97 protein-coding genes and 1 pseudogene (1 of these 98 running past the window's edge) are annotated in these 114,977 nt (G+C 64.1%); 52 read left to right on the top strand and 46 right to left on the bottom strand.

Translation table 11 applies throughout. The features are described 5' to 3' along the window. Positions 1–92: 92 nt before the first annotated feature. The 5 genes from CLU88_RS04665 to metE all read right to left on the bottom strand — a co-directional run bounded on the left by CLU88_RS04665 (position 93) and on the right by metE (position 7,927). Positions 93–1,724, bottom strand: coding sequence for a DHA2 family efflux MFS transporter permease subunit (locus CLU88_RS04665; RefSeq protein ID WP_255410639.1), 1,632 nt, complete (start codon positions 1,722–1,724; stop codon positions 93–95). A gap of 12 nt (positions 1,725–1,736) precedes the next feature. Beyond that, the gene (locus CLU88_RS04660) at positions 1,737–3,074 is read right to left on the bottom strand and encodes an HlyD family efflux transporter periplasmic adaptor subunit (protein WP_099655588.1); all 1,338 of its coding nucleotides are present in this window, start codon (positions 3,072–3,074) and stop codon (positions 1,737–1,739) included. A 166-nt stretch (positions 3,075–3,240) separates the two neighbouring features. Further along, positions 3,241–4,668, bottom strand: a complete 1,428-nt coding sequence (locus CLU88_RS04655; protein ID WP_099658653.1) for an efflux transporter outer membrane subunit — start codon at positions 4,666–4,668, stop codon at positions 3,241–3,243. Positions 4,669–4,836: 168 nt separating this feature from the next. After that, on the bottom strand, positions 4,837–5,358 hold the full coding sequence (locus CLU88_RS04650) for a MarR family winged helix-turn-helix transcriptional regulator (RefSeq protein WP_099655587.1): 522 nt from the start codon (positions 5,356–5,358) through the stop codon (positions 4,837–4,839). Between the two features lie 175 nt (positions 5,359–5,533). Next, entirely contained in the window at positions 5,534–7,927 is a 2,394-nt protein-coding gene (metE, locus tag CLU88_RS04645) for a 5-methyltetrahydropteroyltriglutamate--homocysteine S-methyltransferase (protein ID WP_099655586.1), read from the bottom strand. 108 nt (positions 7,928–8,035) lie between these two features. Between metE and CLU88_RS04640 the strand changes: the two genes are divergently transcribed. The 3 genes from CLU88_RS04640 to CLU88_RS04630 all read left to right on the top strand — a co-directional run bounded on the left by CLU88_RS04640 (position 8,036) and on the right by CLU88_RS04630 (position 12,628). Next, a complete protein-coding gene (locus CLU88_RS04640; protein WP_099655585.1) occupies positions 8,036–8,974 on the top strand; it encodes a LysR family transcriptional regulator in 939 nt (312 codons plus the stop codon). 117 nt (positions 8,975–9,091) lie between these two features. Beyond that, positions 9,092–10,378 carry a M20/M25/M40 family metallo-hydrolase gene (locus CLU88_RS04635; RefSeq protein WP_099655584.1) on the top strand — a complete coding sequence of 429 codons (1,287 nt, stop codon included), beginning with the start codon at positions 9,092–9,094 and terminating at the stop codon, positions 10,376–10,378. Positions 10,379–10,654: 276 nt separating this feature from the next. After that, on the top strand, positions 10,655–12,628 hold the full coding sequence (locus CLU88_RS04630; RefSeq protein WP_099655583.1) for a tetratricopeptide repeat protein: 1,974 nt from the start codon (positions 10,655–10,657) through the stop codon (positions 12,626–12,628). 49 nt (positions 12,629–12,677) lie between these two features. Here CLU88_RS04630 and CLU88_RS04625 read toward each other — a convergent pair whose 3' ends face one another. Next, entirely contained in the window at positions 12,678–12,971 is a 294-nt protein-coding gene (locus CLU88_RS04625; RefSeq protein WP_099655582.1) for a helix-turn-helix transcriptional regulator, read from the bottom strand. 304 nt (positions 12,972–13,275) lie between these two features. Further along, on the bottom strand, positions 13,276–14,250 hold the full coding sequence (locus CLU88_RS04620; RefSeq protein WP_099655581.1) for a tripartite tricarboxylate transporter substrate binding protein: 975 nt from the start codon (positions 14,248–14,250) through the stop codon (positions 13,276–13,278). Positions 14,251–14,623: 373 nt separating this feature from the next. Here CLU88_RS04620 and CLU88_RS04615 point away from each other — a divergent pair, with 373 nt between their 5' ends. From CLU88_RS04615 to CLU88_RS04600, 4 genes are all read left to right on the top strand, one after another. Beyond that, positions 14,624–15,724 carry a beta-propeller fold lactonase family protein gene (locus tag CLU88_RS04615; RefSeq protein ID WP_099658652.1) on the top strand — a complete coding sequence of 367 codons (1,101 nt, stop codon included), beginning with the start codon at positions 14,624–14,626 and terminating at the stop codon, positions 15,722–15,724. 261 nt (positions 15,725–15,985) lie between these two features. Further along, positions 15,986–16,996, top strand: coding sequence for a tripartite tricarboxylate transporter substrate binding protein (locus tag CLU88_RS04610; protein ID WP_099655580.1), 1,011 nt, complete (start codon positions 15,986–15,988; stop codon positions 16,994–16,996). A 208-nt stretch (positions 16,997–17,204) separates the two neighbouring features. Continuing rightward, complete coding sequence (gene chrA, locus CLU88_RS04605) at positions 17,205–18,530, top strand: chromate efflux transporter (protein ID WP_099655579.1); 1,326 nt, start codon at positions 17,205–17,207, stop codon at positions 18,528–18,530. Between the two features lie 139 nt (positions 18,531–18,669). After that, complete coding sequence (locus tag CLU88_RS04600; protein WP_099655578.1) at positions 18,670–19,623, top strand: AEC family transporter; 954 nt, start codon at positions 18,670–18,672, stop codon at positions 19,621–19,623. Between the two features lie 195 nt (positions 19,624–19,818). On the opposite strand, the gene CLU88_RS04595 is transcribed toward CLU88_RS04600, so the two are convergent. The 12 genes from CLU88_RS04595 to CLU88_RS04540 all read right to left on the bottom strand — a co-directional run bounded on the left by CLU88_RS04595 (position 19,819) and on the right by CLU88_RS04540 (position 31,803). Then, on the bottom strand, positions 19,819–20,826 hold the full coding sequence (locus tag CLU88_RS04595; RefSeq protein ID WP_199173421.1) for a DUF4238 domain-containing protein: 1,008 nt from the start codon (positions 20,824–20,826) through the stop codon (positions 19,819–19,821). Positions 20,827–20,875: 49 nt separating this feature from the next. Further along, on the bottom strand, positions 20,876–21,304 hold the full coding sequence (locus tag CLU88_RS04590; protein WP_099655577.1) for a GNAT family N-acetyltransferase: 429 nt from the start codon (positions 21,302–21,304) through the stop codon (positions 20,876–20,878). Positions 21,305–21,434: 130 nt separating this feature from the next. Further along, positions 21,435–22,508 carry an NAD(P)/FAD-dependent oxidoreductase gene (locus CLU88_RS04585; protein ID WP_099658650.1) on the bottom strand — a complete coding sequence of 358 codons (1,074 nt, stop codon included), beginning with the start codon at positions 22,506–22,508 and terminating at the stop codon, positions 21,435–21,437. 142 nt (positions 22,509–22,650) lie between these two features. Next, on the bottom strand, positions 22,651–22,980 hold the full coding sequence (gene fdxA, locus CLU88_RS04580; RefSeq protein ID WP_099655576.1) for a ferredoxin FdxA: 330 nt from the start codon (positions 22,978–22,980) through the stop codon (positions 22,651–22,653). Between the two features lie 130 nt (positions 22,981–23,110). Then, positions 23,111–24,484: a sulfate adenylyltransferase subunit 1 gene (locus CLU88_RS04575; RefSeq protein WP_099655575.1), complete on the bottom strand. Its 1,374-nt coding sequence runs from the start codon at positions 24,482–24,484 to the stop codon at positions 23,111–23,113. Continuing rightward, the gene (gene cysD, locus CLU88_RS04570) at positions 24,484–25,446 is read right to left on the bottom strand and encodes a sulfate adenylyltransferase subunit CysD (RefSeq protein ID WP_099655574.1); all 963 of its coding nucleotides are present in this window, start codon (positions 25,444–25,446) and stop codon (positions 24,484–24,486) included. The genes CLU88_RS04575 and cysD overlap by 1 nt, the downstream gene beginning before the upstream one ends. Before the next feature lie 19 nt (positions 25,447–25,465). Next, positions 25,466–26,089: a phosphoadenosine phosphosulfate reductase family protein gene (locus tag CLU88_RS04565; protein WP_099658649.1), complete on the bottom strand. Its 624-nt coding sequence runs from the start codon at positions 26,087–26,089 to the stop codon at positions 25,466–25,468. Between the two features lie 25 nt (positions 26,090–26,114). Further along, positions 26,115–26,504: a DUF934 domain-containing protein gene (locus CLU88_RS04560; protein WP_099658648.1), complete on the bottom strand. Its 390-nt coding sequence runs from the start codon at positions 26,502–26,504 to the stop codon at positions 26,115–26,117. A 36-nt stretch (positions 26,505–26,540) separates the two neighbouring features. Then, complete coding sequence (locus CLU88_RS04555) at positions 26,541–28,325, bottom strand: nitrite/sulfite reductase (RefSeq protein ID WP_099655573.1); 1,785 nt, start codon at positions 28,323–28,325, stop codon at positions 26,541–26,543. A 29-nt stretch (positions 28,326–28,354) separates the two neighbouring features. Next, complete coding sequence (locus tag CLU88_RS04550; RefSeq protein WP_099655572.1) at positions 28,355–29,158, bottom strand: sulfite exporter TauE/SafE family protein; 804 nt, start codon at positions 29,156–29,158, stop codon at positions 28,355–28,357. Between the two features lie 178 nt (positions 29,159–29,336). Then, complete coding sequence (gene mnmC / locus CLU88_RS04545) at positions 29,337–31,307, bottom strand: FAD-dependent 5-carboxymethylaminomethyl-2-thiouridine(34) oxidoreductase MnmC (protein ID WP_099655571.1); 1,971 nt, start codon at positions 31,305–31,307, stop codon at positions 29,337–29,339. 223 nt (positions 31,308–31,530) lie between these two features. Then, positions 31,531–31,803, bottom strand: coding sequence for an oxidative damage protection protein (locus CLU88_RS04540; RefSeq protein WP_099655570.1), 273 nt, complete (start codon positions 31,801–31,803; stop codon positions 31,531–31,533). Between the two features lie 193 nt (positions 31,804–31,996). Here CLU88_RS04540 and CLU88_RS04535 point away from each other — a divergent pair, with 193 nt between their 5' ends. The 13 genes from CLU88_RS04535 to CLU88_RS04480 all read left to right on the top strand — a co-directional run bounded on the left by CLU88_RS04535 (position 31,997) and on the right by CLU88_RS04480 (position 42,712). Continuing rightward, positions 31,997–33,019 carry a sulfate ABC transporter substrate-binding protein gene (locus CLU88_RS04535; RefSeq protein WP_099655569.1) on the top strand — a complete coding sequence of 341 codons (1,023 nt, stop codon included), beginning with the start codon at positions 31,997–31,999 and terminating at the stop codon, positions 33,017–33,019. Between the two features lie 196 nt (positions 33,020–33,215). Next, a complete protein-coding gene (gene ssuE / locus CLU88_RS04530; RefSeq protein WP_099655568.1) occupies positions 33,216–33,806 on the top strand; it encodes an NADPH-dependent FMN reductase in 591 nt (196 codons plus the stop codon). Between the two features lie 190 nt (positions 33,807–33,996). Next, positions 33,997–34,968, top strand: a complete 972-nt coding sequence (locus CLU88_RS04525; RefSeq protein ID WP_099655567.1) for a sulfonate ABC transporter substrate-binding protein — start codon at positions 33,997–33,999, stop codon at positions 34,966–34,968. A gap of 59 nt (positions 34,969–35,027) precedes the next feature. Next, positions 35,028–35,180, top strand: a complete 153-nt coding sequence (locus tag CLU88_RS23080; RefSeq protein ID WP_199173420.1) for a hypothetical protein — start codon at positions 35,028–35,030, stop codon at positions 35,178–35,180. Between the two features lie 78 nt (positions 35,181–35,258). Continuing rightward, positions 35,259–36,422 carry an FMNH2-dependent alkanesulfonate monooxygenase gene (ssuD, locus tag CLU88_RS04520; protein WP_099655566.1) on the top strand — a complete coding sequence of 388 codons (1,164 nt, stop codon included), beginning with the start codon at positions 35,259–35,261 and terminating at the stop codon, positions 36,420–36,422. 31 nt (positions 36,423–36,453) lie between these two features. Continuing rightward, a complete protein-coding gene (locus tag CLU88_RS04515) occupies positions 36,454–36,816 on the top strand; it encodes a VOC family protein (RefSeq protein WP_099655565.1) in 363 nt (120 codons plus the stop codon). An 8-nt stretch (positions 36,817–36,824) separates the two neighbouring features. After that, positions 36,825–37,712, top strand: coding sequence for an aliphatic sulfonate ABC transporter permease SsuC (gene ssuC / locus CLU88_RS04510; protein ID WP_099655564.1), 888 nt, complete (start codon positions 36,825–36,827; stop codon positions 37,710–37,712). A gap of 17 nt (positions 37,713–37,729) precedes the next feature. Beyond that, positions 37,730–38,743, top strand: coding sequence for an aliphatic sulfonate ABC transporter substrate-binding protein (locus CLU88_RS04505; protein ID WP_233205372.1), 1,014 nt, complete (start codon positions 37,730–37,732; stop codon positions 38,741–38,743). Between the two features lie 4 nt (positions 38,744–38,747). Beyond that, a complete protein-coding gene (locus CLU88_RS04500) occupies positions 38,748–39,572 on the top strand; it encodes an ATP-binding cassette domain-containing protein (protein WP_099655563.1) in 825 nt (274 codons plus the stop codon). Between the two features lie 70 nt (positions 39,573–39,642). Further along, positions 39,643–39,858 carry a molybdopterin-binding protein gene (locus CLU88_RS04495; RefSeq protein WP_015013774.1) on the top strand — a complete coding sequence of 72 codons (216 nt, stop codon included), beginning with the start codon at positions 39,643–39,645 and terminating at the stop codon, positions 39,856–39,858. Positions 39,859–40,189: 331 nt separating this feature from the next. After that, entirely contained in the window at positions 40,190–40,801 is a 612-nt protein-coding gene (locus tag CLU88_RS04490; protein WP_099655562.1) for a TetR/AcrR family transcriptional regulator, read from the top strand. Positions 40,802–40,939: 138 nt separating this feature from the next. Continuing rightward, complete coding sequence (locus tag CLU88_RS04485) at positions 40,940–41,941, top strand: NADP-dependent oxidoreductase (RefSeq protein ID WP_099655561.1); 1,002 nt, start codon at positions 40,940–40,942, stop codon at positions 41,939–41,941. Positions 41,942–42,004: 63 nt separating this feature from the next. Further along, positions 42,005–42,712 carry an SDR family oxidoreductase gene (locus CLU88_RS04480; protein ID WP_099655560.1) on the top strand — a complete coding sequence of 236 codons (708 nt, stop codon included), beginning with the start codon at positions 42,005–42,007 and terminating at the stop codon, positions 42,710–42,712. A 351-nt stretch (positions 42,713–43,063) separates the two neighbouring features. Here CLU88_RS04480 and CLU88_RS04470 read toward each other — a convergent pair whose 3' ends face one another. The 3 genes from CLU88_RS04470 to pdxH form a co-directional block, all read right to left on the bottom strand. Further along, positions 43,064–43,420, bottom strand: a complete 357-nt coding sequence (locus CLU88_RS04470) for a hypothetical protein (protein ID WP_099658646.1) — start codon at positions 43,418–43,420, stop codon at positions 43,064–43,066. A 186-nt stretch (positions 43,421–43,606) separates the two neighbouring features. Then, entirely contained in the window at positions 43,607–44,200 is a 594-nt protein-coding gene (locus CLU88_RS04465; protein WP_099658645.1) for a hypothetical protein, read from the bottom strand. A 155-nt stretch (positions 44,201–44,355) separates the two neighbouring features. Then, a complete protein-coding gene (gene pdxH / locus CLU88_RS04460; RefSeq protein WP_099658644.1) occupies positions 44,356–44,994 on the bottom strand; it encodes a pyridoxamine 5'-phosphate oxidase in 639 nt (212 codons plus the stop codon). A 364-nt stretch (positions 44,995–45,358) separates the two neighbouring features. Here pdxH and CLU88_RS04450 point away from each other — a divergent pair, with 364 nt between their 5' ends. The 4 genes from CLU88_RS04450 (at position 45,359) to CLU88_RS04435 (ending at position 51,489) form a co-directional block, all read left to right on the top strand. Beyond that, a complete protein-coding gene (locus CLU88_RS04450; protein ID WP_099655559.1) occupies positions 45,359–45,931 on the top strand; it encodes a TetR/AcrR family transcriptional regulator in 573 nt (190 codons plus the stop codon). A 198-nt stretch (positions 45,932–46,129) separates the two neighbouring features. Next, positions 46,130–46,591: a (2Fe-2S)-binding protein gene (locus CLU88_RS04445; RefSeq protein ID WP_099655558.1), complete on the top strand. Its 462-nt coding sequence runs from the start codon at positions 46,130–46,132 to the stop codon at positions 46,589–46,591. 22 nt (positions 46,592–46,613) lie between these two features. Further along, positions 46,614–48,887: a xanthine dehydrogenase family protein molybdopterin-binding subunit gene (locus CLU88_RS04440; protein ID WP_099655557.1), complete on the top strand. Its 2,274-nt coding sequence runs from the start codon at positions 46,614–46,616 to the stop codon at positions 48,885–48,887. A gap of 385 nt (positions 48,888–49,272) precedes the next feature. Further along, on the top strand, positions 49,273–51,489 hold the full coding sequence (locus CLU88_RS04435; protein WP_099655556.1) for a bifunctional diguanylate cyclase/phosphodiesterase: 2,217 nt from the start codon (positions 49,273–49,275) through the stop codon (positions 51,487–51,489). Positions 51,490–51,702: 213 nt separating this feature from the next. On the opposite strand, the gene CLU88_RS04430 is transcribed toward CLU88_RS04435, so the two are convergent. The 3 genes from CLU88_RS04430 to CLU88_RS04420 all read right to left on the bottom strand — a co-directional run bounded on the left by CLU88_RS04430 (position 51,703) and on the right by CLU88_RS04420 (position 53,290). Then, positions 51,703–51,912 carry a hypothetical protein gene (locus CLU88_RS04430; RefSeq protein ID WP_099658643.1) on the bottom strand — a complete coding sequence of 70 codons (210 nt, stop codon included), beginning with the start codon at positions 51,910–51,912 and terminating at the stop codon, positions 51,703–51,705. Between the two features lie 17 nt (positions 51,913–51,929). Beyond that, a complete protein-coding gene (locus CLU88_RS04425) occupies positions 51,930–52,358 on the bottom strand; it encodes a hypothetical protein (protein ID WP_099655555.1) in 429 nt (142 codons plus the stop codon). A 449-nt stretch (positions 52,359–52,807) separates the two neighbouring features. After that, entirely contained in the window at positions 52,808–53,290 is a 483-nt protein-coding gene (locus CLU88_RS04420) for a GreA/GreB family elongation factor (protein ID WP_099655554.1), read from the bottom strand. Positions 53,291–53,533: 243 nt separating this feature from the next. Here CLU88_RS04420 and CLU88_RS04415 point away from each other — a divergent pair, with 243 nt between their 5' ends. Both CLU88_RS04415 and CLU88_RS04410 read left to right on the top strand, forming a co-directional pair. Then, entirely contained in the window at positions 53,534–53,965 is a 432-nt protein-coding gene (locus tag CLU88_RS04415) for a hypothetical protein (RefSeq protein ID WP_143225947.1), read from the top strand. Continuing rightward, complete coding sequence (locus CLU88_RS04410; RefSeq protein WP_099655552.1) at positions 53,956–54,546, top strand: NTP transferase domain-containing protein; 591 nt, start codon at positions 53,956–53,958, stop codon at positions 54,544–54,546. The genes CLU88_RS04415 and CLU88_RS04410 overlap by 10 nt, the downstream gene beginning before the upstream one ends. 98 nt (positions 54,547–54,644) lie before the next feature. Here CLU88_RS04410 and CLU88_RS04405 read toward each other — a convergent pair whose 3' ends face one another. The 3 genes from CLU88_RS04405 to CLU88_RS04395 form a co-directional block, all read right to left on the bottom strand. Continuing rightward, positions 54,645–55,259, bottom strand: a complete 615-nt coding sequence (locus tag CLU88_RS04405; protein ID WP_099655551.1) for a DUF4124 domain-containing protein — start codon at positions 55,257–55,259, stop codon at positions 54,645–54,647. 301 nt (positions 55,260–55,560) lie between these two features. Further along, a complete protein-coding gene (locus CLU88_RS04400; protein WP_099655550.1) occupies positions 55,561–56,190 on the bottom strand; it encodes a DUF2268 domain-containing putative Zn-dependent protease in 630 nt (209 codons plus the stop codon). A 107-nt stretch (positions 56,191–56,297) separates the two neighbouring features. Next, a complete protein-coding gene (locus CLU88_RS04395; RefSeq protein WP_099655549.1) occupies positions 56,298–56,822 on the bottom strand; it encodes a superoxide dismutase family protein in 525 nt (174 codons plus the stop codon). Between the two features lie 196 nt (positions 56,823–57,018). Here CLU88_RS04395 and imuA point away from each other — a divergent pair, with 196 nt between their 5' ends. The 3 genes from imuA to CLU88_RS04380 are packed head-to-tail and all read left to right on the top strand — an operon-like array spanning position 57,019 to position 62,879. Further along, positions 57,019–57,909 carry a translesion DNA synthesis-associated protein ImuA gene (imuA, locus tag CLU88_RS04390; RefSeq protein ID WP_099655548.1) on the top strand — a complete coding sequence of 297 codons (891 nt, stop codon included), beginning with the start codon at positions 57,019–57,021 and terminating at the stop codon, positions 57,907–57,909. Further along, the gene (locus CLU88_RS04385) at positions 57,872–59,587 is read left to right on the top strand and encodes a DNA polymerase Y family protein (protein WP_233205371.1); all 1,716 of its coding nucleotides are present in this window, start codon (positions 57,872–57,874) and stop codon (positions 59,585–59,587) included. The genes imuA and CLU88_RS04385 overlap by 38 nt, the downstream gene beginning before the upstream one ends. Beyond that, on the top strand, positions 59,580–62,879 hold the full coding sequence (locus CLU88_RS04380) for an error-prone DNA polymerase (protein ID WP_099655547.1): 3,300 nt from the start codon (positions 59,580–59,582) through the stop codon (positions 62,877–62,879). The genes CLU88_RS04385 and CLU88_RS04380 overlap by 8 nt, the downstream gene beginning before the upstream one ends. A gap of 53 nt (positions 62,880–62,932) precedes the next feature. Here the strand turns inward: CLU88_RS04380 and CLU88_RS04375 are convergent, their stop codons facing one another. Further along, positions 62,933–63,550, bottom strand: coding sequence for a gamma-glutamylcyclotransferase (locus tag CLU88_RS04375; protein WP_099655546.1), 618 nt, complete (start codon positions 63,548–63,550; stop codon positions 62,933–62,935). Positions 63,551–63,949: 399 nt separating this feature from the next. Between CLU88_RS04375 and smc the strand changes: the two genes are divergently transcribed. The 4 genes from smc (at position 63,950) to CLU88_RS04355 (ending at position 73,668) form a co-directional block, all read left to right on the top strand. Further along, positions 63,950–67,474 (top strand): chromosome segregation protein SMC, encoded by a 3,525-nt coding sequence (gene smc, locus CLU88_RS04370; protein ID WP_099655545.1) that lies wholly within the window; start codon positions 63,950–63,952, stop codon positions 67,472–67,474. A 102-nt stretch (positions 67,475–67,576) separates the two neighbouring features. Then, entirely contained in the window at positions 67,577–68,725 is a 1,149-nt protein-coding gene (locus tag CLU88_RS04365) for a cell division protein FtsZ (RefSeq protein WP_099655544.1), read from the top strand. A gap of 145 nt (positions 68,726–68,870) precedes the next feature. Then, the gene (gene ligA / locus CLU88_RS04360; protein ID WP_099655543.1) at positions 68,871–71,003 is read left to right on the top strand and encodes an NAD-dependent DNA ligase LigA; all 2,133 of its coding nucleotides are present in this window, start codon (positions 68,871–68,873) and stop codon (positions 71,001–71,003) included. A 199-nt stretch (positions 71,004–71,202) separates the two neighbouring features. Then, positions 71,203–73,668 carry a penicillin-binding protein 1A gene (locus CLU88_RS04355; protein WP_099655542.1) on the top strand — a complete coding sequence of 822 codons (2,466 nt, stop codon included), beginning with the start codon at positions 71,203–71,205 and terminating at the stop codon, positions 73,666–73,668. A gap of 132 nt (positions 73,669–73,800) precedes the next feature. Here the strand turns inward: CLU88_RS04355 and CLU88_RS04350 are convergent, their stop codons facing one another. The 3 genes from CLU88_RS04350 to CLU88_RS04340 form a co-directional block, all read right to left on the bottom strand. Then, positions 73,801–74,223: a hypothetical protein gene (locus CLU88_RS04350; protein ID WP_143225946.1), complete on the bottom strand. Its 423-nt coding sequence runs from the start codon at positions 74,221–74,223 to the stop codon at positions 73,801–73,803. 58 nt (positions 74,224–74,281) lie between these two features. Beyond that, complete coding sequence (locus CLU88_RS04345) at positions 74,282–74,833, bottom strand: NUDIX hydrolase (protein ID WP_099655540.1); 552 nt, start codon at positions 74,831–74,833, stop codon at positions 74,282–74,284. Between the two features lie 164 nt (positions 74,834–74,997). Then, the gene (locus tag CLU88_RS04340; protein WP_099655539.1) at positions 74,998–75,693 is read right to left on the bottom strand and encodes a fumarylacetoacetate hydrolase family protein; all 696 of its coding nucleotides are present in this window, start codon (positions 75,691–75,693) and stop codon (positions 74,998–75,000) included. Positions 75,694–75,976: 283 nt separating this feature from the next. Here CLU88_RS04340 and CLU88_RS04335 point away from each other — a divergent pair, with 283 nt between their 5' ends. The 3 genes from CLU88_RS04335 to CLU88_RS04325 all read left to right on the top strand — a co-directional run bounded on the left by CLU88_RS04335 (position 75,977) and on the right by CLU88_RS04325 (position 78,017). Next, positions 75,977–76,357, top strand: a complete 381-nt coding sequence (locus CLU88_RS04335) for a MarR family winged helix-turn-helix transcriptional regulator (protein ID WP_233205370.1) — start codon at positions 75,977–75,979, stop codon at positions 76,355–76,357. Positions 76,358–76,434: 77 nt separating this feature from the next. After that, entirely contained in the window at positions 76,435–77,103 is a 669-nt protein-coding gene (maiA, locus tag CLU88_RS04330; RefSeq protein WP_099655537.1) for a maleylacetoacetate isomerase, read from the top strand. Then, on the top strand, positions 77,100–78,017 hold the full coding sequence (locus tag CLU88_RS04325) for a polyphenol oxidase family protein (protein WP_233205369.1): 918 nt from the start codon (positions 77,100–77,102) through the stop codon (positions 78,015–78,017). The genes maiA and CLU88_RS04325 overlap by 4 nt, the downstream gene beginning before the upstream one ends. Here the strand turns inward: CLU88_RS04325 and CLU88_RS04320 are convergent. Continuing rightward, positions 77,937–78,263, bottom strand: a complete 327-nt coding sequence (locus CLU88_RS04320) for a hypothetical protein (RefSeq protein ID WP_099655536.1) — start codon at positions 78,261–78,263, stop codon at positions 77,937–77,939. The genes CLU88_RS04325 and CLU88_RS04320 overlap by 81 nt on opposite strands. Before the next feature lie 104 nt (positions 78,264–78,367). On the opposite strand from CLU88_RS04320, the gene CLU88_RS04315 reads away from it, so the two are divergent. The 4 genes from CLU88_RS04315 to CLU88_RS22690 all read left to right on the top strand — a co-directional run bounded on the left by CLU88_RS04315 (position 78,368) and on the right by CLU88_RS22690 (position 82,755). Next, positions 78,368–80,068: an alpha/beta hydrolase gene (locus tag CLU88_RS04315; protein ID WP_099655535.1), complete on the top strand. Its 1,701-nt coding sequence runs from the start codon at positions 78,368–78,370 to the stop codon at positions 80,066–80,068. 103 nt (positions 80,069–80,171) lie between these two features. Further along, positions 80,172–81,350, top strand: a complete 1,179-nt coding sequence (locus CLU88_RS04310; RefSeq protein WP_099655534.1) for an acetyl-CoA C-acetyltransferase — start codon at positions 80,172–80,174, stop codon at positions 81,348–81,350. A gap of 206 nt (positions 81,351–81,556) precedes the next feature. Further along, complete coding sequence (gene phbB / locus CLU88_RS04305) at positions 81,557–82,294, top strand: acetoacetyl-CoA reductase (RefSeq protein ID WP_099655533.1); 738 nt, start codon at positions 81,557–81,559, stop codon at positions 82,292–82,294. A gap of 137 nt (positions 82,295–82,431) precedes the next feature. Continuing rightward, positions 82,432–82,755, top strand: a complete 324-nt coding sequence (locus tag CLU88_RS22690) for a hypothetical protein (RefSeq protein ID WP_143225945.1) — start codon at positions 82,432–82,434, stop codon at positions 82,753–82,755. 453 nt (positions 82,756–83,208) lie between these two features. On the opposite strand, the gene CLU88_RS04300 is transcribed toward CLU88_RS22690, so the two are convergent. The 6 genes from CLU88_RS04300 to dapC form a co-directional block, all read right to left on the bottom strand. Further along, positions 83,209–85,254, bottom strand: coding sequence for an ABC-F family ATP-binding cassette domain-containing protein (locus CLU88_RS04300; RefSeq protein ID WP_099655532.1), 2,046 nt, complete (start codon positions 85,252–85,254; stop codon positions 83,209–83,211). Positions 85,255–85,365: 111 nt separating this feature from the next. Further along, positions 85,366–86,277: a 50S ribosomal protein L3 N(5)-glutamine methyltransferase gene (gene prmB / locus CLU88_RS04295; RefSeq protein WP_099655531.1), complete on the bottom strand. Its 912-nt coding sequence runs from the start codon at positions 86,275–86,277 to the stop codon at positions 85,366–85,368. Further along, positions 86,274–87,467, bottom strand: a complete 1,194-nt coding sequence (gene dapE, locus CLU88_RS04290) for a succinyl-diaminopimelate desuccinylase (protein ID WP_099655530.1) — start codon at positions 87,465–87,467, stop codon at positions 86,274–86,276. Before dapE ends, prmB begins: the two co-directional genes overlap by 4 nt. Before the next feature lie 41 nt (positions 87,468–87,508). Further along, on the bottom strand, positions 87,509–88,669 hold the full coding sequence (locus tag CLU88_RS04285) for a PilT/PilU family type 4a pilus ATPase (RefSeq protein ID WP_099655529.1): 1,161 nt from the start codon (positions 88,667–88,669) through the stop codon (positions 87,509–87,511). A 95-nt stretch (positions 88,670–88,764) separates the two neighbouring features. Then, the gene (gene dapD / locus CLU88_RS04280; protein ID WP_099658641.1) at positions 88,765–89,598 is read right to left on the bottom strand and encodes a 2,3,4,5-tetrahydropyridine-2,6-dicarboxylate N-succinyltransferase; all 834 of its coding nucleotides are present in this window, start codon (positions 89,596–89,598) and stop codon (positions 88,765–88,767) included. A gap of 5 nt (positions 89,599–89,603) precedes the next feature. Then, on the bottom strand, positions 89,604–90,809 hold the full coding sequence (dapC, locus tag CLU88_RS04275; RefSeq protein WP_099655528.1) for a succinyldiaminopimelate transaminase: 1,206 nt from the start codon (positions 90,807–90,809) through the stop codon (positions 89,604–89,606). Positions 90,810–91,056: 247 nt separating this feature from the next. On the opposite strand from dapC, the gene CLU88_RS04270 reads away from it, so the two are divergent. Continuing rightward, complete coding sequence (locus CLU88_RS04270; protein ID WP_099655527.1) at positions 91,057–92,544, top strand: methyl-accepting chemotaxis protein; 1,488 nt, start codon at positions 91,057–91,059, stop codon at positions 92,542–92,544. Between the two features lie 68 nt (positions 92,545–92,612). Here CLU88_RS04270 and rsxB read toward each other — a convergent pair whose 3' ends face one another. From rsxB to CLU88_RS04255, 3 genes are all read right to left on the bottom strand, one after another. Then, a complete protein-coding gene (rsxB, locus tag CLU88_RS04265) occupies positions 92,613–93,320 on the bottom strand; it encodes an electron transport complex subunit RsxB (protein WP_099655526.1) in 708 nt (235 codons plus the stop codon). Next, positions 93,317–94,720 carry a polyhydroxyalkanoate depolymerase gene (locus CLU88_RS04260; protein ID WP_099655525.1) on the bottom strand — a complete coding sequence of 468 codons (1,404 nt, stop codon included), beginning with the start codon at positions 94,718–94,720 and terminating at the stop codon, positions 93,317–93,319. Before CLU88_RS04260 ends, rsxB begins: the two co-directional genes overlap by 4 nt. A 224-nt stretch (positions 94,721–94,944) precedes the next feature. Then, positions 94,945–96,018, bottom strand: coding sequence for a GTP pyrophosphokinase family protein (locus CLU88_RS04255; protein ID WP_099655524.1), 1,074 nt, complete (start codon positions 96,016–96,018; stop codon positions 94,945–94,947). Positions 96,019–96,321: 303 nt separating this feature from the next. On the opposite strand from CLU88_RS04255, the gene CLU88_RS04250 reads away from it, so the two are divergent. Further along, complete coding sequence (locus tag CLU88_RS04250) at positions 96,322–99,036, top strand: EAL domain-containing protein (RefSeq protein ID WP_099655523.1); 2,715 nt, start codon at positions 96,322–96,324, stop codon at positions 99,034–99,036. 52 nt (positions 99,037–99,088) lie between these two features. Here the strand turns inward: CLU88_RS04250 and dusA are convergent, their stop codons facing one another. Continuing rightward, positions 99,089–100,093 (bottom strand): tRNA dihydrouridine(20/20a) synthase DusA, encoded by a 1,005-nt coding sequence (dusA, locus tag CLU88_RS04245; RefSeq protein WP_255410637.1) that lies wholly within the window; start codon positions 100,091–100,093, stop codon positions 99,089–99,091. 293 nt (positions 100,094–100,386) lie between these two features. On the opposite strand from dusA, the gene CLU88_RS04240 reads away from it, so the two are divergent. Then, positions 100,387–100,974, top strand: a complete 588-nt coding sequence (locus CLU88_RS04240; protein ID WP_099655522.1) for a lysophospholipid acyltransferase family protein — start codon at positions 100,387–100,389, stop codon at positions 100,972–100,974. A 203-nt stretch (positions 100,975–101,177) separates the two neighbouring features. Here the strand turns inward: CLU88_RS04240 and CLU88_RS04235 are convergent, their stop codons facing one another. Next, positions 101,178–101,654 carry an Lrp/AsnC family transcriptional regulator gene (locus CLU88_RS04235; protein ID WP_099658639.1) on the bottom strand — a complete coding sequence of 159 codons (477 nt, stop codon included), beginning with the start codon at positions 101,652–101,654 and terminating at the stop codon, positions 101,178–101,180. Positions 101,655–101,802: 148 nt separating this feature from the next. Between CLU88_RS04235 and CLU88_RS04230 the strand changes: the two genes are divergently transcribed. Then, positions 101,803–102,906, top strand: coding sequence for a saccharopine dehydrogenase family protein (locus CLU88_RS04230; protein ID WP_099655521.1), 1,104 nt, complete (start codon positions 101,803–101,805; stop codon positions 102,904–102,906). 12 nt (positions 102,907–102,918) lie between these two features. Here CLU88_RS04230 and CLU88_RS04225 read toward each other — a convergent pair whose 3' ends face one another. Then, positions 102,919–104,808 carry a long-chain fatty acid--CoA ligase gene (locus tag CLU88_RS04225; protein WP_099655520.1) on the bottom strand — a complete coding sequence of 630 codons (1,890 nt, stop codon included), beginning with the start codon at positions 104,806–104,808 and terminating at the stop codon, positions 102,919–102,921. Positions 104,809–104,999: 191 nt separating this feature from the next. Further along, entirely contained in the window at positions 105,000–105,635 is a 636-nt protein-coding gene (locus tag CLU88_RS04220; RefSeq protein ID WP_099655519.1) for a GntR family transcriptional regulator, read from the bottom strand. A 128-nt stretch (positions 105,636–105,763) separates the two neighbouring features. Here CLU88_RS04220 and scpA point away from each other — a divergent pair, with 128 nt between their 5' ends. The 8 genes and pseudogenes from scpA to CLU88_RS04185 form a co-directional block, all read left to right on the top strand. After that, on the top strand, positions 105,764–107,935 hold the full coding sequence (gene scpA / locus CLU88_RS04215) for a methylmalonyl-CoA mutase (RefSeq protein ID WP_099655518.1): 2,172 nt from the start codon (positions 105,764–105,766) through the stop codon (positions 107,933–107,935). A gap of 161 nt (positions 107,936–108,096) precedes the next feature. Then, positions 108,097–108,306 (top strand): annotated as a pseudogene (locus CLU88_RS23380) (GIY-YIG nuclease family protein); the annotation flags it as partial. 282 nt (positions 108,307–108,588) lie between these two features. Continuing rightward, a complete protein-coding gene (gene meaB, locus CLU88_RS04210; protein WP_233205572.1) occupies positions 108,589–109,554 on the top strand; it encodes a methylmalonyl Co-A mutase-associated GTPase MeaB in 966 nt (321 codons plus the stop codon). Positions 109,555–109,589: 35 nt separating this feature from the next. Beyond that, the gene (locus CLU88_RS04205) at positions 109,590–111,122 is read left to right on the top strand and encodes an acyl-CoA carboxylase subunit beta (RefSeq protein WP_015014134.1); all 1,533 of its coding nucleotides are present in this window, start codon (positions 109,590–109,592) and stop codon (positions 111,120–111,122) included. Between the two features lie 15 nt (positions 111,123–111,137). Then, positions 111,138–111,548, top strand: a complete 411-nt coding sequence (gene imm45 / locus CLU88_RS22685) for an Imm45 family immunity protein (RefSeq protein WP_143225944.1) — start codon at positions 111,138–111,140, stop codon at positions 111,546–111,548. Positions 111,549–111,557: 9 nt separating this feature from the next. Then, positions 111,558–113,606, top strand: a complete 2,049-nt coding sequence (locus CLU88_RS04195; RefSeq protein ID WP_099655516.1) for an acetyl/propionyl/methylcrotonyl-CoA carboxylase subunit alpha — start codon at positions 111,558–111,560, stop codon at positions 113,604–113,606. Further along, on the top strand, positions 113,603–114,448 hold the full coding sequence (locus tag CLU88_RS04190; RefSeq protein WP_233205368.1) for a YdcF family protein: 846 nt from the start codon (positions 113,603–113,605) through the stop codon (positions 114,446–114,448). The genes CLU88_RS04195 and CLU88_RS04190 overlap by 4 nt, the downstream gene beginning before the upstream one ends. Before the next feature lie 98 nt (positions 114,449–114,546). After that, on the top strand, positions 114,547–114,977 hold the 5' portion of the coding sequence (locus CLU88_RS04185) for a VOC family protein (RefSeq protein WP_099655514.1). It continues 40 nt past the right edge of the window; the window shows 431 of its 471 coding nt (coding positions 1–431); its start codon is at positions 114,547–114,549; its stop codon lies off the right edge, out of view.

Raw genomic sequence — 114,977 nt, 5'->3', positions numbered from 1 at the left:
TCGCGCAGGCAGGGTCTGCGCGAGGGGCGCAACGGCCTGCACGGGTGACGGGCACACCGTGGTGGGCGGCACCGTTGGTGCTGAATGGCCCGTCAGTGGGCCCCGGCGGCATCGGCAGCGCCTGCGCCACCCGCCTTGGCGGGGCGCTTGGTCAGCCAGATCAACCCGATCAGCAGCAGGAACAGCCCTGCCGAGCCCAGGAAGATGTCGTTGGCCGCCCGCGTAAACGCCTGTTGGTCAATCAGCCGGTTGATCTGCGCCAGCGCCTGCATCTGCGTGAGGCCCGAGGCCACCAGGCCGTCCAGCGTTTGCGCAAACACGCCCTGGCCCTGCACCAGCCCTTCGGTCAGGTGCGCGTGGTGCATGGCGGCGCGGCTTTCCCACAGCGTGGTGGCAATGGACGTGCCCATGGCCCCGGCGGTGATCCGCACGAAGTTGGACAGGCCCGCCGCTGCCGGAATGCGCTCGGGCGCAATGCCAGACAGCGTTAGCGTGGTGAGCGGGATGAAGAAGAACGCCATGGCCGCGCCCTGCAGCAACGTGGGGATCAGGATGTGGATGAAGTCCGTCTGCACCGTGAACTGCGACCGCATCCACAGCACGGTGCTGAACACGATGAACGCACCCGTGGCCATGCGGCGGGGGTCCCACTGGCCTACCTTTTTGCCCACCAGCGGTGTGAGCAAGATCGCGAACACGCCCACGGGCGCCAGCGCCATGCCGGCCGATGTGGCGGTGTAGCCCATCCACTGCTGCAGCCACAGCGGCAGCAACACCACGTTGCCAAAGAACAGCGCGTAGGCCACCGACAACGCCAGCGCACCAAAGGTGAAGTTGCGGCCCCTGAAAAGCTTCAAGTCCACCACTGGGTGCTTGTCCGTCAGCTCCCATACCAAAAACACGGCAAACGCCACCACGGCAATCACGGCCATGGTGATGATCTCGCCCGAGGCGAACCAGTCCAGCTCCTTGCCCTTGTCGAGCATGAGTTGCAGCGCGCCCACCCACAGCACCAGCAGCGTCAGGCCCACGGTGTCGATGGGCAGTTTGCGGATGGGGGTCTCGCGCTTGTGGTAGATGCCCCAGGTCAGCAACCCCGCCAGCAGGCCCACGGGCACGTTGATGTAGAAGATCCAGGGCCAGGAGACGTTGTCGGTGATCCACCCGCCCAAGAGCGGCCCGACCACCGGCGCCACCAGCGTGGTCACCCCCCACAGCGCCAGCGCCGTGCCTGCCAGGGCGCGTGGGTAGCTGGCCAGCAGCAGGGTTTGGCTCAGCGGAATCATCGGCCCGGCCACCAGGCCTTGCAGCACGCGGAAGAAGACCAGCATCTCCAGCGACGAGGCAAAGCCGCACAGCCAGGAGGTGAGCACGAAGAGCAGCACGCTCATGGTGAACAGGCGCACCGCGCCAAAGCGCTGCGTGAGCCAGCCCGTGAGCGGCACCGAGATGGCATTGGCCACGCCAAAGCTGGTGATCACCCAGGTGCCTTGGCCGGGGCTCACGCCCAGGTCACCGGCGATGGCGGGGATGGAGACGTTGGCAATCGACGAGTCGAGCACGTTCATGAACGTGGCCAGCGACAGTGACAGCGTGCCCAGCAACAGGGCCGTGCCCTTGAGCGGTGGGTAGGCTGGTGGCGGCCCAGGGGGCGCAGCCACTGCAGGGGCCGCCTGGGCGGGGGCCTGGTCTGCGGGGGCAGCGGTGGGGTTGGCGGCAGTCATGATGCGCCCCGCTTACTGCACCACAGGGGTTTGCACGGCGGGTTGTGCCGGGGCCGATGCGTGGTGCTGGTTGGGCACGGCCGTGGCTTGGCTGGCCGCCTTGGCACTGCTGGAGGGGGCCGTTGCGATGGCCGCAGTAGCCTTGCGGCCCAGGTTGGCGGCAATGATGTGGGCCACTTCGTCGTCGGCAGCCTTGAACTGCGCGTCGAACACGGCGGTGGCGGCCACGGGTGTGGTGCGCTGCGTGTCGGCCAGGCTCTTGCCGCTTTGGTCGGCGGTGTTCACTTTCACCTCCATCGACAGGCCTACGCGCAGCGGGTGCTCGGCCACTTCCTTGGGGTCGAGTGCAATGCGCACGGGCACGCGCTGCACCACCTTGATCCAGTTGCCCGTGGCGTTTTGCGCAGGCAGCAGCGCAAAGGCCGCGCCCGTGCCAGCACCCAGCCCGGTCACCGTGCCGTGGTAGACCACTTTGGTGCCGTACACGTCGGCTTCCAGCTCAGCGGTCTGGCCGATGCGCAGGGTTTGCAATTGGCTTTCCTTGAAATTCGCGTCCACCCACAGGTCATGCAGCGGCACCAGCGTCATCAGCGGGGCGCCTGCCTGCACGCGCTGGCCCACTTGCACGCCGCGCTTGGCCACATGGCCATCGAGCGGTGCCACCAGCTGGGCGCGCTGCACGGCCAGGTAGGCCTCGCGCACACGGGCAGCGGCGCGCTGCACATTGGGGTGCTGCTCGATGGAGGTGCCTTCGGTCTGCGTCTGGCTGGCCACCAGTTGCTCTTGTGCGGCCACCACGGCGGCCTGGGCGGCGGCCACGGTGCTCTTGGCCGCAGTCAGTTGGGCGTTGGCGTGCTGGAACTCTTCCTTGCCCACGGCGCCGCTGGCCATCAGCGGGGCGCGGCGGGTCACGTCGTCCTGCATGCGGGCGGCGTCGGCCTGGGCGCGGGCCAGGTCGGCGCTGCGCAGGCTCACCTGGGCCTTGAGGGTGGAGTTGTTGGCAAACAGCGTGCGCACTTCGCGCACGGTCTGGGCGAGCTGGGCCTCGGCTTGCTCCAGCGCCACGCGGGCATCGGCCGGGTCCAGCTTGACGAGCAACTGGCCCGCCTTCACAAAGTCGGTGTCGTCGGCGCCGATGGACACCACGGTGCCGCCGATCTGCGGCGTGATCTGCACCACGTTGCCTGCTACGTAGGCGTTGTCGGTGGTTTCGATATGGCGGCCGTTGGCCCAGTGCCAGCCGCCCCAGCCGAGGGCAGCGATGGCCACAGCGGCGGCAATGAGGGTGAGGCCCCGGCGGCGGGCGGTGTTGGCTTCGTTGGCGGTGAGGGGTTCGCTGGCAGCGGTCATGGCAGTGGTCTTTCGGGAATGTGTTGTTTATGGTTTTGTTTGTTTTCCTCCAACCGTTCGGGCTGAGCTTGTCGAAGCCTTGCGCGGCGCTTCGACAGGCTCAGCGTGAACGGGTGGGGTGTGCATGAAGGGGCGTTGAGTGGCTTTCTGCGTTGGACTTTTGCGCTTATTTCGCAGCGGTGCGCAGCACCGCCGTGTCATCGGTCCAGCCGCCGCCCAATGCCTTCATCAGCACCAGGCGCGTGTCCAACTGGCGGGCCCGCAGGTCTACGGCCAGGCGGCGTTGGGCCAGCACCTGGCTTTCGGTGCTCAGCACGACCAGGTAGTTGCCCAGGCCCGCGCGGTAGCGGTCTTGGGCAAAGCGGTAGGCTTTTTCTGCGCTGGCCACAGCGTCGTCTTGCAGTGCCTGCTGGCGGGTGAGCGACTGGATGGAGGCCACGGCGTCGCCCGCTTCCTTCACGGCATCGAGCACGGCGCCGTTGTATTGGGCGATGGCGGCGTCCAGTTCGGCCTGGCGGCCCCCCAGTTGGGCGCGCAGGCGGCCACCGTCAAAAATGGGCAGGCGCAGCGCAGGTGTCACGCCCATCTGGCGCGAGCTGCCGTTGAACAGCTTGTCCAGCCCCAGTGAGTTCAGGCCCACAAATGCGCCAATGTTGATGTTGGGATAGAACTCGCTCTTGGCGCTGTTCACCCCCTGGGTGGCGGCCTCTACCCGCCAGCGGGCTGCCACCACGTCGGGGCGGCGGCCCAGCAGGTCTGCGCCCAGGGTGTCGGGCACCGCAGTGGGTTGCAGCGCGGTGAGCCGGGGCGCCAGCGCAGGCAAGGCATCGGGTGCCTGGCCCGTCAGCACGGCCAACTGGCGGCGGCCCAGGGTGATTTGCTCTTCCAGTGCTTCGATCTGGGTGCGGGCGTCGGGCACGGCGCCCTGTGCCTGGGTTAGCTCGACCTGGCTGTCGAGGCCTGCGGCGGTGCGCTCTTGGGTGAGCTTGCGCTGTTCCTCGCGCTGCTCCAGCGCACGCACGGCCACGTCGCGCTGGGCCACCAGCCGGGCCAGGGCCACGTAGCTGCGGCCGACCTGGGCGGCCAGGGTGTTGGCGGCAGCGGCCGCATCGGCCTGGGCGGCGCGGGCCTGGCCCAGGGCGGCTTGCAGTTCAGCAGCGTGCTGGCCAAAAAAGTCGGGCGTCCAGCTTAGCGATGCCTGCACGGTGCCGCTGTTGTAAGTGTTGCCAGCCACGGGTGCGGGCACCAGGCCGTTGGCGGTGTAGCGCTGGCGGGTGGCGTCCACACCCAGCGTGGCCTGCGGGCCGTTGGCGGCCTCGCGCACCTGGCTCAGGGCCACGGCTTGCTCCAGGCGGGCGCGGCTTACGGCCAGGCTGGGGTTGCCTTGCAGGGCCTGGTCGATCAGGGTGTTGAGCTGCGCATCGCCCAGCGTGGTCCACCACTGGGCGGGGGCAACGGTCTCCGTGGCTGCGTTCAGGCCCAGGGCCGCTGGGGTGGTTTGCGCCAGTGGCGTGTGGCTGGGGCCAGGGCTTGCGCAGCCGACCAGGAAGATGGCTGCCGCCAGGGCCAATGCCGACACAGCGAAGTGGGCCATCAAGGCCGAGCGGGTGGAGGGCAGGGTGTTTGTTGGGGTGTTCACGGGATTCTCCAGAATGGTTTTGGGGTGTTGTGTGGAGGACAGCGAGGGCGTTTGGCACTGGCACGACCCAGGCCAGGGCCACCGTGGAGCTGGTTTTGCCAGGCCACCGGTGGCGCCCCCCCTTCAGGGGGAAGGCGGCACAGGGGGTTTTCCATTCACCAGCATGCGGCGCAGCAGGCTCAGCAGCAGTTGCCACTCGTCGTGACTGAAGTCGCTCAGGTGGCCGTTGAGCACATCGGCCAGCACTGGGGGCACCAGTGCGGCGATGCGCTGGCCTTCGGGCGTGAGGGTGACTTGCACGACGCGCCGGTCTACGGTGGAGCGCTCGCGCACCACCAGGCCTTTGGCTTCCATGCGGTCGAGTGACCGGGTCATGGAGGCGGGGTCGGTTTCCAGGTCACGCGCCAGGGTGGCGACGGTGGCCTGGTCGCTTAGTGAGAGTTTGAACAGCGGCATCCATTGGGCGTAGGTAAGCCCATGGGTGCTCAGCTGTGCATCGGCCTGGGTGCGGATGGAAGACATCACCTTGCGCAGCAGGTAGCCCACGCTGTTTTCAGGCTGAAGCTGATGGGCTTGGTAGTGCTCGGCGCGGTAAAAGACGGGCGCAGACGCTGAGGCGCGGGGTGTGTCGGAGGCGGAAGTCATGGGGATGGAATTTAATTGACTAGACAATTATTGTCTTGGCAATTACTAAATTCCTGAGTCCCCGTGAGGGCCATTGGGGGAGGGCGGGAGGCTCTGGCCTGCACCTCGGCGGGATGGTTTTTGCTATTTAATTAATAGCTTCTAGCGCTTTATTGGTAAGCGCTAGGCCCATAAATTACTGCAATGCCGCTTCCTCCAGCAACCGCTCGCGCACGGCTTGCGCCGCTTGCACCATGTGGCGCAGGGCGGCTTCGGTCTCGGGCCAGCCCCGGGTCTTGAGGCCGCAGTCGGGGTTCACCCACAGGTGCTCCACGGGCACGACCTCGGCGGCTTTTTCCAGCAGCGCAGCCATCTCCTGCACGCCAGGCACGCGGGGCGAGTGGATGTCGTACACGCCGGGGCCGATCTCGTTGGGGTAGCGGAAATCACCGAACCCTTGCAGCAGCTCCATGTCCGAGCGGCTCGTCTCAATCGTGATCACATCCGCGTCCATGGACGCGATGGCGGGCAGGATGTCGTTGAACTCGCTGTAGCACATGTGGGTGTGGATCTGCGTGTCGTTGCGCACACCGCTGGCACTGATGCGGAAGGCGCGCGTGGCGCGGTCCAGGTAGCTCTTCCACCCCGCGCGGCGCAGCGGCAGCCCTTCGCGGATGGCGGGCTCGTCGATCTGGATGATGGCGATGCCTGCAGCTTCGAGGTCGCACACCTCGTCGCGGATGGCCCAGGCGATCTGGTCGGCCGTGGTGGCGCGGGGCTGGTCGTCGCGCACAAAGCTCCACTGCAGGATGGTGATGGGGCCGGTGAGCATGCCCTTCATGGGCTTGGGCGTCAGGCTCTGCGCGTACTGCGTCCAGCCCACCGTCATGGGCGCAGGGCGGGCCACATCGCCGTAGATGATGGGCGGCTTCACGCAGCGCGAGCCATAGCTTTGCACCCAGCCGTTGGCGGTGAAGGCAAATCCGTCGAGCTGCTCGCCAAAGTATTCGACCATGTCGTTGCGCTCGGCCTCGCCATGCACCAGCACGTCAATGCCCAGGGCTTCCTGCTTGCGCACGGCCAGGGCAATTTCCGCTTGCATCTTTTGCTGGTAGTGGGCCGCATCCAGTGCCCCGCGCTTGAAGGCGGCACGGGCTGCGCGGATCTCCGCCGTCTGCGGGAACGAGCCAATCGTGGTGGTGGGCAACAGCGGCAGCTTCAGTCGCGCACGCTGGGCCTTTTGCCGGGCAGGGAAGACGCTGGCGCGCTGATCGGCCCCTGGCGCGGCCGCAGCAATGCTGGCCGCCACGGTGGCGCGGTGCACACGCGGGCTGGCGCGGCGCGCGGCCAGGGCGGTGCGGGCGGCGTGCAGTTCGTCATCCACCGCCGCTTCGCCTTGCGACAAGGCGGTGGAGAGCACGCGCAGCTCATCGAGTTTTTCCACCGCAAACGCCAGCCAAGACTTCACCTCGCCATCCAGCTGCGTTTCGGCCTCTAAGCTGAACGGCACATGCAGAAGAGAACAGGACGGTGCCAGCCACAGCTCGCCCTGGTGCTTGTCGGCCACGGGGCGCAGCTTTTGCAGCGCCGCATCCAGATCGGTGCGCCAGATGTTGCGGCCGTCCACGATGCCTACCGACAGCACTTTGTGCGAAGGCAACCAGTCGGCCACGCCCACCAGCTCGTCGGGCGCGCGCACGGCATCCACATGCAGGCCGGCTACGGGCAGCTGGCAGGCCAGGCGCAGGTTCTCGGCCAGGGGCGAGAAGTAGGTGGCCAGCAGCAGCTTGGGCGCGCTGCGCGCCAGTTGCCAGTAGCTGGGCTCAAACGCATGGCGCCACGCATCGGGCAGGTCCAGCCCCAGGATGGGCTCGTCGATCTGCACCCATTCCACTCCCTGGGCCTTTAGGCGCGCCAGCACGGCCTCGTACACCGGCAGCAGTTGCTCCAGCAGGCTGAAGCGGTCAAAGCCCGCCGCCTTGGATTTGCCCAGCCACAAAAAGCTCAGCGGCCCCAGCAGCACGGCCTTGGCGCGGTGGCCCAGCGCCTGGGCCTCGGCCACCTCGGCAAACAGGCGCTCGCTGGCCAGGTGGAACTGGGTGTGGGCGCTGAACTCGGGCACGAGGTAGTGGTAGTTGGTGTCAAACCACTTGGTCATCTCCAGTGCGGGCTGGCCAGCGGTGTGGTGCTTGGCTTGGCAACCGGCGCTGCAGCCTGCGTGGTCGGCAGCAGCGTGGGCCGACACGCCCCGCGCCATCGCAAAGTAGCGCGCCAGCTCGGGCGTGTGGGCGTCAAAGCCAAAGCGCGCAGGCTCGCAGCCCAGCAGCTGGATGTGGTTGGCCACATGGTCGTACAGCGCAAAGTCGCCCACGGTCACAAAGCCGAGGCCTGCGTCGGCCTGCGCCTGCCAGTGCAACTGGCGCAGCTGGGCAGCGGTGGCCTGCAGCTCGGCCTCGGTGCTATCGCCGCGCCAGAAGGATTCGAGCGCGAATTTCAGCGCACGCTGCGCCCCCATGCGCGGAAAGCCCAGGGTGTGCGTGAGCACGGGGCGGCGGGTGGCGGCTGTTACGGCGACTGCAGCGAGCGACATGGTGATTTCCTTCTTCTGAATGGAGCAATGCAATGAAGGCACCGATGGTCGCGCGGGCTCGTTTATTATTCAAACGAAAGTTTTGGTAGATCAACTTGAAAATTAATAATGAACCAGTCGATTCTGGAAGTGCGCCACCTGCGCACGCTGGTGGCCCTGCGTGACAGCGGCAGCCTGGTGCGGGCCGCGCAGCTGCTCAACCTCACGCAGTCGGCGCTGTCGCACCAGATCAAGCTGCTGGAAGACCGCTATGGCCAGCCGCTGTTTGAGCGCAAATCGGTGCCGCCGCAGTTCACCGCCGTGGGCGAGCGCCTGCTGGCGCTGGCCGATGCCATGCTGCCGCAGGTGGAAGGGGCGGAGCGCGACATCGCCCGCCTGGTGCTGGGGCAGGGTGGGCAGATGCGCATTGCGGTGGAATGCCACACCTGCTTTGACTGGCTGATGCCCGCGATGGACGCGTTTCGCACCCGCTGGCCCGAGGTGGAGTTGGACATCGTGAGCGGCTTCCATGCCGACCCCGTGGGCCTGCTGCACCAGGGCCGGGCCGATGTGGCCATCGTGTCCGAGGTGGATGCCGACGAGGCGGGCGTGGACTATCACGCGCTGTTTGGCTTCGAGATCCGCGCGCTGCTGGCCAACACGCACCCGCTGGTGGCCAAGCCGCACCTGGTGGCGCAGGACTTTGCCGACCAGACCATCATCACTTACCCCGTGCCCGACGAAATGCTCGATTTGATCCGCCAGGTGCTGGAGCCCGCCGGCGTGCGCCCCCCGCGCCGCACCACCGAGCTCACGGTGGCCATGCTGCAGCTGGTGGCCAGCGGGCGCGGCGTGGCAGCGCTGCCGCTGTGGGCGGTGCAAAGCTACCTGGACCGGGGCTATGTGACGGCGCGGCCTATTGCGGCAGGACCTGGCGACAAAGGCCTGCGCGGCGAGCTGCACGCCGCCTGCCTGCCCAGCCTGTCGGCCAAGCCGTACCTGCAGGACTTTGTGCAGGTCACGCGCGAGACGAGCTTTGTGACGCTCAAAGGCGTGGAGCTGCTGTGATGGCGCGCAGGGTTTGGCACGGATGTTGCAGAACGCGTTGGGTGTGAAATTTGTATTTCATGCGCCCATAATGGCCATCCACTCCACCTCCGCGTCCTCCTTTTTGCTCGAACACCCATGCCACACCAGTCCACTGCCCCTTCTGTGATTCGCCCCCTCATGGCCGCCTTGGCCATGGCCTTTGCGCTGGCCGCCCAGGCTGCGCCCGTGGCCGATGTGCACGCCCTGGCCCAGCAAGAGCAGCAGCCGCTGCTCGATACCCTGCGCGACTTGGTGCACATCGAGTCGGGCAGCAAGGACATCGAGGGGCTCAAGCAGATTGCTGAGCGCATTGCTGGCCAGCTCAAGCAACTGGGCGGTGCGGTGGAGGTGCTGCAGACCAGCGATGTCTACCGCCTGGACGACACGCCCGAGAAGGTGGGGCCTGCGGTGCAAGCCGTGTTCAAGGGCACGGGCACCAAGAAGATCATGCTGATCGCGCACATGGACACTGTGTACCTGAAAGGCATGCTCAAAGGCCAGCCGTTTCGCATCGATGGTGACAAGGCCTATGGCCTGGGCATTTCAGACGACAAGCAGGGCATTGCCCTGATCTTGCACACCATCGCTGTGCTGCAAAAGCTCAACTTCAAGGACTACGGCACGCTCACCGTGCTGATCAATGGCGATGAAGAAATCAGCTCGCCCGGCTGGCGCAGCACCATCACCCGCGTGGCGGCCGAGCAGGATGTGGTGTTTTCGTTTGAAGGCGGAGGCACCGACGGCACGCTGCGCCTGGCCACGAGCGGCATTGGCGCGGCCTACCTCACGGTGCAGGGCAAGGCATCGCACGCCGGGGCCAAGCCAGAGGATGGCGTAAACGCGCTGTACGAGCTGTCGCACCAGTTGCTGCAAATGAAGGACTTGTCCAAGACCGACGAGGGGCTCAAGCTGAACTGGACGGTGTCCAAGGCGGGCACCAACCGCAACGTGATTCCGGCCGAAGCCACGGCCCAGGCCGATGCGCGTGCGCTGCGCGTGTCGGACTTTGACGGGCTGGAGAAGAGCCTGCAAGAGAAGGTCAAGAGCAAGCTGCTGCCCGCATCCAAGGTGGATGTGAAGTTTGAAGTGCGCCGCCCCCCACTGGAAGCCAATGACGTATCGCGCCGCGTGGCAGGCTATGGCAAGGTCATCTACCAAGAGCTGGGCATGCCGCTGAACGTGGTGGAAAAAGCCACCGGCGGCGGCACCGACGCCGCCTTTGCAGCGCTCCAAACCAAGGGCGCGGTGGTCGAGGGCATGGGCCTGTCGGGCTACGGCGCTCACTCCAACGACGCCGAGTACGTGCAGATCAACACCATCGTGCCGCGCCTGTACCTGGCCGCGCGCATGGTGATGGACATCTCGCGCGGCGTGCTGAAGTGATGGGGACTGGTGGCTGAAGCGGGGGGCGCATGCCCGCCACGCGCCCTTGTTGCCCCCTGGTCAACCCCACCGGCCTGTCCGCGTGGGGTTTTTTTGCCGCCTGCCAGGGCACCGCTGGGCGCGGCGGCCCGCTCTGAGCGGCACGCCCATGTTGTCTTTTGCTATGAATTAAATAGCTGCTAGCGCTTGTATTTAAAGCGCTACAGCCTGTTTTTTTTCAAATCCTAAAATCTGCCCCTTCACAAAAAAGCGCCAACGCTGCGCCGGGAGGGATGCATGAGTTACACCTTGCAGTTGTGGGAGAAGCCCGCCGACTGGCCTTGGCCCACCACCAAGGCCGAGGCCGACGCGCAGTTCGAGCGCGTGTCCGACGGGCCTGAGACGGCGCAGAACCCGAAGTTTTTGCTCTGGGGCCAGGCGCTGCACGCGCGCTTTCCAGAAGATATGGACGTGTGGCTGGACGGTAGCGAGGAAGGCGTCACCACCTTCCCGACGCTGGGCTTTGGCATCAACACCCGCACCCCGCATTGGGACGATGCCTTTGACCACGCCTGGGCCCAGGCCACCCGGCTGGGGCTGAGCCTGTATGACCCGCAAAGTGGCGTGCACTACCTGGGCAACGGCGACGTGCCCGAGGAGCCCGACCTGCAGGTGCACCGCGCCCTGCGTGCCCGCAAAGCGGGTGACGACGCCACCGCCTGGGCCGAGTACCGGGCCTGGGCCGCACGCGGCAACCCACACGCCATCTATGCCCTGGGCCGGGCCATGCGCTTTGGCATCCTGGGCCAGCGCAGGCACTTTGACCTGGGGGCGGCGCTGCAGCTGATGGGCGCGCACGACGCCGAGACACAGGCGGATGCGCAGGCATTTTTTGAAAAATTTCCGCCCGAAGCCAAGGTGCGCATCCAGGCCTTGCTGGCGCGGCTGAAGGCCGCAGCCGGGGAGCCACTGCTGCAACTGATCGACGCCGAGCGCAAGGCAGTGGACGATGCCTTTGACCGCACCGAACAGACGATGCTGTACAGCCGCAAGCGCATCGAAGCTGCGGGCGGCCTGGAGGTCGCTGCTGCGCTGGGGCACGAGGTGGCCGCCTTCCATTGGGCGCTGGAGGTCGTGATCGGCTGGGAAGAGCCCCACTTTGAAAACGCCCGCTACTGGTGCCAGCGTGCTACGGAATGGGACCATGAGCCCGCCAAGCGTCTGCTGGCCCTGATGCACGAGCATGGCTGGGGCGGCCCGGTGGACAAGGCCGCTGCCGCTAAATGGAGTGCCGCAGCACAAGAGCAGCGGCAGCAGGCCCAAAAACGCCAGCAGCGCAAGGACGAAGCGGCATCGCCCCAGGGCCTGAGCCTGGCGCCTGTAGAGGCCAAACCCAGCACGGGTGTGGGCGCTGCTGCGCAGGTCTGGACAGGCACTGCCACCCGCGATTTTGTGGGCTGGTTTGCGCGCGAGGGCAACCCCCATGCAGCGCAGTACATGGGCATTGCCGACCAGCATGGCCGCGAAGGTGGCCCGGCGAACGCAGCCCAGGCCCGCACCTGGTATGCCCAGGCGGCTGAAGCCGGGCATGCCGATGCCACCTACAACCTGGGCACCTTCATCGAGGTGGGTACCGGTGGCCCCAAGGACGTGCTGGTGGCCAAGGCGCTGTTCATGATGGCCAACGCAGGTGGCACCACGATGCGGGTGGACGACCTGCGCCTGGCACCCAACGAGCAAGGCCCTGTGCGCGCCTTGGTGGCGGCACTGCGCGAGCCCGGCCAGCTGCGTGCGGTGTTGCAACAGCGTGGTCTGGCCCCGGCGGCGGGGCCCGCCCCGGTGGTGCGCCAGGCCATGGGTGGGGCCGCAGCGGCAGCGACCACGGGCATGGGCCCTGCGGCGGCTGCGGCGCCATCTGGCACTCCACCCAGCAGGTCACGCCAGCGGGTGGATGACGATGAGGATGAAGAAAGCGACGCCTTGAGGGGGCACCAGGGCACCGGTGTTTCCATGCACTGGGGCCACCTGGCCTTGATGGTGGGCATTGCCAACGTGGTGCTGGTGATTGCTTTCTTCAAACCCGGTGCCAGCTTTCGCATGGGCCTGATGGCGTTTGGGCTGGTGGGGGCTGTGGGCGCGTGGCGCACCACGGGGGACCTGGACTGGTCGCCGCTGGCCCGCGCTGTGGTGGCGCTGCTGGCCGCCATCCCGCTGGTGGGCATGGCGGTGTGCACGCTGCTGCTGTTCAAGGCGATGCGCGAGCGCCGTTGACGAGGGGGCTTGCGGCGGCGCGGCGCTCGCGCACGTAGGCCCTCAGGTTCTACGAGACGCTGATGAGTGCCTTGTCTGCCAGCGCGTGCGTAGGGTGCTGCCCCGTCAGCAGCAAAAACATGGCAAACACCGGGCCTTGCATGGTGCGTTCGTCGGTCTCGCTCTCCAGCGCTTGCCAGGTGCGCGACTGCAGGCCGCCCCGGCTGCCTTGCTGCACCGGGTAGCCCATCAGTTCTGCCGCTTGCACCTGGCTCAGGCCTGCGGCAATGCGGGCGGCCTTGAGTTCGCTGGCGCTGGGGGCGGGCATGTGAAGAACCAGGGGCGCGGTGGTGGCTTGGGTCATGGGCAGGTGGGCAGGCAAATGAAGCAGGTTATCGGGAACAGGTTCGTCCCACATTATTGATCCGGCGCGAACCTCTGCTTGAACCGTTTACGTTGAGCCCTTCGATAGGCTCCGGACGGGTTTGTCGAAGCGCCGCGCAATGTTTCGACAAGCTCAACCCGAACGGATATTGCTAGTTCAAAGAGGTCGGCTCCATATGCACGCGCTCGCGCCCTGGCAAACCGCTGTGATTTGGGCTGCCGACAACGACAAAGGGGCCGAAGCCCCTTTTGGTTCGCGCCCCGTGCGTTGCGGGGGGCTCCGCTCAGTCCAGCTTGATCTTGGCAGCAGACACCACGCTGGCCCAGCGGGCGCGTTCCTTGGCAAAGAACTGGTCTTGCTCGGCAGGGGTCATGGTCACCACTTCGGCGCCTTGTCCGGCCAGGCGCGAGCGGATTTCTGGGGCACGGATGGCGGTGATCAGGGCCTTGTTCAGCTTCTGGATGATGGCATCGGGGGTGCCGCGTGGCAGCAGAACGCCTTGCCAGGTGCCCGATTCATAGCCTGCTACGCCTTGCTCGGCAATGGTGGGCACGTCGCCAATCAGGGGCATGCGGGTGGATTTGGAGACGCCCAGCACCTTGAGCTTGCCGTTTTGCACCTGGGGCAGGGTGGCCAGCATGCCGTTCATCAGGATCTGGGTTTGGCCCGCCACGGTGTCCTGGATGGCGGTGACGCCGCCCTTGTAGGGGATGTACTGCCAGCGCGCACCACTGGCGCGCTCCAGCGCCACACCGGCCAGGTGGGGGGCGCTGCCGGTGGCGGTCACGGCAAAGTTCAGGTCGTTTTTCTTCGAATACGCCACCAGCTCCTTGAGGTTGTTCACGGGCACCGAGGGGTGCACCACCAGCAGGTGGGGCGAGTAGGCCAGCATGGTCACGCCGCGCAGGTCCTTGGAGGGGTCGAACGACAGCTTGGTGTAGACCGAGGGGCTGATGGCCAGCGCGCCCACGTCGCACAGCAGCATGGTGTAGCCATCCGGATCGGCCTTGGCCACAAAGTCTGCGCCCAGGTTGCCATTGGCGCCCGCCTTGTTTTCAACGATGACGGTCTGCTTCAGCGCTTCCGACAGCGACTGGCTGATGGAGCGCGCAATGATGTCCGAGCTGCCGCCGGGTGGGTAGGGCACCACGATGCGCAGTGTCTTGGTGGGCCATTCGGCAGCGTTTTGGGCGAAGGCGCTGGTGGCGGCGAGGGCGGCAATGCCGGCCAGCAAGGCCGTGCGGCGGATCAATGGCATGGAGGGTCTCCTGAGTCTGGGTTTTGTTGTTTGTCATCGTACAACTACGTGGTTTGCGAAACAAGGTCTGGGGTCGGAGTCCGCGCTTGGCGGGAAGGGCGGAAGCTGGCGTGGAGTTCTGCCTCAACCCCCGTGGCACAGGGCTTTTGCCCTGTTTTCAAGCATGTGAAACGGTACCGTTTACCTAGGGAAAGTCCCTAATTCAAAAAGCCTCGGTGGTTACGGCTTGCACGGCCCAATCTCCACGGGCTGCTACGGGTAATCCCGTTGGCGCATTGGCTCCATTCGTCTCAAAATTTGCAACATGTTGTACGACAACGCACAACGTTTGCAAAACCAAACCGCTACACAGCGAAAGACAAAGGACGCAACGATGGCCTCTACCCCACAACGCAGCATTCGCTGGACAACGCCCTTGGCGGCCGGTCTGGTGTGCCTGGCAGCCTCTTCAGCGGCATCGGCCGCGACCTGGGTGTATGTCTCCAATGCAGACAGCCAGGACCTGTCGGTGCTGGAGCTGGACCGCAGCGCGGGCACCCTCAAGCCGGTTGAAACCGTGCCCCTGGGTGGCACGGCCATGCCCATGGCCGTGAGCCCGGACAAGCGCGTGCTGTACGTGGCCTTGCGCTCGCAGCCGTTTCGGGTGGTGAGCCTGGCCATCGACCCCGCCAGCGGCAAGCTGCGCAAGTTGGGCGAGGCCGCGCTGGCCGACAGCATGGCCAACATCGACACCGACGCCACCGGCCGCTGGCTGTTTGCCGCGTCGTACCCGGGGCACAAAATCACCGTGAACAGCATTGGCAAAGACGGCGCGGTGGGGGCGGTGCACCAGTTGATTCCGACCGCGCCCAACGCCCACGCCATTCACGCAGACGCCAGCAATCGCTACGTGTTCGCCACCAGCCTGGGCGGTGACAACCTGTCGGCCTGGCGGTTTGACGCCGAGACCGGCCGCCTGACGGCCCACGAGAGTGCGCTCACCACCGTGGCGCCTGAAAAATCCGGCCCCCGCCACTTCGTGTGGAACCGCGCCCAGACCACCATGTACGTGCTCAACGAACTGGACGCAGCCCTGAACGTGATGGCCTACGACAAAGAGCGCGGCACCCTGCGCCAGGTGCAGCGCACCACCACGTTGCCCGCAGGCTTTACCGGCAAGCCCTGGGCGGCCGACGTGCACCTGTCGCCCGACGGGCGCACGCTGTATGCGTCCGAGCGCACCTCCAGCACCCTGAGCAGCTTCAAGGTCGACCCGGCCACGGGCCAGCTGCAGCCCCTGGGCCAGGTGCCTACAGAGAAGTCTCCACGCGGCTTCGCGGTGGATTCCTCCGGCCGCTTCCTCATCGCAGCGGGGCAAGAGTCGCACAGCGTCTCGGTGCACCCGATTGACCCCGCCACCGGCGTGCCTGGCACACCCACCCGCGTGCCCGTGGGCAAGAACCCGAACTGGGTCGAGATCGTCGATTTGCCTTGATGCCGCATTGACTGCAAGCCCTGGCAACGCGTATCGCTAGTGTCCTGAGTTGGAAGTTCGTTGATGAAATAAAGAAGTCGAAATCGTCGTCAGGCAAGGCGCAAACCGCAGCGATAGCCGTAGCTATCGCGAGGATTTGCAACGCAGCATGGCGGCGATTCTCGGCATCTTTATGAAACGAATCTCCAACTCAGGACACTCGGGGCTTGCAGACCCCTTCACTTATTTCATCCATCCGTCCATTCAGAGCCAGGAGCCCCGATGCAACGCCGAACCTTTGTCCACAGGTCCACCCTCGCAGCCTTCACCGCCATCGCCGCAGCCAGCACCCTGCTGGCCGCCCCCGTGGCGGCCCAGGGCACTTGGCCCACGGGCAAGGCCATCAGCTACATGGTGCCGTTTGCCGCAGGCGGCACCACCGACACGCTGGCGCGCCTGATCGGCCAGCAGCTGGGCACGGCGCTGGGCACCACCGTGGTGGTGGAGAACAAGGGTGGGGCCGCAGGCAGCATTGGCTCGGAGGCCGCAGCGCGCTCGGCCCCTGACGGCTACACGCTGCTGGGGGGCACCGTCAGCTCGCATGCCATCAACATCAGCCTGTACCCCAAGCTGGGCTACGACCCCATCAAGTCGTTCAGCCCCGTCACGCTGATCGGCACCAACCCTGTGGTGCTGGTGGTGGCCGCCAACAGCCCCCACAAAACCATCAAAGACGTGCTGGCCGCCGCGCGCGGCAAAGAGGGCGGGCTGTCATCGGCATCGGCAGGCACGGGCAGTTCGCAGCATTTGGCGGTGGAGCTGCTGGGCTACAAGTCGGGCGTCAAGTTCACGCATGTGCCCTACAAGGGCAGCGGCCCGGCCATTCAGGACGTGATCAGCGGGCAGGTGGACATGATGTTTGACACCACCGTGGTGGCTTCGCCGCACATCCAAAGCGGCAAGCTGCGCGCCATTGCCGTGACATCGCCCAAGCGCCTGGCCTCCATGCCCGATGTGCCCACCGTGGCCGAGTCGGGCGTGGCCGAGCTCAAGGATTTTCAGGTGCAGTCCTGGCAAGCCATCTTTGTGCCCGCAGGCACCCCCACGCCGGTGGTGACGCGTTTGCACGACGAGATCCGCAAGATCCTGGCCCAGCCCGACATGCAAAAGCGCTTGACCGGCTTTGGCATGGAGCCCGCTGACCTGAGCGTGGCGCAGATTTCTGCCTTTCAAAAGGCCGAGGTGGACAAGTGGGCCCAGGTGATCAAGGCGGCCAACATCAAGGTCGATTGACCCAGGGCAGGTGGGGTGTGGCAGAGTAGGCGCCCTGCGTGCTTTCTCTTCCCGAGGGCTCTCAAAAACACCAAACCGTTCATGCTGAGCTTGTTGAAGCGCTGCACAAGGCTTCGACAAGCCGGTCCTGAGCCTGTCGAAGGGCCCAGCCCGAACGGTGTGGACTCGGACGAGCGGAGCGCGAATCTGTATCAACGTCCCACCCTGCATGACATCCCCTCAGCCACCGCACCAAACACCGCCCCACGGTCAGCCTCCTGACCCGCTTCAGGCACCGCTTTCTCCACCCACTGCCTTTAGCCCCTGGGCTGTGCTGTGGGTGTTTTTGCGTCTGGGGCTCACCTCGTTTGGCGGGCCGGTGGCGCACCTGGGCTACTTTCGCGACGAACTGGTGGTGCGCCGCCGCTGGCTGGATGAGCACAGCTATGCCGATCTGGTGGCGCTGTGTCAGTTCTTGCCCGGCCCGGCCAGCAGCCAGGTGGGCATGGCGCTGGGCTTGATGCGCAGCGGCTGGCTCGGGGCGCTGGCAGCCTGGGTGGGCTTTACGCTGCCCTCGGCCTTGGTGCTGGCGGCGCTGGGGCTGGGGTTCTCGTCGACCGGGGCGGGCTTGCCTGCCGGGCTGGTGCAGGGGCTCAAGGTGGTGGCGGTGGCCGTGGTGGCCCAGGCCGTGTGGGGCATGGCGCGCAGCCTGTGCACCAGCGCCGGGCGTATGGCCTTGATGGGCGCGGCCTGCGCCATCACCCTGTGGCAGCCCGGTGTGGCCGGGCAGATGGGGGCCATGCTGGGCGCTGCCCTGGTGGGGTGGTGGGCCTGGGGCCGTGGCCCAGCAGTGCCGCCTGCCATGGCTGCTGATGATGTCTGGGCCTTGCCGTATTCGCGCAGGGCAGGGCTGGCCCTGCTGGCCGTGTTTGCAGTCCTGCTGGTGGCGCTGCCCTGGTGGGTGCAGGCCAGCGCAGCAGGTGCAACCACTGCAACGAACGCGGCGAATGTGGTTACGGGCTGGGCCGTGCTGGATGCTTTTTACCGCGCCGGGGCGCTGGTGTTTGGCGGCGGCCACGTCGTGCTGCCACTGCTGCAGTCGGCCGTGGTGCCCACGGGCTGGGTGGCGGGCGATGCCTTCTTGGCAGGCTATGGTGCCGCGCAGGCGGTGCCTGGGCCGCTGTTCACGTTTGCTGCCTTTTTGGGGGCCGCCATGGCGCCGGGCTGGGCGGGGGCGGGCTTTGCGGTGATGGCCGTTTTGGGCATATTTCTGCCCGCGTTTTTGCTGGTGGCCGGTGCCTTGCCCTGGTGGGCGCAACTGCGCCAGCGGGCCGGTGCGCGTGGCCTGCTGGCGGGGGTGAATGCGGCGGTGGTGGGCCTGCTGCTGGCAGCGCTGTGGCACCCCGTGGCCAGCAGTGCCTTGCATGGCCCTGCCGATGTGGCCCTGGCCGCCATCGCCCTGGCGGCACTGCTGTGGTGGCGCGTGCCACCGTGGGCCGTGGTGCTGGCCACCGCACTGGCCGGGTGGGGCTGGCAGAGCGTGGTGGCAGGCTGAGGGGTTTGGATTTGATGTTGAATTGGCCTCTAGCGCTTGCTGAATAAGCGCTAGCAGCTATCAAAATGCTAGTATTTGGGCGATTCTGCCCAGCGGCCCGGTTCTCGGGCATTCATTGGTTCTGCTTTCGCGTGCTGCTTTGAACTCTCCTGTCATCTCCTCACTCGTCCCCGTCGTGCTCTTCATCGCCATCGGCTTTTTGACGGGGCGCCAGGGCTGGATTCGCAGCAGCGCCGTCAAAGACCTGTCCAACTTGGTCTTCATGGTGCTGTCGCCCGCGCTGCTGTTTCGCACCATGAGCACCGTGCACATCGAAGACCTCAACTTTGGCCCCGTGGCCATCTACTTTGCCGCCTTCATCGCCCTGTATGGCGCCACCATGGCGCTGCAGGGCTTCAATCGCCTGGGCGCCGCCCGTGCGCTGGCTAACACGTTCAGCAACACCTTGATGATTGGTGTGCCGCTGGTGGGCCTGGTGTTTGGCGATGCGGGGCTGGTCACGCTGTTCACGCTGATTTCGGTGCACTCGCTCATCTTGCTGACGGCCGCCACCGTGGTGTTTGAACTGGCCGCCGCCCGCGAGCACGCGGGCCAGTCTGACGCCACACCGCCACCCATGTGGCGCACCGTGCTGCAGGCCGTGCGCAACGGCGTATTGCACCCCGTGCCGCTGCCCATCGTGGTGGGGCTGTTGTTCGCGCAGACCGGGTTGACCCTGCCCGCCGTGGTCGACAAGCCCTTGCAACTGCTCGGCCAGGCCCTGGGCCCGCTGGCCTTGCTGCTGGTGGGGGTCACCCTGGTCTTCACTCCCGTGGGGCACCACTTCAAAGCCGCACTGCGCATTGCCGTGGCCAAGTGCATCGTTCACCCCCTGCTGCTGGCAGCCATGGGCTGGGCACTGGGCCTGTCAGGCCTGCCCCTGGCCGTGATGATCGTGGCCGCATCGCTACCCGTGGGGGCCAATGTGTTTTTGTTTGCCCAGCGCTACGAGGTGGCGCAGGATGAAGTCACGGCCAGCGTGGCGGTATCGACGGTGCTGGCTTTGGTGACGATGCCGGTGGTGATTTTGTTGACTACGCGGTATGTGGTGTGAGGTTGCGGGCGCTGGAGGTCGGCGTGCATTGGGTCAGCGCGAATTGAGCGTTCGCTATAAGCAGAGTTGGGCTGCCGTTCAGGGCCCCTAGCGAGCCGTCAAGCTTTCCGCCCAAGTATGGGGTGATGCCCAGAAGTCAAAGCCAGGAGGTAATGCGTCAATTGACAGACCGTAATGACTGCTCGGCTTCGTCAGTTAACCCATGACACGGCCATCAGGCGCTTTCCGGTAGCGCCGACCAATGTAATTTTTGAAGGGGCGAATGGCGTTCTCAGTGTCACCGATAATGTGCACCATGGCTTGAGCGGCCACCTTGGAGTTGAGTTCAAACACAGTGGTTTCATCGACCTCATTCTTGCCTGATATAAACCTTTCAGAATCGCAGATGATGTAAGCGACTCTCGGCGAGATCGGGTAATAAAAGTCAGCATGCTCAGGAACGGAAAAAACTGTCTCTGAAACACATGAGTGCACATTAATGACAGGCTGGTCAGATGTGATGAAAGGCACGCTAGTGTTATTCACCAATATCGCATGCCTAGCGTTGTGGCGATCCAAATACAAGCTTACCCCGATATTCATTCCGAACATGTAACTCAGAAACCACCAGACGTGCGCCATTGCATCCGCTGCTTCAATTTCCAGTGCATTGCTCCGAGGTTGAACCGCGAGTATGCAGTCTCGAAACGTCTTCGTGCGAGAGATCTGGTGACCGAAGAATGCAATGAAGTCGATCACGTGCTGTTTGTCCTGGAGCACATCAAATCTCTCATCAGCCAACGCATCCAACACTGGAAGCGCCATCTTTTCGTGGGATGCGTGAAGGTTTTCCAGTCGATTGCACTTCATCGCTTGGAGATGCAGCTCAATTTCCTGATTCCGAATGTCAGACTTACCGTAAGCAGCCTCAGCCTGCTGAATTCTCAGGAAGTCATTGAGATACGACATGTGCTGTTGTTGGAGATGGTCGGGGCTTTTTCGGGAAAAAATCTTAATCACTTCGACATGAATTCTTGTAAGCACAGTGGTCTTGTAGAAATAGTCGTCAACAACAATGGAACGCACACTGTCGTGAGCAATCTTCCCATTCTTCGTGGTGTAGAAAACATTCTTCGTGCCGCTACCCCATCGGGCTAGGTAATTGGCCCAGACGTAATGGTGGTGCTTCTTGACTTCGAGGTCTTTGGGCGACAGGGACTTCATTCAGTTAGGTGCTTGCTCGCTGCGGCTGATCCTAAATGCAGACCACTATTCAACCGATTTCTCCGCTTAATGTGAATCCACTGGCGAGATTCTTCTCCATCCCACTGGAGCCATGGGCATCTCGAATAAAACCGTTGCGATCGTACCAAGACATCAGTTTGACGTCGTTGATGAACTCTTGGTCGAGAGAGCGCGCTGTAAGACGCAGCGTTTCGCAAGCAGAATCACGAGCTACAGTTTCTGCCAGCCACAAAAGCTGGGTACCAATGCCCATGGCTCTGAATTTCTCTAGCACGTATATCTCGTACACGAATCCCAAAGAAGTTTTGGGGAAATGCTCGAAGATCAAGAGCCCCGCCTCCATACCGTCGATCAGGGCAACAAACTCCCTGGTTCCAGGTCGCTTGCCTCTTTCCACTCGCTCCCGAAGCAACTGATGGTTTACCGCGTGTGTCTCTTCTATTTCGACAGAATTCATGCCTACCTCCACAGTCGAGCTTGCCCTTGAATGAGAAAGTACAAAGTGCCTTAACGATTCAGAAATTGGGGGAGTGTCCGATCATTGCCGCCTCATCCCTGGCACGGCGAGCGGCAGGTTATGGCCGCCTTCAGCCGTTGACGGTTCCGGCTGAACTAACCCCCAACAACTGATGCAAATGCGTACTGCTCGTCGTGTACTGCAGCACCACAGGCTTGCCGCTCAGCGCTTCTGCAGCCGCAAAGGCGGCCAGGGTGGCTTCGTGAAAGCCGCACAGGATGAGCTTGCGCTTGCCGGGGTAGGTGATGATGTCGCCCACGGCGTAGATGCCGGGCGCGCTGGTGCGGAAGGTGGCGGTGTCTACCACCAGTTGTTTGCGTTCCATGGCCAGGCCCCAGTCGGCGATGGGGCCCAGGCGGGGGGAGACGCCCAGAGCGACGACCAGCACATCGACGGGCACGGTTTGCTCAGTGCCCTCGGGCGTCAGGGTGTGCAGGGCGGTCAGGCGCTCGCTGTCGTGGTTGATGCTGGTGTCGCGGGCGATGCCGGTGATTTGGCCCACCACCACTTCAATGCGCCCGGCGTCACGCAGGGCTTGTAGCTGGGCCAGTTGCTCGGGCGGGGCGTTGAATACATCGCGGCGGTGCAGCAGCACTACGCTGGCGGGGGAGGCATCAGTAGCCGTGGCGGCTTGGATGGCGCAGGCCACAGCGGCGTCGTCACCACCATGCACCACTAGGCGCTGGCCTTGCAGCGTGGCGGCCGGGGGCAGGTGCTGGTAAAAAAGCTGTGTGCCCGCAAAGGCCTCGATGCCTTCGACCTTGAGTGCCTTGGGCACAAACGCGCCCACGCCTGCGGCAATAAACACGGCGCGTGCCAGCAGCTGGGTGCCTTGCTGGGTAGCGACGGCAATGCGCCCATCGGGCTGCGGCTGTAGTGCAGCAACCTGGGTGCCCAGGTGCCATTGGGGTTGGAAGGGGGCAATTTGCTGGGCGAGCCGCGCGGCCAGCTCATGGCCGGTGCACACGGGTATGCCCGGAATGTCGTAAATGGGTTTGTCGCCGTACAGCTCTACGCACTGGCCGCCCGCGTAGGGCAGGGCGTCGATGATGTGGGCGGCCAGACCTTGCAGGCCCAGCTGGAACACCTGGAACAGGCCCACGGGGCCTGCACCGATGACGACAGCATCGGTTTCTTGAATCATGGCTGTCTTGCCCTGCGCACGGAGCGTAGCCATAAGCTGCGTTCAGCGCGAAAGAAGCGTTCGGGCTGAAACCGTTCGGGCTGAGTGTGTCGAAGCCCTGTGCAGCGCTTCGACAGGCTCAGCGTGAACGGTTGGGGAAGGATCACTTGACCAGGTCAGCGATCTTGCCTGGCGTGCCGTTCCACTGGTCGGCGTCGGGCAGTGCGGGCTTGCGCTTGGTGATGCTCTTCCAGCCGTCTGCAAAGGCCAGGTCGGCGTTGAGCTTGATGAAGGCCACTTGATCGGCGGGCAGGTCTTCTTCGGCAAAAATGGCGTTGGCGGGGCACTCGGGGATGCACACGGCGCAGTCGATGCATTCATCGGGATCGATGACAAGCATGTTCGGGCCTTCGCGGAAGCAGTCCACGGGGCAAACGTCCACACAATCGGTGTACTTGCACTTGATGCAGTTTTCGGAAACGACGTGGGTCATGGCTGGAAATTGTGTGGGGTCGGTCGGTGAAAACCCGCGATTTTAAGGCCTTCACCCACCATCAGTAACAGGGTCCCTGAGTCCGCAAGGGGGACTCAGGGCATTTTCAAGGCGGTTTTGTTGCGCTGGGTCAGTTCACCAGCACCGCGCCAGCGGTCTTGTGGCTGGCGGTGTCCACCAGGATCAGCGAGCCCAGCACGCGGGCTTTGCCGAAAGCGGCGGCCGGAATCGCCTCTTGCAGCAGCAGCTCCACATGGCCGATGGCGTTGGGGTCCAGCTGCGTGGCGGCTTCTTCGGCCAGCGTGTTGATGTTGAGCTTGTGCACCACGGCTTTCACCTTGGCCTTGACCCAGCGGTGGCCATGCAGCGCCCAGTACACGCGGCCTGCGACTAGCGGTTCGTCGTCCATCCAGGCCACGGTGGTGCGCAGCTCGCGGCTGGCAGGCCACGCTGGCACGGCCGCTGGGGTGTCGCCAAAGTCGTCGTCGGCCGGGGCTGTTGCGGCGGTGGGCGCGGCCAGAATCCAGTCGCCACGCGATACGTCCACCTCGCGGTCGAGGATGATGCCGGCGCTGGTGCCAGCGGGCACGTCCTTGGGGCGGCGGGCGTGGTCCAGCACCTGGGCGACCGTGGCCAACTGGCCGCTGGGGAAGATTTGCACGGGGGTGCCGGGCGCCACGTTGCCCGAGGCCACACGGCCCCAGAACACGCGGCGGCCCTGGGAGGTGTCGGACGACGAGGACGAGGATTTCTCGACCCACTGCACCGGGAAGGCCAGAGGCAGCGCTGTGTCGGCGGGCGTGTTGGGCAGCGCTTCAAGCACCTGCAGCAGCGTGGGGCCTTGGTAGCCGCACCAGCCTGCGTTGGCGTCTACCACGTTCCAGCCCTTGAGGGCCGACACGGGCACGGTGGCGCGCACGGCAATGCCTGCGGCCTGGGCAAAGCGGGCCAGCGCGCCCTGGATGTGCTTCCAGGCCAAGGCCGGGTCTGCCACGGCGTCGAGCTTGTTCACGGCAAACACCAGCGAGTGCACGCGCAGCAAATGGGCCAGCAGGCTGTGGCGGCGGGTTTGGGGTAGCAGGGCCAGCTCGGGGTTTTGCCAGTCGAGCTTGGTGGCATCGACCAGCACCACGGCGGCGTCGGCACTGCTGGCGGCGGTGACCATGTTGCGGGTGTACTGCTCATGGCCGGGCGCGTCGCCAATGATGAACTTGCGCGTCTCGGTGGCGAAGTAGCGGTAGGCCACGTCGATGGTGATGCCTTGCTCGCGCTCGGCAGACAGACCATCGGTTAGCAGCGCCAGGTCGGTCTCGCCACCGCGCTGCACGCCCGCCAGGTGGTCTTGCAGCACGGCCTTGCTGTCCACCAGCAGGCGGCCGATCAGCGTGCTCTTGCCATCGTCCACGCTGCCGCAGGTGATGAACTTGAGGGCGGAAATATGGCCATTTTGGCCTCCAGCGATTGCTGGCTGTGCGCTGGCAGCTATTGAATTGATAGTGGTCATCAGAAATACCCGTCCTTCTTGCGCTTCTCCATTGAAGCGTCCGATGTCTTGTCGTCCATGCGCGTGGCGCCGCGTTCGCTCACGTCGGCGGCCAGGGTTTCGATCACGATGTCGGCTGGGGTGGCCGCCGTGCTTTCCACGGGCGCAGTGCAGGTGATGTCGCCCACGGTGCGAAAGCGCACGTCGCGGGTTTCCACGACCTCGCCGTCGCGTGGCGGTGTGAGTTCGGTCACGGGCATCAGCAGGCCCTTGCGGTCCACCACCTGGCGCTTGTGCGTGTAGTAAATGCTGGGCAGGGCGATCTGCTCGCGGTCGATGTACTGCCACACATCGAGCTCGGTCCAGTTGCTGATGGGGAACACGCGGAAGTGCTCGCCGGGCTGCAGGCGGGTGTTGAACAGCGTCCACAGCTCAGGGCGCTGGGCCTTGGGCTGCCATTGGCCAAAGCTGTCGCGGTGGCTGAAGATGCGCTCCTTGGCGCGGGCCTTTTCTTCGTCGCGGCGGGCGCCGCCGATCAGTGCGTCAAAGCGGAATTCTTCGATCGCTTCGAGCAGCGTGACGGACTGGTGCACGTTGCGCGACTCACCCGGGTGGGCCAAGCGCACCGTGCCGCGCGCCATCGAATCCTCGACGTTGCGCACGATGAGTTCGGCACCGAGTTCCTTGGCGCGGAAGTCACGGAAATCCGTCACTTCGGTGAAGTTGTGGCCCGTGTCGATCATCAAGAGCGGGTACGGAATGCCGCCACCACTGGCCTTAGTGCCAAAAGCCTTTTCGGCGCACTTGAGCATGACGAGCGAATCCTTGCCGCCCGAAAACAGCAGGGCGGGGCGCTCGAAGGCGGCGGCGACTTCGCGCAGGATGAAGATGGTTTCTTCTTCCAGGGCGTCGAGGTGCGAGTTGTTGAGGTGGTAGCTCATGTTGTTGTTTTGCAGCTGGGCTGCATCGGTGCGGGCGTTCATGGTCGGTGCTGCAGTGGAGTCAGTGGGCCAGATGCAAACCGCACTCGCGGTTGTCTTCGCCCTTGGTGGGGTCCACGTAGTCAAAGTTGTTGGGCAGGCCGTGTTTGACGCAGTACTCGTGCAGGTCTTTGGACGACCAGTGCAGCAGCGGTGCCACTTTGATGAGGCCATCAGGGTTGATGCTGACGGGGTCCATCTGGGCACGCACCGCAGTGTCGGTGGCGCGCAGGGCCGTGAACCACACCTTGGGCGCGGTCTCGCGCAGGGCGCGGGCAAAAGGCTCCAGCTTCACTTCTTCCGTAAAGGCTGCGTGGCGTGGGTCGTCCAGCGCGGGCGTAGCGCCTTCCACAGCCTCGCGGTGCGCACGCGAGCGGCGCGGCAGGTAAATCTGCAGCTTCAGGCCCAGCTGCTTCGTCACCTCGTCGGCAAAGCGGTAGGTGGCTTCGGTGTTGTAGCCGTTGTCCATCCACACCACGGGCACATCAGGGTTGACCTGCGTGACCATGTGCAGGATCACTGCCTCGAAGGGGCGGAAATTGGTGGTGACGATGGCGGGCTGGCCCAGCCCCAGCGCCCAGCCCACCAGGTCTGGGGCGTTGCGGCCGAGGTCGGCGTTGATGCGTGCGAGATCGATTTGGCTCATGGTGCGGGGCTTGGGGTTTGGGTTCTCAGGCGGCGGCGCGGTGGGCAAACAGCGGCTGGGGGTTCACGGCGTCGCCCTGGTAGAAGCCAGGGAACAGCTCAAACTGGCGCTGGGCATCGGCGGCATCCACCCCCTCGGCCAGCACCGCACTGCTAAAGCCCGTGCGCTGCATCTGCACCAGCTGGTCGATCAGTACATCGCCTGTGGCGCGGATTTCGCCCGCAAAGCCACGGCGGCGGCGCAGCAAGAAGGCCTGGCTGAACGCGCGGCCATCGGTGAAGTTGGGGAAATGCAGGTCCACACGTTCCACGCCATCGAGCGGCAGGGCTGTGGCGTCGGCATCGTTGGCCAGCGCCACCACGCGGGCGTCGCCTTCCGCCGGGGGCTGGTGTTCGTGGGATGCGAGAAGTTTCAGGTTCATCATCGTTCGGAGATCAGTGGCAGGGCGGCCTCAGGCCGTAGCCAGGGTTTCGTCTTTGTGGCGGGCGAGCTTTGCGGCTTCCTTGAACGGGTCCAGGCCGGTGCGGCGCACGGTGTTCTGGAAGGTCTCGCCGCTTTCGCGCAGGTCGCGGTAGGTGCCGAGCACGGCCTCGATCACGTCGGGCACTTCGGCCGCCGAGAACGAGGGGCCGATCACCTTGCCTGCCACGGCAGCGCCCGACAGGTCCGAACCATCGGAGCCTCCCAGCGTGACCTGGTACCACTCCTTGCCGTCCTTATCCACACCCAGGATGCCGATGTGGCCGCTGTGGTGGTGGCCGCAGCTGTTGATGCAGCCGCTGATGTGCAGGTCGATCTCGCCGATGTCGTCCAGCTCGTCCAGGTCTTGGTAGCGCTGGGTGATGGCCTCGGCAATGGGCAGCGAGCGGGCGTTGGCCAGCGCGCAGAAGTCGCCACCGGGGCAGGCGATCATGTCGGTGAGCAGCTGCACGTTGGCGCTGGCCAGGCCCAGGGCCTTGGCTTCTTGCCACAGGTCAAACAGGCGGCTGGCGTGCACCCAGGGCAGCAGCACGTTCTGGTCGTGCGTCACGCGGGCTTCGCCAGCGGAGTATTTGTCCACCAGGTTGGCCAGTGCGATGAGCTGGTCGCTGGTGGCGTCGCCGGGCGACTGGCCGGGGCGCTTGAACGACAGCGTGACGGCGCGCAGTTGTGGGTTTTGGTGCGCGTGCACGTTGCGCTGCAGCCAGCGGCCAAACATCACATGCTCTGCCGCCTGCGCGTCCAGCGAGGCCTGCAGGGCAGCGGGGGGCACGTCGGCAATGTCTGCCAGCTTGGGTGTCACAAAGCAGGCGGCCACGCGGTCAAACTCGGCCTGGGGAATGGTGTGCGGGCCACCGTCGATCTCCAGGATCTGGCGGTACTCTTCTTCCACGTCGTCGATGTACTGCTGGCCTTCGGCCTTCACCAAAATCTTGATGCGGGCCTTGTACTTGTTGTCGCGGCGGCCGTGCTCGTTGTACACGCGCACGATGGCCTCGATGTAATTCATGATCTGGTTCCAGGGCAGGAACTCGCGGATCACGGTGCCAATCACTGGCGTGCGGCCCATGCCTCCGCCCACAAACACCTTGAAGCCAATCTCGCCAGCGTCGTTCTTGAGCAGGTGCAGGCCCACGTCGTGCCAGCCGGTGGCGGCGCGGTCGTCCTTGGCGCCGCTGATGGCGATCTTGAACTTGCGGGGCAGGAAGGCGAACTCGGGGTGCAGCGTGGTCCACTGGCGGATGATTTCCGCATAGGGGCGCGGGTCCACGATCTCATCCACGGCAATGCCTGCCAGGGCGTCGGTGGTGGTGTTGCGGATGCAGTTGCCGCTGGTCTGGATGCCGTGCAGTTGCACGCTGGCCAGCAGGTCCATCACGTCCGCGCTTTTGGACAGCGGAATCCAGTTGAACTGCACATTGGTGCGGGTGGTGAAGTGGGCGCAGTTCTTGGGCAAGAAGGTGGTGCCCAGCTTGCCCTGGCCTTCCATGGCGGCCTTGAAGACGGCGGCTTCGGGTTCGTCGTATTCGCGGGCAATTTGGGCCAGCACGCGCAGCTGGCGGCTGGCGATTTCGCCGTAGGGCACGGCCACGCGCAGCATGGGTGCGTAGCGCTGCACATACCAGCCGTTTTGCAGGCGCAGGGGGCGGAAGTTGTCTTCCGACAGCTTGCCGGTTTGCCAGCGCGTGAGCTGGTCACGGAATTGCCGTGCCCGCTGTTGCACAAATTGTTGGTCGAATTCTGTGTATTGGTACATCGTGGTCAGTGCAGTTCAGTGCGTGCAACTCAAATCAAGATCAGTTTGAAGCCCGCCCAGGCGAGCAACAGCGAGAGGGCAGAGCGAATCAGCCGCTCAGGTGTGCGGGTGACCAGGCGCGAACCCAGCCAGATGCCCGGCAGCGAGCCAGCCAGCAATTGTGCAAGCAAAGGCCAATCGACCGAGCCCAGCGACGCGTGTCCCAGACCGGCCACGAGGGTCAATGGCACGGCGTAGGCGATGTCGGCGCCAATGATGCGCGGCAAGGGCAGCATGGGGTAGACCAGCAGCAGCACGGTGACGCCAATGGCGCCCGCGCCCACCGAGGTGAAGGTGACCAGCGTGCCGATCACGGCACCCATCAGGATGGGCAGGCTCCAGTGGCGGGGGCGCGTGGGGTCGCCAGTGTGGTTCTTGCGGGCTGCGGCTTCGGCCGCCTGGCGCTGGGCAGAAAAGGCCACGGCCTTGTAGAGCGTGGCCGCAGCCGTCAGCAGCAGGGCAAAGCCCAAGGTGGTGGTCATGATGCGCTGGGCCGTGCCGCTGGCGGGGCCCAGCACCTGCAAAGCCCACAGCGCCAGCAGCGCGGCTGGAATGCTGCCTGCGCACAGTTGGCCCACCACTTTCCAGGGCACCAGCCGCTGGCGGGCCAGGCTCACGGTGCCACCCATCTTGGTGAAAGCGGCAAACAGCAAATCGGTGCCCACGGCCATGTGGGGCTTGATGCCAAAGAAGAAGATCAGGATGGGTGTCATCAGCGAGCCGCCGCCCACACCCGTGAGCCCGACGATCAGGCCCACTGCAAACCCCGCAAAGACAAACGCCAATTCATGCATGGCCGCGAATGTAGAGGGGCGGCTTATGGATGCAAACTATTGTTTTGCTCTGCCAATATGCAAATATTTATATAAGCAAGGATTGGAGGGGCTTTGCGCCCGATTTTTGAGACGGTGCACTGTGGCGGGCGGCTTACGCCACCTCGTGTCTCGCTTTGCGCAGGCGCTTGTCGCGCCCTCACATCCGCTCGCTCGACAGCGCCCGCGCCAGCTTGGCGTCCAGCGGCAAAGGCTCGGCATTGAGGCGGGCGGCCAGCAGCTCGCCACACAGCAGGGCCAGCGTCAGCCCGCGCGCGCCCATGGCGGTGCACACCCACAGGCCGGGCAGTGCCTGTGCGTCCACAGGCCCCACGATGGGCAGGCGGTCTGGGGCGGTGCAGCGCACGGCGGCCCAGTGCTGCACGGCGGGCGGCGTGTCGGTGGTCTCTGCGGCATGGGCCAGGCGGGCCTCAAAGCGCGGAGCCAACTGGCGGGCGGCCGTGGGTAGCAGGGTTTGCAGCTTGTCCCAGTGTGACGCGTGCGCCGCCTGCTGGTCGGCGGCGCTGGCGGGCAGTTCCGTCACATTGCGCTCGAAGGTCGAGCCCATGATCCATGCGCGCTCAGGGGCTTCGCCTGCCGATTCATCGTTGCTGCACAGCCCAAAAGACGGCACCACGTTGCCATGCCCGTTGGCCGGAAAGTGCGCGGGCGGCGGCAGGTGGGCGGCATAGCGCCCCCACGACACCTGGCCGCGCACGGGCTGCAGGGGCCAGCGGTCGGTCAGCAGGGTGGGGCTGCCAGCGCCTGCGGCAATCACCACCACAGGGGCTTGCGCCAGCACCTGGCCTTGGGCATCCAGGGCCTGCCATGTGGTGAATGCAGCGGTAGAGTCTGCTCCGCCCGCAGCAGGCATTGCCCGCAGGCTGGCCACCTGGCATTGGCCTTGCCAAGTGACGCCGGGTTCACGCAGCAGTGCTCGCACCATTTGGGGGGGGCGTATCCAGCCCGCCTGGGCGTGCCAGCAGGCCACGGCATCGGGTGGCAGGCCCGCGTGCTCGCGGGCATCGGGTGGGGCGGGGGTGGTCCAGTCGGCACCGGGGCCGTCTTGCCAGTCGGCGGGCAGGCCGGGGCTGCCATCGGTGCGGTGCTCCAGCACGCCGGTGGGGCCCCAGTCTTGCCCGGCTTGCAGGCGCTGGCTGGCTTGTTGCAGCGTGGTGCGCACGCCGCTGCGTGACAGGCGCGACAGCACGGCGTCATCAGGCGAAACATGGGGCGCAAACACCCCGGCAGGCAGGCCCGATGCCCCTGCGGCGGGCTCGCTGGCCTGGTCCAGCACCTGCACTTGCCAGCCCCGGCGGGCCAGGCTGGCGGCGGTGGCGGCACCCGCCAGGCCGCCGCCAATCACCAAGCAATGCTGCGGTTGTGCGGTGGCATGGGGGGCAGCATCGGGCAAGGTGGCCGTGCGGGCCCGTGGCTCCCAGTGGGGGTTGTAGGTGGCGTGCAGGTTGTCGCGCTTGGGGGGCACGCCGGGCACGCGCTGCACTTCAAAGCCGCATTCGGCCAGCGCATCGCGCACGGCGCGGGCAATGGTCCAGGTGGCCAGCTGTGTGCCCCGGCGGCAGCAGCGCGCCACGGCCTTGAGGGTGTGGGCGCTCCAGATGTCGGGGTTGACCGAGGGGCTGAAGCCATCGAGATACACCGAGTCTGCCGTGGGCGCCTGCTGGCGCAGCATCTCTTGCGCATCGCCCACGTACAGGGTGAGCAGCACGCGGCCCTCGTCAAACGCCAGGCGGTGCACGCCGGGCAGCAGGCCCCACCACTGCGCATGCAACTGCTCGGCCAAAGGGGCCAGCTCGGGGTGGGCGGTGGTGGCGCGCAGCAGGTCGGCAGCGCTCACCGGCCAGGCTTCGGTCGATACAAAGTGCAGCAGGCGGGGGCGCTGCGCGTCGGCCCGCCATGCGGCCCAGGTGACGAGAAAGTTCAGCCCAAAGCCAAAGCCTGTCTCCAGCACCCGCCATTGGGGCTGCCCGGCCCAGGCCGCAGGCAGGCCGCAGCCTTGCAGAAAGACCCGGCGGGCTTGGTCCAGGCCGCCGTTTTCACTGTGATAGCGGTCGGCAAAGCGGGGGCTGTAGGGGGTGCCGTCGGGCAACCAGTCGATGGGCTCGGACATGGGGTGAGGGGCTGCTGAAAATCGAAATCGCGCAAGCCTTGCGTGCGTCTCAGAAAAAGAAATGGCGCCGCAAGGGCGCCGTGCTGAGGCTGCTTTGTACCGGAAGCCGGGGAGCCTGCGGTTGTGCTAGATCATTGGCTGGGCGGGACATAGCCCGCTGCGCCACCAAAGAAGTGGTTTTGGCGAAACCACCTCTCGCAGCGCTGCACTTCGCTTGGCTCCGTTACGCGCTGGGCGGGACGTAGCCCGCCGCGGCGTCTGCACCGCCGCCAAAGAAGTGATTCTCCATTTGCCGGGCCAAATACTGGCGGGCGCGGGCGTCGGCCAGGTTCAGGCGGTTTTCGTTGACCAGCATGGTCTGGTGCTTGAGCCAGTCGGCCCAGGCTTGCTTGCTCACGCTTTCCCAGATGCGCTTGCCCAGCTCGCCAGGGTAGGGCGGAAAGTCCAGGCCTTCTGCCTCTTGGCCGAGTTTGATGCATTGGACGGTGCGTGCCATGGTGGTTCCTTGTCGTGGTCTATGTGAAATCGAGACGGCATCAGGCGCCAGCAGGTGCGGGCGTTGAGCTTGCCTCAGATGATTTGGATATAAAGAACTGAAATCTCAGTAGTTCCAGTTTTTAAGAGGGCCTTCCAGAATGCGTTTCATCGGTGTTTTGCACCGCCCCGCATTCCAATAAACGAGGCCCTCCATGAACTTTCGCCGCGACTTTATCAAGTTTCCATTTGCCGCAGCCTTTGCAGGCGCTTTGGCCCTGACGGCACTGCCGTCGTTTGCGCAGTCTGTGACGCTGCTCAATGTGTCGTACGACCCCACGCGGGAGTTGTATGTGGAGTTCAACCAGGCGTTCGCCAAATACTGGAAGGCCAAGACCGGCCAGGACGTGACCATCAAGCAAAGCCACGGCGGCTCGGGCAAGCAGGCGCGCTCCATCATCGACGGGCTGGACGCCGACGTGGCCACCCTGGCGCTGGCGGGCGACACCGATGCGCTGCACACCAACGGCGGCTGGATCACCAAAGACTGGCAAAAGCGCCTGCCGCACAACAGCTCGCCCTACACCTCCACCATCGTGCTGGTGGTGCGCCAGGGCAACCCCAAGGGCATCAAGGACTGGGACGACCTCGTCAAGCCCGGCATCAGCGTGATCACGCCCAACCCCAAGACCTCGGGCGGCGCCCGCTGGAACTACCTGGCCGCCTGGGAGTTTGCCAAGCGCAAATACGGCGGCGACGCCAAGGCCAAAGATTTTGTGGCCAAGCTGTATGGCAATGTGCCTGTGCTCGACACCGGCGCACGCGGTTCCACCATCACGTTTGCCCAGCGCAACCAGGGCGATGTGCTGGTGGCCTGGGAGAACGAGGCCTACCTGCTCGAAAAAGAATTCGGCACCAAGTTCGACGTGATCGCGCCCTCGATCTCCATCCTGGCCGAGCCCGCCGTGACGGTGGTGGACAAGAACGTGGATAAGAAGGGCACGCGTGCCGTGGCCGAGGAATACCTCAAGTTCCTCTACACCGAAGAGGGCCAGGACATTGCGGGCAAAAACTTCTACCGCCCCGCCATTTCCGACAAGGCCAAGGCCAAGTACGCCAAGCAGTTCCCCAAGCTGAACCTGTTCACCATCGACGACGCCTTTGGCGGCTGGACCAAGGCGGCCAAGGACCACTTTGCCGACGGCGCCAGCTTCGACCAGATCTACACCAAGAAGTAACCGGCCCGTACTCCGCGCCCAGCCCTCCGTGCACCACGGGCCCCGGCCATGCCAGGGCTTTGGATGGACCCGCCTGCCAAGCCCTGCAGCGCGGGCAGGGCGGAGCACAGCCTGAACGCATCCTTTGAAGAAAATTAGGCTCTAGCGCTTATCCATCAAGCGCTGGCAGCTATCAAAACAGTAGTGAAGGAAAGATATGTCCGCCTTGTTGATTGCCGGCAGTCCCTCAGAGCGCTCCCGCTCTGCCGCCTTGCTGGATGCCGTGTCGCAGCGCCTGCACGCCCGGGGTGCCCTGGTGGACCGCATCCACATCCGCGACCTCTCGCCCCAGGCCCTGCTGCTGGCCGACTTTGGTCACCCCACCGTGGTGGCTGCGGCCGACCAGGTGGCCCAGGCCCGCGTGCTGGTGGTGGCCACCCCGGTCTACAAGGCCGCCTACAGCGGCGTGCTCAAGGTGTTTTTGGACCTGCTGCCGCAGACCGCGCTCAAGGGCAAAACCGTGCTGCCCCTGGCCACAGGCGGCAGCCCGCACCACATGCTGGCGCTGGACTACGCCCTGCGGCCCGTGCTGCAGTCGCTGGGTGCCAAGCACATCCTGCCCGGCATCTATGCCACCGACTCGCAAGTGACCGTGACGCCCGAGGGCGGCTATGACGTGCACAGCGACATCGCTGCGCGGCTGGACGATGCGGTGAATCTGCTGATCACCGAAACCCTCAAGCCCACACCCGCCCAGGCCGGACGCTTCGAGCCCGTCCACTTCTCGCAGGTGCGATGTAGCGTGTAACGCAGCCACTAGGCCAGCGGTGGGGGCGTCGAAACCACCCCCCCCTGGCCTGGTTCCTCTCCCCTTGATTTGTTGACATGCCCAGGTTGCAGGGCAGGGGGCACTGTTGCCCGCTGCACGGCGATAGCGGATCGCTGATTTCCGATAGCACCGCCGCCTGGGCGACTGAACCACCCCAAAAGAGCATTCCATGACACACCGTTTTTCATCTTCACGCCGCCAGGTGCTGGCGACCAGCATTGCAACGGGCTTGGCCGCTGCAGGCCTGGCCAACCCGGCCTTGGCCCAGTCGTCCGCAGCCCCCGTGCTGCGGGTGGGTCACCAAAAAGGCTGGCTCTCGCTCATCAAGGCCCGCGGCACGCTCGAAAAGCGCCTGGCCCCGCTGGGCGCCAAGGTGACCTGGACCGAGTTCAACGCTGGCCCTGTGCAGCTCGAAGCGCTCAACGTCGGCTCCATCGACTTTGGTGACGTGGGCGAAGCACCCCCCATCTTTGCCCAGGCCGCTGGCGCGCCGCTGGTGTACGCGGGCTCCTCGGTGCCCCGCCCGGCGGTAGAGGCCGTGGTGGTGCCCAAGGACTCGGTCATCCGCACCGTGGCCGACCTCAAGGGCAAGCGCGTGGCCTACAACAAGGGCTCCAACGTGCATTACTTTTTGGTCAAGCTGCTGGAAAAGCACGGGCTGAAGTACGCCGACGTGCAATCCGTCTTCCTGGCCCCGCCCGATGCCCGTGCTGCCTTTGAAAAAGGCGCGGTGGACGCCTGGGTGATCTGGGACCCCTTCCTCGCCTCGGCCGAGAAAACGCTGGGCGCCCGCATCCTGGCCAACGCCCAGGGCGTGGTCAACAACCGTGCGTACTACTTCACCTCGCGCGACTTTGCCACCCGCCACCCCGAGGTGCTGCGCATTGCCGTGGAGGAGGTCAACACCATCGAGACCTGGATCTCCAAGAACAAGGCCGAGGCCGCCACCGAGCTGGCGCAAGTGCTGGGGCTGGACCGCTCCATCACCGAGCTGTTTGTGGGCCGCGTGGGCTACGGCACCACCGTGGTCACCCGCGACATCCTGGCCGAGCAGCAAGCCATTGCCGACACCTTCTTTGACCTGAAGCTGATCCCCAAAAAGCTGAACCTGCTGCACGCCGCCCCTGTGGACCTGAAGTAATCCAGGCACCGCTGTAGCCCCATAGATCCACTGACGATCCACTGACCGAGGAGCCCACCATGCCTACCCGTACGCCTGCACCCATGCCATTTCCTCTGCACCAGCGCCTGCAGCAGATGCTGTGCGTCACGGCCCAGGCCTGGGGGCTGAGTGCCAGGCCTTGCAACGGCGCGGGGCGTGCACCGACCTTCGGTTTTGCGATCTCGTACTGACCCCCAAAAAAACAGGCACCTGGCCCCAAGGCCGGGGCCCCAAAACACTCTCAGCCCCCCAGCACACAGGTGACCCCCATGCAGATTTTCTGGTTCATCCCCACCCACGGCGACAGCCGCTACCTGGGCACCGCCAAGGGCGGCCGCCAGCTCAGCCACGACTACCTCAAGCAAGTGGCCGTCGCGGCCGACAGCCTGGGCTACGAAGGCGTGCTCATCCCCACCGGACGTTCGTGCGAAGACCCCTGGGTCATCGCATCGACCCTGCTGCCCGTCACGCGCAACCTCAAGTTCTTGGTGGCGGTGCGCCCTGGCCTGCACCAGCCCGCGCTGGCCGCCCGCATGGCCGCCACGTTCGACCGCCTCTCGGGCGGGCGCCTGCTCATCAACCTGGTCACCGGCGGCGACCAGACCGAGCTGGAGGGCGACGGCGTGTTCCTCGACCACGCCGAGCGCTACGAGCAGTCGGCAGAGTTCATCCGCATCTGGCGCGAAATTCTGGCGCGCAGCCATGACGGCGAAACCTACGACTATGAGGGCAAGCACCTGAGCGTGAAGGGCGCCAAGCTGCTGTTTCCGCCGCTGCAAAAGCCGCACCCTCCGGTGTACTTCGGCGGCTCGTCTGCCGCAGCGCACGACCTGGCGGCCGAGCAGGTCGAGACCTACCTCACCTGGGGCGAGCCACCGGCCGAAGTGGCCAAGAAAGTGGCCGATGTGCGCGAGCGCGCCGCCAAGCTGGGCCGCACGGTGCAATTCGGCATCCGCCTGCACGTCATCGTGCGTGAGACGGAGGAGCAAGCCTGGGCGGCGGCAGAAGAACTCATCAGTCATGTGGACGACGACACCGTGGTGCGCGCCCAGGCCGTGTTTGCCCGCATGGATTCTGAAGGCCAGCGCCGCATGGCCGCGCTGCACGCCGGAGGCGCCAAGCGCAGCCGCAAAGACCTGGAGATCAGCCCCAACCTGTGGGCCGGTGTGGGCCTGGTGCGCGGCGGTGCGGGCACGGCCCTGGTGGGCAGCCCCGAAACCGTGGCCGCCCGCATCCAGGAATACGCCGACCTGGGGCTGGACACCTTTGTGCTCTCGGGCTACCCACACCTCGAAGAAGCCTACCGCTTTGCCGAGTTGGTGTTTCCGCTGCTGCCCGTCAAGGTGCAGGAAAAGCTCACCGGCGGCAACCCGCTGGGCCCCTTTGGCGAAACCGTGGGCAACCAGTACGTGCCCAAGGCGTCGCAAAGCTGAGCCGGCGGCACGGCGCAACAGGACATTCACCATGGTCGTCCACTCCATCAACCACGTGCAGCTGCCCTTTCCTTCGGGGGCCGAGGGGCAGATTCGCAACTTTTACAACAGCCTGCTGGGCCTGCCTGAAGTGCGCCTGCAAGCGGGCAATGCGCTGCGCTTTGTGGCGGGCACCCAGCGCATTGACCTGGTGCCCACCGAGCAGTGGCAGCCCGCGCCTGCGGTATCGCACCTGGCCTTTGAAGTGCAAGACCTGCCCGCCCTGCGCGGGCGCCTGCTGCAGGCCCAACTGCCGCTGGTGGAAAACCGCGCGCTGCCTGGCTACCTGCGCTTTTACGTCAAAGACCCAGCGGGCAACCAGCTGGAGTTTCTGGAACCCGATCACACACCGTGAGCCATCGCATGACCCAAATTCAAAACGTTCGCGAGCTGCAGGTCGCCCCTGCAGGTTCTGCAGCTACTGTCTCCGACACCCCTGACGAGTCCGGCAGCCCGGTGCTGCCATCGCAACTGGCCCTGTTTGCCCGCAACGTGGGCCAGCGCCTGCTGCCCTGGGCCGTGCCCGTGGGCCTCATCGTGCTGTGGCAGATTGCCTCGTCGCTGGGCTGGCTCTCTACCCGCGTTCTGCCCGCACCGCTGGATGTGATCAAGGCCGCGTGGGCCCTGGCCGCCTCGGGCGAGCTGTGGACGCATGTCAAGGTCAGCGCGGGCCGTGCCCTGGCGGGGCTGGCCATTGGCGGCGGGCTGGGCCTGGTGCTGGGCCTGCTCACCGGCTCGGTGCGTTTTTTTGAGACGCTGCTGGACTCGACCATCCAGATGGTGCGCAACATCCCCGCGCTGGCGCTCATTCCGCTCGTCATCCTGTGGTTTGGCATTGACGAGTCGGCCAAGCTGTTCCTCATCAGCGTGTCGGTGTTCTTCCCGATCTACCTCAACACCTTCCACGGCATCCGCAACGTAGACCCTGGCCTGATCGAAATGGGGCGCACCTACGGCCTGAGCCGCTGGCAGCTCTACCAGCAGATCATCCTGCCCGGGGCGTTGTCCAGCATCCTGGTGGGGCTGCGCTTTTCGCTGGGGCTGATGTGGGTGATCCTCATCGTGGCCGAAACCATCTCGGCCCAGGCGGGCATTGGTTACTTGACCATGAACGCCCGTGAGTTCCTGCAGACCGACATCGTGCTCGTGGGCATCCTGCTCTACGCCTTGCTGGGCAAGCTGGCCGACGTGTTCGCCAAGACGCTGGAAAGCTACTGGCTGCGCTGGCACCCCGGCTACCAGGCCGCGTGATGCAGGAGGACATGGATATGACCCGACTGCACACCGCTGCCGCCATGACCACCCGCCGCCAGGCCCTGCGCACGTTGGCAGCCCTGAGCGCCGCCACCGGCTGGGCCGCGCTGGCCCAGGCCCAGGGCAGCGCTGCCAAGCCCCAGGTGCTGCGCCTGGGCTACCAAAAGTCGTCCACCCTGGCCGTGGTGCTCAAGACCCGTGGCACGCTGGAGCAACTGCTGGCGCCCCTGCAAGTCAAGGTGAGCTGGCACGAGTTCACCAGCGGCCTGCCGCTGCTCGAAGCCCTGAACCTGGGCAACGTGGACGTGAGCGCCGATGTGGCCGACACCGTGCCCGTGTTTGCCCAGGCGGCAGGCGCGCAGCTCACGTTTGTGGCGCAAGAGGCCCCATCGCCCTCGGCCCAGGCCATCGTGGTGCGGGCGGATTCGCCGATCAAAACCGTGGCCGACCTCAAGGGAAAAAAAATAGGCTTTGCCAAGGCCGCAGGCGCGCACTACCTGCTGATTGCCGCGCTGGACAAAGCGGGCCTCGCGTTCAAGGACATCGAGCCCGCTTACCTCACCCCCGCCGATGGCCGCGCCGCGTTTGAGCGCGGTGCCATCGACGCCTGGGTGGTGTGGGACCCGTTCCTGGCCGCCGTGCAGCGCCAATCGGCCGTGCGGGTGATTGCGGACGGCCGTGGGCAGGGGCAGGGCGACATCGCCTCGTACCAGCGCTACTACCTCGCCTCCACCCCGTTTGCCCAGGCCCGGCCCGATGTGCTGCAGGTGCTGTTTGCCGAGCTGAAAAAGGCCGGCCAGTGGGTCAAGCAAAGCCCGCAAGAAGCGGCTGCCTTGCTCGCCCCGGTGTGGGGGCTGGACGCCGCCACGGTGGAGCAGGCCAACAGCCGCCGCAGCTACGACGTGCGCGCCGTGCAGCCCGGCCTGCTGGCCGAGCAGCAGCGCATTGCCGATGCCTTCTTGTCCGAAAAACTCCTGCCACGGCGCGTGAACGCGCTGGACGTGGCCCTTTTCAAACCCGGAGCCTGATGCAATGACTGAACCCCTTTCTTCCGCAAAGCCCGCAGGCACCGGCGTGCGCCTGGAAGTGCGCGGCGTGGACAAGCGCTACGGCGCGCGCAGCGTGCTCAAAAAGGCCGATCTGGTGATCGAGCCCGGCGAGTTTGTCGCCATCGTGGGCCGCAGCGGCTGCGGCAAAAGCACGCTGCTGCGCTTGGTGGCGGGGCTGGAATCCGTCTCGGGCGGTGCCATCCGCATCGACGGCGAGGGCGTGAGCGGCCTGAGCGACAGCACCCGCATCATGTTCCAGGACTCGCGCTTGCTGCCCTGGAAGCGCGTGGCCGACAACGTGGCCCTGGGCCTGCCGCCAGCACAGCGCGGTGCAGCCGCCGATGTGCTGGCCCGCGTGGGCCTGGGTGACCGGCTGGGCGAGTGGCCAGCGCGCCTGTCCGGCGGCCAGCGCCAGCGCGTGGCCCTGGCCCGCGCCTTGGTCCACAACCCGCGCCTGCTGTTGCTGGATGAACCCCTGGGCGCGCTCGATGCGCTCACCCGCATCGAAATGCACCGCCTGATCGAAGGCCTGTGGCGCAGCAGCGGCTTTACCGCGCTGCTCGTCACCCACGACGTGCAAGAAGCCGTGGCCCTGGCCGACCGCGTGATCCTGATCGAGGACGGCCAGATCGCGCTGGACCAACGCATTGACTTGCCACGCCCACGATCCCACGGCGACGCCGCTTTTGCCGCACTGGAAAAACGCATCCTCGACCGCGTGCTGCAAAAGCCCGACCCCGAGTCCGCTGCAGGCGGCGGTGCGAGCTGGCCCGGTGTGCCTGCCCACGGCCTGCGCTGGGCCATCTGATCTGTTTTCTTTATCCGCTTTCTTTTTATCAACGTCAGCCTTTTACCAACGGACTTTCAAGGAGAACCCCATGTCCATTCAAGCCATCAACGTACGCAACCAGTTCAAGGGCAAAGTGCGCGAAATCATCCGTGGCGATGTCGTCTCTGAAGTCGATGTCGAAACCCCTTGGGGCATCGTCACCTCCGTCATCACCACCCGTTCGGTGGACGACCTGGGCCTGGTCGTCGGCTCTGACGTCGTAGCGCTGGTCAAGTCCACCGAGGTGTCCATCGCCAAGCTGTGAGTTGATTTTGATGGGGTCGGCACGAACCTGCTTGAACCGTTCACTGAGCGCAGTCGAAGCGCCGCGCAAGGTTTTGACAAGCTCAACCCGAACGGATATTTCAGGTTCAAAGAGGCCTGCTCCATAATTAAATTGGCGTCTAGCGCTTTATGGATAAGCGCGAGGTGCTATTGAAAGCGTAGCGATTTTGCTTCCGTTCATAGCAGCACCTGCCGCGCGCTTCACCCCTCAGGCCCTTGCAAAGGGCCTGAGTTTTTGGTGCTGACCAGGCAAAGGGCGGGCATGGGGCACCGGCCAGGGTGCCTGCTTGCCAGCGCGCCTGATAAAATGTATGATATGCGTCATGCGAAATAGACAGCCCAATGCCCGAGCCGCTGCCAAAGAGGCCACCCACGAACGCATCGTGTCGGTGGCTGCGCGGGCGATCCGTCGCCAGGGCTATCACGGCACGGGGGTGGCAGACATCATGAAGGAGGCGGGCCTGACGCACGGTGCCTTCTATGCGCACTTTGAGTCCCGCGAAGCCATGTTGACCGAAGCTGCGGCCCAGGCGTGTGCGGAATCTGCGGCGCTCGTTGCAAACGTCGTGGCGGGCGAGTCCTCTCAGCGGGCGCTGGTGACCATGCTCAACGCCTACCTCTCCAAACAGCATGTCGAGGGTGTCGAAACGGGCTGCCCCTTGGCCGCACTGGGTTCTGAGACCGTGCGCCAGACCCCCGAGGTGCGCCGTGTCGCGACCCGGCACATCAAGGAAATGGTCGACCTGATTGCCCGCCAGTCGCCGCAGTGGGGCCAGCCTGAAGCCCATGAGGGCGCACTGGTCACCATTGCCACCATGGTGGGCGCCCTGGTGCTGGCCCGTGCTGTGGATGAGCCCGCCTTGTCAGACAGCCTGCGCGAGGCCGCCATCAAGCACCTGACGCCCCCCGGCGCGCCGGGCTGATTCTGTCAGCCGCGCGCTTTTTTTTGCATTTTTATATGATGATTGTCATGCGAAATTTGAGGCAAACGGTGTGGCCTGCACCTTGAAGCCCGCTTGGCACGCTCAACCACGTTGGCCCCGCTGCAATAAGGAAACCCCATGAAAGCCTTTGTCCTCGATCGCTATGCCAAGCAGGGTGCGCTGCGGCCTGCCGACATCCCGCCGCCCGACCTGCACGATGACGAGGTGCTGGTGGCGGTGCATGCCGCTGGCGTCAACCTGCTCGACGCGAAAATCAGAAGCGGTGAGTTCAAACTCATCCTGCCCTACAAGCTGCCCCTTGTCCTCGGGCATGACGTGGCCGGTGTGGTGGTCAAGGTCGGTTCGCGCGTTCAGCAGTTCAAGCCCGGCGACGAGGTGTACGCCCGCCCTGACGATTTCCGCATTGGCGCTTTTGCAGAACTGCTGGCTGTCAAAGAGTCATCGCTGGCCGCCAAGCCCCGAGGCCTGACGATGGAAGAGGCGGCGTCCATTCCCTTGGTGGGCCTGACGGCCTGGCAGGCCCTGGTGGAAAAGGCCCAGCTCCAAAAAGGGCAGAAGGTGTTCATTCAGGCGGGCTCGGGCGGCGTGGGGACCTTTGCCATCCAGCTGGCCAAGCACCTGGGCGCCACCGTGGCCACCACCACCAGCGCGGGCAACGCGGCCCTGGTCAAGAGCTTGGGCGCGGATGTGGTCATCGACTACAAGACGCAAAACTTTGAAGACGTGCTGCGCGACTACGACGTGGTCCTTCACAGCCAGGACGGCCAGGCGCTGGCCAAGTCCCTGCGGGTGCTGAAAAAGGGCGGTCGGCTCATCTCCATCTCTGGCCCGCCAGACCCCGAGTTTGGCAAGGACATCCGTGCCCCCGGCTTTGTGCGACTGGTGATGCGCCTGCTCAGCGCAGGCACCCGGCGGCGCGCCCGCAAGCTGGGCATTGGCTACTCGTTCCTCTTCATGCGGGCGCACGGCGGCCAGTTGCAAGAGATCACCCGCCTCATCGAAGCGGGCGCCATCCGCCCGGTGATCGACAAAGTCTTTCCGTTCAACGCCACCAACGAAGCCCTGGCCTATGTAGAAGCTGGGCGCGCCAAGGGCAAGGTTGTCGTCAAGGTCCAGTGAGCCGACTGCTGGCGCAGCGCCCTTTTTCCGTACCCGTCTTTATCCCAACCCCTGGAGATTTCCATGAAGATCGAAAACGCTGTTGTCCTCGTCACCGGTGCCAATCGCGGCATCGGCCTGGCATTTGCCCGCGAGTTGCTCGCCCGTGGTGCGCGCAAGGTGTACGCCGGTGCGCGCGATCCCGCCACCATCACCCCCCAGGCTGGCTTGCAGGCCCTGCGCCTGGACGTGAACAACCCCAGCGATGTCGCCGCTGCTGCCGCGTTGGCGTCAGACGTCACGCTCGTGATCAACAACGCAGGCATCGCCCAGCCTGGCGGATTTTTGGCGGACGACAGCGAAGAGGTCACCCGCAGGCTCTTTGAAACCAACTTTTTCGCCATGCTGCGTGTGAGCAAGACATTTGCGCCCGTCTTGCAGGCCAACGGCGGCGGGGCACTGCTCAATGTGCTGTCGGTGGCCTCGTGGGTCAACGGCGGTGAACTGGCGGCTTACTCGGCCAGCAAGTCGGCCGCCTGGTCGCTGACCAACGCGCTGCGCTACGAGTTGGCCGCGCAAAAGACGCAGGTGCTGGGGTTGCACATGGGTTATGTGGACACCGACCTGACCCGCGGCTTTGACGTACCCAAGACCAGCCCCGAGCAGATCGTCCGGCGCGCGTTGGATGGGCTGGAGGCGGGCGCAGACGAAGTGCTGGCCGATGAGATCACCCAGCACGTCAAGCAGTCGATGACGGCAGACCGCCCTGGCTACTTGCCGCCGCAGGCCTGACGGTGTGCAGGGCGGCTTGCTTGCCCTGCACGCAGTGAAGCGGCTTTAGAACCTGTTCAAAGTCTTTTTGGATATTGCATTGGAGTGCAATCGGGATGAGTGGATGCTTCGGATGCGCAGCATGGGCTCGTGCCCATGCAAGCAGCCGGGGCGTCCAATCGCCCGATTTCACTCCAACCCTTCGGGCAAGTGGCTTGCCGGGCGGTCTGCGTTGTTGCACCGCTTGCCAATAGCACGGGCTATTGGCTGCGCGCTGCGCCTAGCAGCCCATCCCGGCAAGACGCTTGTGCAACTCCAAAAAGACTTTGAACAGGTTCTTAGGCCTTGTGGCTCCATCGAAAGGGGGGATGCCTAGGGCCGAAACCAGATCTTGAGCGTGACATACAACGCGTAGCCAAACGCCAGCACGCACCACGCCAGGAAAAACACGTTGGCCCAGTACGGGCCCGCCTGCTCCGCCAGTGTGTAAATCTGCCCGGCACAGCCCTTGCCCACGCAAGGCACCTCGCCCCGCGCCAGCGCGCGCAGCAGGGCAAACAACAGATAGCAACCCGCAGCGCCCAGCACCAAAAAACCCACCGGCCCCACCATGCCCTGGGTGGACTCGCCTTTGTCGTCGCGATGCCCTTGGTTGAGCAGCTTTTGCCCATGCCGGTAAAAGAAGAAACCGACCAAAAGCATGAGTGCGTAGTACAGGAACGTGAGCATATCGGGCAGTGGGTGTAGGCCAGACGGAGCTAGGGTGATGCTGCCCATGGTATCTGCGCTCCACGCTGGGGGCACGCGCAGCGGCGCACCAGGGCGCTTCGCGCTTTGGCCATTCATGCGTGCATTTGCAATAAAATTGCCGTCTAGCGCTCTACAGTAAAGCGCTGGCAGCTATATTTTTAATAGCTATTGAGTCGGTTGCTGTTGCGGCAAGCACCCTGCAAACCCCTTCGGCCCGGGGGCCGATACCTCTGCCTGCGTCAGCGCCACCATGGCGTCGTTCTGGCCGGGGGCTTTGGTCAGGCGCTGGCCGTTTTGCCAGCGCCACTGTTTGCCGTCAAAGCTGTACACCAGCGTGTGTGTGCGGTTGGAGAGCAGGTGCGCTGGCGTCAGCGTGATGGCCTTCGCCTCTGCCTCGGTGGCGGCCGTGGCCCGGGCCTCGTTGTCTTTGATGACGATCTTGCCCACAAAGGGCGTCACGGGCGATTCGGTGGCGTTGACCTCGGGCTGTACCAGGGCAGGGCTGTAGCCGGTCTTGGCCCAGGTGCCGCTGCCTTGGGTGCCTGGCTCGCTGAAGGGGTCCACATGCGCCTCACGCGCGGCCAGGAACTGGGTGCACGCAGTGGTGATGGCGGCAAAGCTGTCGTTGGCTTGCTGCGCAGCGGCCGTGGGCTGTGAAGGCGCTGCCGTTTTGTTGCACGCTGCCAGCGCGGCACAGGCCAGCACGGCAGTCGTGGCGATGGTCAGCGCGGAATGTGGTGGGCGGCGTGTTGAACGCATCGGTGCGTTGCCAGAATGGGCGGGCATAGGGGGCAGGGGGCTATCAAAAAAAGAGCCCGGCGCTGGGCCGAGTCGGGCAGGGGGGATTGAAACGTGCGGTCAGAGCGCTGAATCCATGCGTTGAATCCCCGCGTTGGATCAGTCAGCCCGTCTTCTCACGGTGCCAGCCGCTCGCGCAGCCAGTCGGTGCCGTCCAGGCGGTAGCGCAGTCGGTCGTGCAGACGGCTCTTGCGGCCTTGCCAAAACTCCCATTGGTCGGGCACCAGGCGGTAGCCGCCCCAGTGCGGTGGGCGCGGCGGCTTGAGCAGGAACTGCGCACCGTACTTGGCGGCATTGGCCACCAGCACCCCACGGCCGCTGATGACCTGGCTTTGCGGGCTGGCCCAAGCGCCAATGCGCGAGTCCAGCGGGCGGCTGTGGAAGTATTCGTCGCTCTCGGCATCGCTCACTTTTTCCACGCGGCCTTCCACGCGCACCACGCGCTCCAGCTCCACCCAATGAAACTGCAGCGCTGCAAACGGGTTGCCCGCAATCTGGCGACCCTTGCGGCTGTCGTAGTTGGTAAACCAGACAATCCCGCGCTCGTCATAGCCCTTGATGAGCACGATGCGCGTGCTGGGGCGCATGTCGCCGCCCACGGTGGCCAGCGTCATGGCATTGGGCTCGGGCACTTGGGCGCTGATGGCTTCCTTGAGCCACTGGTCAAACTGCTGCAGGGGGGCTGCGTGCGAGGCGTCTTCGTTCAGCTCGGCACGCTCGTAACTCTTGCGAAGGTCTGCGATGGATGTGGTCATGCCTGCCATTGTGCATCTGAGAACCTGTTCAAAGTCTTTTTGGAAATTGCATTGGAGTGCAATCGGGATGAGTGGATGCAACGGGTGCGCCGCATGGGCTGGTGCCCATGCAAGCAGCCGGGGCGTTCAATCGCCCGATTTCACTCCAACCCTTCGGGCAAGTGGCTAGCCGGGCGGTCTGCGGCGTTGCACCGCTTGCCAATAGCACGGGCTATTGGCCGCACGCTGCGCCTTGCATCCCATCCCGGCCAGACACTTGTGCAACTTCAAAAAGACTTTGAACAGGTTCTGAGGGGCGGGCACTGCGCGGTTCGGTGTTTGCCCGCTTGTGAACGAATATTTATTCGTTTATATTGGCCCCGCCATGAAACCCAAAGACGACGAAAAGCAGCGCGCCATTGCCCAGGCCACCTTTGATCTGGTGGCGCAAACGGGCCTGAGCGGGCTGACCATGGCCGAGATTGCCCGCGCCGCTGGCATTGCCACCAGCACGCTGTATGTCTACTACCCCTCCAAGGACGAGCTGATCAGCCAGCTCTACCAAGACGCCAAAACCGTGACGGCCGAACGCATCATGCGCGGCGTGGAGCCCGCCATGCCCTTCAAGGCGCGGGTGCGGCGCACTTGGCTCAACCTGCTGCGCCACCGGCTCGACCAGTACGCCGAGGTGGTGTTTCAAGAGCAGTACTACAACTCGCCCTGGTTCAGCCAGGGCAACCGCGAGTTTTCAACCCGGCTGATGGCGGGTTTTTTTGCGCTGATGGAAGAGGGCCAGCGCAACGAGATTTTGAAACCCGTGCATGGCTCGCTGCTCACGGCCAGCCTGCTCGGCTCGGTGCGCGAAACCGCCAACTTGATACGCACCGGTGTGCTGCCAGACGACGATGCCGTGCACCAGACCGCATTCAGCCTGTGCTGGGATGCCCTCAAGGCCTGACCTTGGCTGCGTTGTGCCAATGCTCGCCGTGAAGCACCACGCCAGAGTTTTTGGACGATAGAGATTCAGGGCCGCAGGCCAAGCCGGGCAGGCCCAGCCAAGTCAAAAACCGGCAGTCCGCTGCAAGAAATTTTTAGTCGAATAATAATTCAGCCAAAATTATTTCCCCCACCGCACCCCAACCAGGAGCACCCCACGATGCCAACCTTGAACATCAACGGCAAAGACACCGCCGTCAACGCCGACGACTCCACCCCCATCCTCTGGGCCCTGCGCGACACGCTGGGCATGACCGGCACCAAGTTTGGCTGCGGCCAGGCACTGTGCGGGGCTTGCACGGTGCACCTGAACGGCGCGCCCGTGCGCTCGTGCATCACCCCCATCTCGGCCGCTGCGGGCCAAAAGATCACCACCATTGAAGCCGTCACCGCCAACGACAAGGTGGGCAAGGCCGTGCACGCCGCCTGGGTCAAGCACGACGTGGCCCAGTGCGGCTACTGCCAAAGCGGCCAGATCATGAGCGCCACCGCGCTGCTCAAGGGCAAGAAGAAGCCCACCGATGCTGACATTGACGCCGCCATGGCTGGCAACGTGTGCCGCTGCGGCACCTACGTTCGTATCCGCGCCGCCATCCACGAAGCCGCCAAGTCTTTGGCCTAAGAACACCGAGCAGGAGAACACCATGCATTTCGACGCTCAAACAGCACGCGCACACATGCCAAAAGGCTTGGTAGCGCTTATGGATCAAGCGCAAGGCGCTATCAATACAGAAGCAAGCGCCGCCGCCCCCGAAGGCGTGGCGCGCCGCACCTTCCTCAAGGCCGCAGCCGCATCCGGCTTTGCGCTGGGGGCCTACCCGTTGGTCGCTACCGCACAGGGCGCAGGCGCAGCACCTGCCGGGCTCAAGCCTTTTGAGCAGCCTTCGGCCTTTGTGCGCATCGACACCGATGGCACCGTCACCGTCACCATCAACCGCCTGGACTTTGGCCAGGGCGTGCAAACCGGCCTGCCCATGATCCTGGCCGAAGAACTGGACGCCGACTGGGCCAAGGTGCGCAGCGTGCACGGTGACGCCAACCCCGCCTATGCCGACCCCGCCTTTGGCATGCACCTCACGGGCGGCTCCAACTCCCTGAAAAACTCGTACACCCAGTACCGCGAGCTGGGGGCTCGCACCCGCGCCATGCTGGTGTCTGCCGCTGCCGCGCAGTGGGGCGTAGACGCATCGGCACTGCGCACCAACGCAGGCTTTGTGGTGGGCCCCGGCGGCAAAAAGCTGGCCTACGGCGCACTGGCCGAGGCCGCCATGCAGCAGCCTGTGCCCGAGAAAGTCACCCTCAAAGACCCCAAGCAGTTCCGCATCATCGGCAAGCCCACAGGCCGGCTCGATGCCAAGGCCAAATCCAGCGGCCAGCAGGACTACGGCATTGACGTGCGTCTGCCCGGCATGCTCACGGCCGTGGTGGCCCGCCCACCGGTGTTTGGCGCCAAGCTGAAGTCGCTGGATGACAGCGCAGCCAAAGCCATTGCAGGCGTGAAAGCCGTGCTGCGCGTGCCCACCGACCGCGGCGGCGAAGGCGTGGCCGTGATTGCCGAAGGCTACTGGCCCGCCAAGCAGGGGCGTGATGCGCTCAAGGTGGAATGGGACACCGCCAGCGTTGAAAAGCCCGACACCGCCCAGCTGCTCACCCAATACCGCACCCTGGCAAAGCAAACCGGCACCATCGCCATCCCCGCCGATGTGGCCCCGCTGGCCAACGCGCCGCAAAAGATCAGCGCCGAGTTCACCTTCCCCTATCTGGCCCACGCGCCCATGGAGCCGCTGAACTGCACCGTCAAGCTCGACGGTGACAAGGTCGACCTGTGGATGGGCACCCAGATGCCCGGCCTGGACGCCATGGCCGCCGCCAAGGTGCTGGGCCTGCAGCCGCAAAACGTGAAGGTGCACACCCAGATGGCCGGTGGCGGCTTTGGCCGCCGCGCCATTCCTACCAGCGACTACGTGGTCGAAGCCTGCGGCGTGGCCAAGGCCGCGCGCACCGCAGGCATCACCGCCCCCGTGCGCACCCTGTGGAGCCGCGAGGACGACATCAAAGGCGGCTACTACCGCCCCATGCACGTGCACCGCGCTGAGATCGGCTTCGACGCCCAGGGCAACATCCTGGCGTGGGACCATGTCATCGTCGGCCAGTCCATCCTCAAGGGCTCACCGTTCGAGGCCTTCATGGTCAAAAACGGCGTGGACACCACCGCGGTGGAGGGCATGAAAGAGCCCTACAACATCCCCATGCGACTGTCCGTGCACCACCCGCAGGTCAACGTGCCCGTGCTGTGGTGGCGCAGCGTGGGCTCCACCCACACCGCCTATGCCATGGAAACCCTGCTGGACGAAGTGGCCCGCGCCACCCAGCAAGACCCCGTGGCCTACCGCCTGCGCCTGATGGGCGACAAACACCCCCGCCACAAGGCCGCCTTGCAACTGGCGGTAGACCGGTCCGGCTACGGCAAAAAGAAGCTCGCCGCAGGCCGCGCCTGGGGCGTAGCGGTGCACGAGTCGTTCAGCTCCGTGGTCGCGTACGTGGTGGAAGCCTCCGTCAGCAAAGACGGCACGCCCAAGCTGCACAGCGTGACGGCGGGCGTGCACTGCAACCTGGCCGTCAACCCCAAGAGCGTAGAGGCCCAGGTGCAGGGCGGGGCGCTGATGGGCCTGTCGATGTGCCTGCCCGGCGGCGCCATCACGCTGAAGGACGGCGTGGTGGAGCAAAGCAACTTCGGTGATTTCGCCGTGCCTCGCGTCACCGACATGCCCCAGGTGGCCGTGCACATCGTGCCGAGCGCCGAGCCGCCCACCGGCATGGGCGAGCCCGGGTTGCCACCGTTGGCACCTGCGTTTGCGAATGCGGTGGCACGGTTGACGGGGAAGACGCCGAGGGAGTTGCCGTTCAAGTTGGCTTGATCGGGTTGGATGGCATGAAAGCGCCGGGTTTGAAAAAGCCCGGCGCTTTTTTTATGACCCATCCATCTGCTAGCTGCTCAGTTCGGCGTGCTGGGCATTGCTTAGGCAAGCCGTTTTCGTCCCATTTCGATTCTTGGGAAGCTTGGTGACTTTCTTTTCTCCTGCCGATAGCACAAGCCTCCCCATTTGGGCACTCGGCAGTACCTATCCCTAATTTGCGACGGACCGGACCGCCGGACTGGTGGTAGACAATGTTAAATTATTGTTGCAGCGACATGGATTTATGTTTACAAGGGGACTGCCTGAACCTATTTTGTGGCGCTGGCGCGCAAGGTAGACGTCTGGCAGGGTTCTGAGGCCTTTTCGTACTGATGGATCACCGTGCATGAAGTGTCCGCCCATACTCAACGCAGAGTCCGAGCGCTTGGAGGCATTGGCCGACCACGGCCTGCATAGCAAGAAGACGTTGCCCAGCTTGGATCCGGTCGTCCGAATTGCGGCCCGTATGTTCGGCATGCCAATGGCTGCGGTCAACATGATTGGTGATGACCATGTTTTTTTTGCCGCCAGCACCGGCTTGAATGCGGGCGTCGACATGAGCCGCGATGTTTCGTTTTGCGCCCATGCGATTGCGCAAACCGGAGTGATGGTGGTACCGGATACCCTGGAGGATTTACGATTTCACGACAATCCTCTGGTGACTGGGTCGAATGGTGTGCGCTTTTACGCAGGCGTACCTTTGTTTTCCCCTGATGGCCATCCTATGGGGGCACTTTGTGTGCTGGATACCCAGCCTCATCGGGACTTCACCAGTGACGACCAAGAACGCCTGCATGAGCTTGCGCGCATGGCTTCGGATCGATTGGAACTGCACCGGATCGAAATTTATTCCGAGCGAACACGACCGTCGTTTGAGGAATACGCGGGCAGTTCCGCAAGCCCTGTGGCATGGTTTGACGATCAGGGCAGCATTATTGCGATCAACACAGCCGCAGCGTTGCTGCATGGCTACCACCCGTCCGAATGCATTGGCAGGCCTTTGGAGTCCTTGCTATCAGTACAAGAGCGTCTGCGGCTTCGTGAAGGGATGGAGCGCGCGATGCAGGTGGGTTCGCTAGAGGGCATTGACATTCCGACTGAGGTGAGAGGCCTGCGCAAGGATGGCACAGAGTTTCTGCTGGGCTTATCGCTGTTTTGCTGGCGTCACCAAGGTCACTTGCGTTTTGAGTCCGTGCTTAAGGATCTCACTGTGCAAAGGCATGAGGAAGCTGAGTTGCGCCGATTGGCCAATATCGATGCATTGACAGGCTTGGCCAATCGAGCTTGCTTTTACCGACGCATCCAGGAAGTGTTGCTGGTCCCTTCGCCTGCCGCCGTATTGATCGTGGATCTTGATGGCTTCACAGACTTGAATGACACATTGGGTCCGGTGATTGCCGATGCAGTTCTGCAGAAAGTTGCGCAGTTGCTTGCGACGTTTGCGGGACACGAATTGCATCAGGCTCATCTTTCGCAAGGGCCGATGGCTGCACGCCTCGGCGGCGATGAGTTTGCGCTTCTTTGCCCAGGAGTGGAGTCTTTGGAGGCTGCCCACTTGTTGGCGCAACGGGTCCTCGATTGCATTCAACAGGCCACCGTTGAAGAGCACGAGTTGCATCTGAGCGCATGCTGTGGGGTCGCTCTGGCACCCTTGCACGCGCATGAAGCCTTGGAATTGGTTGGCAATGCGGACTTGGCGCTACATGAGGCCAAGCGCAATGGCCGCGGCCACAGCTTCATCTTTGTGCAGGCACTGCGCATGCAGGCGGTAGCTCGGCACCTGTATGGAATAGAGCTTCATCGTGCGGTGGATCAAGGCGAGTTCGTGCTTTTCTACCAGCCGCAGGTGAATTTACGCGACGGCTCATTGGCTGGGGCTGAGGCATTGATTCGCTGGCAACACCCGCAACGTGGGTTGCTGGCGCCCGCCGCATTCCTTCCCGCGTTGGAGGAAGGGCCCCTCGCCGCCAGGGTGGGGGCATGGGTTTTAGATGAGGCTTGTGCTCAAGCCGCGTTCTGGCGGCGCAATGGGGCACCAATGCTGCGGATGGGCATCAACTTGTTCAGCGCACAGTTTCGCGTGAACGATTTGCTCAAAGATGTGAGCGAAACGCTTATGCGCCACGGTCTTCCTCCAAGCGCTTTGGAGCTGGAGGTCACGGAGAATGTCGTGCTGGACCAAGATGCAGTGGTCCTTGATACGCTGCGCCGCCTGCGCAACCTTGGTGTGGGACTCTCATTTGACGACTTCGGTACCGGCTATGCGTCGTTAAGTCTCCTGACCAGCTATCCCATCACACGCATCAAAATTGATCGGGCCTTTGTGCAAGGGATGCTCACTTCCAAACGAGAAGCGTCGGTAGTCCGTGCCATCCTTGATATGGCCCGCAGCTTTGATCTAGAGGCTATTGCAGAAGGGATCGAGACGGAAGCACAACTTGAAAGCTTGCGCCGCGAACACTGCAACGAAGGGCAAGGCTACCTGTTCGCCAAGCCAATGTCTGCCGCAGACTTTGAACTGGCCTATGGCCTCGGCTTAACACGTTTAGCGACTCGCCGCTGAATGCGTGCGAGAGGTCAACCACACATGTCTATTTGGGCACGTTAGTGGCCCCAAACACAAAACCTGTCTTCAACCCACTGCGCGTCTGGCTTGAGCCAAGCCCAAGCCCCATTAACGATTCTGTTTTCAGGTTACGGAGATTATTTTGAAGATCAAGGCCCATCGTGCGCAGCGGCCAATGGGGTTGCTGTTACGCCGTTGGCTTGGCTGCGCTCAATCCTTGAGATTCACCCCCAGATTGCCCAGCTTTTTTGCATACGAGTCTCTGCGTTTTGCTGCCTTTGCAGCTGTTTCGGAGGCGGCTTGGATTGCCTTGGGCCCCTTATCCGCAGCAGCTTTGATCAATCCGAACTTGTGAGCGGCATCTGCCTCGGCCCGCTTGAACGTGGCGATGAGTTCAGCATGGGCAATGGGTGGATTCACAGTGGCTCCCATATCAATCAGCGTTGTGATTCTTCAATTTTGACGTTGGCGCGAAGCAAGGCGGTTCTTAATTCGCGAGTGGCAGGTTTGGCAATATCCACCTTTTGAACTGCCAGGTCGAACGAAGAGCCAGGCTTGATGCTGGCGGGCAGTATCTTTTTGGCTGGAAGCTTGGCAGGGTAGGTGCCTTTGCCCGGGCACATGCGAACGGAAAACCCGAATTCTTCGAGCAGGCCTTTCGCATACAGCTCCGCCAATTGGTGAAACGATACGAATGTGGAGCGCTTTACGTCTTTGAGTCCGGGCTGGCTGACGTCGCGAACGAGCTCGAATTTGCCAAGTGAATCGCGCTGTGTATCTGTAAAAGGATGCAGCAAGAAAGTTTGACGAACGCCATCCTTTTTGGACACCAAAGTGTGCTCGACGGCAATATCGGTTAACAGCATATTTTTCCTTGCTTTTCAAGCGGCAGCTTACACAGCCGCATCAGTTCCATCAGTTGCCATCCCACCCAAAGTCGCAGATTGTGTTTTCAGACCGAGCCACTGGGGAGCCAATGTCCCTTCAGATGCGAAGTACTCGAAACGGACAAAACGCGCCCTATGAACAGGTTCTAAGGGCGGCCAAAACAACCCGACGAAGCGGCCCAGGCTAGGCGTTGCGTCGCTGGCAGTGCGAGCGGTACGACAAGACGGGACAACGACTCCAGGAGGGAGTTAGCCGCCATAAGGGCCGGGACTTTAACTGAACGACTGCACATGGCAGATCCGTATGGCACCGGGGCAGATTGCTTCGGGTCGAAAACTGCCTGCCCATGGGGGCGACTGAAAGTCCGAAACCAGCCTGCGACGCAACGCCTAGTCAAGGCCGCTGCGCTGGGTTTTGTTAGCCGCCCTTAGTCAATCTGCACCACCTCAAACTGCTGTCGGATGGGCGCGACCTGTAGCAATACCTCATCACCCACGCATTTGCCCAGCATGGCCCTGCCCAGAGGGGCTTGGCTGCTGACGACCTGAATGACCTGAGCGCCGCAGGCCAACTTCATGCTGCCTCCATCCGGGCCGAGAAAGAGCTTTTGCTGCGTTCCCTCGGAATCGACCAAGCAGACCAGTGCGCCGAGCTGTATGCCTTGGCTGGGGTCGTAGGGGCGGGGGCGGAATTGGCGCCAAGTGGCCATTGCCTCGCGGATGGCTTCGGCGCGCCGAGCTTGGCCAGCGGCCAAGTAGGCCGCTTCGAGTCCCAATGTGTCGTATTTGTTTTCGGCGATGTTTTCTTCGTGAGTCGCGGTTTCATGAGCCGTCCGCGTTGCCTGCTCGGCTTGCAGCAGGTCCTCGGCGAGCCGCGCCAACACATGCTGTTGAAGCAAAAATTTATCCATGGTGAAGGGGAGATATCTCGAAAAAGCGGGCGGTAATTCTTGATTGTGAAGGGCCCCACAGCCTTCGACGCTTCTGTGGGCTGCCGGTTAAGGATGTCCTGCATAACTCCCTGCGGACGTTGATAGCACGGCTGCGGGCGGTCCACTGCGTTGCTTTTCTTGCCAATAGCACGGCTATTGGCAAGAAAAGACGCCTTGTGCCCCATCCCGACCCGCACTATCACTGCCTCGCGAGAGGTATGCATGACATCCTTAACTTCAGCTATGGGCCCGAAGCTCTTCCGGGCGCTGCAGGCCATCAATTTTGATGAAAAGTGCTGCCAGCGGTTTCTAGATGAGCGCTGGCTGCTATCAATTTCGAAGCTCGTGACTTGGGCGCGTGCGCTGCAATCACTTCATCTCAACCGCCCGGATGGCACTCTGTTTCCCACGGTCACTTTGTGCCCGGGTTTCAGGAACGCGGGCCTTGCGCCCCTCGGCGGGCTTGCCGTGGTCGTGCTGTTTAGCGCGGCAGAGGTCGCCGTCAACATGGCCACAGCCCGCAGATTCTTTGGCGGCCCCTGTTTTTCTTTATCAATCGCCTTAAGTCTCTATAAAACCTTAGGACGCATGGATGCCATGATGCGGCTGGCTTCAGCCCCCAGCATTTCGATCTATCCACACCCATGCCATTGACGCCACCCACTGTCCTCATCCTCGCCTCCGGCCGTGGCGAACGCTTCAAAGTGTCCGGCGGCACAGTGCACAAGCTGCAGGCCTTGCTGGCGGGCAAGCCGGTGTTGCAGCACACGCTGGATGCCGTGCGCGCCAGCGGTTTGCCGTGGCATGTGGAAGATGCGGGGCACCCGGGCATGGGCGATTCGATTGCCGCTGCAGTGCGCCACACGGCCAACGCTGTGGGCTGGCTGGTGTTGCCGGGCGATTTGCCGCTGGTGCAGCCCGCCACGCTGCAGGCCATGGCGCAGGTGCTGCTCGATCAGCGTGCCGTGGTGGCGTGGCCGGAGTTTGCGGGTGAGCGGGGGCACCCGGTGGCGTTTGGGCGGGATTGCCTGGAGGGCTTGCTGGCTTTGTCTGGCGAGAAGGGCGCCGCGCCCGTGGTGCGGCACTGGGCACAGCAGGGGCGCGGGCTGGCTGTGCCAGTGCAGGACGAGGGCGTGGTGACAGATATTGACACCGTGCAGGCGCTGGAACGGGCTGAGGCGTTGTGGGCGAAGACTCAGGCGCAGCCAGCGCAGCGGGGTGATGGCGAGGGGTGAGTTTGCGCAGAGGTCAGCCGAAGAAGGCCTCGGCTGATGCGTTCATTGCCACCCAGGCGGGGGCGGTTCAGCAGACCCCGGCGGTCTGCGCAGCGGGCTCAGGAGCAGCGCCAGATGCCTGCTGACTTGGTGCAAACGCGGCCATCTCCAGCGGTGATGGAATCTGCATTGGTCTTTTTGTAAACGGCCCCGGCATCGTCGTAGCAGAACCCGCTGTCGCAGTGGGTAATGACCGGGTTGGCTTTCACAATCACCTTGGGCGGCTCTTGCATCAGCGGGGTGTTGGTGCCGCAGGCGGCGTTCACATTGGCGATGGCGGCATTGGTGCGCATGCGTTTTTCGTCTTGCGACAGGGTTCGAATGCTGGACACGAACTCCATCTCTTTCTGCGCACTTTTGCAGGCCGGTGTGGCGGCAAGGGGCGTTTGGGTGCTGGCTTGGCTGGGGGAGGAGGGCGGTGCGTCTTGCTGGGCGCGCTCGGCCGCTTGGGCCCGGTACTTTCTATCGGTCGCGGCGTCTGCGTTGGCGCGCTCCTGCGCAATCTCTGCCGCGCTTTTTTGGCGCTCGACCAGTTTGCTGGTTTGCCCTTCGGCGCAAGGAGCATCGGTGTAGATGCTTTGGCCTGCTGCGTTGGTGCAGCGATGTACTTGGGCTTGGGCTGTCGAGATCATGACCGCGCAAATGGCGATTCCCATCAGTGTGCTTGTTCTCATGGTTCCTCCTGTACCGAGTGCAACGTTTGAGCCCCTGTGTGCGCTGACCGTGTACGGAACTTTGGCGCATAAAAAAGCCGCTGCAAGGGATGGCGGCTTGGGGTCAGGGTTGCGACAGGGGTGATGGGGCGCCTGCCATGCGGCAGGCCATGGCACGGCTCTGCTGGATCAGTAGGCCATAGTGGTCGAAGTTTGCGGGAGATCCGGGGCATCCGGTGGCATGCGGGCGGGATTGCCCGGAGGGCTTGCTGGGCTTCTCTCGCGGCACGGGGAGCAGCGAGGCGCTGATTTCGAGTGGATATCAGCCGAAGAAAGCCTCGGCGGGTACGTTGACTGCAGTGCTGGCACTGAGCTGGTGGCGTGCAAGGTATTGGCCGACCAGTGCAAAGCCTACTGAATACCCGCAGTGGCGAGGGATTGATTCTGCAGGGCTACCGAAAAACCATGCTGGGTGGTTGTACCAAGGCGCGTCCAGCACAGGCAGCATCCGCTGCGTCATGGCGCTGATCTGCTCGGCGGTGAGGGCTGTGGCGTAGAAGGGCGTATGACCCATTGCCTCCACTTCAAAGCGGCAGGCTAGCCCTTCTGATACCAATGCTGTTCGCAGCGTGCGCCCGTAGCCGACCGAGCGTTCTCGCATGCAGTGGTGCACTTCGTGGGCAAAGAGCGCGGGCACTGCGGTTTCGATGTGTTCTGGCAGATGAGGGTTGTGGGGGTCAATCTTCATGTGCAGCAAATGCCGCCCCTCGGCAAAGCCATTGACGCCCAGCTCAGGAATGACCGCATCGGTCGCGTAGGTCACCACATCCAGTTGTGTGAGTGGGAGCAAGGTGGCGACACGGTCTGCGGCTGTGATCAGTAGCTCACGCAGTTGCGGCAGCCAAGGTGCCAATTGCCCGCCTGCGTCAGGAAAGTGGAAGTGAAGGCTCAAGGAAGTGTCCTGAAAATTTCGGGCGGCTGATCAGAAGACGCTCTTTCGAGTCCCACCTCCCCAAAGCCGTGCTGCGGCGGCTTTGGGAGGCTCATGGGGTTTGCGGTTTATTGGGCCGCAATCACCGCACAGGCCAGCCGGGGCCCGGCGTTGCCGGTGGGCTGGGTTTTGTAGTCGTCAGGGTCGCGGTGCACGATGAGGCCGCGGCCGACGATGTTGTTGTCGGTGCTGCCCACACGGATGGTGCCCGATTCAAAGCTGAACTTGGCCACGCCGTTGGCGTCGGCCTTCAGGCTGGGCAGGTCGCCGGTGTGGTGCTCGCCCATTCCATGGTGGCCGTGCGATTTGCCGCCGGGGTTGAAGTGGCCGCCTGCGCTCATGCCGTCGCCGCTGCTGCAGTCGCCTTTTTCATGGATATGGAAGCCGTGCTCGGCACCGGGCTTGAGGCCGGTGATCTCGCCGCTCACCTTCACCACATCGCCACTTTGCACAAAGCGCACGGTGCCGGCGGTGGTGTTGCCTTTGGTGGCTTGCAGCTGGGCGCTGGCGCTGGGGCCTGCGGTGTAGCTGGCGCAGCCCGCCAATGCGGCCATGGCCACCGAGGCCAAAACAAAGCCAAAGCGAGGGTTCATAACAAGCTCCTGAAGTAAGAAGAATGGGGAAACGCAGGCATTGTGCAGGCTATGGGCTGCGGGTGGCAGGGCAGCGCCAGGGTTTGTGTAGGCGAGGTGAGGGGATTTTCATAAAATACTGTATAAAAATACAGTTAACATGCGCTGCATGCACCCGACGGGCGCACAGCCACCACCCCCACCGAGTCCACCCACCATGTCTGCCTTATCGATTGCGCCTTTGACGGCGCCCCTGCGCGGTGCGTTTGCCAAAGGCCCTGTGCAACTGCCCGGGGTGTGGCTGGGCAACCAGCTGTGTGATGCCATGGCGTCCAGCGCGGGGCAGGCCACCCAGCCCACCGGCCATGCAGCGTTGGATGCGCAGCTGCCCGGCGGCGGCTGGCCTGTGGGGGCGTTGACTGAAGTGTTGCAGCCCGAGCCCAGCCGCCACGCCTGGCAGCTGTTGCAGCCCGCCCTGGCACATGCCACGGCGGCGCGGCCAGGGGCGGTGGTGCTGGTGGCGCCACCGTTTGAGCCTTTTGCCCCCGCCTTGCAGGCCGCCGGGCTGCCGCCCGAGCGCTTGTGCAAGGTGCAACCCGGGCCTACTCAGGCGGGCAGCACAGCCACCACCGCACTGTGGGCCACAGAGCAGGCCTTGCGCTGCCGCGATGTATTGGCCGTGGTGGCCTGGCTGCCGCAGGCGCTGCCCGAGCAGTTGCGCCGCCTGCAGCTGGCTGCTGCGCACATGGGGCAACTGCTGTGGGTGCTGCGCCCGGCCCGTGCGCGCCAGCAGGCATCGCCCGCGCCGCTGCGCTTGTGGGTGCAGGGCGATGTGGGTGCGCCGCTGGCGATGCAGGTGCAGGTGCTCAAGCGCCGGGGGCCGCCGCTGGCGCAGCCGGTGGTGCTGCCCGGCGGCTCTGCCCGGCTGGCGCAGGTGCTGGCAGCAGCGGCGGCGCGCAGCCAACAGCGGCGGGGGCTGGGCCTGCCGGTGCCGGTGGTTGCCCCGGTGAAAGTGCCCGTGACGGTAGTGCTGCCGGGCGATGCGGCCGCGGGATGGAAAGGGGTGGTGCATGCACTGGATCGCGTGGCCGTGCCTGCCGCCGCCTGACGCCCGCTCTGCAAGTTCTGCAGGTGCGGTCAGTGCTGTGGTGCCGGGCCTGCCCGGCACCGAGGCATGGTGGGCGCTGCGCTTTACCCCCCGCGTGGCCCGGGTGGACGAAGCCTTGCTGCTGGAGGTATCGACCACCGAACGCCTGTGGGGCGGCCGCGCAGCCCTGCTGGCGCAACTGCACGCCAATGCCCCGCCATGGGGGGATACGCCTAGCGGCGATACGCTGGGCGCCGATGTTGCCTGGCAGGCGGCTCGGGCAGGGCCAAAGGTGGGGGGCGCACAGGCCGCATCCATGCCCTGTGCGGCACTGTCTGCGGCACCTTTGGCCACGCCATTCACCACCCCCTTTGCCGAAGGCCCCACCGCCTTCCAGGCCTTGGCCCTGCTGCGCCTGCAACTGGCGGCGGAGGCCGGTGCGGTGGGCGGGCAGCGCACGGCGCCCCATGCACACCCAGCGCGCCACGCCATGCCCCGGCGCGTGCCGCACGACCTGCCTCTTCACACCCTGACGGCGCTGCGCCCCCATGTGGCCAGCCTGGCGCGCATGGGGTGCAACACCTGGGGCCAGTTGCGCGCCTTGCCGCGCGATGGGGTGGCCCGGCGGCTGGGGGCGGCCGCGCTGCGGGCGCTGGACTGCGCCTACGGCGACGCCCCCCACCAGCACACCTGGCTGGAGCTGCCCGAGGTGTTTGCCCTGACGGCCGAGCTGCCCGCGCTGGCCACCTCGGCCGATGCGCTGTTGTGGTCGGCCCACGCCTTGTTGCAAGCCCTGCAGGCCTGGTTGCAGGCACGCCAGCAGGGCGTGCTGGCGCTGGAGCTGGCCTGGCACCATGACCTGCGCAAGGTCGATGGCAAGCCCGTGCCCCCCTGGCAGGCGCTGCCCGTGCGCACGGCCCAGCCCACCCAGGCCTTGGCCCACCTGCGCCGTTTGCTAGCCGAGCACCTGGCCCGCACCCTGCTGGCCGCGCCCGTCAACCAGATCGCACTGCGCGCGCTGGAGACCGCGCCTATGCCGCACGCCAGCGCCAGCCTGCTGCCCCCCACAGGGCGTGACGGGCGCAGTGCGCAAGACGATGCCCGCAGCGAAAGCTGGCACCAGTGGGTGGAGCGCCTGTCAGCCCGCCTGGGGCCAGAGCAGGTACAGTGCGTGGCCCTGGTGGCAGACCACCGGCCCGAATGCATGCAGCGCTGGCAGCCCGCCAGCCAGGCCTTGGCGCTGGGTGGGGCGGTTGCAGGCTCGCAGGGGCAGGGTGGTGGGCTGCCAGCGTCTGGGCCCTGCGCCCTCCAGGCCCCCGACGCTAGCCTGTGGCCCACCTGGCTGCTGCGCCCGCCGCAGCGCCTGACGGTGCAGGGCAGCCGCCCGTGCTACCAGGGCCCGCTACGGCTGCTGGCAGGCCCGCACCGGCTGGAGGCGGCCTGGTGGGAGTCCGCGTTGAGCGACCCAACCGCTGATAGGGCGGATGGCCCTGACGCCGCAGGCAACGCCACCCCGTCCCATGGTCCAGCCCCTGGCCTGGTGGTGCGCGACTACTTTGTGGCCCACAACGAGCGCGCTGGGCATGTGTGGGTGTACCGCGAGCGTTTGTCCCAAACAGCCCCATCGGCCCAGGCCCCCACAGATGCAGGCATGCCCACCCGGCAAGACCGCTGGTTTTTGCACGGCATTTATGGCTGAACGCGCTGCCCACCTGCCATTACATCCTCTGGCTGGCGAGCAGGCCGCTGCCCCCGCCCGGACGCTGCCCGACTACGCCGAGCTGCACTGCGTCTCCAACTTCAGCTTCCAGCGCGGCGCATCGCACCCGCACGAGCTGGTGGAGCGCGCCGCCGCGCTGGGCTACCGCGCGCTGGCCTTGACGGACGAATGCTCGGTGGCGGGCGTGGTGCGCGCCCATATTCGGGCCAAGGCGCTGGGGCTGCACCTCATCGTGGGCAGCGAGTTTGCGTATCCCGGGTTTCGGCTGGTGGCGCTGGCGCGCAATGCGCAGGGCTGGGGCAACCTGTGCCAGTTCATCACCACGGCACGGCGCAGTGCGGTCAAGGGGCATTACCAGATGGGGCCCTTGAGCGATGTGCGCCAGCTGCAAGGCTGCGAGCTGCTGCTGGTGCCCGAGCGCACGGCGCAAAATGCTATGAATTTGGTAGCTGTTAGCGCTTTATTAAAAAGCGCTAGAGCCCAATTTGGCTTGGATTTTTGGCTGGTGGCCGAGCTGCTGCTGGCCCCCGACGACGACCTGTGGCTGGCCACGCTGCAGCAGGCGGGGGCTGCGGTGGGCGTGCCGCTGGTGGCGGCGGGCGATGTGCACATGCATGTGCGCTCGCGCAAGCCGTTGCAGGACGTCATCACCGCCGTGCGCCTGGGCCGCCCCGTGGCGCAATGCGGCTTTGCGCTGCAGTCGCATGCCGAGCGGCACCTGCGCCAGCGCGTGCGGCTGGCAGGCATCTACCCGCCCGAGTTGCTGCAGGCTACGGTGCAGATTGCGCAACGCTGCACCTTCAGCCTGGACGAAATCAAGTACCAATACCCGCAAGAGGCCGTGCCCCCCGGCATGACGCCCGCCCAGGGCCTGGCCTGGCTCACCCACACAGGCGCGGCGGGCCGCTACCCCGAGGGCGTGCCGCCCGGGGTGCAGGCCCAGTTGGAGCGCGAGCTGGCGCTGATTGCAGGCTGCGAGTACGAGATGTACTTCCTGACGGTGCACGACATCGTGCGCTATGCGCGCAGCAAAGGCATCCTGTGCCAGGGGCGCGGCTCGGCGGCCAACTCGGCCGTGTGCTTTTGCCTGGGCATTACTGAGGTGGACCCCACCCGCTCGCACCTGCTGTTTGAGCGCTTCATCAGCAAAGACCGCAAGGAGCCGCCCGACATCGATGTGGACTTTGAGCACGACCGGCGCGAAGAGGTCATCCAGTACATCTACAGCAAATACGGGCGCGACCGGGCTGCCATTGCCGCCGTGGTCACCACCTACCGCACCCGCAGCGTGCTGCGCGACGTGGGCAAGGCCCTGGGCGTGCACCCGGCGGTGGTGGATGCGTTTGCCAAAGAGCACCAGTGGTTTGACAAGGAACTGGCAGGCCCCAAGCTGCAGGCCCTGGCCGCATCGCTGGGCCAGAGCCTGGGGGCGCACACCGCCGCGCTGTGGCTGGAGCTGGCGGGCGAGCTGCATGGGTTTCCGCGCCACCTGAGCCAGCATGTGGGCGGCTTTGTGCTCACGCAGGGGCCGCTGTCGCGGCTGGTGCCGATCGAAAACGCGGCCATGGCAGACCGCTCCATCATCCAGTGGGACAAGGACGACTTGGACGAGATGGGCCTGATGAAGGTGGACGTGCTGGCGCTGGGCATGCTCAGCGCGCTGCGCCGCTGCTTAGACCTGCGCGCCGCGCTGCGCGGCGAGCGCTGGCGGCTGGCCGACATCCCTGCCGAAGACCCACACACCTACGACATGATCTGCGCCGCCGACACCGTGGGCGTGTTCCAGATCGAAAGCCGCGCACAGATGAGCATGCTGCCGCGCCTGCAGCCGCGCGAGTTTTACGACCTGGTGGTGGAGGTCGCCATCGTGCGGCCCGGCCCCATCCAGGGCGGCATGGTGCATCCGTATTTGCAGGCGCGCGAGCGGCGGCGCCAGAAGCTGCCTTTGGTGCTGGAAAAGCCCGAGTTGATCGATGCGCTGGAGCGCACGCTGGGCGTGCCGATTTTTCAGGAACAGGTGATGCAGATCGCCATGATCGCCGCCAAGTTCTCTGCCGCCGAGGCCGATGCACTGCGCCGATCCATGGCCGCCTGGAAGCGCACGGGCGGCGTGCACAAATTTGAAAAGCGCCTGATCGACGGCATGGTGGACAACGGCTACGCGCTGCCCTTTGCCCAGGCCATCTTTGCGCAGATGCTGGGCTTTGGCGAATACGGCTTTCCAGAAAGCCACGCCCACAGCTTTGCCTTGCTGGCCTACAGCAGCAGCTGGCTCAAGTGCCACGAGCCTGCGTGCTTTCTGGCGGCGCTGCTCAACTCCTTGCCCATGGGCTTCTACAGCGCCTCGCAACTGGTGCAAGACGCCCGCCGCCACGGCGTGCGCGTGTTGCCGATTGACGTGAATGCCAGCGACTGGGACTGCACCCTGGAAGGCGCACCGCAGCGGTTGCAGCCCCCCCGGCCCATCCCTGGCGTGCGGCCCGCCGCCTTGCCCCAGCCTGCGGTACGCCTGGGGCTGCGGCTGGTCAGCGGCCTGCATGCCGATGCCGCAAAGCGCGTGCTGCAGGGCCGCGCCCAGGCGCCGCACCACCGCTTTGCCAACACCGAAGACCTGGCCCTGCGCGCCGGGCTGGAGCGGCACGACCTGCAGGCCCTGGCCGCAGCCGATGCGCTGGCCGCCTTGTCGGGCCACCGCCGCCAGCAAATGTGGGACGCCGCCGCCCAGCACCGCGCCCCTGCGCTGTTGCGCCATGCCCCGGTCAACGAGGTGCCGCTGGAGCTGCCCCAGGCGCCCGAGGGCGAGGAGATCGTCTTCGACTACGCCGCCACGGGCCTGACCCTGCGCCGCCACCCGCTGGCCCTGCTGCGCCCACGCCTGGCACGCTGGCGGCTGCTCACGGCCTTGCAGCTGCAAAGCGTGCCAAATGGCCGCACGGTGCGCGCCTGCGGCATCGTCACCGTGCGCCAGCGGCCGGGCACCGCCAAGGGCACCATGTTTGTGACGCTGGAGGATGAAACCGGCCCGGTCAACGTCATCGTGTGGCCGGGTTTGATCGAGCCGTGGCGCGATGCGCTGCTGCGATCGCAACTGCTGGCCGTGCAGGGTGTGTGGCAATGCGCGACGGGGCCGGTGCCGCCACCGGGCGGTGGGCAGGGCGCTGCGCCCGGGGTGCCCGTCGTGCGCCACCTGGTCGCCCAGCGTTTCAAAGACCTGACCCCGCTGCTGGGCCGCCTGGGTGGGGCGCTGCACGGCAGCCGGGACTTTCATTGATGCCACAGGCCACAGGCCACAGGCCACAGGGGCGGGGCAGTCCGTGGCCCTGTTCAGTCTTTCTGCTCAGTCCTGTCGTTGGGCGCCAGCGCCAGCAGGCGGGCCAGCGCCCGGTCGTGGATGCCCATTTTCAGCAGCTCTTCGTGGGTGGCTTTGGCGTAGTCGTGCGTGGTGCCATAGCGCCCCCGGGCCTGGGCAAAGATGCGGGTGTATTCCGGGTCTGGCAGCACGCCGGTGTGGTTGGGGCTGCGGCGCGACAAGGTGAAGGCCAGCGCGCTCACCGTGCCGTGCGGCGTCTGGCAGTCCAGCCAGCGCGGGTCGTACACGGCGTTGACCATCTCGCGCGCCCACAGGCCGGGCATCACCTCGGGCACCCGCTGCCGCTCGATGCGAAACACCATGCCCCGGCAACTGCCCCCGGTCAGCAGCGCAAACACCAGGCCTGGGCATTCCGGGGTGCCCCGGTTCACGCGGCTCCACATCTTCAGCGCCCGGTGCCAGCCATGCACCTTGGCCGGGCGCTGCTCTGCGTAGTCAAAGTCTGGCCGCCAGATCAGCGAGCCATAACCAAACAGCCACAGGTCGTGCCGCGCGTCCCACTGCGCCATCGTCTGGGCCAGCATGGCAGCGGGGTCGCGGCGGTGGGGGGCAGGGGCGGGCAGGGGGGTCATGCAGCAAAGAAAGCAGGAACGGGGCCAGAGATCAAAGCCAACGGGGCGTGGGCCGCATTATTGGAGGACTGCGCCGAGCGTGCCGCCGCTGTGTGGGAGCCCCTGAATGCTGGTCAGCCATGGGTGGGTAGTGAGTTACTCCTGTATTGATAGCTGCCAGCGCTTATCTATCAAGCGCTAGAGCCGTATTTTGATTGAAATATTGCCCAGCCATGTTGCACTGCGCCATGGCGCAGCCCCAGGCGGGCCTTGCGCCACCGGCCAGCCCCTTGCGGCGCGGTATCATCCGGGCCTGCCCAGGTCGCCTGCAGCTTCCTGGGGAGCCATTTTTTAGCGCCATTGGCGTTGTGCGCGCCGTTTTCGCCGTTGTCCTTGCCCCCAGCCCCATCTGCCTGACCCGTGCGTCTTACCTCCATCAAGCTCTCCGGCTTCAAGTCGTTCGCTGAACCCACCAACTTCATGCTGCCCGGGCAACTGGTCGGCGTGGTGGGCCCGAACGGTTGCGGCAAATCCAACATCATGGATGCGGTGCGCTGGGTGCTGGGCGAGAGCAAGGCCAGCGAGCTGCGCGGCGAGAGCATGCAGGACGTGATCTTCAGCGGCACCACCACCCGCAAGCAGGCCAGCCGCGCCAGCGTGGAGTTGGTGTTTGACAACTCCGACCACCGCGCAGGCGGCCAGTGGGGCCAATACGGCGAGGTGGCCGTGCGCCGCGTGCTCACCCGCGACGGCACCAGCAGCTATTTTCTGAACAACCAGCCCGTGCGCCGCCGCGACGTGCAGGACGTGTTTTTGGGCACGGGCCTGGGGCCACGCGCCTACGCCATCATCGGGCAGGGCACCATCAGCCGCATCATCGAATCGCGCCCGGAAGAGCTGCGCCTGTTCCTCGAAGAAGCAGCTGGGGTCTCCAAATACAAAGAGCGCCGCCGCGAGACGGAAAACCGCCTGGCCGACACGCGCGAAAACCTCACGCGGGTGGAAGACATCCTGCGCGAGCTGAACGCCAACCTCGAAAAGCTCGAAAAGCAGGCCGAGGTGGCCGCCAAATACAACGCGCTGAACGCCGACGCCACGCTCAAGCAGCACCAGCAGTGGTTCTTGAAGCGCGCCGACGCCGAGGCCGAGCAGACCAAGGTGCGCCTTGATGGCCTGCAGGCCGTGAACGACCTCGAATCGCGCATGGCCGACCTGCGCGCTGTCGAATCCGACCTCGAAACCATCCGCCAGGCGCACTACGCTGCGGGCGACCAGGTCAACCAGGCGCAAGGCAAGCTGTACGAGGCCACAGCCGAAGTGGGGCGGCTCGAAGCCGAGATCCGCTACGTGGTCGAAGGCCGTGTGCGCGTCGAGCAGCGCCTCGTCACCCTGGCCGAGCAGATCGCCCAGTGGCAGTCGCGCAAGGAAGAGGCCGACATCGAGCTGGAAAACCTGGCCGGTGCGGGCGTAGACGCCGAAGAGCGCGCCGAGCTGCTGGCCGCCCAGATGGAAGAGCAGGCCATGCAGCTGCCCGACCTGGAAGAAGCCCTGCGCCAGGCCCAAAGCCGTGCCAGCGAGCAGCGTGCCAGCGTGGTGCAGGTGCAGCAGCAAATTGGCGTGCTGGCCGCAGAGCAGCGCAGCATTGACGAACAAAGCCGCCAGCTTGATACCCGCTACGAGCGCCTGCGCACCGACCGCAACGCCCTGGCCGCGCCTGACGAAGCCCGCCTCATCAACCTGCGCAGCCAGCTCGAAGCCGCGCAGGAACTTGCAGAAACCACCGAAGCCCGCCTGGCCGAGCTGCAAGAAAGCGTGCCCCAGCTGGACGACGACCGCCGCGCCCGCCAGCAAGACGTGAACACCGAGAGCGCCCGCCAGACCGACCTGTCGGCCCGCATGGAAGCCCTCAAGGCGCTGCAGGAAAAGGTCAAGACCGACGGCAAGCTGCGCCCCTGGCTGGCCAAGCACGGCCTCGATGGCATGCAGGGCCTGTGGAGCCGCATCCACATCGAGCCCGGCTGGGAGAACGCCCTGGAAGCCGCCCTGCGCGAACGCCTGGGCGCGCTGGAAGTAGGGCGCCTGGACATGGTGCGCGGCTTTCTCGGCTCGAACGAAAGCGATGCGCCCCCGGCCCGCCTGGCCTTCTACAGCGCCCCCGCCGCCGGTGTGCCCGAGCCCACGGGCACGCACACCCGCCTGGCAGACCTGCTGCGCATCAACGACGCCAGCCTGCGCGCCGTGCTGACCGACTGGCTGCAGGGCTGCACCATTGCCCAGACGCTGGACGAAGCCCTGAACCGCCGCGCCAGCCTGCCGCCCGGCGAAGTGATCTACGTGCCCACGGGTCACGCCGTCAGCAGCCACAGCGTGAGCTTTTACGCGCAAGACTCCGAACAATCGGGCTTGCTGGCGCGTGCCCAAGAAATTGAGCACCTGGAAAAAGAACTGCGCGCCCAGGCGTTGATTGCCGACGAATCACGCACCGCGCTGGTCCGCGCCGAAGCCGCCTACGCCGACGCATCGCAGCGCCTGGTGTCTGCCCGCCGCGAGGCCACCGAGGCCCAAAGCCGCGCCCACGAGCTGCAGGTCGAAACCCTGCGCCTGACGCAACTGGCCGAGCAGACCCGTGCGCGCAGCGAGCAAATTGGCGCCGACATTGCCGAGGTGGAAGCCCAGCTGGCCGACCTGCAAGAGCGCCGCGTGGCCGCCGAGGCCCGCTTTGAAGAGCTGGACATGCAACTGGCCGACAGCCAGGAGCGCGAGGCCCAGCTGGGCGACCGCGTGATCGAGACCGAGCGCAAGCTGAACGCCTGCCGCGAGCAGCAGCGCATGCTCGAGCGCCAGGTGCAAGAGGCCACCTTCTCGCAGCGCAGCCTGGAAGCGCGCCGCGCCGAGCTGAACCGCTCCATCGAAACCGCCACCCAGCAGGCCACCGCGCTCACCGACGAGCAACAGCGCGCCCGCGATGAGCTGGCCCGCCTGTCAGACGCCGCGGCTAAGGGCGGCCTGCAGCAGGCGCTGGACTTGAAGATGGAGCGCGAAAAAGCCCTGTCCGCCCAGCGCAGCGAATACGACGACCTGACTGCCAAGCTGCGCGGCAGCGACGAGCGCCGCATGCAGCTCGAACGCGCGCTCGACCCATTGCGCCAGCGCATCACCGATTTCCAGCTCAAGGAACAGGCTGCGCGCCTGGGCCTGGAGCAATACACCACGCTGCTGACCGACGCCCAGGCCGACCTGGAGGCCGTGGCCCAGTCCATTGCCGATGGTAATGTGCGCATGCAAGGCCTGCAAGGCGAAATCGACCGCCTGCACCGCGAGATCGCCGCGCTGGGCGCCGTCAACCTGGCCGCGCTCGATGAGCTGAACCTGGCGCGCGAGCGCAAGGTGTTCCTCGACGCGCAAACGGCCGACCTGACCGAGGCCATGAACACGCTGGAAGACGCGATCCGCAAGATCGATGGCGAAACACGCCAGTTGCTGTCGGGCACGTTCGAGACGGTGAACGGGCACTTTGGCCGCATGTTCCCCGAGCTGTTCGGCGGCGGGCAGGCCAAGCTCATCATCACCGGCGATGAAATCCTCGACTCGGGTGTGCAGGTGATGGCGCAGCCGCCCGGCAAAAAGAACCAGACCATTCACTTGCTCTCGGGCGGTGAAAAAGCCCTCACGGCGATTGCGCTGGTGTTTGCCATCTTCCAGCTCAACCCCGCGCCGTTTTGCTTGCTGGACGAGGTGGACGCGCCGCTGGACGATGCCAACACCGAACGCTACGCCAAGCTGGTCTCCAGCATGAGCAAAAGCACCCAGTTCCTGTTCATCAGCCACAACAAGATCGCCATGGAAATGGCCGAGCAACTGATCGGCGTGACCATGCAGGAACAAGGCGTCTCGCGCATCGTGGCGGTGGACATGGAGTCCGCCCTGTCCATGGCCGATGCTTGACCATGACGGACGCACAACAAGGCTCAGTCCACCGGCCTGCCGCAAAGCAAGGCCCGTGCTGCATCCCCGCTTGTGCAAGTCCTATCGATTTGAACTGACCCCATGAACTCATCCCTGTTACTGAGTCTGGCAATCACCGGTGGGCTGGTGCTGGCGGCCATCGTGGCCTACAACGCCTGGACCCTGCACCGCAACGCACCCAAAAAAGCCCTGCCACCGGACGCCCACGGCAGCCACGCATCCACACCCGGTGCGGGCGACGCCCTGACCGAGCCCACGCTGCGTCACGAGCCATCGCTGGACGCAGACCTGGGCCCGGACGCCGTTGCCAGCTATGCGGGCCTGGACCGAGGGCCTGAACCCCACGAACACGCCGTGGACGCGGACGATGCCCTGCGCATGCCCGCCCCTTTGCCCACGCTGGAGCGCCGCCCGGGGCTGGACCCGCTGATCGACGTCATCGCTGCGTTGCAACTGGAGCACCTCGTGTCTGGCGACGCCGCATTGGTCGCCTTGCCCCCCACGCGCCGCGCGGGCAGCAAGCCCTTCGCCATTGAAGGCCTGAACGACGCCACGCAGCAGTGGGAGACCCCCGCGCCCGGCCAGCGCTACCGCAGCTTCCAGGCCGGTGTGCAACTGGCCAACCGCATGGGCGCGCTCAACGAGATCGAGTTTTCCGAATTCGTGATGAAGGCCCAAGGCTTTGCCGACGCCATCAACGCTGCCCCGGACTTCCCCGACATGCTGCAGGAAGTGGCCCGCGCCCGCGAGCTGGACCAGTTCGCCAGCGACCACGACGCGCAACTCATGTTCATGCTGCGCGCCCGCCAGGCCGCCTGGAGTCCTGGCTACCTGCTGCAAAACGCCGCCCGTGTGGGCTTTGTGGTGGGCTCCATGCCCGGGCGCCTGGTGCTGCCCGCCAGCGCGCCGGGCCTGCCGCCCGTGCTCACCCTGGGCTACGACACGCAGGCCGCCCTGGCCGACGACCCAGACCAGTCCGCCATCCGCGACATCAGCCTGAGCCTGGACGTGGCCCAGGTGCACCGTACCGAACAACCCTTTGCCCGCCTGCGCGACGTCGGCGCCGCCCTGGCCCAGGCCATGGACGGCGTGCTGTGCGACCAAAACGGCCAGCCCCTGCCCGCCATGGCCATGGACCCGATTGCCGCTGACCTGGAGCTGTTGTATGACCAGCTCGATGCGCGCGATTTGTCGGCAGGGTCGGTGCTGGCGCGGCGGTTGTTCAGTTAGGACATGAAACACCCCCTGAGCCGCCTTCGGCGTCTTCCCCCTCCAGGGGGACGACACCTTTGCTGCGGGGCGGCCCTTGCTCGGTGTCTCTGGCGCTTGCCGCGCCTTTTGCAGGCACCGTGCCTTACCAAGCCGATTGCCCATCATGACCGAGAGCTTTGACCTTTTTTCGGCTACAGCGCCCGCCAATCAAGCGCAAGCAGCTATCAATTTTGAAGCGCAAGCTGCCGTATTGCGCGCCCAGCTCAACCACTGGGCGCACCAGTACTACGTGCTGGACGAGCCCACTGTGCCCGATGCCGAATACGACCGCGTGTTCCGCGAGCTGCAGGCATTGGAGGCCGCGCACCCGCACCTGCTGACCCCCGATTCGCCCACGCAGCGCGTGATTGGCGCGGTGATGGAGGGGCTGGCCTCGGTACGCCATGTGGTGCCCATGCTCAGCATCCACACCGAGACCGACACCGAGGCCACGGGCGCGCAGGCGTTTGATGCCCGCGTGCGGCGCGAGTTGGGGCTGAGCGAGGCCGACCCCGCCATCGAATACGTGGCTGAGCCCAAGTTTGATGGCTTGGCGATGAGCCTGCGCTACGAGCGCGGCCGCCTGGTGCAGGCCGCCACTCGGGGTGACGGCGAGGTGGGCGAGGACGTGACGCACAACATCCGCACCATTCGCCAGATCCCGTTGAGCTTGCCCGAGGGCGTGCCCCCGGTGCTGGAAGTGCGTGGCGAGGTCTACATGCGCCGGGCCGACTTTGATGCCCTGAACGAGCGCCAGCGCGAGCAGGGCGGCAAGACCTTTGTGAACCCGCGCAACGCCGCTGCGGGGGCGGTGCGCCAGCTGGATTCGAACATCACTGCCCAGCGCCCGCTGAGCTTTTTCGCCTACGGCCTGGGAGCCATCACGCCGCCTGACCAGGGCGGGCCGGTGTTTCGCACGCATTACGAGATGCTGCAGACCCTGAAATCTTGGGGGTTTCCGGTCGCAGCGCAGGTGCAGATTGCGCAAGGCGCTACGGAATTGGTAGCGTTTCACCAGCAGGTGGGCGCCAGCCGCGATGCGCTGCCGTATGACATCGACGGCGTGGTCTACAAGGTCAACTCACTGCAGTTGCAGCGCGACCTGGGCTTCAAGACCCGCGAGCCGCGCTGGGCCGTGGCGCACAAGTACCCCGCTCAGGAGATGGCGACCAAGGTCGAAGGCATCGACATCCAGGTGGGCCGCACCGGCAAGCTCACGCCCGTGGCACGCCTGGCGCCGGTGTTTGTGGGTGGTGTGACGGTGACGAACGCCACGCTGCACAACGTGTTCGAGATCCGCAAAAAGAAGGTGCGCGTGGGCGACACCGCCATCGTGCGCCGTGCGGGCGATGTGATTCCTGAAGTGGTGGGTGTGATGGCATCCGGCCCGCGCCCAGCCTATGTCCACAACTTCCGTATGCCCCGGCAGTGCCCTATTTGCGGCAGTGAGGTGGTGCGTGAAAAAGGCGAGGCCAACCACCGCTGCACAGGCGGCCTGTTCTGTGCAGCCCAGCGCAAGGAAGCCATCCTGCACTTTGCCGCCCGCCGCGCCATGGATGTGGAGGGCCTGGGCGACAAGCTGGTGGACCAGCTGGTGGATGCCAACGTGATCCGCACGCTGCCCGACCTGTACCGTCTGGGCCTGAGCGCCCTGGTGATGCTCGAGCGCATGGCCGACCGATCCGCCCTGAACCTGCTGGCCGCGCTGGAAAAGTCCAAGCAAACCACGCTGCCGCGCTTTTTGTTTGCGCTGGGCATTCGGCATGTGGGCGAGTCCACTGCCAAAGACCTGGCCAAGCACTTTGGCACGCTCGATGCGCTGATGGGGGTGGACGCCGCATCGGCTGCCACCGAGGAGCAACTGCTGCAAGTGCCCGATGTGGGCCCCATCGTGGCGCGCAGCGTGCACACCTTCTTCCAGCAGCCCCACAACCGCGAGGTGGTGGAGCAATTGCGCGCCTGCGGCGTGACCTGGCCTGAGGGGGCACCCACCGAACGGGGCCCGCAGGTGCTGGCGGGCAAGACCATTGTGCTGACGGGCACCTTGCCCACGCTCAGCCGCGATGCGGCCAAAGACATGCTGGAAGCCGCAGGCGCCAAGGTGTCGGGCTCGGTCAGCAAAAAGACCAGCTACGTGGTGGCAGGGGAAGAGGCCGGCAGCAAGCTCGCCAAGGCCGAGGAGCTGGGCGTGCCTGTGCTGGACGAGGCAGGCATGCTGGCGCTGCTGGCCGGTGCGGGCGAGGGCGGTGCCGCGTGAGTGTGGCGGCTTATGCTGTTTGGGCCGCGATCAGGCCGTGTCCACATGGCTTGGCGCGCCTTGGCTGTGCAACCTGGCCCCCATGCGACGATCCCGCTGACTCCCCACCGTTCGGGCTGAGCCTGTCGAAGCCAGGGCGCTCCTTGGCGCATCCCCTATCTCCCTCTATCGCGCAGCCCCATCCGGGCTGAACTGAACCATGCTCCGTTTTCTCTCCACATTGCGCACGGGCCTGCTGGCTGGGGCGCGCTGGGTGCTGCAAACCCTGCGCACCCTTTGGGGCCGCTTCCAGCCCCGCAGCTGGCGCACCTGGCTTTGGCTGGTGCTGGCCCTGCCGGTGCTGCTGGCGGTGTACACGCTGCTGCTCATCCCGTTCACCCCGTCGATTGCCGACATCACCAAGGCCAAGACCGAGCGGCCCGCGCAGCTCTTGTCGGTGGACGGCAAGGTGCTGGCCGAGTACCGCTGGGCCAACCGCGAATGGGTGGCGCTGAACCGCATCTCGCCCCACGTGGTCAACGCCCTGATTGCCACCGAAGACCACCGCTTTTACGAGCACTCGGGCATGGACTTCCGGCGCACCGCGTCGTCGGTGCTGCACACGCTGCGGGGCGATCCGCAGGGCGGCTCCACCATCACGCAGCAGTTGGCGCGCAACCTGTTCCCGGAAGAAATCGGCCGCTCGCGCACCCTCACGCGCAAGCTCAAGGAGGCCATCACCGCCTTCAAGATCGAATGGGCGTACTCCAAGGACGAAATCCTGGAGACCTACCTCAACACCGTGCCGTTTTTGTACAACGCCTACGGCATCGAAATGGCCGCTCGCACGTATTTCGACAAGTCGGCCGACAAGCTCAATTTGCTCGAGAGTGCCACGCTGATTGGCATGCTCAAGGGCACGGCCTACTACAACCCCGTGACGCAGCCCGAGCGCTCGCAGGCGCGGCGCAACATCGTGCTGGCGCAAATGGTCAAGCGCGACAAGCTGGAGCAAGACAAGCTGGCCGCCCTGCAAAAGCGCCCCCTGCGCATCGACTTTGAGCGCCAGACCGAGGCCATGGGCCTGGCCCCGCACTTTGCGCAGCAGTTGCGCAAGCAGCTCATTGCCTGGGCCGATGCCAATGGCTACAGCCTGCATGCCGATGGGCTCATCGTGCGCACCACCATCGACTCGCGCCTGCAGGCCATGGCCAACCAGGCCGTGGCGCGCCAAGGCCGCCAATTGCAAGGCATTGCCGACAATGCCTGGTCGGCCCGCAACGGCTGGAACCCCAAGAGCGAGCTGGTGCACACGCTGGTGCGTGAGACCAACGACTACCGCAACGCGCTGGCCGAAGGCGCGCCGCCGGACGAGGCCCTCAAAACCTTGCTGGCAGACAGCCGCTTCATGGCCGCGCTGAAGCAGGAGAAAACCCGCGTGCAGGCCGGCTTCATGGCCATGGACCCGGTCACCGGCCATGTGCTGGCCTGGGTGGGCAGCCGCGACTTTGCGGCCGACCCGTTCGACCATGTGCAGGCCGCCCGCCGCCAGCCCGGCTCCACCTTCAAGCCCTTTGTGTACGGCGCGGCCTTCATGCAAGGCGCGCTGCCCACCGACGAGCTGATGGACGAGGCGGTGGAGATTCCGCTGGGCGGCAACCAGGTGTGGCGCCCCACCGATGGCGGTGCGCCCAGCAACGCCCCCATGACGCTGGCCGACGGCCTGGCGTTCTCCAAGAACACCATCACCGCCCAGGTCATGTACAAGGTGGGCCCCCAGCGTGTGGCCGAGCTGGCCCGCGCCATGGGCGTGCGCGAAAGCAAGCTCGAAGAAGTGCCATCGCTGGCCCTGGGCACCAGCCCCGTCACCCTGCGCGAAATGGTCACGGCCTACAGCAGCATTGCCAACGCAGGCCGCTACATCGAGCCCATCCTCATCACCAGCATTGAAGACCGCCACGGCAAGGTGCTGCAGACCTTTGCGCCGCCCGCACCCGAGCAGGCCATGCCCCTGCAGGCCGCGCAAACCCTGCGCAACGCCATGCGCGGCACCATCGATCGGGGCACGGGCGCAGCCCTGCGCAGCCGCTACGGCCTGCGCGCTGACCTGGCGGGCAAAACCGGCACCACGCAAGACAACACCGATGGTTGGTTCATCGCCCTGAACCCCCGCGTGGTGGCGGGTGCCTGGGTGGGCTTTAACGATGGGCGCATCACCCTGCGCAGCGACTACTGGGGCCAGGGCGCCCACAGCGCGCTGCCCATGGTGGGCGAATTTTTGCAGCAGGCCTTCCGCACCAACACCCTGGACGGCCGCGACCGCTTTATCGACGAAGAAGCCCCCAGCGTGCTGGGCGATGCCATGAACGGCGTGCGCAGCTGGGTGCGCGATTTGTTTGGCCGCGATGTGCCGCCGCCGCCCGAGGTGGGGACGGACCCTGTTCCGCAGCCGTCTCAGCCCATGCCCCCTGGGTCACTGCCGCCAGTGATCCGTGATGGCGATCCGTACACACCGGGCGCACCAGGGACTGGCGCAACGGGAGGGCAAAGTGGTCAGGGGGGGCAGGGTGGTGCCGTGTTTGGCGGCCAGGTGCCGCTGACGCCGACCGAGGCGGCCGCCAACCCGGTGCCTGGGGTGGTAGTGCCTTCAGCTACCGAGCGGCCCGCGCGCGACGGAGACCAGTGAGGGCGCCGCCGCGCTGGTGTTGCACGCTGCGCCCTTCTCAACCGCGCTGTTGATGGTGTGAGGAGGTGTACGTGTCTCTTGAACGCGTTCTATGAACTGGTGCTTTGAACAGGTTCTTAGGCCTGCACCCGATCACTGCACGTCCCTGGCTGCGGTGACCTGCCATGCAAAACACCGGGCCAGCTTTGGTGGGATGCCCGGCGCGTTCTTGCGCAGCCAAGCGCGAATGCTGGGAGCCTCGTCAGAGGCAGCACTGCCAGCCCAGGCGGTGACGTAGGCTGCGGCCTTGTCGGGTGGCTGCGGGTAGAACAAAAAGGGTTCGTCAGACACGTGGGTGTGGACGTAGACGATATGCCATGTGCCCAGCCGAAAAACCTGCCGGATGTCTTGCGGCGCCGTGGTGATTTTCTGCTGCACCTCAGGGCCCAGTTGCTGGTTGAGGTGCTGCTCTATGGCCGCTGCGTAGTTGCGCTGCTGGGCTGCCGAGAGTGACCGGTCTATGCCTGTGCAGGGAGTAGCGGCACTGGCGAAGGCATGGATCGCCAAGCCTGCCATAACCCATGCCTGTTTCACCATGATGCTATGGGTGTAGCGCATGGGCACGCGCAGCCTCTCACTCAATGTCAATGCAATGCAGCCCAAACGCGCCGGCTTTGCGGTCGGCAAAGTAGGCCTGCAGTGTTTCTTTGACGGTGCGAAAGGCAATCTCGTCCCACGGCACTTCGTCTTCGGTGAACAGGCGCGCTTCGATGGTTTCAAAGCCGGGGTTGAACTGCTCGCTGAGCAAGCTGGCGCGGTAGAAAAAGTGCACCTGTCCCACGCGGGGCACGTTCAGCACGCTGAAGAGAGGGCCCATCTCGATCTGCGCACCGGCTTCCTCGTCGGTTTCGCGGGCGGCGCCTTGGGCGGTGGTTTCGTCCAGCTCCATGAAGCCTGCGGGCAGCGTCCACTTGCCCCAGCGCGGCTCGATGTTGCGCTTGCACAGCAGCACGCGGCCATCAGCCAGCACGGGCACGGTGCCAACCACATTCAGCGGGTTTTCGTAATGCACGGTGTGGCAGGCGGGGCACACGGCACGCAGCTTGGTGTCGCCATCGTCGGGCTGGCGGTACACCACGGCGGTGCCGCAGTTGCGGCAGTGTTTGATGGGGCTGCGAAAGGTCATGCGGGGATTTTGAATCAAATCGGCCCGCAGCGCTCGTTGAATAAGCGCTGCCAGCTATGAAATATGTAGTGCCATAGGCAAAGGGATGCGCTGCGCAGGCCGGCCTGGCTGCACGCATGGGGGCTGGCGTGGCGCTTCAAAATCGCTGCCAGCCCCAGGCTGGTTTACACCAGCTTCAGGCGGATGCTGCCCAGGCCGTCTACGCCACCTTCCAGCACATCGCCGGTCACTACGGCGCCCACACCTTCGGGGGTGCCGGTGTAGATGAGGTCGCCGGGCTGCAGCTCCCAAGCAGTGGAGAGGTGCTCGATGGTTTCGGCAATGTTCCAGATCAGCTGGGCCACGGTGCTGCGCTGGCGGTCTGCGCCATTGACCTGCAGCCAGATGGCGGCCCGGCCCACGTCGCCCGCCTGCGCTGCGGGGGTGATGGGGCCGATGGGGGCGCTGTGGTCAAACCCTTTGCCAATGCACCAGGGGCGGCCTTGCTTTTTCATGTCGTTTTGCAGGTCGCGGCGGGTCATGTCCAGGCCCACGGCGTAGCCGTAGATGTGTTGCAGGGCATCGGCTGCGGCGATGTTCTTGCCGCCTTTGCCGATAGCTACCACCAGTTCGATCTCATGGTGCAGGTTGGCCGTGAGGCTGGGGTAGGGCAGGGGCGTGGTTTCGCCGGGGGCGGTGTACACGATGGCGTCGGCAGGCTTCATGAAGAAGAAGGGCGGCTCGCGGCCGGTGAAGCCCATCTCTTTGGCGTGCTCTTCGTAATTGCGGCCCACGCAATAAATGCGGTGCACGGGAAACTGTGCACCACTGCCCACCACGGGCACGCTGGTGACGGCGGCCGGTTGAAATACGTAGCTCATGTCTGCCTTTCCTGGTTATTGCTGGTTGTGTGTTGAATGCGGTCTAAAAACGGGGGCAAAGCATGGGCTGCAGCCATGTCGTTTGCAAGGACTTTGCAGTGTGCCACGGGCTGCGCTGGCTTGCTGTCGCCCGAGCCTCGCAGTGGGCTTGGGCCACCGCTGTGGGCGGCTATCGCCACCAGGGTGGGGCGCTACACTCGCGCGCATGCCCAAGAGCTTCGATTTACACACCGCGCCAGGCCATCTGGTCAGGCGGGCGCACCAGCGGTCGGTGGCGCTTTTCATGGAAGAAGCCGCTGATTTTGATGTGACCCCTGTGCAGTTCGCCATCTTGCATGCGCTGCTGGAGCAGCCAGGCGAAGACCAGGTGACACTGGCTGCTCGCGTGGCGTTTGATGCGGCCACCTCGGGCTCGGTCATTGGCCGCCTGGAGGCCCGCGGCTGGGTGCGGCGCGAGCCCGACACCCAGGACCGCCGCCGCAAGCTGCTGTGGATCACCCCCGAGGGCGAAGCCGCCGTGCTGAAAATGCGCCCCGCCGCCCAGCGGGTGCAAGAGCGCCTGGTGGCGCCCCTGACGCCGGAAGAGCAACGCCAGCTCAATGCGCTGCTGACCAAGCTGGTGTTCAGCGGCAACCTGCTGGGGGGCGCAGCCTCCGCAACCTGATAGGCCTGCCGCCCCGCGACGGTCCACGCCACCGCGCCTTCTTTCGTCTTTTGTTGCCTGTCGATGGGCCACTCACCATGAAGCTCTACAACTACTTTCGCTCTTCGGCCTCTTTCCGTGTGCGCATTGCGCTGCACATCAAGGGCCTGCCGTATGACTACCTGCCGGTGCACCTGCTGCGCGGCGAGCACCGCGACCCGGCCTATGCCAGCCTGGTGGGCGATGCGCTGGTGCCCGCGCTGGTGACGGACGAGGGCGCCGTGCTGCCCCAGTCCATGGCCATCATGGAATACTTGGAAGAGTTGCACCCCAGCCCCGCCCTGCTGCCCAGCACCCCGCTGGCGCGTGCCCGCGTGCGCGCCCTGGCGCAAATGGTGGCGTGCGAGATCCACCCGCTGAACAACCCCCGCGTGCTCAAGTACCTGACCGGCACCCTGGGCGCAGACGAAGACGCCAAGACCACCTGGTACCGCCACTGGGTGCGCCAGGGGTTGGAGGCATTTGAGCGCCAACTGGTGCTGCTGGCCACTGAGCGCGCTGCCGCTGGCCTGGCCCCGTCGGTGTATTGCTGGGGCGATGCGCCCACCCTGGCCGACTGCTGCCTAGTGCCGCAGATCTTCAACGGCAAGCGCTTTGATGTGAACCTGGACGGCTTGCCGCTGACCATGGCGGCGTTTGATGCGTGCATGGCTTTGCCCGCATTTCAGCAAGCCCAGCCCTCGGCCTGCCCGGACAACGCGGCGTGACGCGCGCAACGGACGTTGTGCCCACGCAGCCTGCTGCATGGGCCCTGCCCGAGCACTGGCTGGTGCCCGACTGGCCTGCGCCGCCCGGTGTGCATGCCCTGTGCACGGCGCGCACGGGCGGGGTGAGCCAGGGGCCTTACGCCAGCATGAACCTGGGCAGCCACGTGGGCGATGACCCGCAGGCCGTGCAAGCCAACCGCGCCCGGCTGCAAGCTTTTCTGGCCCCGCGCACACCGGGGGCCCGCCCCGTTTTCTTGAGCCAGGTGCACGGCACAGCGGTGGCTGCACTGAGCGAATCCACTCCCGATGGCACCGAGGCCGATGCCTGCGTGGCCACCGACCCGGGCGTGGTCTGCACCATCATGGTGGCCGATTGCCTGCCCGTGCTGCTGGCCCACCGCAGCGGCTTGGTGGTGGCCGCTGCCCATGCGGGTTGGCGTGGTCTGGCGGGGCAGGGTGGGGTGGGGGTTTTGGAATCTGCCATGCGCTCCGTTTTTGAACAAAATACGGCGCTAGCGCTTAATCAAAAAGCGCAGGCAGCTATTAAAAATGTAGCAAATGATGGGGCTGGGATTGCTGCAGTGGCTGCTGACACCCTGGCCTGGCTGGGCCCGTGCATTGGGCCCCGTGCGTTTGAGGTGGGTGCTGAAGTGCGTGAGGCGTTTTGTGCCCACGCGCCGCAATACACCACCTGTTTTGCCCCGTCGCCCACCCAGCCTGGTAAGTGGCTGGCCGATCTGGCTGCGCTGGCTCGCCTGCGCTTGCAGGCTCTGGGTATCACGGCCATCTATGGCAATGACAGCAGCCCAGGCTGGTGCACCGTCACGCAGTCGTCACGGTTCTTTTCGCACCGGCGGGACACTGCGGTGCTCGGCGGCAGCGGGCGGCTGGCCGCTTGCATCTGGCGCAGCTGAAGCTGCTGCCTCCTCAGATTTGCGCGCCTGGGCCTCTTCATAGGCCGCTTGCTCTGCCATCTCACGCGCCTTGATGGCCCGCTTGCGCGATGGCGTGCCCATGATGTAGCCCACGATGCCCATGGGCAGCAGGCCATACAGCACAAAGGTCATGATGGCGCCAAACAGGGTGCCCGTGGGGCTGCTGGCCTCGGCCACCGCCATCATCAGGGTGACGTAAAGCCAGGCAATAAGGACAAGGTACATTGGTGTATGTGGGTGAAACGCTGAATGCGGGTTGCCATGCCCCAGGCAGTGGGCAACAATGACTTCAAAGCCCCGTGCGACTGACTAACCTTTGAGGAAGCAGCATGAATTCTGAAGCACTCTGGGCCCAAAGCGCCCAGCAATTCCAACAGATCTTTGGAGACAGCTGGGCCAAGGCACTGCAATCCTTCCAGCACCTGGACTTAGGGGGCGTTCCGGGCAAGGCGCCTTCCGTGCAGTTGGCCCCTGCCAAGCTGCAGGCGCTGCAAGATCAGTACATGAGAGAAGCCCAGGCGCTGTGGGCCCAAAGCCTGCAAGGCACGCCCGAGGTGAAAGACCGCCGCTTCAGCGGTGAGGGCTGGGCCAGCAACCCGGTGGCGGCATTTTCAGCCGCCGCTTACCTGCTCAACGCGCGCACCCTCATGGGTCTGGCCGACGCGGTGGAAGGCGACGAAAAAACCCGGGCACGCATCCGTTTTGGCGTGGAGCAGTGGATGGCGGCCATGGCCCCCAGCAACTTCCTGGCCTTCAATGCCGAGGCGCAGAAAAAAGCCATCGAGACCAAGGGCGAGAGCATTGCCAAAGGCATGCAGAACCTGCTGCACGACCTGCGCCAGGGCCATGTGTCGATGACCGACGAAAGTCTGTTCGAAGTGGGGCGCAATGTGGCCACCACCGAGGGCGCGGTGGTGTTTGAGAACGAGCTGTTCCAACTGCTTGAATACAAGCCGCTCACGGCCAAGGTGTACGAGCGGCCCTTCTTGCTGGTGCCTCCTTGCATCAACAAGTTCTACATTCTCGACCTGCAGCCCGACAACTCGCTCATCCGCTATGCCGTAGAGCAGGGCCACCGCACCTTTGTGGTGAGCTGGCGCAACCCCCATGACGAGCTGGCCCACAAGACCTGGGACGACTACGTGGAAGACGGCGCCATGGCTGCGATCGACGTGGTGCAGAGCATCACCGGGGCCGAGCAGATCAACGCGCTGGGCTTTTGCGTGGGGGGCACCATCTTGAGCAATGCCCTGGCCGTGCTGGCGGCGCGGGGGCAAGAGCCTGTGGCCAGCGCCACCTTCCTCACCACGCTGATCGACTTCACCGACACCGGTATCCTGGATGTGTTCATTGATGAAGCCTTCGTGAAGTTCCGAGAGATGCAGATGGGCCAGGGTGGGCTGATGAAGGGGCAGGATTTGGCGTCCACCTTCAGCTTTTTGCGCCCCAATGACCTGGTCTGGAACTACGTGGTGGGCAACTACCTCAAGGGCGAAACGCCGCCGCCGTTTGACTTGCTGTACTGGAACAGCGACAGCACCAACCTGCCCGGTCCGTTTTACGCCTGGTACCTGCGTAATTTCTATCTTGAAAACAACCTGGTGCAGCCCGGCAAGCTCACCGTGTGTGGGGAGAAGATGGACCTGGGGCAGCTCACCCTTCCGGTGTACATCTACGGCTCGCGCGAGGACCATATCGTGCCGATCAACGCAGCTTATGCTTCCACCCAGGTGCTTCCAGGCAAAAAGCGTTTTGTCATGGGCGCGTCGGGGCACATCGCTGGCGTGATCAACCCCCCCGCCAAAAACAAGCGCAGCCACTGGATATGTGCCGACGGCAAGCTGCCCGCCACGTTGGACCAATGGCTCAGCGGCGCCACCGAGCACCCGGGCAGCTGGTGGACCGACTGGTCTGCATGGCTCAAGGCCCATGCGGGCAAGCAGGTTGCGGCCCCCAAGGCCTATGGCAAGGGCGCCAAGTTCAAGGCCATCGAGCCCGCGCCGGGCCGCTACGTTAAGCAAAAGTCCTGACTTGAAGGGCTGCGAGAATATTCACCGAGACACCCCCCGCAGGTTGCGGCAGCGTTGAATTGCCGCCGCAGCCTGTGCACCTATTCACCTAGAAAGGACTTTCATGGAAGACATCGTTATTGTTTCTGCTGCCCGCACTGCGGTGGGCAAGTTTGGTGGTTCTTTGGCCAAGACGCCTGCGACGGAGCTGGGCGCTGTGGTGATCCGTGAAGCCATCGCACGCGCCGGGCTGTCGTCAGATCAGATTGGTGAAGTCATCATGGGCCAGGTGTTGGCCGCTGGCGTGGGTCAGAACCCTGCGCGCCAAGCCATGATGAAGGCGGGCGTTGCCAAGGAAACTCCAGCACTGACCATCAACGCCGTGTGCGGATCCGGCCTGAAGGCCGTGATGCTGGCGGCCCAGGCCGTTGCCTGGGGCGACAGTGAGATCGTGGTGGCGGGTGGCCAGGAAAACATGAGCCTGTCGCCCCACGTGCTCAATGGCTCGCGCGACGGCCAGCGCATGGGCGACTGGAAGATGGTGGACACCATGATCGTGGACGGCCTGTGGGACGTTTACAACCAATACCACATGGGCATCACCGCCGAAAACGTGGCCAAGCAATACGGCATCACCCGCGACATGCAGGACGCCCTGGCCCTGGCCAGCCAGCAAAAGGCAGCAGCGGCGCAAGACGCAGGCAAATTTGCCGATGAAATCGTGGGCGTGAGCCTGGCGCAGAAGAAGGGCGACCCGATTCTGTTCAATGCCGATGAGTTCATCAACCGCAAGTCCAACGCTGAAGCCCTGGCCGGCCTGCGCCCCGCCTTTGACAAGGCTGGCAGCGTGACGGCGGGCAATGCCTCTGGCATCAACGATGGCGCTGCCGCTGTCGTGGTGATGAGCGCCAAAAAGGCTGCGGCCTTGGGCCTCAAACCCCTGGCCCGCATTGCCGCCTTCGGCACCAGCGGCCTGGACCCCGCCACCATGGGCATGGGCCCTGTGCCCGCATCGCGCAAGGCGCTGCAACGCGCGGGCTGGAATGCAGCCGATGTCGATCTGTTTGAGCTGAACGAGGCGTTTGCTGCGCAAGCCTGCGCCGTCAACAAAGAACTGGCCATTGACCCTGCCAAGGTCAACGTCAACGGCGGCGCCATCGCCATTGGCCACCCCATTGGTGCCTCTGGCTGCCGCATCCTGGTGACGCTGCTGCATGAAATGCAGCGCCGTGACGCCAAGAAGGGCTTGGCCGCACTGTGTATCGGCGGTGGCATGGGGGTTTCGTTGGCGCTGGAACGCTAAGTTCTTCGACTGGCTTGATCGTGTCAAGGCCGCGCACCATGCAAGGTGCGCGGCCTTTTTCGTGCCCGTTGTAGCCATGCGACGGCTCAGCTGTTTCCGTGCTTTTTTTCAAAAAGACCACATGCCCCAGTGTTTACCTGCACTGGGAGCACATAAATCTTGGGTAGAGTGGTGCGAGGCAGATCACTAACACAAGGAGAAATCGCATGAGCCAAAAAGTAGCGTATGTAACCGGTGGCATGGGCGGCATTGGCACCGCCATCTGCCAGCGTTTGCACAAAGATGGCTTCAAGGTCATCGCTGGCTGTGGCCCTACACGCGACCATGGCAAATGGCTGGCAGAACAAAAGGCTCTGGGGTACTCGTTCTACGCATCGGTGGGCAATGTGGGCGATTGGGATTCCACTGTGGAAGCCTTTTCCAAGTCCAAGGCCGAGCACGGCACCATCGATGTGCTGGTGAACAACGCAGGTATCACCCGTGACCGCATGTTCTTGAAAATGTCCCGCGAAGACTGGGATGCGGTGATCGAAACCAACCTCAACAGCATGTTCAACGTGACCAAGCAAGTGGTTGCCGACATGGTGGAAAAGGGCTGGGGCCGCATCATCAATATCAGCAGCGTGAATGGCGAGAAGGGCCAAGCAGGCCAGACCAACTACTCTGCAGCCAAAGCGGGCATGCACGGCTTCTCCATGGCCTTGGCGCAAGAGTTGGCCACCAAGGGCGTAACGGTGAACACCGTGAGCCCTGGCTACATCGGTACGGACATGGTCAAGGCCATTCGCCCGGACGTTCTGGAAAAAATTGTGGCCACCGTGCCCGTCAAGCGCCTGGGTGAGCCCAGCGAAATCGCGTCCATCATCGCCTGGCTGGCCTCGGAAGAGGGCGGCTACGCCACGGGGGCCGACTTCTCCGTGAATGGCGGCTTGCACATGGGCTAAAGCCGATGCTAGTGGGCGTGCTGTATGGATTTGCTCTTTGAGTGAACCCCACAGCCATCGCCTAAGCTGTAGGGCAAAGCGCCCAATAAAAAACCCCGCTCAGCGGGGTTTTTTATTGGGCGCTTAGATGACACCGCATGCGGATTGATGCACTTTCGTTGTCAAGCGTGGGCTGGAGCGCGCTTGCGATCACGCTCATCGTCAGGCCAGGCGTTCAAAATTGCGGTGGTTGTCATGCTGAAAAGCTCCTTAGATGGGTCTTTAACGCGGCTCAGAAACAGACGGTTGACAGGTCAATCCAGAAAAATGACATCGCATCTGCCCATGAAAAAACCCCGCAAAGCGGGGTTTTGAAAGGAGGTAATCTGAAAATGCATCCGTTCTTGGGAGCGGTATCCTGCTTCAGCAACGGGCTGGAGCGCGTTTGCGATCGCGTTCGTCGTCGGGCCAAGCGGTGGTGATTGCAGTGATGTTCATACGAGAAAAACTCCTGAGATAGACCTACAACGCACACCGTTTACCTTGGGTTGACAGGCTGCTGCAATATTTTTTAAGGCAGCTGGGCGGTAAGACATAAAAAACCCCGCAGAGCGGGGTTTAAGGAATGAAGGGGGAGGTTCAGGTGCAAAGCGGTCCTGTGAGGGGCCGCATAACGCTTCAGCAGCGCGCCGGGGCGCGTTTGCGATCGCGTTCGTCGTCGGGCCAAGCGGTCAAGATTGCGGTGCGGTTCATACTGGAAAACTCCTGTGATAGACCAACAACGCACTCGCCGCAGTGCAGGTTGACGCCATTCTGCAAAAAAATGCAACGATTTTGCGATGGATGGGGCTGCTATAAAAAATGTAGCGCTCTACGCTGAATAGGTAAGCGATAGAGCCCGATATGATCGCAAAAAATATACACTTTATTGCACATTACAGTGTGCTGGTGGCGCCCATTTCTTCAAGGGCCCCAGAAACTTCCAGCCACCGTTCTTCCAGCGCCTGGGTTTCATCGTTTCCTTGTTTGAGCCGTTTACCGCAGTCTGCAATCTCTGCAGGGGGCAGCGGTTGTGTCAGGCGTTCTTCCAGGTCTGCGCGTTCGGCAGACAGTGCCGCCAGCCGCTTGTCGATTTGCTCCAGCTCTTTCTTCAAGGGGCGAGCCTTGTCTGCGAGTTGCTGGCGGGTTTGGGCATCCAGGCGGCGTTGCTCTTTGCTGTCGCGCACTGCAGGGGCTGTCGCCGGTGGTTGGGCTGCGGGGGGCTTGGCCACTGCGGCGGTCTTTTCGGGCACTGGTGCAGGGGTTGATGGTGCTGTGGCCGCCACAGAGCGTGCAGCCACCTCATCCAGGCGGGCCTGCTCGCGCAGGCGCTTGGATTCTTCCAGCAGGTAGCGCTGGTAGTCGTCCAGATCGCCGTCAAAGGGTCCCACGACACCACGGCCCACCATCCAGAAGTCTTCGCAGACCGAGCGCAGCAGCGACCGGTCGTGGCTGACGAGCATGACGGTGCCGTCAAAGTCGTTGAGGGCCATGGCCAGGGCTTCGCGGGTGGCCAAGTCCAGGTGGTTGGTAGGTTCGTCCAGCAGCAGCAGGTTGGGGCGCTGCCAGACGATCATGGCCAGCACCAAGCGGGCTTTTTCGCCCCCGCTCATAGTGCCTACAGCTTGCTTGACCATGTCGCCCGTGAAGTTGAAGGTGCCCAGGTAGCTGCGCAGATCTTGCTCGCGGCTGGGTTGCTTGGCGTCGGCCCCCAGTTCCTTGGCCAGGCGGATCATGTGCTCCAGCGGGTTTTCGCTGGGGCGCAACACGTCTAGTTCTTGCTGGGCAAAGTAGCCGATGTTCAGGCCCTTGCCTTCGGTTACGCTGCCGCCCAGGGCTTTCATGGTGCGGGCGATGGTTTTGACCAGAGTGGATTTGCCCTGGCCGTTGGCGCCCAAAATACCAATGCGCTGACCGGCCAGCACGGAGCGGTTGACGCCCGTGAGGATGGTGGTGGGCGTGCCTTCGTCGTCCACATAGCCGAACGATGCATCGCTGATGGCCAGCATCGGGTTGGGCAGGTTGGCCGGTTCCTTGAACTCAAAGGTGAAGTCGGCTTCGGCCAGCACCGGTCCAATCTTCTCCATGCGTTCGAGTTGTTTGACGCGGCTTTGCGCCTGCTTGGCCTTGCTGGCCTTGGCCTTGAAGCGGTCGATGAACTTCTGCAAGTGGGCCATCTTCTCTTGCTGCTTGGCGAAGCTGGCTTGCTGCAATTCGAGCTGCTGGGCACGCAACTCTTCAAATTTGCTGTAATTACCGCCGTAGCGGTTCAACTCGCCCTGCTGGATTTGCAGGGTGACGTTGGTGATGGCATCGAGAAATTCGCGGTCATGGCTGATCACGATCATGGTGCCTGCATAGCGCTTGAGCCAGGCTTCAAGCCAGACGAGGGCGTCCAAGTCCAAATGGTTGGTGGGCTCGTCCAGCAGCAACAAATCGCTGGGGCACATCAGTGCGCGGGCCAGTTGCAGGCGCATGCGCCAGCCACCCGAAAAGCTGTTGACGGGATGGTCCAGTTCGCTGACGCGAAAGCCCAGGCCCAAAATCAATGCCTGTGCACGTGCTACGGCATCGTGGGCGCCGGCGTCGTGCAGGTCTGAATAGGCATGGGCGATGGCCATGCCGTCGTCGCTGGCTTCCGCGTCGAGCAACTGTTGTTGGACTTCGGCCAGGCGGGTATCGCCCTCCAGCACAAAGTCGGTGGCCGATTGGTCGGTCTCGGGCATGTTCTGCGCCACCTCGGCCATGCGCCAGCTGCTGGGGATGTGGAAGTCTCCGCCGTCTTCATGGAGTTTGCCGCTGAGCAAGGCAAACAGGCTCGACTTGCCTGCACCATTGCGGCCTACGAGGCCCACGTTTTCGCCAGGGTTGATGGTGGCGGAAACGCTGTCGAGCACGACTTTGGCGCCGCGTCGCAAGGTAACGTTCTTGAGGGTGATCATCCGGAGTTCAGAAAAAAGCGCACCCGCACGGGGCGGGTGGCGTTAAGAAGCTGGGGCCTAAAGGCTGCCGTAAAGGGGCAACCGACGCAAAAAAGGGTGGCCCGTAACCCTCTATTGTGCCGTGAGCCGGGATTGGGCGGTCAAGGCCTGCCGAGTCACCAGCAAAACCTGGTCTTCACCCGCGCTGGTATTCAGCCAAAACACAGGCAATGTGGGGAAGGCTGCTTCAAAGAATTCGCGCTCGTTGCCGATCTCCAGCACAAGCACGGCATGCTCGGTCATGCGCGATGGGGCGTCTTGCAGCAGTTGGCGGATGAAGTCCATACCGTCAGTGCCACCCGCCAGCGCCAGCTCCGGCTCGGCTCGGTATTCTGCGGGCAGGCTAGACATGCTTTGGGCGTTGACGTAAGGCGGGTTGCACAGAATCAAATCCCAAGGACCGGGTAGCGCGGACAAGCCATCTGACAACTGCAGTGTGATGCGTGACGCCAGATCATGCTTGTCCACGTTGATGCGCGCCACCGCCAGAGCATCGGGCGAAATGTCGGCGCCGGTGACTTCAATGTCTGGGTAAGCCATGGCCGCCAACACAGCCAGGCTGCCGTTGCCGGTGCACAGGTCCAGCACACGGTGCGTGTGTTCGCCCAAAAAGTCGTCAATGCTGCCGTCGGCCAGCAACTCGGCAATGAAGCTGCGCGGCACGATGGCGCGCTCGTCCACGTAGAACGGTACGCCTTGCAGCCAAGCCTCCTGGGTCAGGTATGCGGCTGGTTTGCGGGTATGGATTCGCTGCTCCAGCAAGGCGGCCACTGCGACCTGCTCGTCGGCCGACACTAGGCGCTGCGCTTCGGAATCGGGTGCCTCTGACAAGTCGGTGTCCAGTGGCAAGCCCAGGCGCCACAGCACCAGCCAGGCGGCCTCATCTTGCGCATTGGTGGTGCCATGGCCAAACGCCAGGCCTGCAGATTGCAGCTGGTGTGCGGCCTGCGCGACGAGGGCAGACAGTGTGATGGGGGCGCTCATGCGGCCACCGCCGCACGGTCCAGGGCTTGGATGCGCAGGTTTTCCAGCGTGCGGCGGTAGATGTTTTTGAGTGGCTCGATGTCGGCCACCACCACATGCTCATCGATTTTGTGGATGGTGGCGTTGGGCGGGCCGAGTTCAATCACTTGAGGGCAGATCTGGGCAATGAAGCGCCCATCGCTGGTACCGCCAGTGGTGGACAGTTCGGTGGTCAGCCCCGTCTCGCCCAAGATGGCTTGCTGCGCTGCCTCGACCAATTCACCCGGCGTGGTGAGGAAGGGTTGCCCGCCCAGCGTCCAGCGCAGGTCGTATTCCAGGCCATGGCGGTCCAGCACGGCGTGCATACGCTGCTGCAGGCCGTCGGCGGTGGATTCGGTCGAAAAACGGAAGTTGAAGTCGATCACCACGTCACCCGGGATGATGTTGGTGGCGCCTGTGCCGCCGTGGATATTGCTGACCTGCCAGCTGGTGGGCGGGAAGAAGGCATTGCCTTGGTCCCACTCGGTGGCTGCCAGCTCTGCCAGAGCTGGCATGGCTTGGTGAATGGGGTTGCGCGCCAGTTGCGGGTAGGCGATGTGGCCCTGAATGCCACGCACGGTAAGCTTGCCGCTGAGCGTGCCACGGCGGCCATTTTTGATCATGTCACCCGTGCGCTCGACCGAGGTGGGCTCGCCCACGATGCAATAGTCCAGCACTTCGCCCCGCGCTTTGAGCTGCTCCACTACCACCTTGGTGCCGTCGACGGATGGGCCTTCCTCGTCGCTGGTCAGCAAGAAGGCCATGTGCAGGGGCGCATCTTGCGAAGCCGTCAGAAACTCTTCGACCGCCACCACAAAGGCGGCGATTGAGGTTTTCATGTCACTGGCGCCTCGGCCATACAGCTTGCCGTCTTTGTGCGTCGGCGTGAACGGGTCACTGCTCCACTGGGCCAAGGGACCCGTGGGAACCACATCGGTATGGCCTGCGAATACTATGGTTTTGATAGCGGCTTGCGCTTTTGCGGACGGCGCTGCAGGCCTTTTTGCCCATAAGTTGCTGACCCGAAAGTCTGCGGGGCCACTGTCCAGCCGTTCACACACAAAGCCCAGGGGCTGCAAGCGCGCTGCCAGCAGTTCAAGGCAGCCCTCGTCCAAAGGTGTGACGGAGGGCAGGGAGATCAGCTGTTCAGCCAGTTGCAGGGTACGGGTCATTGGCAATCACAAGGTTTCGAGGGGCGCTGTGCCGTTGCGGCTCAGCCGCCTTTGACGTCCAGCACGATCTCGGTGAACGAGGGCTGGTCATCGGGGGTGTCGCGGGCTTCTTTTTGCGCCTTGGCGGCATTGGCGGCCAGGGCAAAGTCGTTTTGCAGGCGCCACATCAGGTTGGTTGGTGAATCCGCGTAGGCCATGCCTTCCTTGCGGTCGATCTTTTTTTCCACGATCAGGTGGGCCAGCGCTTCTTCAAAGGTCTGCGAGCCTTCGGCCATGGATTTTTCCATGGCCTCTTTGACGCCAGAAAAGTCGCCTTTTTCCACCAGATCAGACACCAGTTTGGTGTTCAGCATCACCTCCACCGCTGGCACGCGGCCGCCGTCGGTGGTGCGCACCAGGCGCTGTGAGATGACGCCTTTGAGCGCTGAGGCCAGGTCGCCCAGCATGGTGGGGCGCACTTCCACGGGGTAGAAGCTCAAGATGCGGTTGAGGGCCTGGTAGCTGTTATTGCCGTGCAGGGTGGCCAAGCACAGGTGACCGGATTGCGCATAGGCAATGGCCGAGGACATGGTTTCGCGGTCGCGGATTTCACCGATCAAGATCACATCGGGGGCCTGGCGCAGCGCGTTTTTGAGCGCGGTTTGCAGTGACTGGGTGTCGCTGCCGATTTCGCGCTGGTTCACGATCGATTTCTTGTTGCGGAACTGGTATTCCACAGGGTCTTCGATGGTGAGGATGTGCCCTGACATGGCGGCGTTGCGCGTGTCGATCATCGACGCCAGCGTCGTGCTCTTGCCAGAGCCCGTAGCGCCCACCACCAGAATCAGGCCGCGCTTCTCCATGATCAGCTCGGTGAGTACCGGTGGCAGGTTCAGCGTAGAGAACTCCGGGATCTGCTGCGAGATGAAGCGAATCACCACCGCGTAGCTGCCACGCTGGCGCATGGCGCTGACGCGGAAGCGCCCCACACCATTGAGCGGCACGCCCATGTTCAACTCACCCGTTTCTTCCAGCTCTTCGATGCGTTCTGCGGGAACGATTTCAGACAACAGGTTGCGTGGTGCATCCGGCGGAAGAATCTGGTTGTTGATCGGGATGCACTCGCCGTTGATTTTGATCAGCGCCGGGGCGTTGGCAGACAGGTAAACGTCTGACGCTTTTTTCTCGCTCATCAGGCGAAGAATCCGCTCCATCGTACTCATGGTGTATCCCTCTCGTATCGGTCTGCCAACAGTCTCAGCGGGCTTCGTTCAAGTTTTCGGCGGCAATCACGCGGGCGCGTCGCAGGTGGGCGAAATCAGTCGCGCAGCAAGTCGTTGATGCTGGTCTTGGAGCGCGTTTGCGCATCGACCTGCTTGACGATGATGGCGGCATACATGCTGTAAGGCGCGCCGTTGGCGGCCGTCTTGGGCAGGTTGCCACTGACCACCACGGAGCCAGCAGGCACGCGGCCATAGCTGATCTCGCCCGTGGCGCGGTTGAAGATGGGGGTGCTTTGGCCCAGGTACACGCCCATGCCCAGCACCGAGTTTTCTTCGACCACAACGCCTTCGACCACTTCAGAGCGGGCGCCGATGAAGCAGTTGTCTTCAATGATGGTGGGGCCTGCTTGCAGTGGCTCCAGCACGCCACCAATGCCTACGCCACCCGACAGGTGAACGCCTGCGCCGATCTGTGCGCAAGAGCCCACGGTGGCCCAGGTGTCCACCATGGTGCCTTCGCCCACGTAGGCGCCGATGTTGACGTAAGAAGGCATCAGGATGGCGCCCTTGGCGATGTAGCTGCCACGGCGTGCCACGGCTGGAGGCACCACGCGCACGCCAGTGGCCTTGAGTTCATCGGCACTCAGGTGCGCAAACTTGGTTTGCACCTTGTCGTAGAAGGTCAGGTCGCCCGACTGGATCACTTCGTTGTCTTTGAGGCGGAAGGACAGCAGCACAGCCTTCTTGATCCATTGGTGCACGGTCCATTGGCCGACGGCTTCACGTGTTGCCACGCGCAGGGTGCCGTTATTCAGTTCGGCAATCACCTGTTCCACGGCATCGACCACTTCCTTGGGGGCGGATGCTGGGGAGAGGCTGGCACGGTTTTCCCATGCGGTTTCAATGGTGTTTTGCAGTTGTTGGCTCATGTTGTTCAAGCAGTACGGGATTGGATGAATTGGACGATGCGCAGCGCGGCTTCCACGCATTCTTCGGTGTCGGCCACCAGGGCCATGCGCACGCGCTGGGCACCGGGGTTGCTGCCCTGGGCCTCGCGGGCCAGGTAGCTGCCAGGCAGCACCGTGACATTGTATTGAGCCAAAAGCGCCTTCGCGAATTCGGCATCGGTCATGCCCAGTGCGTCGGGCACTTTGGCCCAGAGGTAAAAGCCGGCGTCGGGCAGCGCCACCTCCATCACGCCCGCCAGCAGCGGGGTGACCTGGGCAAACTTCTTGCGGTACAGGGCGCGGTTTTGCACCACATGCTCTTCATCGGCCCAGGCGGCAATGCTGGCTTCTTGCACGATAGGGCTCATGGCGCTGCCGTGGTAGGTGCGGTAGAGCAAGAAGCTCTTCATCAGGGCCGCATCGCCCGCCACAAAACCGCTGCGCAGGCCTGGCACGTTGCTGCGCTTGGACAGGCTGGTGAAGGAAATCAGGTTTTTGAAATCGTGGCGCCCCAGCTTGTGAGCAGCTTCGAGTCCACCCAACGGCGGCTCGTCACGGAAATAGATCTCGCTGTAGCACTCGTCCGATGCGATCACAAAGCCGTACCGGTCACTCAGCGCAAACAGTTTGTGCCACTCGCTCAGTGGCATGACAGCCCCGGTGGGGTTACCGGGCGAGCACACAAAAATCAGCTGTGTGCGCTTCCAGACCTCTTGCGGAACGCTGTCCCAATCCACCGCAAAGTTGCGCGCCGGATCGCTGGGCGCATAGTAGGGTGTCGCCCCCGCCAGCAAAGCAGCGCCCTCATAGATTTGATAGAACGGGTTGGGGCATACCACGACAGGGTCGGGTTGGGCTGCATCCACCACCGTTTGCGCAAAGGCAAACAGGGCTTCGCGGGAGCCATTGATAGGCAGCACCTGGGTGGCTGGGCTCAGCGCAAGCTGGTAACGGCGGGCAATCCAATCGGTGAATGCCGTGCGAAGGCGAATATCCCCTGCGGTGGCGGGGTAGCTAGCCAACCCCTCCAAATTGTTGCAAAGTGTGTCTTTGATGAATTGCGGCGTGGGGTGGCGAGGCTCTCCCATGCCCAGGCTGATGGGTGAGTAGTGGGCTGGAGGCGTGACCTCAGCGAAAAGTTGCCGCAACCTTTCGAACGGATAAGGCTGCAAGTGAGAGAGCAGGGAATTCATGGGGTTGCATTATGGTGGATGCATGCACTACCTTGATTGCGTCATGGAAGGCTGTTTGCGGGTGGGCACTGGGGGCGTTTCTCCAGTCTCACCCAGACGGCGTGATTAAAACCTTGGGGCTGGGTTTGGGTTGAGTTGTGGTTTCTGTGGCCTATCGTTTACCCGCCCACCTCGCCTTTCGTCAACCGAGCGTAAGAGCGGCCTCCTAGCATGGCCCACACACAAATAGAGACAAGGGACAAAAGACATGGCGGCGTTTTCTCCATTGAGCCCGGGGTTGCAGCTGATGCGGCGCATGCGCTGGCCTGGCAAAGTGGCATGGGGTACTGTGCTGGCCTTACTGGCCGTGGTGTTGGCGGGGCTTTCTGCACCGTATTGGCTGACGGCCATTGCCTGTGCGCTGATGCTGTATGTGCAACTGGCGCTGTGGGTCAGCCTGGCCCAGGACATGGAGGCGGTGGCTGGCTCCATGCGCAAAACGACCCAGGGTGACCTGACCGTGCACGCCAGCCTGCAAGGCCGTGACGAGATGGGTGATATGGCCCGTTCGCTAGACCAGATGGTCTACAAACTTTCGGCCATGGTGGCAGACATTCGCAGCAATGCGGCGCTGGTTGCCCATGCGGGGCAAAGCTTGGCGCAAGGCAATCGGGCTTTGGCCGACCGCACCGAGCAGCAGGCTGCCAACCTGGAGGAAACGGCGGCGAGCGTGGAGCAGTTGTCTTCGACCGTGCAAAACAATGCCCACACAGCCCTGAGCGCCGATCAAAAGGCCGCCCAGGTGCGACAGGCCGCAGACAGCGGTGCCCAGGCCATGGGCCGAGCCGTGCAATCCGTGGAGGCTATCCAACAGGGTGCACGCCGCATGAGCGAGATCATTGGCGTGATTGACGGTATCGCCTTTCAGACCAACATCCTGGCCCTGAACGCTGCGGTGGAGGCTGCCCGCGCGGGCGAGCAGGGCCGGGGCTTTGCGGTGGTGGCCAGTGAAGTGCGCATGCTGGCCCAGCGCTCCGCCGAGGCGGCCCGCGAGATCCGTGACCTGATCCAGACTTCAGTGGGGCAGGTGGAAGACAGCGCGGGCCTGATTCGCTCCGCAGGCGAAGGGATTTCGGCCGTGGCGGGGGGCATCCACAGTGTGGCCGCCAGCATGAGTGAGATTGCCAACTCCAGCAACGAACAAAGCACGGGGCTCAAAGAGATCAGCGGTGCGGTGCAGCAGCTGGACCAGATCACCCAGGACAACGCGCAGATGGTGGGGCTGGCCGTGCAGCAGGCCGAGGCACTGGAGCAGCGTGCCAGCACGCTGAACCAGGCGGTGGCAGCCTTCAGGCTGCAACAGGGCACGGCGGAAGAGGCGGTAGCGCTGGTGCGCAAGGCGGTGGCATTGCGCCGCTCCAGCCCGCGCGAGCAGTTTCTGGGCCGGATCACGGACAAGGCTGCAGGCTTCCATGACCGCGACATGTATGTGTTCGTGCTCGATGACTCGGGACGCTACCTGGCCTTTGGAGGCAACCCCGCCAAAGTAGGCACGCGGGTGCAAGACATTCCGGGCATTGCCGGGGACCAATTGGTGTCCGACATCGTGACCCAGGCCCAGCAAGGGCCCGGTTGGGTGGAATACGACATCACCAATCCCGCCACTGGGGTTGTGCAGACCAAGATGTCGTTCGTCAGCCAGGTAGACGACTGGTATGTGGGGTGTGGCGTCTACAAAACCTTAGCAGCCCGGTAGCTTGGCTAGTTGGGCAGAGGGCAGGCCAGAACTTGTCAGTGTGTCTGGCTGGGTGGAGTCGACTCGCTTCAGCTGCCGCCCGCACGCAATTGTCTTGCGCGCTCCATGGCTGCGGCAATCGCTGCGCGCCTAGTGGCCGCTGCGTCCTGCAATGGTGGCTCCGCAGGTGCATTCGCAGGGGGCGCGTCTTCTTCTAGCAAGCTGCGCCGGATGTCTGCGGCTGTTTCATCCTGCGCCCCGGTTTGGGCGAGGCGCTGTTGGCGTGCGGCGTAACGCTCGCACGCCTCGTTGGCTTGCTCGGCACTCCAGGCGGCCCAGCCGGTACGGTCGCCGGTCACGCTCTCCAGCTCAATGCAATCCACCGGGCAGGCGGGCACGCACAACTCGCAGCCTGTGCAATACGGCTCTATCACCGTGTGCATCAGCTTGTTGGCGCCCACGATGGCATCGGTGGGGCAGGCTTTGATGCACAACGTGCAGCCGATGCACCAGTTTTCATCAATGAACGCCACGGCACGAACCGATTCTTGTCCGTGCTCAGGGTTCATTGCCAGCGGTGGCACACCCATGATGCCTGCGAGCCGCTCGATGCCCTGCGCACCGCCGGGTGGGCATTGGTTGATGCCCGCTGCGCCCACGGCCACGGCCTGCGCATAGGTAGCGCAGTCCGGGTAGCCGCAGCGGGTGCACTGGGTTTGGGGCAGCGCCGCATCGATGCGGCGCGCCAGCTCGGCGGTGGTGGCGATGCCCGCTGTGGCGGGCTGGGCAGGGCTCAAGCCTTGCGTGCCGAGGTGGCTCGGCGGGATCGCTGGGTAGGGGCTGACGTAACGGCTGCAGCCGTTGCCGATTCTGCGGGGGCCGGTGCTGCCGCCCCTGTGCGAGAGGTCGCCGTCTTGCTCACCGGGGCTGCGCTCAACTGGTGTTCCACAATGAACGCCTTGACCTGCGGGTACACGAGTTCGCGCCAGCGTCTGCCGCTGAAGATGCCGTAGTGCCCAGCACCTTTGGCCTCCAGATGGCGTTGCTCTTTGCGCACAATGCCGGTGCACAGGTCGTGGGCGGCCTCTGTCTGGCCCGAGCCGGAGATATCGTCCAGCTCGCCCTCTACCGTAAACAAGGCGGTGGTGGTGATGTCTTGGGGGCGCACCCGTTCTACCTTGCCATCGGGCGAACGCACATCCCAGGTGCCATTGACCAGCCTGTACTCCTGGAAGACGGTGCTGATGGTCTCCAGGTAGTAATCCGCATCCATGTCCAGCACAGCGTTGTACTCGTCGTAGAACTTGCGGTGGGCTTCGGCGCTGGCGTCGTCGCCTTTGATCAGGTCTTTGAAATAGTCGTAATGGCTGGAGGCGTGGCGATCAGGGTTCATCGCCACAAAACCGGTGTGCTGCAAAAAGCCGGGGTACACGCGCCGACCAGCCCCAGGGAAGTTGTCTGGCACCCGGTAGATCACATTGTTCTCAAACCATTCAAAGCTGCGGTTCATCGCCAGGTTGTTCACCGATGTGGGCGACTTGCGGGCGTCAATGGGGCCGCCCATCATGGTCATGGTCAACGGCGTGGTCTCGCCCCGGCTGGCCATGAGGGACACAGCGGCCAGCACGGGCACCGTGGGCTGGCACACGCTGATGACGTGGCAGTTGCCATAGCTTCCTTGCAGGTAGCGAATGAACTCCTGCACGTAGTTGACGTAATCGTTCAGGTGGAATTCACCTTCGGACAGCGGCACCAGGCGGGCATTCTTCCAGTCGGTGATGTAGACCTTGTGGTCCTTGAGCATGGTGCGCACGGTGTCGCGCAGCAGTGTGGCGTAGTGGCCAGACAGCGGTGCCACGATCAGCACCACCGGCTGACCCTTGATCTTGGTCAGGGTGGCGGGATCGTCGGAAAAGCGCTTGAACCGGCGCAGTTCGCAAAATGGCTTGTCCAGCTCAATGCGCTCATGGATCGCCACTCCCACGCCGTCCACATCTACGCTGGGGATGTCAAAGGTGGGTTTCTCGTAGTCTTTGCCCAGGCGGTACAGCAGGTCGTAGCCAGCCGACAGGCGTTGAGCCAGCGGAATCCGGTTGAACGGCGAAACCGGATTGCTGAAGAGTTTGGATGCTGCTTGCGCAAAGTCAGCAAAGGGCTCCATCAGGGAGCGCTGGGTTTCGTAGATCTGGTAGAGCATGGGGCGAAACTCCGTTATGTTGCAGTGCAATATAGCAGCACTCCGTAACAAAGGAATGGAGTAAAACCACCAATCGCGAGTCGCCTTTGCGACAGATTGGCGCCCGTGAATGCCATGCTACCTGCCCATGCATAAGGCATTTTGCTATAAAAAATATAGCTTCCAGCGCTTTTGTATAGAGCGCTAGCGGCATTTTTATTGATGAACTAGGCCTTGCCAAGCGTTCAGGTCTGGTTTTCTTGCAGCCAGCTCTCAAAGGCCTGCCGCGCCACATTGCGCAAGGCCGGGCGAAACTGGCCCTTTTGGCCCAGGTAGAGGCAGTGGCGCATCACCGTAAACGGGTTGAACGAGGCCTGTGGGTTTTGCTCTTCAAAATGCTGCTTGTAGCGCTTGACGGTGCCAATGGTGTGGCGCAGCAGTTCATTGAATTGCGAGCGGGTCATTCCAGGCTGCCACAGCTGGATATCGGCCACAAAACTGTCCACCTTGGAGGCCTCGAACTCGAAGTCTTTGAAAAAGTGGTTGGCAATCTTGAGGAAGGTGAACGCGTTGAGCTCGCTGCCCAGTGCCGACGCCTTGGGCGCTTGCAGGGCATCTTGCTGCGCTTCGGTCGCGGGCTCTGCGGTTTCGTCTGGCGCCTGCAGCAACTCTGCCGCAGTGGCATCGCGGATCTGCAAGAACTCGCGGTCTGCCAGCTCAAACAACGCCGACAGCACATTGATGCGCCGCTTGAGCTGCCCCGGAATGGATTTTTTGTACTTGATCTTGTGGTCCAGCACACTCCAAGAGTCTTGGATGATGGTGCGGATCTGCAGCTCAAAAGGCCAGGGGGCTTCTGTTGCTGATTCAACCTGGGCTTTTGAGGAGGCTTTGGCACGCAGGTCCAGGTGCAGGCCCTTGTAGCCAAACTCGGTCTCCGTGCTTTCCACGGCTGCAGCCTTGTTGGTGACCTCGATCACGGCATAGTGCGACTGCACGAGTTGGGCCACTTTTTCCAGCTCGTCTTCATACAGGCACACCACCCGCACGCCGATCAAGTCGGTGATCCATGGCTGGATTTCATACGGTGTGTTGCTCTCTTCCAGGGCCGCCCTGTACTTGCGGCGGAACTTGCGAATGCACTCTTCAACGTCTTTGACGCGGCCTTCTACCTTGGAGACCTCTATCCCCGGAGCAGCCGCCACCAACTGCTCCAAAGTGTGGATCACACCAGCGCATGCCGCCTGCAATTGGGGCAGGTGGTCTGCATAAAAGGCTCGAAACTGAGATTCTTCGAATTCCAAATCAATCTGCGACATGGTGCGATGTTCTAAGGTTTGTCTTGGCGGGCGCGCTGTGTTTGGTTGGGGCTCCCCCTGCAGCTGCCCATCGGGCTGGGATAGCGTACACACTCGCCACACAGCCACGGCACCAGCCCGTGCCGTAGATGCGCACACATTGTAAAAAATCATGTCTTGGCCATCTCGGCCTGTTGATAATGCGCTGATGCAAGCGGCTATGCTGTTTGCTGCGTGCCAGCCAAAAGGCTGGTTCGGCCCCTAGACCGAACGATGCTCCCACCCCCACAAGCAATACCCCCCTTGCCGGAACCTGCTTCAGCCATGCAGCGCCGCTGGGGCTGGGTGTTGGCGCCTGTGCTGTCGCTGGTGATGTTGAGTCTGACCTATGCCCACTGGCGAAGCGAAGAGCGTGGCAGCAGAGAGCGGCGGGACGTGAACTTTCAGGTCGCGGCGGAGCGCATCGGCTACAACCTGGCTGACCGCATGGCCACCTATGAGATGGTTTTGCGCGGCACGCGCGGGTACTTCGAGGGCTCTGAGCGCATTGACCGGCAGGAGTTTCGCTCCTATGTCAGCTCACTGCAGTTGCAAGAGACTCGCCCGGGGCTCAAGGGAATATCGCTCATTTTGAAGCTCCCCGCGGCGTCTCTGTCGTCGCACATTGAGGACATGCGACAGCGCGGCTTTCCCCAGTACACCGTGCGCCCGCCGGGTGATCGGCCCACCTATGCTGCAGTCACCCACATCGAGCCCCTGGATGCCGAAAACCAGCGTGTTCTGGGGCTGGATGCCTATATGGTTCCTGCGGCCCGCGAGGCGCTGGACCGTGCGGCAGACACGGGAGCCCTGGCGGTGTCCGCCTTGTTGCCGCTGGCGCAAGACGAACCGGCGGGGGGGGCCAGGGGTTTGGTGATGTATCTCCCCATCTATGCCAACGGTGCCGCACTGGACACGTTGCAACAGCGCCGTGCCGCATTGTTGGGCTGGGTGTCTGCCCCCTTTCATTTGGCAGAGGTGGTTGCCGGGCTGTCCAGAGAGTTTGACTCTGACATCGGCCTGGATGTGCTGGACGGCGATGCCCAGGACGGCAGCAATCACTTGTACACCGATGCCCGCCTTGAGCACGGGCAGGCACAACGCCAGGCCATTCGCCCCATGCTGTTCGGGGGGCGTACCTGGAATCTGCGCATGGTACCGCTGCCTGCCTTTGAAGACCGCTACGAGTACGAGACGCACCACCTGTCGGCATTGATTGGCGCATTGCTCAGCGTGGTACTGGGCTGGTTTGCCTGGTTGCTGGCCACGGGCCGTGCCAGGGCCGAGGCCTTGGCTTATGCCATGACGGCTGAGCTGCGTGGCGCGCGCGACGAGTTGGCCAGCACACTCAACGCCATTCCAGACTTGCTCATGGAAATCGGCCCCGATGGGCGCATTGCATACTGCCGCAGCGGGCACCTTGCCCCGCTGGCCGAGCCAGCCCGCCACTTCGTGGGCATGCAGCTGGAGGACATTGTTCAGCCTGACGCCGCGGCTGGCTGCCGCGCTGCCATTCAGGCGGCCACAGCCACAGGCTACTCGGCAGGCCATCAATTTCGCCTGGACTTGCAAGGCCAGCCCTATTGGTTTGAGTTGTCCATAGCCCGCAAGCCCGGGGAGGGACCCGGAGAGCCACCGTGTTTCATTGCGCTTTCGCGAGACATCACCGAGCGCAAAAATGCCGAGGCCCGCTCGCACCAGCTCGCCTACTTTGATGCGCTCACCCAGCTGCCCAATCGCCGCATGCTGATGGACCGCATGGAGCAGGCCGTCGCGGCCGCACAAACATCCAAGCAGATGGGGGCGGTGCTGTTTGTCGATCTGGACAATTTCAAGCAGATCAACGATGCCCGTGGCCATACGGTGGGTGATGCCATGCTCAAGCAGGTGGCGCAGCGCCTTTTCAGCCTGCTGCGTCCGGGCGACACGGTGGCGCGCCTCAGTGGGGACGAGTTTGTGATGTTGATCGGGCATTTGGGGACTGACATCGAAGGGGCAGGCCGGGCAGCGTTGCTTGTGGCCGAAACCGTGCGCGCCGCCCTGGAAGTGCCTTACAGCATCCAGACCCATCTCTACAGCAGCACCAGCAGCATCGGCATCACGCTGTTTCCCAAGCAAGCCGAGGGCACCGAAGACCTGCTGCGCGAAGCAGACACAGCCATGTACCGCGCCAAAGACATGGGGCGCAATCGCATCCGTTTTTATGAAGCCGCAATGCAGGCCGATGTGCAAGAGCGCCTAGCGCTGGAGCAAGACCTGAAGAAAGCCGCAATCGAAGGGCAATTGGCGGTGTATGTGCAGCCCCAGGTCAATGCCCAGGGCGCCGTAGTGGGCGGCGAGCTGCTGATGCGCTGGAACCACCCCGAGCGCGGCAACGTGCCGCCCAGCCGCTTCATTCCCCTGGCGGAGGCATCAGGGCTCATCCTGCGCATGGGCGACTGGATGATTGGCCAGGCCTGCGATGCCCTGGCCAAGCTGCAGGCCCAAGGGCAGGCGCTGTCGATCTCTGTCAATGTGAGCGAGCGGCAGTTTCGGCAGGAAGACTTTGTGGAGCGCATCCGCAATGTGCTGGCCGCCACCGGCGCCAAGCCCGAGTTGCTGATCCTGGAGGTGACCGAAAGCCTGCTGATCGAGAACCTGGACGACACCATCGCCCGCATGACAGAGCTGGTGCAGTTGGGTGTGCGGTTTTCCATTGACGACTTCGGTACCGGCTATTCCAGCTTGGCGTACCTCAAGCGGCTGCCACTGTACGAACTCAAGATTGACAAGAGCTTTGTTCAGGACACCCCGGGGGATCCCAACGATACGGCCATCGTGCAATCCATCCTGGCGGTGGCCGGTCACCTGAAGCTGCGGGTCGTGGCTGAAGGGGTTGAGACGCAGGCGCAGGCAGACTTCCTCATCCAAAGCCATTGCGAATGCCTGCAGGGGTATCTGTTCGGGCGCCCGCAGCCACTGGGAGCCTGGCTGGACAAGCAAGTAGGCCTTGGCGCATAGCGGCACGTAGCGCCTGCGGACTGGGCTGCCAGGTCCGTTCAGCAGGCCATGCTCAATGCTCTTGGTGGTTGGCCAAGGAGTCTGCCACCGCCTGTTGGGCCAGGGCAAACACTTCGCGTGCAGGCCGGTCTTTGAGCAGGTGGTTGCTCCACACCTGGCGCCAGATGCGTGCCCCCGGCAAACTGTGGCGCAGGCCCAGCATGTGGCGGGCGATGTGGGCCCAGGGTGTGCCGTGCAACGCCGCTTCGCGCTCCATGTACTCCACCATCGCCAACTCCACCCCGTCGCGGCTCAGGGGGCAGGGCGCGCCACCGTAGTAGAGCGCGTCCCAGCGTGCCAGCCACCAGGGGTTGTGATAGGCCTCGCGGCCAATCATCACGCCGTCCAAGTGCTCCAGCTGTTCCTGCACCACGGCATCGGTGGTGATGCCTCCGTTGATGGCGATGGTGAACTGCGGAAACTCGGCCTTGAGACGGTGCACCACCTCGTAGCGCAGCGGCGGGACATCGCGGTTTTCCTTTGGGCTCAGGCCTTGTAGCCAGGCATTGCGCGCATGCACGATGAACACCGTGCAGCCCGCGTTCGCCACGGTGCCGATGAAGTCGCGCACAAATCCGTAGCTTTCGTCCTTGTCGATGCCAATGCGGTGCTTCACCGTCACGGGCACAGCCACCACGTCCTTCATGGCCTTTACGCAGTCGGCCACCAGTTGGGGGGCTTTCATCAGGCTGGCGCCAAATGCACCGCGCTGCACACGGTCGCTGGGGCAGCCGCAGTTCAGGTTGATCTCGTCATAGCCCCATTCCTGGCCCAGGCGCGCGGCCTGGGCCAGCTTGTCAGGTTCGTTGCCGCCCAGTTGCAGGGCCACAGGGTGTTCTTCGGCGTTGTAGCGCAGGTGCCGTTCGGTGCCGCCGTGGATGATGGCCCCTGCATTCACCATTTCTGTATACAGCAGGGTGTGCTGGGTGAGCAGGCGGTGAAAGTAGCGGCAGTGGCGGTCCGTCCAGTCCATCATGGGGGCGATGGACATGCGCCAGGGGCTATGTTTGGTTTCCACAGGATTCAAGTAAGAAAAAACAAGGTGAGCGTGGCGGCGAAGTGGCACGCCAGGGGGAGGCAGCAAGGCTGCCATCCCTGTGTGCAGGGGCGGATTATCCCACCAGCCCAGATGCGACGCAGGGGATGTTGTGGGTAAAAATGCCACCCAAGCCTTTACCTGAAAGCGCTAACAGCTATTTTTTTGATAGCTGAATGGCTTGCTCTTCCGGTGGCTTTTCCTTGCGAAATGTCGCAAAACGTTTCGGCGATACTTGCAGCAGAGCCCTATCAAGGGGCGTTTCCCTTTTGTCCATGCACCACACCATTTTTGACACCCCGGTGGTCAACACCTTGCTGCGCGCCCTGTCTGTAGCCACTTTGCGCTTGACCGGCTGGCGGGTAGAAGGCGCTTTGCCATCCCACGCTGCCAAGTGCGTGCTGATTGCCGCCCCTCACACCAGCAACTGGGACTTGCCTTACACACTGATGCTCGCCTTTTCACTGCGCCTGAGGGTGTACTGGATGGGCAAGCACAGCCTGTTCAAGGCGCCGTTTGGCGGCGTGATGCGCTGGCTGGGCGGTATCCCGGTGAACCGGGAACAATCGAACAACCTGGTTGCCAGCTCGGCCCAGGCCATGCGGGATGCCCAGGGGCCCATGCAACTCATCGTGCCCCCTGAAGGCACACGCGGCAAAACGCGGCACTGGAAGACGGGGTTTTATTTCATCGCCCAGCAGGCTGGTGTGCCCATCGTGCTGGCGTTTGTGGACTATGGCCGCAAGGTGGGCGGGCTGGGGCCTGTGTTCGAGCCCACAGGCGATCTGGAGGCCGACATGGCCGTCATCAAGGCGTTTTATGCCCCCATCCAGGGCAAGAACCCAACGCAGTTCGAGGCCTGAGGGTTTGCATGAAAATGGGCCTCTAGCGCTTTCTGGATAAGCGCTAGTAGCTTCAATATTCATAGCGTTCAGCGTTTGATTGCGGGCGTGCTGCTCATGACTGACGCGGCCCAGGCCAGAGCTGCCGCGCTGGCGCCTCACCCTTCTCGATGCGCGCAGCGAGTCGAGAGAAGGGGGGCGCGGCGCAGCCGATCAGGGGGATGTCACCCTACTTGCCTGCGATCAATCTTGCGGCTGAGCACGATGCTGGTCTGCGTCTGGTGCACGCCATCGAGCTGGCCCACGCGGTCGAGCAAGGTGTCGAGCTGCTCGTGGCTGCCACAGCGCAAAAACACCAGGTAGTCAAACGGCCCGCTCACGGCCGACACCTCTTCGACCTCGGCCATCGCCTCGAGTGCACGCAGCACGGCGGGCGCAGCCTTGGGCAGCACGCTGATGCTGCACCAGGCCCGCACTGTGGTGGCATCGAGCCGGGTGCCCAGCCGCACGCCATAGCCAGCCACCACACCCGAGCGCTCCAGCCGCGCAATGCGCGCCACCACCGTGGTGCGTGCCAGGCCCAACTTGCGCGCCAACTGGGCCGTGCCCTCGCGGGCGTTGGCTTGCAGCAGGCTCAGCAACTGGCGGTCGGTGGCGTCCAGCACTGGAGGGGAGGCGGGTAGGGTGGGTTCAAACGTCATGGTGGCCATGATATTCGCCGTTATGACAAAACAAAACCCATCTTTCGACGCTTTGGCTGCTACACATTGACAGCACCGTTGCCTAGCATCAGGGCATCTGTCACACCGGCTTGCGGGCATGCCGCAAGCCCACACCAGGAGCACTGCCATGGCCACCACTTCCACCCGTCGCGCCATCACCATCCTCGGCGCTGGCCACATCGGCTTTGCCATGGTGCTGTTGCTGCAGCACACCCGCGACTACGACATCCTGGTGGTAGACCGCGACCCAGCGCGCCTGGCCGAGGCGGCTGCCCTGGGGGTGTCCACCCAACTGGCCACGGATGAGGCCAGCCTGCAGGCCGCCATCGGCGGCTGCTTTGCCGTGCTCAACGCACTGCCGTTTCACCGCGCCGTGCCGGTGGCCACGCTTTGCGCTACAGCGGGAGTGCATTACTTTGACCTGACCGAAGACGTTGCCAGCACCCAGGCCATCCGCGCCCTGGCGGCCAATGCCCGCAGCGTGCTGATGCCCCAATGTGGCCTGGCGCCTGGGTTCATCGGCATCGTGGGCAACGACCTGGCCCGGCGCTTTGACACCCTGCACACGCTGCGCATGCGCGTGGGGGCACTGCCGCGCTACCCGCAGGGCGCCTTGCGCTACAACCTGACCTGGAGCACCGAGGGCCTCATCAACGAGTACTGCAACCCCTGCGAAGCCATTGTGGACGGCGTGCGCACCACCGTGCCTGCCCTCGAAGGCCTGGAAACCTTTGCACTGGACGGCGTGGAGTACGAGGCCTTCAACACCTCGGGTGGTTTGGGCACGCTTACCGAAACGCTGGCAGGCAAGGCCCGGCAGGTGGACTACCAATCCATCCGCTACCCAGGCCACAACGCCATCCTCAAGCTGCTGCTCAACGACCTGCGCCTGCGCGAGCGGCGCGATTTGCTCAAGGACATTCTGGAGACAGCCATTCCCACCACCGATCAGGACGTGATCGTGGTGTTCGCCACCGCCTCGGGCCTGCGCGGTGGGCGTTTGCTGCAAGAGTCGTACTCGGCCCACATTGTGGGCACCGAGCTGGCGGGGCACCGGCTCAGCGCCATCCAGCTCACCACTGCCGCAGGCATTTGCACGGCGCTGGACTTGGTCGCCCAGGGCCGGTTGCCGCAACAAGGCTTTGTGGGGCAAGAGGCGGTGGCGTTGGCAGACTTTGTGGCCAACCGGTTTGGAGTGGCCTATGCGGGAGATAGCGCGCTGGTGCTCTAAGGCCTCAGTGCGTCAACGCCCGCCGGGCTTTTGGTACATGCCTTCAATCGCTTGCTCAAAATGCCCCATCAGGTTGGTGCGCTTGAGCTTGAGGGTGGGCGTCATGAAGGTGTTCTCAATCGTCCAGGGCGCCAGCGTCAGGTGCACGGCGCGGGGCACGGCGTAGCGTGCAAAGCTGGCGGTGTTCTTTTCAATGCGGGCCAGCACGGCGCGGTGCACGCTGGGGTGCTGCAGGCTGTCGGCTTCTTGCGGGTTCAGCCCCAGGTCGGCGGCCAGGTGCTGCCATTCCCGCAGGTTGAGCACGGCCACGCAGGCAATGAAGGGGCGGTTCTCGCCCACCACAAAGGCTTGCTCCAGCAGCGGGTCGGCCAGCATGGCCAGCTCCAGGTCGCCCGGCGGGACCTTTTCGCCGGTGGAGGTGACGATGATTTCCTTGATACGGCCCTTGATATAGATGCGCCCGTTCACGATGTCCGCCTGGTCGCCCGTGCCCAGCCAGCCGTCGGCGTTCAAGATTTTGGCGGTGTCCTCTGGGCGCTTCCAGTAGCCCTTCATCACGATGGGGCCACGCACCTGCAGCTCGCGGTTCTCGCCAATGCGCACCTCCACGCCGGGCAGGGCCTTGCCCACGCAGGCGGGGTCGTTGTCTTCTGGCGCGTTGACCGACACCACGGGGGATGTCTCCGTCATGCCGTAGCCCTGGATCAGCGGCAGGCCCAGCCCTAAAAAGCACTTGGCAATGGTGGGTGACAGAGGGGCGCCGCCACTCACCGCCACCCGCACGCGGCCACCAAACTGGGCCATCAGCGGCGCAGCCACCAGGGCGCGCAGCAAGGGCCAGGGCAGGGCGGCCATCCAGCCTGCGGCCTTGGCATCGTCCGGGGCAGGGGCGGGCAGGCCCTGCGCGGCACAAAAGCGTGCCCAGCCCTTGCTTTGCGCGGCTTCGTACAGCTGCATTTTCCAGGGCGAGCGCGACAACTTTTCTTGCACCTTGGCATGGATGCGTTCGTAAATGCGGGGCACGGACACCAGCACCGTGGGGCGCACCGTGCGCAGGTCTTCCGCCAGCAGCGGCACTGACCGGGCATAGGCCACGCAGCTGCCCGCTGCAATGGGCAGGTAGTAGCCACCCGTGCGCTCAAACGTGTGCGAAAGCGGCAGGAACGACAGGAATACGTCTTGCGCCGTGGGGGCAATGCGCTCGAGCACCGCCTTCACATCGCTGACCACGTTGCGGTGCGTCAGCATCACGCCCTTGGGCTTGCCGGTGGTGCCAGAGGTGTAGACGATGGCCGCCAGGTCATCGGCCCCTGGGGGTGTGGGAGTGGGCCACTGGGCCAGCGAGGGGGCTTGGTCCGCCCCCTCCAGCCATTGCGCCAGTGAGCCGACCAAGGGGCCGTCCAGCGGCATTGAAGCGCCAGCCTTGTCTGCCGCGCTGGCCTCGTTTGCGGGGGCATCCTCATCCGTGAACACCACCGCGCGCAGGGCCGGGAAGGGCGTGCCCACAGCGCATATCTTGTCCCATTGGGCACGCTGGCCCAGGATGAGCATCGAAGCTTCGCAGTCGGCCAGGATGTAGGCAATGCTGCCGGGGTTGTCGATGGCATGCAGCGGCACGGGCACACAGCCCGTAGCCAAGGTGGACTGGTCTGCGCACAGTGCGTTCAGCCCATTGGGCAGCAGGATGGCGATGCGGGCGGCCTGGGGCAGTTGCATGGCGCCAATGGCCGCCGACCAGCGCTGCACCTGCAATGACGTGTGTTGCCAGCTCCAGCTCTCCCAGGCATGGGTGGCCGGGTTGAAGGCGCGATAGGCCTCGCCCTCAGGGGTGCTGGCCACGCGGTAGGCCAGGAGTTGGGGGAGCGTCTGGACGCTGGCGATGTCGCGAGGGGAGGGTGTCATGGGGCGGAGGAAAGCGGGGCGCCGGGAGGCTCTCTGCACGCATCGGATGGACCGTGTGCTCGGAGAGGACTTGGTACAAACCCTAATTTTGGGTGCCGGGCATGATAACCACCGTGCAGGCTTCGTTACGTCCTGCAATGACTGCTGTGCTCAGGAATGCTGCGCAGGTCCTGGCCCGCTCACGTCAGCCTTTATGTAGCGGCTTCCAGCCCCTGCGCAAAGTGCGTCTGCATGGCCTGCATGGTGCCGGCTGCGTCTCGCGCCAGCATGGCTTCCAGAATGGCCCGGTGCTCTGCCAACGAGTCCTCGATACGCCCTTGTTTGAACAGCGAGTTATGGCGGTTGAGCTTCATCACCTTGCGCAGGTCGGCCACCATCTGGCTGCGCCAGCGGTTGTCGGCCATCTCCAGCACCAGCATGTGAAAGCGCTCGTTGACGGCAAAGAATTTTTCGCGGTCGGCCACAGCACCTTCCAGCTCGGCGTGCAGCGCTTGCAGGGTCTGCTGCTGCTCGGGCGTGGCACGCTCGGCCACAACGCCTGCGGCGTCGCTCTCTAGCAGGCTGAGCAGGTGGTACACGTCGCGCAGGTCTTTTTCGCTCATCTCCGTCACATAGGCGCCACGGCGCACCTTCATCGTGACCAGGCCTTCGGCGGCCAGCACCTTTAGCGCCTCGCGCAGGGGGGTGCGGCTGATACCAAACTCTTCCGCAATCTTGAGCTCGTCAATCCAGCTGCCGGGCTGCAGCTCGCGCCGGAAGATGCGCTGGCGCAATTGCTCGGCAACTTCTTCGTAAAGCGCGCGGGGAGTAAGGGTGACAGCAGACATGGCCCGGATTGTAAGCTGGCTGGAATATTTTGAATCAATAATTATGAATGATGTAAACTCGCCGCCACATCGGGACCAGCCCTCGCGCCGTTTTACGCACCCACGCCATCTTCGGAGAAGCTTTCGCCATGAGTGACAAACCCCACAACAACGCCCCCGAGTTCGCTGCCGCTTCGCTAGAGGCATGGGCCAAGGCGGCGGCCAAGTCGGCCCCCGGTGGCGATGTGAACGCCTTGAACTGGGTGACACCCGACGGCATCACCGTCAAGCCGCTGTACACCGCCGAAGACACCGCCGGCCTGCCGTACGCCAACACCTTGCCCGGTTTCGAGCCCTACCTGCGCGGCCCCCAGGCCACCATGTATGCGGTGCGTCCCTGGACCATTCGCCAATACGCAGGTTTCTCGACCGCTGAAGAATCCAACGCCTTCTACCGCAAGGCGCTGGCCGCTGGCGGGCAGGGGGTGTCGGTGGCCTTCGACCTGGCCACCCACCGGGGCTACGACAGCGACCACCCCCGCGTGACGGGCGACGTGGGCAAGGCGGGCGTGGCCATCGACTCGGTCGAGGACATGAAGATACTGTTCGACCAGATTCCGCTCGACAAGGTCAGCGTGTCGATGACCATGAACGGCGCCGTGCTGCCCGTGCTGGCGGGCTATGTGGTGGCGGCGGAAGAGCAGGGCGTCTCGCAAGACCAACTCTCAGGAACCATTCAGAACGACATTCTGAAAGAGTTCATGGTGCGCAACACCTACATCTACCCGCCCAAGCCATCGATGCGCATCATCGGCGACATCATTGGCTACACGGCCAAGAACATGCCCAAGTTCAACTCGATCTCGATCTCGGGCTACCACATGCAGGAGGCGGGCGCCAACCAGGCGCTGGAGCTGGCCTTCACCCTGGCCGACGGCAAGGAGTATGTGAAGACCGCCATCGCCTCGGGCCTGGACGTGGACGAATTCGCCGGGCGGCTGAGCTTCTTCTGGGCCATCGGCATGAACTTTTACCTCGAAGTGGCCAAGATGCGCGCCGCGCGCCTGCTGTGGTGCCGCATCATGAAGGAGACCGGCGCCAAGAACCCCAAGAGCCTGATGCTGCGCACGCACTGCCAGACCTCGGGCTGGTCGCTGACGGAGCAGGACCCGTACAACAACATCGTGCGCACCACCATTGAGGCCATGGCCGCGGTGTTCGGCGGCACGCAGAGCCTGCACACCAATGCGCTCGACGAAGCCATTGCGCTGCCCACCGAGTTCAGCTCGCGCATCGCGCGCAACACGCAGCTCATCATCCAGGAAGAGACGCACATCACCAATGTGGTCGACCCCTGGGCCGGTAGCTACATGATGGAAAAGCTCACCCAGGACATGATGGATGCCGCCTGGAAGATCATCGAAGAGGTCGAGGCGATGGGCGGCATGACGCAGGCCGTGGACAGCGGCTGGGCCAAGCTCAAGATCGAAGCCGCCGCCGCGGAAAAGCAGGCGCGCATCGACAGCGGCAAAGACGTGATCGTGGGCGTCAACAAATACAAGCTCGCCAAGGAAGACCCGGTCGACATCCTGCAGATCGACAACATGAAGGTGCGCGACGGCCAGATTGAGCGGCTGAAAAATATCAGGTCAAAACGCGACGCAGCGCTTGTCCAGCAAGCGCTGGATGCTCTCACTTCTGCAGCAGAAGATGGCAGTGGCAACCTGCTGGATTTGGCCATCAAGGCGGTGCGCCTGCGCGCCACCGTGGGCGAAGTGTCGGACGCGCTCGAAAAGGTGTTTGGGCGCCACCGCGCCGATACGCAAAAGGTGACCGGTGTGTACGCAGCCGCTTATGACTCGGCCGAAGGCTGGGACAAACTCAAGACTGAAATCAACGCCTTTGCCGAAGAACAAGGCCGTCGCCCCCGCGTCATGATCGCCAAGTTGGGCCAGGACGGCCACGACCGGGGCGCCAAGGTGGTGGCCACCGCGTTTGCTGACTTAGGCTTTGACGTGGACATGGGCCCGCTGTTCCAGACGCCCGAGGAGTGCGCGCGCCAGGCCATCGAGAACGACGTGCACGCCGTGGGCGTGAGCACCCTGGCCGCAGGCCACAAAACGCTGGTGCCCGCCATCATCCAGTCGCTCAAGGACCAGGGTGCGGACGACATCATCGTGTTCGTGGGCGGGGTGATTCCTGCGCAAGACTATGAGCATCTGTACGAAGCGGGTGTGAAGGGCATCTATGGCCCTGGCACACCGATTCCGGCCAGCGCGAAGGATGTGCTGGAGCAGATTCGCAAGGCGGTGGCTGCTTGATGGCACACCTTGTCTCCACCCAATCCGTTCGGGCTGAGCTTGTCGAAGCCGGGGCACATGCCTGTAACGGCCTTCGACAGGCTCAGGCTGAACGGTCTGGGGTGGCTCAGGCTGAACGGTACGCAGTGGTGCGGGTGTCTGCGCAAATCAACGACTGAAACATGCGCCCCTTTTACGTCTACATCCTGCGCTGCGCCGACGGCTCTTACTACGTCGGCCACACCGACGACATGGTGCTGCGCATGCAGCAGCATGAAAACGGCGAGGTGGGCTACACGGCACTGCGAAAGCCACTGGAATTGATGTGGCAAGGTGAGTTTGAAACCCGCGAAGGGGCCCTGGCTTTTGAATTGCAGATCAAAGGCTGGTCACGGGCCAAGAAGGAAGCGTTGATGGCGGGTGATTGGGAGCGAGTTCAAGAGCTGGCCCAGTCGCATGGCAAGGTTGCGAGCTTGCCCCGGCTTCGACAGGCACAGCCCGAACGGGTGGGGGGGCACGGGATGCAGGGGGGCGGTGTAACCGGCCTCCCTCTTCAGGACGAAGCCTGCACACCCCCAACCGTTCAGCCTGAGCCTGTCGAAGGCCGGGCAAAACCCACGCACGCCCTGTTTGGGGGAGTCATCGGCCAACCAGGCCCCCTCCAGCGCCGCGCCATGTCCAAGGCCATCACGCTGCTCGAATCCACCCGCACTGACCACCGCGCGCAGGCGGACGAGCTGCTCACCGCGCTGCTCCCGCACACCGGCAAGGCCTTCCGCCTCGGCATCAGTGGCGTGCCCGGTGTAGGCAAATCCACCTTCATCGAAGCCTTAGGCCTGTACCTGATCGCCCAGGGCCACCGCGTGGCCGTGCTTACCATCGACCCGTCCAGCACCGTCTCGGGCGGCTCCATCCTGGGCGACAAGACGCGCATGGAACACCTGTCGGTGCACGAAAAAGCCTACATCCGCCCCAGCCCGTCGAGCGGCACCCTGGGCGGAGTCGCAGAGAAGACCCGCGAGGCCATGCTGGTCTGCGAGGCCGCAGGCTACGACGTGGTGATTGTCGAAACCGTGGGCGTGGGCCAGAGCGAGATTGCCGTGGCAGGCATGACGGACATGTTTGTGCTGATGCAACTGCCCAACGCGGGCGATGACTTGCAGGCCATCAAGAAGGGCGTGATGGAGATTGCCGACCTGGTGGTCATCAACAAGGCCGACATCGACAAGAACGCCGCCACGCGGGCCGAGGCGCAGATCACGTCGAGCCTGCGCCTACTGGGCCAGCACGGCAACCCCGAGAACGCGCACCACGACGAGACGCTGTGGCACCCCAAGGTCGTGCAGATTAGCGCGCTGCTGGGGCAGGGCGTGGACAGCTTCTGGGCCGCCGTCACGCAGTTCCGCCAGCTGCAAACCGCCAACGGCCGCCTGGCCACGCGGCGCGAGAAGCAGGCGCTGGCCTGGATGTGGGAACGCATCGACGCGGGCCTCAAGCTCGCGTTTCGCCAGCACCCGCAGGTCAAAGAGCTGCTGCCCCAGATGCAGGCCGATGTGGCCGCGGGGCGCATTGCGGCATCCACTGCAGCACGAAATCTGCTCCAAGCGCAATCAAATCATGCGCTGGCAGCTATCAAATAAATAGTAGACACCAACCCATTCACCAAAGGACGACCATGCAAGACATCCTGGATCAACTGGAGAAAAAGCGTGCGCTGGCACGCCTGGGCGGCGGGCAAAAGCGCATTGATGCGCAGCACGCCAAGGGCAAGCTCACCGCGCGCGAGCGCATCGAGCTGCTGCTGGACGACGGCACGTTCGAGGAATGGGACATGTTCGTCGAGCACCGCTGCACCGACTTTGGCATGGAGGACAACAAGATCCCCGGCGACGGTGTGGTGACGGGCTACGGCATGATCAACGGCCGCCTCGTGTTCGTGTTCAGCCAGGACTTCACGGTGTTTGGTGGTGCGCTGTCTGAAACCCATGCCGAGAAGATCTGCAAGGTGATGGACCAGGCCATGAAGGTTGGTGCGCCGGTCATCGGCCTCAACGACTCGGGCGGTGCGCGCATCCAGGAAGGTGTGGCGTCCCTGGGCGGTTATGCCGACGTGTTCCAGAAGAACGTGCTGGCCAGCGGCGTGATTCCGCAGATCAGCATGATCATGGGCCCCAGCGCCGGTGGCGCCGTGTACTCGCCCGCCATGACGGACTTCATCTTCATGGTGAAGGACAGCTCGTACATGTTCGTCACCGGTCCCGAAGTGGTGAAGACCGTGACGCACGAAGAAGTGACGGCCGAGGAACTGGGCGGTGCCGTGACGCACACCACCAAGAGCGGTGTGGCCGACATGGCGTTTGAGAACGACGTGGAGGCGCTGATGATGCTGCGCCGCCTGTACAACTACCTGCCGCTCAACAACCGCGAAAAGGCCCCGGTGCGCCCCAGCAACGACCCGGCCGACCGCATGGACCTGAGCCTGGACACCCTGGTGCCCGAGAACCCCAACAAGCCCTACGACATGAAGGAGCTGATCCTCAAGACGGTGGACGATGGGGACTTTTTCGAGCTGCAGCCCGAGTACGCCAAGAACATCATCATCGGCTTTGCCCGCATGGAAGGCCAGACCGTGGGCATCGTGGCCAATCAGCCGCTGGTGCTGGCCGGTTGCCTGGACATCAAGTCGAGCATCAAGGCCGCGCGCTTTGTGCGCTTTTGTGATGCGTTCAACATCCCGGTCGTCACCTTTGTGGACGTGCCCGGCTTCATGCCCGGCACCAGCCAGGAGTACGGCGGCATCATCAAGCACGGCGCCAAGCTGCTGTACGCATACGCCGAGTGCACCGTGCCCAAGATCACTGTCATCACCCGCAAGGCCTACGGCGGCGCGTACGACGTGATGAGCAGCAAGCACCTGCGCGGCGACGTGAACCTGGCCTGGCCCAACGCCGAGATTGCGGTGATGGGCGCCAAGGGCGCGGTGGAAATCATCTTCCGCGAAGACAAGAACGACCCCGTGAAGCTGGCCGCGCGCGAGGCGGAATACAAGCAGCGCTTTGCCAACCCGTTTGTCGCCGGTGCACGCGGCTTTATCGACGACGTGATCCTGCCGCATGAGACACGCAAGCGCATCTGCCGGTCGCTGGTGATGCTGCGCGACAAGAAGCTGGAAAACCCATGGCGCAAGCACGGCAACATTCCGCTGTGATCTGAGAGCTTGAGCATGGACACCGCTGATCTTCAGCCTCAAATTCGCGCCGATTGGCAGCCGCTGTCGCAGTTGGTGGTGCCAGGGCTTTGGCGCGGAACTGTGCTTCGAATTACGGCTGCTCAGTGGCCATACGAGCCAGTCGTTGATTTGATGTGTCTGGAGTCACGGGTCTCCGATTGCGGTTTGAGTTTGATTGTCTGTACGGGGCAAAAAGCTGGGCTTACGCTGATCGAACTTCCTCTGGAAGCGAAGTTTCAGCCTGACGCAAGCTCTTTGTCTGTTGAATGGCTCAGGGCGAATTGGGGACGATGGATCTATCCAGAATGCTCGGTGGAGCAAGTGCTGGTGATTCCTCAATACCTAAGCAATATGTGTATCAACCACCGCGAAGCCGCCGCTTCGCGGGATCTCCAAGTTGAGTAGGGCAAAGCAATGTTTACAAAAATTCTCATCGCCAACCGTGGCGAAATCGCCTGCCGAGTGATTGCAACGGCCAAGAAAATGGGTATCGCCACCGTCGCCGTCTACTCCGACGCCGACAAGGAAGCCCGCCACGTCAAGCTGGCCGACGAGGCCGTGCACATTGGCGCCGCGCCCTCGCGCGAGTCCTACCTGCTGGCCGACAAGATCATTGCCGCCTGCAAGCAGACCGGCGCGCAGGCCGTGCACCCCGGCTATGGTTTCCTCTCGGAAAACGAAGCCTTTGCCAAGCGCTGCGAGGACGAGGGCATTGCCTTCATCGGCCCCAAGGCGCATTCCATTGCGGCCATGGGCGACAAGATCGCGTCCAAGAAGCTCGCCAACGAGGCCAAGGTCAACACCATCCCTGGCTACAACGATGCGATTGCAGGCCCCGAGCAGGCGGTGGAAATCGCCAAGGGCATTGGCTACCCCGTGATGATCAAGGCCTCGGCCGGCGGCGGCGGCAAGGGCCTGCGCGTGGCGTTCAATGACAAGGAAGCGTTTGAAGGTTTCACCAGCTGCCAGAACGAGGCCCGCAACAGCTTTGGCGACGACCGCATCTTCATCGAGAAGTTTGTGCAGGAGCCACGCCACATCGAGATCCAGGTGCTGGGCGATTCGCACGGCAACGTGATCTACCTGAACGAGCGCGAATGCTCCATCCAGCGCCGCCACCAGAAGGTGATCGAAGAGGCGCCATCGCCCTTCATCAGCGATGCCACCCGCAAGGCCATGGGCGAGCAGGCGGTGCAACTGGCCAAGGCCGTGAAGTACCAGAGCGCGGGCACGGTGGAGTTTGTGGTCGGCAAGGACCAGGACTTCTACTTCCTCGAAATGAATACCCGCCTGCAGGTGGAGCACCCGGTGACGGAGTGCATCACTGGCCTGGACCTGGTGGAGCTGATGATCCGCGTGGCCGCGGGCGAGAAGCTGCCCCTCACGCAAGCCGATGTGAAGCGCGACGGCTGGGCCATTGAGTGCCGCATCAACGCCGAAGACCCTTTCCGCAACTTCCTGCCGTCCACTGGCCGCCTGGTGCGCTTTCAGCCGCCGGAGGAATCCATGTTCCAGTCCGACACCAGCAAAAAGCTGGGCGTGCGGGTGGACACGGGCGTGTATGAGGGCGGCGAGATCCCCATGTACTACGACTCGATGATCGCCAAGCTCATCGTGCACGGCACGGACCGCAACGACGCGATTGCCAAGATGCGCGCGGCGCTGAACGGCTTTGTGATCCGGGGCATCAGCAGCAACATCCCGTTCCAGGCGGCATTGCTGGCGCACCCCAAGTTCGTGACGGGCGACTTCAACACCGGCTTTATCGCCGAGAACTACGGCAAGGGCTTCCACGCCGAAGATGTGCCGCACAGCGACCCGCTGTTCCTGGTGGCGCTGGCCGCGTTCATGAACCGCCGCTACCGTGCACGCGCCTCCGGCATCAGCGGCCAGCTGGCCGGCCACGAGGTGAAGGTGGGCGAGCAGTTTGTGGTGGTCACGCTGGGGGCTGAGGGCCAGAACCAGCACCACGAGGTGACGGTGTCTGACTTTGAAGACAAATCGGGCTCCAGCGCCATCCAGGTGGGTGATAACAGCTATCAGATCAGTAGCAACGCCACGCTGGGGCAGATCCGTGTGCAGGGCGCCTGCAACGGCCAGGGCTTCACGGCCCAGGTGGAGCGCGGCGTGGGCAAGAACCCGCTGGCGCTGCGCATTGCACACAACGGCACGCAGATCGACACGCTGGTGCTGTCGCCGCTGGGCGCCAAGCTGCACAAGCTCATGCCTTTCAAGGCTCCGCCAGATCTCTCCAAGTTCCTGCTCTCGCCCATGCCCGGCCTGCTGGTCGATGTGGCGGTGCAGCCCGGCCAGAAGGTGCAGGCGGGTGAAAAGCTGGCGGTGATCGAGGCCATGAAGATGGAGAACATCCTCTTTGCCGCACAGGACGGCGTGGTCGGCAAGATCACGGCGGGCAAGGGCGAGTCGCTGGCGGTGGACCAGATCATTCTGGAATTCCAGTGACCCAGCCCTTGGGTATGGCGGCCCGCACTGTCGGACACGGTGGTGCGCGCCGCCGTGGCTGGCCTTGGGCGCGCATCGCCTGCCTGTTGGTGGGTGGCGTGTTGCTTGCCGATGCCCTGGTGCTGATGGCCATGGGCTTTTTCATGGTGGGCGTGACCGTGCCTGCGGCCCTGGGGCTGGTGCTGTGCTTTGTGGGCGCGCGCTGGCACGGGGTGCGGGACGGGGTTCACCGTTTGCGCTGGGGCCGCCTGGCGTGGCGCACAGGCTGGCTCTTGCTGGCGGCGTGGGCGTGCAGCGTGGGGGTGTTCTGGGCCGTGCTGGTGCAGCAGGTGAACGCCTTGGGCCAGGCTGACAAGGCGGTAACTCCGCAGGCCATCGTGGTGCTGGGCAGTGGCACGCCCAAGGGGCAGCCGTCGCCCGCGTTGCGGGCGCGGCTGGACACAGCGCATGCGCTGGCGGCTGCGCACCCGCAGGCCTGGGTGGTGGTGTCGGGCGGGGTGGACTTTGGCGAAACGCTGAGCGAAGGCCAGGTCATGGGCAACTACCTGCGCGAGCAGGGCCTGGACCCCGCGCGCATCCTTCAGGAAGAGCGCAGCACCAGCACCGAGCTGAACCTGCAATACAGCCTGCCATTGCTGCAAGCCCAGGGCTTGGGGCTGGACTCTGCCGTGGCGGTGGTGACCAGCGAATTTCACACCCTGCGCGCCCAGCGCATTGCCCAGAAGATCGGCTACACCCGCGCCCTGGCCGTGGCGGCGCCCACACCGCTTTACATCCGCTACAACGCTTGGCTGCGCGAGTATTTCGCCATGGCCAGCAGCTGGTTGCTGCGTGAGCTGTGAGCGGGGATGTGGCCCATATTTCAGTTCATATTTCAAATCAAATGGGCCTCTAACGCTTATCCAAAAAGCGCTAGCAGCTATCAATTCAGGAGTAAATCATGAGCGCTAGTACCCGCCCGTTCAAAGTCCTCGGCATCCAGCAAGTCGCCATTGGAGGCACAGACAAGCAGCGCATGAAAACCCTGTGGGTTGACATGCTGGGCCTGACACAAACCGGCACCTTCCAGAGCGAGCGCGAGAACGTGGACGAAGACATTCTGGCCATGGGCAAGGGCGCCTTCAAGGTGGAGGTGGACATCATGCAGCCCCTGGACATTGACAAGAAACCCGCCGTGCACACCACGCCGCTCAACCACATTGGCCTGTGGATCGACGACCTGACCAAGGCGGTGGAATGGCTCACCGCCAAAGGCGTGCGCTTTGCGCCTGGTGGCATCCGAAAGGGCGCCGCAGGCTACGACATCACGTTTTTGCACCCCAAGAGCAATGATGAGTTTCCGATTGCGGGCGAGGGTGTGTTGATTGAGCT

Source organism: Acidovorax sp. 56 (genome assembly GCF_002749705.1).
Lineage (GTDB): Bacteria > Pseudomonadota > Gammaproteobacteria > Burkholderiales > Burkholderiaceae_C > Acidovorax.
Note: the sequence above shows the minus strand (reverse complement) of the source record. Positions and strands in the feature narration are given on the sequence as shown.

Bases quoted from the DNA above. Each gene is read 5' to 3' on its own strand.
- CLU88_RS04665 (WP_255410639.1), bottom strand. From the start codon at position 1,724: ATGACTGCCGCCAACCCCACCGCTGCCCCCGCAGACCAGGCCCCCGCC.
- CLU88_RS04660 (WP_099655588.1), bottom strand. From the start codon at position 3,074: ATGACCGCTGCCAGCGAACCCCTCACCGCCAACGAAGCCAACACCGCC.
- CLU88_RS04655 (WP_099658653.1), bottom strand. From the start codon at position 4,668: ATGGCCCACTTCGCTGTGTCGGCATTGGCCCTGGCGGCAGCCATCTTC.
- CLU88_RS04650 (WP_099655587.1), bottom strand. From the start codon at position 5,358: ATGACTTCCGCCTCCGACACACCCCGCGCCTCAGCGTCTGCGCCCGTC.
- metE (WP_099655586.1), bottom strand. From the start codon at position 7,927: ATGTCGCTCGCTGCAGTCGCCGTAACAGCCGCCACCCGCCGCCCCGTG.
- CLU88_RS04640 (WP_099655585.1), top strand. From the start codon at position 8,036: ATGAACCAGTCGATTCTGGAAGTGCGCCACCTGCGCACGCTGGTGGCC.
- CLU88_RS04635 (WP_099655584.1), top strand. From the start codon at position 9,092: ATGCCACACCAGTCCACTGCCCCTTCTGTGATTCGCCCCCTCATGGCC.
- CLU88_RS04630 (WP_099655583.1), top strand. From the start codon at position 10,655: ATGAGTTACACCTTGCAGTTGTGGGAGAAGCCCGCCGACTGGCCTTGG.
- CLU88_RS04625 (WP_099655582.1), bottom strand. From the start codon at position 12,971: ATGACCCAAGCCACCACCGCGCCCCTGGTTCTTCACATGCCCGCCCCC.
- CLU88_RS04620 (WP_099655581.1), bottom strand. From the start codon at position 14,250: ATGCCATTGATCCGCCGCACGGCCTTGCTGGCCGGCATTGCCGCCCTC.
- CLU88_RS04615 (WP_099658652.1), top strand. From the start codon at position 14,624: ATGGCCTCTACCCCACAACGCAGCATTCGCTGGACAACGCCCTTGGCG.
- CLU88_RS04610 (WP_099655580.1), top strand. From the start codon at position 15,986: ATGCAACGCCGAACCTTTGTCCACAGGTCCACCCTCGCAGCCTTCACC.
- chrA (WP_099655579.1), top strand. From the start codon at position 17,205: ATGACATCCCCTCAGCCACCGCACCAAACACCGCCCCACGGTCAGCCT.
- CLU88_RS04595 (WP_199173421.1), bottom strand. From the start codon at position 20,826: ATGAAGTCCCTGTCGCCCAAAGACCTCGAAGTCAAGAAGCACCACCAT.
- CLU88_RS04590 (WP_099655577.1), bottom strand. From the start codon at position 21,304: ATGAATTCTGTCGAAATAGAAGAGACACACGCGGTAAACCATCAGTTG.
- CLU88_RS04585 (WP_099658650.1), bottom strand. From the start codon at position 22,508: ATGATTCAAGAAACCGATGCTGTCGTCATCGGTGCAGGCCCCGTGGGC.
- fdxA (WP_099655576.1), bottom strand. From the start codon at position 22,980: ATGACCCACGTCGTTTCCGAAAACTGCATCAAGTGCAAGTACACCGAT.
- CLU88_RS04575 (WP_099655575.1), bottom strand. From the start codon at position 24,484: ATGACCACTATCAATTCAATAGCTGCCAGCGCACAGCCAGCAATCGCT.
- cysD (WP_099655574.1), bottom strand. From the start codon at position 25,446: ATGAACGCCCGCACCGATGCAGCCCAGCTGCAAAACAACAACATGAGC.
- CLU88_RS04565 (WP_099658649.1), bottom strand. From the start codon at position 26,089: ATGAGCCAAATCGATCTCGCACGCATCAACGCCGACCTCGGCCGCAAC.
- CLU88_RS04555 (WP_099655573.1), bottom strand. From the start codon at position 28,325: ATGTACCAATACACAGAATTCGACCAACAATTTGTGCAACAGCGGGCA.
- CLU88_RS04550 (WP_099655572.1), bottom strand. From the start codon at position 29,158: ATGCATGAATTGGCGTTTGTCTTTGCGGGGTTTGCAGTGGGCCTGATC.
- mnmC (WP_099655571.1), bottom strand. From the start codon at position 31,307: ATGTCCGAGCCCATCGACTGGTTGCCCGACGGCACCCCCTACAGCCCC.
- CLU88_RS04540 (WP_099655570.1), bottom strand. From the start codon at position 31,803: ATGGCACGCACCGTCCAATGCATCAAACTCGGCCAAGAGGCAGAAGGC.
- CLU88_RS04535 (WP_099655569.1), top strand. From the start codon at position 31,997: ATGAACTTTCGCCGCGACTTTATCAAGTTTCCATTTGCCGCAGCCTTT.
- ssuE (WP_099655568.1), top strand. From the start codon at position 33,216: ATGTCCGCCTTGTTGATTGCCGGCAGTCCCTCAGAGCGCTCCCGCTCT.
- CLU88_RS04525 (WP_099655567.1), top strand. From the start codon at position 33,997: ATGACACACCGTTTTTCATCTTCACGCCGCCAGGTGCTGGCGACCAGC.
- CLU88_RS23080 (WP_199173420.1), top strand. From the start codon at position 35,028: ATGCCTACCCGTACGCCTGCACCCATGCCATTTCCTCTGCACCAGCGC.
- ssuD (WP_099655566.1), top strand. From the start codon at position 35,259: ATGCAGATTTTCTGGTTCATCCCCACCCACGGCGACAGCCGCTACCTG.
- CLU88_RS04515 (WP_099655565.1), top strand. From the start codon at position 36,454: ATGGTCGTCCACTCCATCAACCACGTGCAGCTGCCCTTTCCTTCGGGG.
- ssuC (WP_099655564.1), top strand. From the start codon at position 36,825: ATGACCCAAATTCAAAACGTTCGCGAGCTGCAGGTCGCCCCTGCAGGT.
- CLU88_RS04505 (WP_233205372.1), top strand. From the start codon at position 37,730: ATGACCCGACTGCACACCGCTGCCGCCATGACCACCCGCCGCCAGGCC.
- CLU88_RS04500 (WP_099655563.1), top strand. From the start codon at position 38,748: ATGACTGAACCCCTTTCTTCCGCAAAGCCCGCAGGCACCGGCGTGCGC.
- CLU88_RS04495 (WP_015013774.1), top strand. From the start codon at position 39,643: ATGTCCATTCAAGCCATCAACGTACGCAACCAGTTCAAGGGCAAAGTG.
- CLU88_RS04490 (WP_099655562.1), top strand. From the start codon at position 40,190: ATGATATGCGTCATGCGAAATAGACAGCCCAATGCCCGAGCCGCTGCC.
- CLU88_RS04485 (WP_099655561.1), top strand. From the start codon at position 40,940: ATGAAAGCCTTTGTCCTCGATCGCTATGCCAAGCAGGGTGCGCTGCGG.
- CLU88_RS04480 (WP_099655560.1), top strand. From the start codon at position 42,005: ATGAAGATCGAAAACGCTGTTGTCCTCGTCACCGGTGCCAATCGCGGC.
- CLU88_RS04470 (WP_099658646.1), bottom strand. From the start codon at position 43,420: ATGCTCACGTTCCTGTACTACGCACTCATGCTTTTGGTCGGTTTCTTC.
- CLU88_RS04465 (WP_099658645.1), bottom strand. From the start codon at position 44,200: ATGCGTTCAACACGCCGCCCACCACATTCCGCGCTGACCATCGCCACG.
- pdxH (WP_099658644.1), bottom strand. From the start codon at position 44,994: ATGACCACATCCATCGCAGACCTTCGCAAGAGTTACGAGCGTGCCGAG.
- CLU88_RS04450 (WP_099655559.1), top strand. From the start codon at position 45,359: ATGAAACCCAAAGACGACGAAAAGCAGCGCGCCATTGCCCAGGCCACC.
- CLU88_RS04445 (WP_099655558.1), top strand. From the start codon at position 46,130: ATGCCAACCTTGAACATCAACGGCAAAGACACCGCCGTCAACGCCGAC.
- CLU88_RS04440 (WP_099655557.1), top strand. From the start codon at position 46,614: ATGCATTTCGACGCTCAAACAGCACGCGCACACATGCCAAAAGGCTTG.
- CLU88_RS04435 (WP_099655556.1), top strand. From the start codon at position 49,273: ATGAAGTGTCCGCCCATACTCAACGCAGAGTCCGAGCGCTTGGAGGCA.
- CLU88_RS04425 (WP_099655555.1), bottom strand. From the start codon at position 52,358: ATGCTGTTAACCGATATTGCCGTCGAGCACACTTTGGTGTCCAAAAAG.
- CLU88_RS04420 (WP_099655554.1), bottom strand. From the start codon at position 53,290: ATGGATAAATTTTTGCTTCAACAGCATGTGTTGGCGCGGCTCGCCGAG.
- CLU88_RS04415 (WP_143225947.1), top strand. From the start codon at position 53,534: ATGACATCCTTAACTTCAGCTATGGGCCCGAAGCTCTTCCGGGCGCTG.
- CLU88_RS04410 (WP_099655552.1), top strand. From the start codon at position 53,956: ATGCCATTGACGCCACCCACTGTCCTCATCCTCGCCTCCGGCCGTGGC.
- CLU88_RS04405 (WP_099655551.1), bottom strand. From the start codon at position 55,259: ATGAGAACAAGCACACTGATGGGAATCGCCATTTGCGCGGTCATGATC.
- CLU88_RS04395 (WP_099655549.1), bottom strand. From the start codon at position 56,822: ATGAACCCTCGCTTTGGCTTTGTTTTGGCCTCGGTGGCCATGGCCGCA.
- imuA (WP_099655548.1), top strand. From the start codon at position 57,019: ATGTCTGCCTTATCGATTGCGCCTTTGACGGCGCCCCTGCGCGGTGCG.
- CLU88_RS04385 (WP_233205371.1), top strand. From the start codon at position 57,872: ATGCACTGGATCGCGTGGCCGTGCCTGCCGCCGCCTGACGCCCGCTCT.
- CLU88_RS04380 (WP_099655547.1), top strand. From the start codon at position 59,580: ATGGCTGAACGCGCTGCCCACCTGCCATTACATCCTCTGGCTGGCGAG.
- CLU88_RS04375 (WP_099655546.1), bottom strand. From the start codon at position 63,550: ATGACCCCCCTGCCCGCCCCTGCCCCCCACCGCCGCGACCCCGCTGCC.
- CLU88_RS04365 (WP_099655544.1), top strand. From the start codon at position 67,577: ATGAACTCATCCCTGTTACTGAGTCTGGCAATCACCGGTGGGCTGGTG.
- ligA (WP_099655543.1), top strand. From the start codon at position 68,871: ATGACCGAGAGCTTTGACCTTTTTTCGGCTACAGCGCCCGCCAATCAA.
- CLU88_RS04355 (WP_099655542.1), top strand. From the start codon at position 71,203: ATGCTCCGTTTTCTCTCCACATTGCGCACGGGCCTGCTGGCTGGGGCG.
- CLU88_RS04350 (WP_143225946.1), bottom strand. From the start codon at position 74,223: ATGGCAGGCTTGGCGATCCATGCCTTCGCCAGTGCCGCTACTCCCTGC.
- CLU88_RS04345 (WP_099655540.1), bottom strand. From the start codon at position 74,833: ATGACCTTTCGCAGCCCCATCAAACACTGCCGCAACTGCGGCACCGCC.
- CLU88_RS04340 (WP_099655539.1), bottom strand. From the start codon at position 75,693: ATGAGCTACGTATTTCAACCGGCCGCCGTCACCAGCGTGCCCGTGGTG.
- CLU88_RS04335 (WP_233205370.1), top strand. From the start codon at position 75,977: ATGGAAGAAGCCGCTGATTTTGATGTGACCCCTGTGCAGTTCGCCATC.
- maiA (WP_099655537.1), top strand. From the start codon at position 76,435: ATGAAGCTCTACAACTACTTTCGCTCTTCGGCCTCTTTCCGTGTGCGC.
- CLU88_RS04320 (WP_099655536.1), bottom strand. From the start codon at position 78,263: ATGTACCTTGTCCTTATTGCCTGGCTTTACGTCACCCTGATGATGGCG.
- CLU88_RS04315 (WP_099655535.1), top strand. From the start codon at position 78,368: ATGAATTCTGAAGCACTCTGGGCCCAAAGCGCCCAGCAATTCCAACAG.
- CLU88_RS04310 (WP_099655534.1), top strand. From the start codon at position 80,172: ATGGAAGACATCGTTATTGTTTCTGCTGCCCGCACTGCGGTGGGCAAG.
- phbB (WP_099655533.1), top strand. From the start codon at position 81,557: ATGAGCCAAAAAGTAGCGTATGTAACCGGTGGCATGGGCGGCATTGGC.
- CLU88_RS22690 (WP_143225945.1), top strand. From the start codon at position 82,432: ATGCGGATTGATGCACTTTCGTTGTCAAGCGTGGGCTGGAGCGCGCTT.
- CLU88_RS04300 (WP_099655532.1), bottom strand. From the start codon at position 85,254: ATGATCACCCTCAAGAACGTTACCTTGCGACGCGGCGCCAAAGTCGTG.
- prmB (WP_099655531.1), bottom strand. From the start codon at position 86,277: ATGAGCGCCCCCATCACACTGTCTGCCCTCGTCGCGCAGGCCGCACAC.
- dapE (WP_099655530.1), bottom strand. From the start codon at position 87,467: ATGACCCGTACCCTGCAACTGGCTGAACAGCTGATCTCCCTGCCCTCC.
- CLU88_RS04285 (WP_099655529.1), bottom strand. From the start codon at position 88,669: ATGAGTACGATGGAGCGGATTCTTCGCCTGATGAGCGAGAAAAAAGCG.
- dapD (WP_099658641.1), bottom strand. From the start codon at position 89,598: ATGAGCCAACAACTGCAAAACACCATTGAAACCGCATGGGAAAACCGT.
- dapC (WP_099655528.1), bottom strand. From the start codon at position 90,809: ATGAATTCCCTGCTCTCTCACTTGCAGCCTTATCCGTTCGAAAGGTTG.
- CLU88_RS04270 (WP_099655527.1), top strand. From the start codon at position 91,057: ATGGCGGCGTTTTCTCCATTGAGCCCGGGGTTGCAGCTGATGCGGCGC.
- CLU88_RS04260 (WP_099655525.1), bottom strand. From the start codon at position 94,720: ATGCTCTACCAGATCTACGAAACCCAGCGCTCCCTGATGGAGCCCTTT.
- CLU88_RS04255 (WP_099655524.1), bottom strand. From the start codon at position 96,018: ATGTCGCAGATTGATTTGGAATTCGAAGAATCTCAGTTTCGAGCCTTT.
- CLU88_RS04250 (WP_099655523.1), top strand. From the start codon at position 96,322: ATGCAGCGCCGCTGGGGCTGGGTGTTGGCGCCTGTGCTGTCGCTGGTG.
- CLU88_RS04240 (WP_099655522.1), top strand. From the start codon at position 100,387: ATGCACCACACCATTTTTGACACCCCGGTGGTCAACACCTTGCTGCGC.
- CLU88_RS04235 (WP_099658639.1), bottom strand. From the start codon at position 101,654: ATGACGTTTGAACCCACCCTACCCGCCTCCCCTCCAGTGCTGGACGCC.
- CLU88_RS04230 (WP_099655521.1), top strand. From the start codon at position 101,803: ATGGCCACCACTTCCACCCGTCGCGCCATCACCATCCTCGGCGCTGGC.
- CLU88_RS04225 (WP_099655520.1), bottom strand. From the start codon at position 104,808: ATGACACCCTCCCCTCGCGACATCGCCAGCGTCCAGACGCTCCCCCAA.
- CLU88_RS04220 (WP_099655519.1), bottom strand. From the start codon at position 105,635: ATGTCTGCTGTCACCCTTACTCCCCGCGCGCTTTACGAAGAAGTTGCC.
- scpA (WP_099655518.1), top strand. From the start codon at position 105,764: ATGAGTGACAAACCCCACAACAACGCCCCCGAGTTCGCTGCCGCTTCG.
- meaB (WP_233205572.1), top strand. From the start codon at position 108,589: ATGTCCAAGGCCATCACGCTGCTCGAATCCACCCGCACTGACCACCGC.
- CLU88_RS04205 (WP_015014134.1), top strand. From the start codon at position 109,590: ATGCAAGACATCCTGGATCAACTGGAGAAAAAGCGTGCGCTGGCACGC.
- imm45 (WP_143225944.1), top strand. From the start codon at position 111,138: ATGGACACCGCTGATCTTCAGCCTCAAATTCGCGCCGATTGGCAGCCG.
- CLU88_RS04195 (WP_099655516.1), top strand. From the start codon at position 111,558: ATGTTTACAAAAATTCTCATCGCCAACCGTGGCGAAATCGCCTGCCGA.